Consider the following 99,870-nt stretch of genomic DNA (forward strand, 5'->3'; position numbering starts at 1 on the left):
TCGTGCCGATCATCGCCCCACCCGCCGCCGTCACCTGGATCGGCGACAGCCCGGCCGCCTATCCGGCCGGGACTCCGTGGGCCGGCGACTTCACCTTCCCCCACCAGGTGGAGAACGCTGTCGACGAGCAGCGGATCGTCCTGCTGGTGGACGTGGTCAGCGACGACCGCGCCCGCTCCCTCGCCCCGCCGGAGCTGTACGGCCGGCTGCCGCTCCGCTCGGCATTGGCGGAGCAGGCGATCAACAGTCTCATAGCGAACCGGGAGCCGGTGCCGGCCTGAAAAACTGGGGTCCTCCCGAGGCCCCCCGTAAGCATCCGTTCCGCCCCGGCCGCCTTGCGCCTATAAGCTGTCCGCCCGCCGGACGATGCCGGCCCCACCGCCGACACCGAGCCCACCGCTGATACCGAAGAGGTGCGATGATGCGGATCCGCCCGGCGCTGCTGCTCGCCGCAAGCCTGTTCCTTCACATCCCGGAGGCCGCCGCCATGTCGCCCCTGCCCTTCTTCCAGCGTGTCGAGCGCGTCGGCCTGCTCTGCGCGGTGGACGCCGACGGCGGGCCTGTTCCGGATTTGGGCGACGAGGCTCTGTGCGGCCGCGCCGCCGCGGTGCTGTCGGGGCTGTTGGCTTCCGGCCCGGCGGTTGCGGCGCTCTCCCCCAACGACGCCCGCATCGCCGATCCCGGCACCCTGCTGCTGCTGGTCCACGCCACCCTGCGGCCGGAAGGCGGAAACCGGCTTCTGTCGCTCGCGGCGACCCTTCAGCGCAGCGGATCCGCCGCCGGCGCGCCTTTCTTCATGACGCCGCCCCAGGCCCTGGCATTGTCCGGCAGCCTGGACGAAAGCCTTTTGGATTCAACGCTCCGCCGCCTGCTCGACCCGCTGGCGAAGGCGTTGCGCGCCAACCCCTGAGGGGGCGGAGTTTGGAGTCTTGTCGCAGGGGGTGGGACGCCCCCGCTCCAGTCTCGAACGTTTGCAAGATGTCATTCCCGCGAAAGCAGGAATCCAGTTATTTTAAGGGCTTATACAGGAAAGCTGGATCCCCGCCTTCGCGGGGATGACGGTCGCACGGATCGGGTGCTGAAAGCGTCTTATGACAGCCCCGCAGTTTCACCGGCAGAGCTGGGCGAACTTGCGCTCCGGGATCGGCGGCGGCGAGGGGTGCAGCATCAGCCCCTGCTCCTCCACATCCACCCGCGCGTCGGGATAGACGGCGAGCGCCAGCTGCAAGGCCTCGATGAAGCGCTTGCGGAAATCGCGCAGGCGGCTGTAGCCGGCGCCGAACTGTTCGAACACCGCCGGCCAGGTGATCGGGGTGGAGCGGTTTAGGCTGTGGAGCCGGTAGGCCAGCCAGATATAGATGTCGATGCTGGTGCTGTTGTTCTGGATGTGGCGCAGCGCCGGTTCCCAGATCGGCACCGGGTGGGCCTTCAGCTCGCGGAAGAAGGCCTCCGACAGCAGGACGCGGTCTTCCCACAGCGATCCCTGGCCCGGCTCCGCCCCGGCATTGGCCGAGAAATGGATGCCGCCCTTGACGATCGAGCCCTTCTCGAAGCCGATGCTGTGGGCGTCCTCCCAGGCGAAGGTCAGGTTGCAGGCGGCGATGCGCGAGGCCTGTTCGCGGATGTCGCGATAGGTCTGGCCGCCCACCGACAGGCCCATGCGGTCCAGCCATTCGTGCATGCTGCGGCCCAGCTCGACCTCGCGGCTGTCGGTCTGGATCGCGCGGGTCTGCAGATACAGCAGGATCATCCGCGCGCGGCTGCCGTAGGGAACGCCGTAAAGCTTAAAGCCGCCGTTGCGGATCGGCAGTCGTCCAGGCTCGATCAGCAAGCGGATCTTATGTCCGCGACGCTCCCACGGCTGGTCGTCGGGAAGACGACGATGCGGAAGCGCGGTCAGCGCAAAACCCGAATAGGTGATGCCAAGCTCCTGCCGCTCCTCTTCGAGGACGGCAGCGGCGACGTCGACTAGCGAACGCTGATCCGGATCGGTTTGGAGCGCCTTCGCCTGGTCGCGTCCAAGCTGGGTGATCAGGGTATGTATCTGTCCCATAGCGAGCTGACCTTGGCACGACTTTGCGAGGAACCCTATATCACGGCCGGTTAGTGCCAGCAATTTGGAGTCTTGTCGCTCAAACTATTTGTACGGTTATTTGATTCAGTTAATAGTTTGCGCGACAAGACTCCAGTAGAGAATCGCGAGTCGCGCGACAAAACTCCAGAACTCCCGCGACAAGACTCCAGCGGATAGTCCGCATTGCCTGTGGATTTTTCGGCCGACGCGACAAGACTCCAGGCGGGACATTTCGATTCGACCCCGAATCGCTTCCGATTCGCTCGTTTCCGAGTCGCGAAGGCGAATCGGCCGTGACCCGCTCTTGATTCACGGCTCCGCATCGGTCCGGTCCGGGGGCCGGTTTGGAGTTCTGTCGCGCCCCTGTCCCCTTGGGTTCTCCCCGATCGCCCGTCCGATCGCGGTCTGCGGGGACCGCCGGGCAGGGGGGCGCGACAAGACTCCAACCTCGGACCTGGCCGTTGGCCCGGTTTCCGGATAGCGGAGCCGTCCCGTTTGGAGTCTTGTCTCGCCTCCTCCCGGAAGGGGCGCCCCGGTCGGATGGGTCTCGGAGGGGTGCTTGTGGAGCGCGGAAAGCGCGGTCTATAACGAACCGCCATGGCGCCGGCCCTCGGTTCCGACCTCGGGTTTCCCGGCGCCCGAACACATGCTCACACAACAGATGGCGGCAGGATGAACGGCAATTCCGCGCAGAAGATCGTCCCGGTGCTGCTGTCCGGCGGTACGGGGTCCCGTTTGTGGCCCTTGTCGCGCGAACTGTATCCCAAGCAGTTCCTGCCGCTCTGCTCCGACCGGACGATGCTGCAGGACACCGCCTTGCGGGTCAGCGCGCAACCCGGTTCCACGCAGCCCGGCGCGGCCGTGGAGGCCGTCTTCTCGGCCCCCCTGGTGATCTGCAACCAGGAACACCGCTTCCTCGCCGCCGAGCAGCTGCGCCAGTCGCGCTGCACCCCGCGCGGCATCATCCTGGAGCCGGCCGGCCGCAACACCGCCGCCGCCTGCGCGCTCGCGGCGCTCGCGGTGACGGCCGACGATCCGGACGCGCTTCTGCTGATCCTGCCGGCCGACCACGAGATCCGCGACGCCGACGCCTTCCGCCGGGCCGTCGCCATCGCCGCCCGCGCGGCCCAGGCCGGCCGCCTCGTCACCTTCGGCATCACCCCGACCCGGCCGGAGACCGGCTACGGCTATATCCGCCGCGGCCATTCGATGGACGAGGCCGACGGCGCCTACAACGTCGCCGCCTTCGTCGAGAAGCCGTCGCTGGAGGTGGCCGAGCGCTATCTCGCCGAGGGCACCTATGCCTGGAACAGCGGCATGTTCCTGTTCCCGGCCGCCCGCCTGCTGGCCGAGCTGGAGCGCCACGCCCCGGCGGTGCTGGCCGCCTGCCGCGAGGCGCTGGAGCAGGGGTCCAAGGACCTCGACTTCTTCCGCCTGGATGCCGCCGCCTTCGCCAAGGCGCCCAGCATCTCCATCGACTATGCGGTGATGGAGCGCACCGACCGCGCCGCCGTCGTCCCCTGCGAGATCGGCTGGACCGATGTCGGAGCCTGGTCGGCGCTGTGGGACGTCGGGAGCAAGGACGGGGAAGGCAATGTCGTCGTCGGCGACGTGCTGCTGGAGGGCGCCCGCGACTGCTACGTCCGCAGCGACAACCACCTGACCGCCGTGGTCGGGGTGGAGAACGCCGTGGTGGTGGTGGTGGACGACGCCGTTCTGGTCGCCGACCGCTCCCAGGCCCAGGACGTCAAGCGCATCGTCGACCGGCTGAAGGCGGAGGGGCGCAGCGAGTCCGTCAGTCACCGCCGGGTCCACCGCCCCTGGGGCTCCTACCAGTCGCTGCACACCGGCGACCGCTTCCAGGTGAAGAGCCTGACCATCGCCCCCGGCTCGCGCCTGTCCTTGCAGAAGCACCATCACCGTGCCGAGCATTGGGTGGTGGTCAACGGCACCGCGCTGGTCACCCGCGGCGAGGAGCAGGTGATGGTCTACGAAAACCAGTCGATCTACATCCCGATCGGCACGGTCCACCGGCTGGAGAACCCCGGCAAGGTGCCGCTGACCATCATCGAGGTGCAGTCCGGCTCCTATCTGGGCGAGGACGACATCGTCCGGCTCGAGGACGTCTACGGCCGCAACTGAGCGGTCGCTCCGGATTGCCGGCATCCTGCCCGGCTTTTTCGACTTGCAGCCCTTGATGGTTCTCCATCAGGGGCTGTTTCTTTTTGAGTGCAAATGATTCGGGAAGTCTTTCGAAACCCGCCCTCTCAATTTGCATTCAATGAGCAAATCCACACTGTGGCTCTTGTGAAGCCGGCAAAAAACATACACAAGCAACCGGAATCGGAAAAATAATGACGATACAAGCGTATGCGTTGATAAAAATTCGTCTGGTAAAATATAGACATAGTATTAAAGGAATGCATAAGCGCGCCATAATGCAGCATTGATCCGCGGTAATTACCTAAAAATAAAATTCTGAACGCCGTTTGCCTGATGGGCTCGTGGCATAGATTTTATTGGGGGGTAGAAGAATGCCTATCGCCGGATTTGATGCTGCAAGCTATTTGGCTGCGAACCCCGATCTCATTCGGGCCGGTGTGAGCCTGAGCAGTGCCGAGAGCCACTATCTCGCTGCGGGCCGCACCGAAAGCCGTTCCACGACCTTCGACTCGTCGAGCTATCTGGCTGCCAACGCCGACCTGCTCCAGGTGGGGTTGAACACGAGCACGGCGGTCCAGCACTACATCTCCGTCGGCTATCGCGAGACCCGGACCACGAGCTTCGACGCGTCGGGGTACATGGCCGCGAACACCGACCTCGGCTTCTCCTCGGCTTCGCTGGCGGTTCAGCACTTCATCTCCTTCGGCTATCGGGAGAACCGCACCACCAGCTACGATTTCTCCAGCGTCGACATCGCGTCCTACTTTGCGGCCAACGCCGATCTGCAGTCGGCCATCGGCGGCAGCAGCAGCAACGACCGTTACCGCGCGGCCCTGGAGCACTACCGGAACTTCGGAATTTTCGAAGGGCGCCGCATCGTTCCGATGCAGCCCGTGAACAGCGGCCCCACGATCCCGACGCTTTCGACCACCGGCACTCCGCACACCGACACGCTCAGCATCGCCGGTGAAACCGACACCTATGCCGTGACCCTGCAGCGGGGTATCCTCTATACGCTGCGCCAGAACGGCTCCAGCTCCAGCAACGGCACGCTGAACGACCCCTATCTGCGCCTGTTCGACAGCAACCGGAGCCTGCTGGCCCAGGATGACGACGGCGGCACCGGACGCGATGCGCTGATCCAGTTCCGTCCGACCCAGACCGGGACCTACTACCTGTCCGCCGGCAGCTTCGCCAGCGGCGGTGCGGGCACCTATCAGGTCAGCGTCAGCCAGCCCAGCCTGACCGAGGTCTTCCCGCCGGTGTCCGACGTCCTGTCGTTCCCGTACGAGCGCGACAGCGTCAACGTCGCCCTGACCCGCGGCGTCCGCTACCAGATCGACTTGGAGGGGGCGGACACCGGCCGCGGCACCCTGACCAACCCCTACCTGCGCGTCTTCGACAGCAGTGGTTCGCTGCTCCGCTACGACGACGATTCGGGTGTCGGCCTCAATTCGCAGCTGACCTTCACCCCGACCACGACCGGCAACCACACCCTCCAGGTGGCGGGCGTCGGCTCCCGCTATGGCAGCTACACGCTGTCGGTGACGCAGCTCGGCTGATCGCCGTCCCACCGGCAGGGCTCCCCTCTCCCTTTGGAGAGGGGGCTTAACCCTGTTGTGACTTCTAAGCGCCGGGACTGTCCTGCGGGCGCTCCGACTTGGTGGTTTTCCCGTCTTTCGGGTAAAACGGTCGGAGCGCCCCCGGGCTTTTCCGCCCCGGTTTTTTTGCTTTGACACCATTCCCCACCGAGACACGCATGACCATCGAGCCGCCGCCGGACGACCGCATCCCCGAACTCTATGCCGACGGGGTCTTCGACATCGGCTTCGGCAACGGCATGGTCCGCATCGACCTGTTCAGCCTGTCGGCCCTGCGCAAGGACGACAACGGCCAGCCGCTGCCCGCCATCCGCCAGCGGCTGGTGATGAGCCTGCCGGGCTTCCTCGCCAGCCTTTCCGCGCTGGAAGGCATGCGCCAGCGGCTGGAGGCCGCCGGCGTGCTGGTGCCCGGCGCCGGTACGGCGGCTTCCGGTTCCGTCCCCCCGCTTCCCCACGGCGCCTCCTCCGCCGGCCATCCGGCGGCCCAGTCGGCGGTGCAGGCACCGGCCTCTCCGCCCGTCCGGCCCGGCCCGCCGCGCTCGCCGAACTTCGGCTGATCGCCATGCCCGACGCAGGTTCGACGCCGCCCGCCGCGGCTTCCGGTGCCGGTCGTGGGTCGGATCACGAACCCGCGCATGATCCCGGACGCGACCCGGACGGGAGCACCGCGCTGCGCTGCCTGACGCTGGTGGCGCGCCATCACGGCCTGTCGGCCTCGCCGGCCGCCTTGCGCGCCTGCGTCGCTCCCGGCCCCAGCGGACCAAACGGCGAGCCGTCCACCGCCGATCTGCTGCGCATCGCCGCCGCCACCGGCTTCAAGGCGACCGCCCGCCGGCTGGACTGGAAGGCCCTGCAGGCCCTGCCCCCGGTCTTCCCGCTGCTGGCGCGGCTGACCAACGGCAACACCGTCATCCTGATCGGACTGTCGCGTCCGTCCCGTCCCGACGAGGAACCGATGGTCGGCGTCGTCGATCCGCTGGCCGACCGGCTGGAGCCGATCGACGTGCCGCGTGACCGCTTCCTGGAGCGCTGGGACGGCGAGCTGGTCTTCCTCAAGCCGCGCCACGGCCTCGCCGACCCGCGCCAGCCCTTCGGCCTGCGCTGGTTCGTGCCGGAGATCCTGCGCCAGAAATCCGCCTTCCGCGACGTGGTGGCGGCGGCGCTGGTCCTGCACGCGCTCGCCCTTGCCGTCCCGGTCTATTTCCAGATCGTGATCGACAAGGTGCTGGTGAACGAGACCATCGCCACGCTGCAGGTGCTGACCATCGGCGTGCTGGGCGCCCTGCTGTTCGAGGCGGCTTTCCGTTTCCTGCGCCAGTTCATCCTGCTGGCGGCGGCCAACCGCATCGACATCCGCCTCTTGAACCGCACCTTCGGCCATCTGCTCGACCTGCCGATCACCTTCTTCGACGGGCATTCGGCCGGCGTCACCGTGCGCCACATGCAGCAGGTGGAGCGCATCCGCGAGTTCCTGACCGGCAACCTGCTGTCCACCGTGCTGGACAGCCTGGTTCTGCTGGTCTTCCTGCCGGTGCTGTTCTTCTATTCGGTCAAGCTGACGCTGGTGGCGCTGCTGTTCGCCGGATTGATCGCCGGCGTGATGGTCGCCCTGGTGCCGATCTACCGCAGCCGGCTCGGCGAGCTCTACAACGCCGACGCCGAGCGGCAGGCCATGCTGGTGGAGACCATCCACGGCATGCGCACCGTCAAGTCCTCGGCCCTGGAGCCGCAGCAGCGCCGCAGCTGGGACCGCAAGGCGGCGCGCGCGGTGACCAGCCATTACCGGGTCGGCCGCATCTCCATCGCCGCCCGCACGGTGACGGAGTTCCTGGAGAAGGCGATGATGGTGGCGGTGGTTGCCGTCGGCGCCTTCGACGTCTTCGATCGCCAGCTGTCGGTCGGCGCCCTGATCGCCTTCCAGATGCTGTCGGGCCGGGTGGTGACGCCGCTGGTCCAGATTGTCTCGCTGATCCACCAGTACCAGGAGACCGCGCTCTCCGTCCGCATGCTGGGCGAGGTGATGAACCACCCGGCCGAGCCCAGGCGCGAGGGCAGCGGCGCCTGCCCCGCCCTGATCGGCCGCATCGAGATCGAGGGGCTCGGCTTCCGCTATGACCGCAACCGCCCGCCGGCGCTCGACGGCGTCACCCTGACCGTGCCGGCCGGCTCCGTCGTCGGGCTGGTCGGGCGCAGCGGCTCGGGCAAGAGCACGCTGATGCGGCTGCTCCAGGGCTTCTACCCGGTGCAGGACGGCACCATCCGTTATGACGGGCTGGACATCCGCGAACTGGATCTGGCCCATCTGCGGCGTTCCATCGGCGTGGTGCTGCAGGAGAATTTCCTGTTCCGCGGCACCATCCGCGACAACATCGCCATGACCATGCCCGAGGCCAGCCGCGAGGAGATCGTCGAGGCCGCCCGGCTGGCCGGCGCCGACGAGTTCATCCACCGCCTGCCCGACGGCTACGACACGCTGGTGGAGGAGGGGGCGAGCAACCTGTCCGGCGGCCAGAAGCAGCGCATCGCCATCGCCCGCGCCCTGCTGCCCCAGCCGCGCCTGCTGATCCTGGACGAGGCGACCAGCGCGCTCGACCCCGACAGCGAGTCCATCGTCATGGCCAACCTGCGGCGCATCGCCCATGGCCGCACCGTGCTGATCGTCACCCACCGGCTGTCCACCCTGACGGGCTGCGACACCATCGCCGTGCTGGAGCAGGGCCGCCTGCTCGACCTCGCCCCCCACCCAATCCTGCTCGACCGCTGTGCCGAATACCGGCATCTGTGGCAGCAGCAGAACCGGGGGCGCTGAGCCATGCCGGATGCACCGATGCCCGAGATGGAGCAGGACGCAACACAGGCCGATACCGGCCGAGAGGTCGTCCCGGCCAAGGCTGAAGCTCCCCCGTCCCCAGCCCGCCGCAGTACCGCCCTGCCCGCCCCGTCGGCCCCGCCGCCGGGCTTCGCGCTGGAGTATCTGCCGGACGGGGCGGCCATCGAACATGCGCCGCTGCCCTGGTTGGCGCGCTCCACCCTCTATGTGCTGGCCGGGCTGCTGGTGGCGCTGGTGCTGTGGGCCGGCTTCGCCCAGGTCGACCGCATCGTCACCGCCGGCGGACGGCTGGTGACCACGGCGCCGCTGGTGGTGGCCCAGCCGCTGGAGACCGCGGTGGTGCGCGGCGTCGACGTCCAGGTCGGCGACCGGGTGCGGGCCGGCGACCGTCTGGCGACGCTCGACCCCACCTTCGCCGCGGCCGATCTGGCCGACCTGACCGGCAAGCTCGCCGGCGTCGAGGCGCAGATCGGCCGGCTGCGCGCCGAACTGGACGGCAGCGACTTCACCCCCGCCAACAACCCCGATGCCGCGGTTCAGGCCGCCATCCTGGAGCGCCGCCGCGCCGAATACCGCTCCCGTCTCGCCTCGCTGGACGAGAAGGCCGGGCAACTGGACAGCGCCATCGCCGCCAGCCGCCGCGCCCAGGCCGGCCTTGCCGAGCGGCTCGCCGTGGTGGGCGAGGTGGAGGACATCCGCCGCCAGCTTCAGGAACGCCAGACCGGATCCCGCCTGACCTGGCTGGAGGCGCGGGTCGAGCGGCTGCGCATGCGCGACGAGCTGACCGCCCTGCAGGACCGCGAGCAGGCGAGCGCGCACGAACTGCGCGGCATCCAGGCCGACCGTGCCGCCTTCATCGACGAATGGCGCCGCAAGACGGCGGAGGAGCTTGTTGAGCAGACCCGCCAGCGGGCCACCCTGGTGGAACAGATCGCCAAGGCCGAACGCCGCCGCTCGCTGGTCACCCTGACCGCCCCGGTCGACGCTGTGGTCCTTGAGGTGGCCAAGCGCTCCGTCGGCTCCGTCATCCGGGAGGCCGAACCGCTGGTCACCCTGGTGCCCGCCGACGTGCCGCTGGAGGTGGAGGCGGAAATCCCGTCCCGCGACATCGGTCTGGTCCGCGTCGGCGACTTCGTGCGGGTGAAGCTGGACGCCTTCCCCTTCCAGCGCCACGGCACCCTGCCCGGCGAAATCCGCACCATCAGCGCCGACGCCTTCACCCACGATCCCCAGGGAGCCCAAGGGGGCGTCGCCAACCCCGACGCTCCCCGCGCCGGTCCCGGTGCCGTCTTCCGCGCCCGCATTCGCCTGACCGACACCCGGCTGGAGGCGGTGCCCGCCGGCACCAACCTCAGCCCCGGCATGGTCGCCTCGGCCGAGATCCGGGTCGGCACCCGCTCGGTGCTGTCCTACTTCCTCTACCCCGTCATCCGCGTGCTCGACGAAAGCATCCGCGAGCCGTAAGGGATGATGACTCTTCCCGGAAGATGCGGGTGTTGGGCTTCCCTCTTGAAAAGGTAGTATAAGGAAGGGTGGGAACCGCCTGTAGGATGGCCGATCCCCCGTTCCGTGTGCTTGGTAAGGCAGGAATCGATGCTGGTGCCGTCAAAGGAAACCCCTGTCATGGCGCCGGACGGGTCGTTTTCCTTTGGGAACATTCCGCATGTGGCAGATCATCGCGGCAGCGTTTTATGTCAAGCCGGCACGGTGATCCTGCCGGTCGGCGACAAGTCTTTCGGCTTCACCCATATCGAATGGAAGCACAAGGCAAAGATCGAGCACTATTACCGGAACATGCGGGTCGAGCAGTATGTGCAGATCGCGGCAAGCGGTTACCAGAAGCTTTACCTGGAGCGGGATGGCAGGCTCTGGCTTCTGAAGTTCAACGGTGTCGTCAAGACGGTGGTGGTTGCCGAATACAGCCATGTTCTCCCGATCGGGATCCCAGCGGCGCAATATAAGGTGATAACCGGCTATCCCCTCGTCCGTCTGCCCGATTTCAACAAACGCGGCGCCAAGCTGATCTGGGAGAGATGACTTCCGGAACAGCGGCATCGAAGGACAGGGTGGGAGTTGGTGGCCACGAGGCACGCAGGATTGATGCGAACAGCAATCACCGGCTTCCGCACGGCCGGCCCTCTTACTCCGGGTCCAGGCACCGGCTGTCGCCGGTGATGCGGCTGGTACCCTTTGGGCGCTTGGGCTCGTGCCTTGTGGCCACGGGAGGAATATCGATCCAAGGATAAGGGTTGTCAATCTTCTCACCCTTCAGGGACAGGACTGCGGCTCCCGTGTCCTTTGTTCTTGTTTGAGGAAAGCCGGCATTTTCCAGGGAGTATCGTCCGCCCCGCCCTCCCCGCCTCCTGCTGCGTCACAGTTTCCAAGTGGCGCCCGCCCGGCGGATGGAGTACCCACCACCAGCCCATTCAGCGACAGGTCTGGTGATGCAGCGGATTGGTCCTTTTCTCTTCGCCGTTCTGGCAACCATCTCGGCATTCTTTCTGGTCTGGAGCCTTCCGCCCTTCCAGACCGCCGACGAGCCCGCCCACATCTACCGGGCCAACATGATCACCCACGGCTACTGGGTGGCCGCCAGGGTTCCGACCGACGGGCGGATCGCGGCGGGCGGCCCGTCCGATGTCGCGATCATCGAGGCCTATTTCCCCTTCCACCACGTCCCCTTCAAGCCGGACGAGAGGGCGAACCTGGAGGATTACGCCAGGGCCTTCACCGCCCGCTGGGACGGCCGGGTCTTCAACGTGGCGGCGGAGAACACCGCCCCCTACCCGCCCTTCTTCTACCTGCCGCAGGCCGCCGCCATCGCGCTCGGCAAGGCCCTCGACCTGCCGGTGGTGCAGACGCTGTATCTGGCGCGCTCGGCCAACGCGCTGACCTGCGTCGTCGTCGGCTTCTTCGCCCTGCTGCTGGCCGGACGGGCGCATCTGCCGCTGTTCGCGGTGCTGCTGCTGCCGATGTCGGTCTCGCTCTATGCCTCAATGAGCCAGGACGGGCTGGTCATCACCGTCACCGCGCTGGGCATCGCCTTCCTGGCCCGGGCACTGTCCGAAGGCCGGCCGCTGCGCAATGCGGAGGTCTGGGCCAGTGCCGCCTGCTTCGCCCTGGTGGGCATGACCAAGCAGCCCTACGTCCTGCTCTGCCTGATGCCGCTGGCGGTCCCGGCCGAGCGGGCGGCGGTGAAGCGCCTCGCCGTCGCCGCCTCGCTGGCCGCCGCCGTCGGCTGGGCGGTGTGGATGGCGCTCGCCGTGCAGACGCCGCTGATCCGCCAGGACGCTCCCACCGACGCCATGGGCCAGCTCCGCTTCCTGCTGGAGAACCCGCTGGCCGTCTTCACCATCGCCGTGAAGACCTTCCAGGTCTGGGGCCACGAGTATTACCAGCAGTTCGTCGGCATTCTCGGCTGGGTCGATACCCGGCTGCCCAAGCCCTATTACGATGCCGCCTACCTCGTCCTGCTGCTGTCCTTCCTGCCGATGTTGCTCGGCCGCCGGCTGGCTGACTGGTATTCCGGGGCGCCGGCCCGCGCCTCGGCGGTGACGCTGGCCGTCGTGCTGGCGACCGGGGCGCTGCTGTTCGGAGCGCTCTACATGGTGTGGACGCCGGTCGGCCAGCTGTGGGTCGACGGCGTGCAGGGGCGCTATTTCCTGCCGCTGGCGGCCCTGCTGCCGCTGGCCTTCGCGAGCGGCCGGCAGGAACCGGTTTCCGGCGGGGCTTCGGGCTGGGCGCCCGTGCTCGGGCGCGGCCTGACCTGGATGGTGTGGCTCTTCCCGATCGTCAGCATCCTGGTGCTCCAGCGGACGGTCATCCTGCGCTACTACCTCGACTAAGCCGCTCTTTCCGGCTCCCTCCCCATCCGGCCGGAGATCGGGATCGGGCCGGGGCGTTGGAGGTCGTTCGAATGATGTCGTCCGTTCGGCGGAAAAGCCCGCAGTGCAGCATGGGCGGACGACTATCTTCCGACTCTGATCCAATCGCCCCCAAGGCAAAGACGAAGAGCGGAAATGACCACGAGCGACAACGCGACCGTGCTGGTGACCGGCGGCGCCGGCTATATCGGCTCCCATGTGGTGCTGGCGCTACGCGACCAGGGGCGCGCCGTCGTGGTGCTGGACGATCTGTCGACCGGCCGGCGCTCCGCCCTACCCGACGGCGTTCCGCTGGTCGAGGGCGACGTCGGCGACAAGGCGCTGCTGGCCGAGACCTTCGCCCGCCACGGCATCGGCACCGTGATGCATTTCGCCGGCAGCATCGTCGTGCCGGAATCGGTGGAACGGCCGCTCGCCTACTACCGCAACAACACGGTGAAGAGCCACGCCCTGGTCGAGGCCTGCGTCGAGGCCGGGATCGGCCGCTTCATCTTCTCCTCCACCGCCGCGGTCTACGGCATGCCCGACCGCCTGCCGATCGACGAGCAGACGCCGACCAAGCCGATCAACCCCTACGGCTCCTCCAAGCTGATGACGGAGTGGATGCTGCGCGACAGCGCGGCGGCGCATGATCTGCGTTACGTCGCGCTGCGCTATTTCAACGTCGCCGGGGCCGACCCGCAGGGCCGCTCCGGCCAGGTGTCGAAGGTCGCCACCCACCTGATCAAGATCGCCGCCCAGACCGTCACCGGCCAGCGGGCGGAGCTGCAGATCTTCGGCGACGACTACGACACGGCGGACGGCACCTGCGTGCGCGACTACATCCATGTCAGCGATCTCGCCGACGCCCATGTCGCCGCGCTCCGCCATCTGGAGGCGGGTGGCGCGTCGGAGGTGCTGAACTGCGGCTACGGCCGCGGCTATTCGGTGCGCGAGGTTCTGGCGATGGTGGAGCGGGTGACCGGCAAGCCGCTGCCCATGCGCATCGGCCCGCGCCGCGCCGGCGACCCCCCGGCCCTGGTGGCGGGCGTCGAGCGCATCGGCCGCACGCTCGACTGGACCCCACGCCACGCCGACCTGGAGACCATCGTCGCCTCGGCGCTCGCCTGGGAGGAACGGCTCATGATCCCCTCTCCCCCCCGGGGAGAGGGTTAGGGTGAGGGGGGCGCGCGGCGGCCCTCACCCAAGAATCCACGCTGTGCATCCCCCTCACCCCGACCCTCTCCCCGGGGGGAGAGGGGGATAGTCCCCTCTCAGCCGAAGAAGCGCCCGCGGAAATAGGCGATGGTGCGGTCCAGCCCCTCTTCCAGGGGCACGACCGGTTCCCAGTCCATCAGGGCGCGGGCCTTGGCGATGTCGGGCTGGCGCTGCTTGGGGTCGTCCTGCGGCAGCGGCTTGTGCTCGATCTTGGAGGCCGAGCGGGTCAGGCGGATCACCTTCTCGGCCAGTTCCAGCATGGTGAACTCGCCGGGGTTGCCCAGGTTGATCGGGCCGGTGACGCCCGCCGGCGTGTCCATGAAGCGCAGGAAGCCTTCGATCAGGTCGTCGACATAGCAGAAGGACCGCGTCTGCTGGCCGTCGCCGTAGATGGTGATCGGCTCGCCCTTCAGCGCCTGGATGATGAAGTTCGACACCACGCGCCCGTCGTTGGGGTGCATGCGCGGGCCGTAGGTGTTGAAGATGCGGATGACCTTGATGTCCAGCTTGTGCTGGCGGTGATAGTCGAAGAACAGCGTCTCGGCGCAGCGCTTGCCCTCGTCATAGCAGGCGCGCGGGCCGATGGTGTTCACGTTGCCCCAATATTCCTCGAGCTGCGGATGCACCGCCGGGTCGCCGTAGACCTCCGAGGTCGAGGCCTGCATGATCCGCGCCCCCACCCGCTTGGCCAGCCCCAGCATGTTGATGGCGCCGTGCACGCTGGTTTTGGTCGTCTGCACGGGGTCGTGCTGGTAATGGATCGGCGAGGCCGGACAGGCCAGGTTGTAGATCTCGTCCACCTCGACATAGAGCGGAAACGTCACGTCGTGGCGCATCAGCTCGAAATGCGGGTTGTCCAGCAGGTGCAGGACGTTGTCGCGGCTGCCGGTGAAGAAGTTGTCGACGCACAGCACGTCGTTCCCGGCCGCCAGCAGCCGTTCGCACAGGTGGGATCCCAGGAATCCGGCGCCGCCGGTGACGAGGACACGCTTTCGGTTGGTAAGGGCCGGCAAGGGCTGCCTTCCTGTCTTGGCTGTTGGCAATGGCGGTATCCGGCGGCCGTCACAAGGCGGACCGCCGGCAAACCGCGAAGGGACAACGCGGCAGGAGGGCCGCTTGATCCTTCAGCTTAGCAGCCCGAGCAGGTAGCGTCCGTAGTCGTTCTTTTTCAGCGGCTCCGCCAAGCGGCGGACCTGTTCGGCGTCGATCCAGCCGGAGGTGTAGGCGATCTCCTCCGGGCAGGCGATCTGCAGGCCCTGGCGGTGCTGGATGGTGCGGACGAACTCCGCCGCCTCCAGCAGGCTGTCGTGGGTGCCGGTGTCGAACCAGCCATAGCCGCGGCCCATCTGCTCGACCGACAGCTTGCCCATGTCGAGATAGGCGGCGTTGACGGACGTGATCTCCAGCTCGCCGCGCGCCGACGGCTTCACCGCGGCGGCGATGTCCAGCACGTCGTTGTCGTAGAAATAGAGGCCGGTCACCGCCCATTTGGAGCGCGGGGCAACCGGCTTCTCCTCGATGCTCAGTGCCCGGCCCTGGCCGTCGAACTCCACCACGCCGTAGCGTTCGGGGTCGCGCACGCCATAGGCGAAGACGCTGGCGCCGTCGGTCTTCTCGCCGGCCGCGCGCAGCAGGTTGGTCAGGCCGTGGCCGTAGAAGATGTTGTCGCCGAGAACGAGCGCACAAGGATCGTTGCCGACGAACTCGCGGCCGATGATGAAGGCCTGGGCCAGCCCGTCGGGCGAGGGCTGGATGGCATAGGTCAGGTTCAGGCCCCACTGCGACCCGTCGCCCAGCACCGTCTGGAACAGCGGCTGGTCGTGCGGCGTGGTGATGACCAGGATGTCGCGGATGCCCGCCAGCATCAGGGTGCTGAGCGGGAAATAGATCATCGGCTTGTCGTAGATCGGCAGCAGCTGCTTGCTGATCGCCCGGGTCACCGGGTAGAGCCGGGTGCCGGAGCCGCCGGCCAGGATGATGCCCTTCATGGTCTTCGTCCTCACGCCTGCGGCGGGTTGGTGAACAGCTCGTCGATCACGCGGTCAACGCTCTCCTGCCACGGCGGGCAGGTCACGCCCAACCGCTCCTTGGCGCGGGAGCAGTCCAGCCGCGAGTTGGCCGGGCGGCGCGCCGGGGTCGGATAGTCGGCCGTGCCGATGGCGGTCAGGCGCGGCCGCTTGCCGGTGCGCTCTTCCAGCCGTCGGAAGATATGCTCGGCGAAATCGTGCCAGGTGGTGTAGCCGCTGCCGGTCAGGTGGTAGGTGCCCCAGGCGGCGGCGCCGGTCTTCTCAATCGTTCCGGCGATCCGCACGATGGCGGCGGCGAGATCGGCGGCGGCGGTGGGGGAGCCGTGCTGGTCGGCGACCACCCGCATCTCCTCGCGCTCCTTGCCGAAGCGCAGCATCGTCTTGACGAAGTTGTTGCCGTAGGCGCTGTAGACCCAGGAGGTGCGCAGGATGACATGGCGAGGGGTCGCCGCGCGCACCGTCTCCTCGCCCGCCGCCTTGCTGGCGCCATAGACGCCCAGCGGGTTGATCGGGTCGTCCTCGGTGTAGAGGCCGTCCTTCGTCCCGTCGAACACATAGTCGGTCGACACATGGATGAAGGGGATGCCGCGCGCGGCGCAGGCCGCCGCCATGGCGCCCGGCCCGTCGCGGTTGACGGCGAAGGACAGGTCGACCTCGCTCTCGGCCTTGTCGACGGCGGTGTGGGCGGTGGCGTTGACCAGCAGGTCGGGCGCGTGGGTGGCGACCGCCTTTTCCACGTCGCCCGGCCGGGTCACGTCGAACTCGGGATAGGGCAGCCCGACCACATCGGTGCCGGGCGCCCAGTTGGCCCGCATCAGCTCGAAGCCGAGCTGGCCGTTGCTGCCGAGGACGAGAACCTTCATTGGGCGGCTCCCTCTTCCTTGAGGCCGAGCCGCTCGCCCTGGTAGGAGCCGTTCAGGATGGCCTGCCACCAGTCGCGGTTCTCCAGATACCAGGCGACCGTCTTGCGCAGGCCGCTCTCGAAGGTCTCCTGCGGCGTCCAGCCCAGCTCGCGCTCGATCTTGCCGGCGTCGATGGCATAGCGCTTGTCGTGGCCGGGGCGGTCGGTGACGAAGCTGATCAGGCGGTCGTGCGGGGCGCCGGCCGGGTTCATCTCGTCCAGATGCGCGCAGATGGCGCGGACGACCTCCAGGTTGGTGCGCTCGTTGTGGCCGCCGATGTTGTAGCTCTCGCCGATCCGGCCCTTCTCCAGCACCAGCCGCAGGGCGCGGGCATGGTCCTCGACATAGAGCCAGTCGCGGATGTTGTCGCCCTTGCCGTAGACCGGCAGCTTCTCGCCCGCCAGACCCTTCAGGATCATCAGCGGGATCAGCTTCTCCGGGAAATGGTAGGGGCCGTAATTGTTGGAGCAGTTGGTCAACACCACCGGCAGCCCGTAGGTCTCGTGCCAGGCGCGGACCAGATGGTCGCTCGATGCCTTGCTGGCCGAATAGGGCGAGTTGGGGCTGTAGGCGGTGGTCTCGGTGAAGAAGCCGTCGTCGCCCAGCGTGCCGAACACCTCGTCGGTCGAGATGTGGTGGAAGCGGAAGCGCTCCTTGCGCTCCGCCGGCAGGGCCGACCAGTAGCCGCGCGCCGCTTCCAGCAGGCGGAAGGTGCCGACGACGTTGGTCTGGATGAACTCGCCCGGCCCGTCGATCGAACGGTCGACATGGGATTCGGCGGCCAGATGCATCACCGCGTCGGGCTGGTGGGTGTCGAAGACCCGGCGCAGCTCGGCGGCGTCGCAGATGTCGACCTTCTCGAAGGCGTAGCGCGGGTTGCCCTCGGCGCCCGGCAGGGAGGACAGGTTGGCCGCGTAGGTCAGCTTGTCGACATTGACGACGAAGGCGTCGGTTTCGGCGAGAAGCTGGCGGACCACCGCCGAGCCGATGAAACCGGCGCCGCCGGTGACGAGAATGCGCGTCATCAAACCACCTTACCGCCAAAAACGGGGCCCAAAGCCCCACAGGGCAAAAAAGAGCCGAAACCCAATAGCGCCGTCAGAACCAGTCGCCAAGCTGGGCGAAGGTCGGATGCTTATGATCCTTGTCCGAAAGCTGTGCCTTGTCGGCCGACACCGGCCAGTCGATCCCCAGCTCCGGATCGTTCCACAAGAGGCCGCGGTCATGTTCGGGCGAATAATAGTTGGTCACCTTGTAGATGACCTCGGTGTCCGGCTCCAGCGTGCAGAAGCCGTGGGCGAAGCCGATCGGCACCAGGATCTGGTTCCAGTCGGCGGCGCTGATCACCGCGCTGACATGCCGGCCGAAGGTGGGCGAGCCTTTCCGGATGTCGACCGCCACGTCCAGGATGGCGCCGCGCACCACCCGAACCAGCTTGTCCTGGGCGAAGGGCGGCAGCTGGAAATGCAGGCCGCGCACCGTGCCGACCTCGGCCGACAGCGAGTGGTTGTCCTGGACGAAGTCGTAATGCAGCCCGGCCGCCTCGAACGTCTTCTTGGTGTAGGTCTCCGAGAAGAAGCCGCGATGGTCGCCGAACTTCTTCGGGCGGATGATCTTAACGTCGGGAATGTCGAGGGAGGCGACGTCCATGGTTCAGATGCTTTCCTTCAGGCGCTCTTTGCGCAGCTCGGGGCAGGCCTTGCGCAGCCACGGCTTGACCGTGCGCGGCGGGAAGGCCAGCCCGAAATTCTCGGCGTCCAGCGTCAGGTTCGGGTTGTAATAGGGGTCGGCCAGCAGGCTGTCGCCCCAGCGCTCCTGCATGTAGGCCACCTCGCCCATGAAGCGCTTGACCTTGTCGGGGGCGGTGTCCGGCCCGCGCGAGGCCGATTCCAGATGGTACAGCTCGGCGAAGGGCGTCCAGACGACCAGATAGCCCTTCTCGCGGATGCGCAGGCAGAAATCGACGTCGTTGAAGGCGACGGCGAGATGCTCGGAGTTCAGCCCGCCGACCTCGTCGAAGATCTCCTTGCGCAGGATCAGGCAGGCGGCGGTGACGCAGGACAGATCCTGGGTCAGCTGGGCCCGGCTGAAATAGCCGTAGGCGTCGCGGGTCAGCCCCTTGTGGACATGGCCGGCCACGCCGCAGATGCCGGTGACGACGCCGGCATGCTGGATGGTGCCGTCGGCGTAATAGAGCTTGGCACCGACCGCGCCGACCTCCGGCCGCAGAGCGTGGGAGACCATCTCGGCCAGCCAGCCCGGCTCCATCACCTCGATGTCGTTGTTGATCAGGCCCAGAACCTCGCCGGTTGCCTCGGCGGCGGCGAAGTTGTTGATCGAGGAGTAGTTGAAGGGCGCCTTGTAGGTCAGCACCCGCACCCGCGGCTCGTCCTTCAGCGTGTCGAAATAGGCGAAGGTCGCCGCTTCCTCGCTGTTGTTGTCGACGATCAGGATTTCCAGATCCGGATAGTCGGTGCGGTGCAGAAGCCCGTCGACGCAGCCCTTCAGCAGTTCCACCTTGTCGCGCGTCGGCACGATCAGCGACACCCGCGGCAGCTTGGCCGGCAGGGCGTAGCGGATGCGGGTGAAGCGGTTGGTCGCCGGCGAGGTCTCCACCGTGGCCTCCACGCCGCGGCGCTGGAAATGCTCGGTCAGCGCCTTGTGGGCGGCGGCGGTGGCGCGCGGCAGATCGACCGTGGAGAAGGCCGAGGAGTCCGGGAATACGCGCCAGTGATAGAGGATCGCCGGGATGTGGCGGATGCGCTCGGGCACCGTCTGCTCGACCGCGCGCAGGGTCAGGTCGTAGTCCTGGCTGCCCTCGAAGCCCAGGCGGAAGCGTCCGGCCTGCTCGATCAGCGAGCGGCGGAAGACACCCAGGTGGTTGACCATGTTCTGGCCGTGCAGCAGGTCCAGATTGAAGTCCGACTTGAAATGCGGGTCGTAGCGCTCGCCGTCGGCATCGATCTTGTCCTCGTCGGAATAGAGGATGTCGGTGTCGGGATGGCGCGCCAGCTCGGCCGCGACCATGTAGAGCGCGTGCGGCGGCAGCCGGTCGTCATGGTCCATCAATGCCACGAAATCGCCGGTCGCCAGATCCAGCGCGCTGTTGCTGGCGGCGGAGATGTGGCCGTTGGTCTCGCGCCGGATCACCTTGATCCGGTTGTCGCGCGCCTTGTACTCGGCCAGCACCTTCGTCACGTGCGGCGCGGTGGAGGCGTCGTCGGCGATGCACAGTTCCCAGTCCGGGTAGAACTGGGCCAGCACGGAATCCAGCGCCTCGCGCAGGTAGGGCTCCGGCGTGTTGTAGACCGGCATGACCACCGAGAAGCGCGGGCGCACCGGCAGCCGGGCGATGTCGGCCTTGATCGCCGCCCCGTCCTCCGGCGTCAGGCTGTCGTACATCCGCACCCACGACTTGTAGTCGGCCGACCAGCGGTTCGGCTGCAGTTCCTGCAGGACGCGCTGCTTGGTCGCCTGCCAGCCGTGGCGGCGCAGATAGTCCAGCACGCGTGCCGGCTGGTTCTGCCGGACATAGTCGAGCAGGATGTTGGTCTTGCCGATCTCGCGGATGGTGAAGTCGGCGATCTCGAAGGACACCGGGCGGGTGGCCGGGTCAAAGCGCAGCGCCTTGACCGTCGGCGGCAGCAGGGCCAGCTGGCGGAACTCGCCCACCGTGTCGACCGGCAGGCGGATCATCGTCCGCTCGTCGAAGCCGTCGCCGGCATCGACATAGATCACCGGCACCAGCGGGGCCGAGGCGCGGACCACCCGGTAGGAGATCACGCACCAGTGGCCGGGCAGCCGGCCGCGGTCGGAGCGCAGCAGGAAGGCGGGGTCGCTGCCGGTCGCCTCGTAGCCGCCCTGCGGGCTCGGCACCACGTCGTGCAGCGGCTCCAGCGTGATGCTGTGCAGGCGGCGGCGATAGAAGCGGCCGGCCTTCTGGGTCAGGCGGCCCAGCTTGCGCACCGGCGCCGACAGCTTCCAGGAGGTCGAATTGACCAGGCTGTGGATATGCTGGTCGCGGCTGGCCACCACGCCGTGCAGGTGGGCGATGGCCTGCTCGCGCGCCGTCAGCTCGCGGGCATGGGCGGCGAGGTTGCGCTCGCGGTCGGCCAGATCCTCCGCCATTTCGGCGAGCGCGTCGCCCTGGCGGCGGATTTCGGCCTGATGGTCGGTGAGCCAGCCCTGGATCAGGGCGATGTCGCGGTCGCGCGTCGCGATCATCCCCTTGAGATCTTCGCTGTGGGCGATCTGGTCGTCCAGCACCTTGCGGACCATCGCCACCTCGGTGCGCAGGTGCTTCTCCTGCTCTTCCAGGCGCTGGATGGTCTCGGCCTCGATGGCGGCGTCGCCCAGCCGGTCGAACCAGCTGCGGACGGCCCGCAGCCCTTCGCCGCCGGTGGCTTGCACGGCGAACAGCTCGCGCACCGCGTCGGGCAGATCCTCGCCGACGCCCAGAACGCCCAGGCCGTTGGAATGCAGGAAGGTGAAGGACGGGCGATCGCGGGTGATCTCGTCCCACAGGCGCCAGACGCCGAAATCGCCCTTGCGCACGTTGATGTCGTGGAACAGCACCACGCCGCGGCGGCTCATCTTCGGCAGCCACGTCTCGAAATCGTGGCGCACCGCCTCGTAGGTGTGCAGCCCGTCGATGTGCAGCAGGTCGACGCTGCCGTCGGCGAAATGGACCAGCGCGTCGTCGAAGGTCATGCGCAGCAGGCGCGAGAAGCCGGCATAGCGCGGGTCATGGTAGGCGGCGAGCTTGTTGTAGATGTCGTCGCCGTAGAAGCCCGCCTGCGGGTCGCCGGCCCAGGTGTCGACGGCATAGCAGGAGGTCGGCAGCCCGACATGGCGGACCGCCTGGCAGAAGGCGGCGTAGGAGTTGCCGGTGTGCGTTCCCAGCTCGACCAGGCTGTCCGGCCGCAGTGCGTCGACGATCCAGAAGGCGAAGGGCACATGGCCGAGCCAGGAGGCCGGCGCCGTGACGAGATCCGGGGTCAGGAGCGTGATCGGCCGGCAGATGCGACGGAGAGTGTCCGATCCCTGGTCCTTCAAAAACGAATCCACCTGCGCCTCTTCTTCTGCCTGGCTCCGCGGCGGGGTGCGGCCCATCGGGCACCATTTTTCAGGCCCGTCGGACGGCCCCGTCACAGCCGCCGACACACATACGCTGACACCCCGCCGGAATGCAAGCCGCTGACCGGAACCCGCTTTGCGGTGCCCAACAATGCCCTGAACTGCGGTTTTCCTGCCTCACTGCGGGCTTATCCGCGCCCTGGCCTTATTTTGTCGCAGGTGCCGCCCGGGCCGTCGGCTGGGGTGCCGCCCGGGGCGCCGACGCCCCTTCCGCCTCCAGCGTGATCGCCAGCATCGGCATGCCGACCAGCCCGCGCACGACGTGGCTGGCGTGGACCTTGAAGAACAGCGCGTCCTCGACCCAATGGTGCTGGACGTGGTCCTCCTGCGTGCCCTCGGCGAGCGCCACGGTGATGGAGAAGTCGCCGCTGGGCAGATAGGGCATCTGGAAGCGGAAGCGGGCGGCGAAGTCCTGCCCGGCCGGGATCGTCACGGGATCCAGCTGGTAGCTCAGGAAGGTGTTGTCGCCGAACAGGTTCTGGCCAAGCTTGTCCTTGACGTAGAAGCCGACGATGGGGCGATGGACCTGCTGCTCGGCCCGGCAATCCACCTTCAGCACGATCACCTCGCCGCCCTCCAGCACGCTGAGCGGCTGCTCCTCGGCATCGAGGATCGAGACGTTGGTGATGGTGGCGCCGCGGTTGCCGAACCAGGGGCCGCTGTCGTTGAAGTCGAACAGCTCGATGGCGTTGCGGTGCTGCGAGGCCTTCAGCAGCTCGGCGCGGGCGTCTTCCACCGGCTCCTCGCGCTTGGCCTGGGGCAGCGCCTGCCGCGCCCCGCCGATGCGGAAGCCGCGCGAGGTATCCTGGTCGCTGTAGAGCGCCGCCAGATAGTCGTGGCAGACCTCCCGTGCCGGGCCGATCGCCCGTACCGACCCGTTGTCCAGCCACACCACCCGGTCGCACAGGTTCACCACCTGTCCGGTGTCGTGCGACACGAAGAACAGGGTGCCGCGCTCCTTGAAGCGGTGGATGAAGCGCATGCATTTCTGGGTGAAGGAGGCGTCGCCGACCGCCAGGATCTCGTCGACGATCATGATGTCGGCATCGACATGTGCCGCCACCGCGAAGGCGAGGCGGGCGTACATGCCGCTGGAATAGAGCTTCACCGGCTGTTCGATGAAGTCGCCGATGCCCGCGAACTCGGCGATGGACTGGTAGCGCTCGGCGATCTGCGTGTTCGACAGGCCAAGGACCGAGGCGGCGAGATAGACGTTCTCGCGGCCGGTGAATTCCGGGTTGAAGCCGGCGCCCAGCTCCAGCAGAGCCGCGATGCGGCCATCGACCGCGATGCGGCCGGAGGTTGGCGTCAATGTGCCGCAGAGCAGCTGCAGGAAGGTCGACTTGCCTGAGCCGTTGCGCCCGATCAGCCCGACCGTCTCGCCGCGGCGGACCTCCAGGTCGACGCCGCGCAGCGCCCAATACTCGTCGTAATATTTGCGCCGGCCGCGCACCAGCATCTGCTTCAGCCGGTCCTGCGGGCGTTTGAAGATGGCGTAGGCCTTGCCCAGCCCTTCGGCGCGGATGACGACAGGGGTCTCCGTGGAGGGATTGGCGGGGGTATCGGTCTCAGACGACATCGGCGAACCCCCGGCGGGTCTTCATGAACCAGAGATAGCCGAGCCACGCCACCACCCAGGCGCCCAGCGTCGCCAGCCCCCAGTCCACCGGCGACGGGATGCGGCCCCAGAACAGCAGGTCCTTCGACTGCTCCAGGATCGCGGTCATCGGGTTCAGGTGCAGGATGGCGCGGAAGCGCTCGGGGATCGCGGTCATCGGGTAGAAGATCGGGCTGAGGAACATCAGCACGGTGACGCCCACCCCCACCACCTGCCGGATGTCGCGCAGGAACACGCCGGCGGCGGCGAAGAACCAGCTGAGCCCCAGCGTGGTCAGGCACAAGGGCACCAGCACCAGCGGCAGCAGCAGCGCCGTCAGCGGCGGCAGCCCGGCGACTGCCAGATGGAAGACGACCAGGATGACGAAGCCGATGCCGGCGTTGAACAGCGCCACGGCCAGCGACACCAGCGGCAGGATCTCCAGCGGGAAGACCACCTTCTTGATGTAGCTGACATTCTCCAGCAGCAGGCCGGGCGCCCGGTTCAGGCATTCGCCCAGCACGTTGAACAGGATCAGGCCGGAGAACAGCAGCAGGGCGAATTCGGTGTTGCTCTCCCCCGCTGCGCCGCTGGGCGTCCCCCAGCGCGCCTGGAACACCACCGAGAAGACGAAGGTGTAGACCGCCAGCATCAGGATCGGGTTCAGCACCGCCCAGACGATGCCCAGCATCGACCCGCGGTAGCGGGCGTCGATCTCGCGCCGGGCCAGCCGCAGGATCAGCGACCTGTGGTGCCAGGCGGTCTGGAAAAGGGCAAAGGGACCGGCGCCGAAACCCGCCACCTTGGGGTTTCCCGACTGAGAGTTAAACAATTTAGAGTATTCCCCGTCTGCGGCGGGCCGACCATAACCCCCGCTCCGGCAGCGTTCAAGCGAAAGCATCCCGGCCAAGCGGCAGGGTACCCGTCCTGCCATCCTCCCGGAAAAAAGAACGGGCGGGGGCACAAACCTTCGGTCCTACCCGTTTACCCGAAAGATCGGAGTGCCGGCGATTCCACTCAGGATGGCCTGTTATCCAGAGGGGAAACATTAGAATAAATAGTCAGAGATTTTGAACTCCATGGGCTAATTCTACAGAATATGCAGGGAGCTCATCCCGCATACGTATCAATAAAAACCAAGTGACGATCAAACGCGTCTTCTCTACTTGCAAGATAGAGACATTGAATTCAATGGAGAGTCTGTGTCGTGCGCCTCCCACCATTGGAGATCGCACCCGCACACTTGTAAGACCATGGGGTTAGATCCGGATTAGAACTAAAAAAGCCAAACCGATAGGACCATAACAAGGTGTGGGAGACAGCGATTGCCGAATTTGCAGAAGTGACGCATCGACCGTCAAAAAACAGGAAAATCCGAGATGCCCAGCGCAGAGGTGACGCAAAAGGAGGCCGTTGTGTTTCGGAATGCGAAGACCCTGACAGCCGATCACTATGCCGCGTCTTTTCGAAATCATTTCGGAGATGGAGCGGTTCATCGACTTCAGAAGGAGATCGGCTTTGTCGGAAAACGGCTTCTTCGACTCCCCAGCACGGAACGGTCGAGTTTCTTCGATCCCTGGTTCGGGGAAGAGAACGCCCGTCATCTGAGGGTGGTGGCGCAGTCGGTCCGCGGGCTCCCGCAGGACGCTGCCATGGCCACTGCCACCGGCGACATCGCCCCGCGCCGCGCGCCGCGGATCGTCTTCCTGCAGGGGGTGATGCCGCGCAGCGGCACCAACTATCTCCAGAGCCTGCTGGAGTTGCACCCCGACGTGGTGGTCAACCCCTTCGGCATCCGGGAACTGCCCTTCCTGAACACGGTGGAGGACGCGCGCGCCTATGAGGGGCGCTTCCTGCGCCTCTACCGGCGCAACCGGGAATCGTTCCGCGACCTGGAGACTTTCTGCTATATGGTGAGCGGCTTCCTGCGCCGCATCGAAGCCGAGTTTCCAGCGGACAAGACGGTGGTGATCAAGTCGCCCCACACCCGGATGATGCGGTATTTCCCCTACCTGTTCCCGGCGGAGCGCTGCCTGATCGTGCTGCGCGACGGCAAGCGCGCCGTGCAGTCCACCATCGACACCTGGCCGCTGCGCTTCCTCGGCCGGACCTTCGCTGACGTCTGCCGCGAATGGAGCTTCGGCACCGAGGCAGCGCTGGAGGCGCAGAGCCGCATGAGCGCCGATGCCTGCCGGCTGGTCCGCTTCGAGGATGCGGTGGCCGCCCCCGACGGTACGGTCCGCGACGTTATGCGCTTTCTGGAGCTGGAGGAGGGGCGCTATCCGTTCGAGCGGATCGGGACCCTGCCCATCCTGGGATCGTCCCGCGCCTCGCGCAGCAATGGCGAGGTCAGCTGGGCGCCCGTCGAGAAACCCAAGGGCTTCGATCCGTCGAAGCGCCCGATCGAATGGTCGCGCAAGCGTCGGACGGTGTTCGATGCCGTGGCCGGAGACATGCAGAAGAAGGCCGGCTATGCTTCTTGATCCGCTGCTCGACACCCGCCCCGCGGCGAGGGAGCTTCCCGAGCCCGGCCCCGCCACCGATCCCGGAAACGGCTTGCCCGAGATCCTGACCACGCCCGCCCGCCTCACCCACCTGCAAAGGCTGGAGGCGGAGAGCATCCACATCATGCGCGAGGTGGCGGCCCAGTTCCACAAGCCGGTCATGCTCTATTCGGTGGGCAAGGACAGCTCGGTGCTGCTGCATCTGGCGATGAAGGCCTTTTATCCGTCCAAGCCGCCCTTCCCGCTCCTGCATGTCGACACGACCTGGAAGTTCCGGGAGATGATCGAATTCCGCGACCGCACGGCGCAGGAATTGGGCATCGACCTGATGGTCCACATCAACCGGGACGGCGTGCGCCAGGGCATCGGCCCCTTCACCCACGGCTCGGCCGTCCACACCGACGTGATGAAGACGCAAGGGCTGAAGCAGGCGCTCGACGCCCACGGCTTCGACGCCGCCTTCGGCGGGGCGCGCCGCGACGAGGAGAAGAGCCGCGCCAAGGAGCGCATCTTCTCCTTCCGCACGGCCACCCACCGCTGGGAGCCGAAGAACCAGCGGCCGGAGCTGTGGAGCCTCTACAACGGGCGCATCCACAAGGGCGAGAGCATCCGCGTCTTCCCGCTGTCGAACTGGACCGAGCTCGACATCTGGCAATACATCCACCAGGAGAACATCCCGGTGGTGCCGCTCTATTTCGCCAAGCCCCGCCCGGTGGTGGAGCGCGACGGCACCCTCATCATGGTCGATGACGACCGGCTGCCCCTGCGGCCCGGCGAGGTGCCGGAGATGGCCTGGGTGCGCTTCCGCACGCTCGGCTGCTATCCGCTGACCGGGGCCGTGCGCAGCACCGCCGCCACCCTGCCCGAGATCATCCGCGAGATGCTGCTGTCCACCAGTTCGGAACGGCAGGGCCGCGTGATCGACCAGGACGCCGCCGCCTCCATGGAGGCGAAGAAGCAGGAAGGCTACTTCTGATGCTGAAGGACCTCGATCCCGTCACCGCTCCCGCCGGCACCTTCCCCGCCAATGCCGTCCCCATGGATGCCGCCCCCATGGATGCCGTCAACGAGGTGCAGGAGTATCTGGCCCGCCAGAACGGCAAGGATCTGCTGCGCTTCATCACCTGCGGCTCGGTGGACGACGGCAAGTCGACGCTGATCGGCCGGCTGCTCTACGACTGCAAATGCCTGTTCGAGGACCAGCTGGCCAGTCTGGAGGCGGATTCCGGCCGCTTCGGCACCACCGGGGCCGGCCAGCTCGACCTCGCCCTGCTGGTCGACGGGCTGGCGGCGGAGCGCGAGCAGGGCATCACCATCGACGTCGCCTACCGCTTCTTCACCACCGACCGCCGCAAGTTCATCGTCGCCGACACGCCGGGCCACGAGCAGTACACCCGCAACATGGTCACCGGCGCCTCGACCGCCGACGCCGCGGTTCTGCTGGTCGACGCGCGCAAGGGCGTGCTGACCCAGACCCGGCGCCACAGCACCATCGTCTCGCTGCTGGGCGTGCGCCATGTCGTGCTGGCGGTCAACAAGATGGACGCCGTCGGCTGGGACCGCGAGACCTTCGAGCGCATCGCCGCCGACTACCGCGTCTTCGCCCAGCGCATCGGCATCACCGATGTCACCTGCATCCCGGTCTCGGCGCTGACCGGCGACAACGTCACCAAGCCGTCGGACGCCATGGCCTGGTACGGCGGCCCCACCCTGCTCGGCCATCTGGAGAGCGTCGATGCCGCGGCGGAGGAGAAGCTCGGCTCCTTCCGCATGGCGGTGCAATGGGTGAACCGGCCGAACCAGGATTTCCGTGGCTTCAGCGGCACGGTGGTGGGCGGCGCGGTGCGCGTCGGCGACGAGGTCGCCATCCTGCCCGGCGGGCGGACCAGCCGGGTGGCGCGCCTCGTCACCATGGACGGCGATCTGGAGACGGCGCTTCCCGGACAGGCCATCACCCTGGTGCTGGCCGACGAGGTCGACGCCAGCCGCGGCGACATGATCGTCGCCGCCGCCGGCCGGCCGGAGGTGGCCGACCAGTTCGCGGCCCATGTGGTGTGGATGGACGAGCAGGCGCTGCTGCCCGGCCGCTCCTACCTGCTGCGGGCCGGCACGGCGACGGTCGGCGCCCAGGTGACGGAGCTGAAGCACACCATCAACGTCAACACCCAGGAGCATGCCGCCGCCAAGCATCTGGATCTCAACGACGTCGGCTTCTGCAACCTGGCGCTCGACCGGCCGATCCCGTTCGACGCCTATGCCGACAGCCGCGAGACCGGCAGCTTCATCCTGATCGACCGGCTGACCAACGCCACCGCCGGCTGCGGCATGATCCGCTTCCCCCTGCGCCGGGCCTCCAACATCCACCGCCACGCTTCCAAGGTGGACAAGGCGGCGCGGGCGGGGGACCTGCAGAAGCCCTGCGTGCTGTGGTTCACCGGCCTGTCCGGCTCCGGCAAGTCCAGCGTCGCCGACCGTCTGGAGCAGGAGCTGCACCGTCTCGGCCGCCGCACCATGATCCTGGACGGCGACAATGTCCGCCACGGCCTGAACAAGGATCTGGGCTTCACCGACGAGGACCGGGTGGAGAACATCCGCCGGGTGGCGGAGGTGTCGAAGCTGATGGTGGAGGCCGGGCTGATCGTGCTGGTCAGCTTCATCTCCCCCTTCCGCGAGGAGCGCCGGATGGCGCGCTCCCTGGTGGAGGACGGCGAGTTCCTGGAGATCTTCATGGACACGCCGCTGGAGGTCTGCGAGGCCCGCGACCCCAAGGGGCTGTACAGGAAGGCGCGTGCCGGCCAGCTCCCCCACTTCACCGGCATCGACAGCGCCTACCAGCCGCCGGAAGCGCCGGAGATCACGCTGAAGGGTGGCGAACACGACACCGACGAGATGGTCGCCCAGGTGATCGGGGAACTGCGGCGCCGGGGGGTGATCTGATCCTCTTTCCATGGCGATTTCAAAGGGCGGCTTCAGGCCGCCCTTTTTCTTTTCCCGGCCCCGGCTCTTCGCCGTGCCGCACAGGATCATGCTTGAACGGGAGCCGTAGAACGAACCGCAGCAATGAAGAATTTCGCGCCAGCATCCACTTTATTGCGGAAGCATATCCAATATTATCCCGCAATAAGAAAGACAAGAAACCTCCATGTAATCGCAAAAGTTGAAAATCAAGTTTCATAGGCTTGAGATCTGTCGGGAAGTCGGTGATTTCCCTTATATCTTGCATATTCTGGTATTACGTTTTGTTAACGTGACCGTGGCAATTCATTCTTTTGGCGCCGGCGGAGTGACCTTCCGGCCGCTCGTTCCGCCCCCACGAGAGTACGATGAAACTTTCCAGCAAGATCCTGCTGCCGGTCCTGGTCCTGTCCACCGTCTCCGCGGCCATCGGCGGCACATCCGTGTGGGGGCTGAACCGCATCGCTTCCGCCAATCAGGCCCTGATCCAGATGGACCGGATGGTCCTGACCGCGTCGGAACTGCGGTCGATCAGCCGCGCCCTGCAGCGCGATGCCCTGAACCTCATTTCCGAAGACGCCGCGGCGCAGGCGGCCACCGGCGAGCGGTTCGGCGCGCGCATCGCCGAAATGGCGGAAAAGAACCGCCGGCTCGACCAGCTTCTCGCCGCCTCGGGCAATCCGGCCGCCGGCCGGGTCGGCCCGCTGCAGGTCAAGGTCATGGACGCGCTGACCAGGACGCGCGACCTCACCCTGGCGGGGCAGGACGATGCCGCCGCCGCCCTGTTCCGCAGCGAGGTGCGCAGCAGCGAGCGTGCGGCCTCCGCCCTGACCGACCCCATCATCGAGACGGGAACGGAGCGGATCGCCCAACTCACCGACGAGGTGGAGGCAACCGAGAGCTTCGTGAAGACCGCCGTCGTGGCGGTCGGGCTGATCGGCATCCTCATCGGCGCCCTGCTGTCCCTGGTGATCGCCCGCCGCAGCGTCGTGGAGCCGCTGGCCCGCCTGACGGCGAGCATGGGACGCCTTGCCCGCAAGGACTACGGCGTCGACCTGTCGGATGCGGCGCGCAGCGACGAGGTCGGGGCCATGGCCACCGCTGTCGTCACCTTCCGCGACGCGCTGCAGACCGCCGACCGGCTGGAGGCGGAGCAGGCGGCCGACCGCGCCGCCAAGGAGCGCCGCACCGCTGAGGTCGAGCGCCTCGTCCGCCATTTCGAAGCGACCGTGGGCGGCATCCTGCGCACGCTGTCCTCCGCCGCCACCGAGCTGAGCCAGACGGCGCACAGCATGTCGGGCATCGCCGAACAGACCAATGCCCGCGCGTCCGCCGCTGCCGGAACGGCGGTCGAGGCCTCGTCCAACGTCCAGGCCGTCGCGGCGGCGACGGAGGAGCTGACCGCCTCCATCACCGAGATCAGCGGGCAGGTGTCGCGCTCCACCGCCATCGCCGACCAGGCGGTGGGCGAGGCGCAGCAGACCAACGCCCAGGTCCAGGGGCTGGTCGAGCAGGCGCAGCGCATCGGCGAGATCGTGCAGATGATCAACAACATCGCCACCCAGACCAACCTTCTCGCCCTCAACGCCACCATCGAGGCGGCGCGCGCCGGTGAGGCCGGCAAGGGCTTCGCAGTGGTGGCCTCGGAGGTGAAGAGCCTCGCCAACCAGACGGCCAAGGCGACGGAGGACATCGGCACCCAGATCGCCTCGATGCAGGGCGCCACCAACGGCGCGGCCCAGGCGATCGGCGGCATCAGCCGGACCATCGCGACGATCAGCGAGGTCGCCACCTCCATCGCCTCCGCCATCGAGGAACAGGGGGCGGCGACGGCCGAGATCGCCCGCAACGTTCAGGAGGCCTCCAGCGGCACCGCGTCGGTCAGCGCCAACATCGGCGGCGTCAGCGAGGCGGCGGCCCAGACCGGCGCCGCGGCCAGCCAGGTGCTGGGCGCCTCGGGCGAACTGGCGCGCCAGTCCGAACTGCTGCGCCAGGAGGTGGAAACCTTCCTGAGCGGCATCCGCGCCGCCTGACCTGCGACGATACCGGGGCGGGAACGCTCAACCCGCCTCCTCCACCATCTCCCGTTCCCTATTCCTCGAACTCGCCACGGCTGGCGAGTGCCGCGGCGTCCCGCGCGCCATGGAGGACGCGGACGATGACCACCGCATCCGGCAGCGGCCGATAATAGATCGCGGAAATGTTGCTTCCGCTTATGCTGGTGCGATATACAGAACGTATCATGAACATGATGGCTAGGTGATGGCTCGGAAGGGGAAAAATCCGAAGGACGGCAGCAAGTCCAAGGCGGTGTTGCGTTGCGACCCGCTGCCGCACGCCATGAACCCGGGTAAGCTGCAGTCCGTGCTGGCGCTCTTTTCTGCTTGGCGCGCGGCAGCGTGCATCGAACAGCGTCACCAGTGGCGCCTGTTCTTCGAGGGCGGCCGCTTCGAGAAGATGAGCGACGCCAAGCTGACCGTCGGCTTAGTCGGGGCCGCGCGCGAGCAGATGGTCCGCCACCACGTGGTCGGCCAGTTGCGCTCCTGGGTGTCCAACCGGGCCAACGAGTTCCGCGCTGCCGTGCTCGGCTCGACGTTACCTGAAGCGACGCGCCACATGCTGCTCATCGTCAACGCCTGCGAGGCTTGGTTCCGCCGCGACGAGATGGTCATGCGGGAGAGTGGTGAGACCATCCCCGGCGAGGTCCGCAAGCTGGCGCGCTCGATCATGCGAGGCGTTATGTCCCGGCATAGCCGGCCCAGCATGCACCGTACCAGCATGCAGATCGACCAGCGCCAAGCGACACTTGAGCGGACGCGCAACGCGACGGGCCGCGCGCCAACGGACGAAGCGATCGTTGGCCCGGCGGCGCCACGCTTCGCCTACTGGCTCAAGCTGGCCACGTTGGAGCACCGCACGAAGCCCGACGGCACGTCGGAGAGAGCCTACAACACGGTGTGGATCCCGCTACGCACCACTGCGCCGTTCGAACGGCGCCGGGGCGCGCGCAAGCTGACCATCCAGGTCAGCCAGGACCGCGAAACCAAGGCCGTCACTTTCGGCGTCGTCACTGACATCACAGACCATGCCGCGGCGGTCAAGATGGCTTACGCGCCGAAGGCCGCGTTCATCGCGCTCGACTTCGGCCTGAAAGCGCTGTTCGCCACCAGCGAGGGCGACCTCCTCGGCCGCGGCGTCTACGATGCGCTCATACGCTACGACCAGCGCCTCACTACGTTGGCCCGCCACATCCAGCGCTCTGGCGGTAAGCCGCGCGACAGTGAATGCTACCGCCGCTTGGTCACCACCATCCGCGGGTTCATCAAGGCGGAAGTGAACCGGGTGCTGAACCGGATCATCTCTCTGCGACGGCCAAAACATCTGGTGCTGGAACGCCTGCGCTTTCGCTCCCCGGGGCTTTCGGCCCGGCTGAACCGGATTCTCCAGAACTGCGGGCGCGGCGTGATCATTGCCAAGTTGACCGCTCTGGAGGAGGAGTTGGGCGTCACTTCGGAGGAGGTGAACCCGGCCTATTCGTCGCAGCAGTGCAACTGCTGCGGCTACGTCGATTCTCGCAACCGCACGGAGCAGGCGCGCTTTCGCTGCCGCTGGTGTGGGGCGAGGATGAGCGCCGACGTGAATGCTGGGCGGAACGTGGGGGAGCGACGTTCGTCTCCTGAGACCACGCCCGTTGGGCGCACGAAGAGCGCAGCCCTCGCTGAATTGGTATGCCGATTCAACGAGCGGTGGCCGCGGGCTCGGACCTTGCCTCCGGACCCCGGTCGGAAGGGGCAACGGGGCCTGCCCGCCGACCCGCGATGGACCAACCCGTATTTCCGGGACTGGGCCAGTGCGGCGAGGTTAGCCCTGGGAAGCGCAAGCGACCTGGGGAACTTGCCGACGACACCAGCCCTTGTGGCTGTAGGACTCAACGCAAGAGTGCCCATAGATCGCGTAGGCACGGTGGAAGGTCACCCGCAGACCGGCAGCGAGCTCGTCGCGGGCGGCCCCCGATAAAGGGAAGCGACACAAGGGCTGAAGCGTGGCTTCGATGGCCCGGATGAAACCGGTTGCCACCGTTTTGGAGGACTCTGCCGCCACATGAGCCCAGAGTTCGGCGAGATCGGCTTCCGCCGCCTCGGTCAGGCGGAGCGGGAGCGGGCGGATAATGCTTTTCCCCGTTCGGCGATCCGGTCGGCATCGAAGTCCGTCAGGCGCCCTTCGGCAAGATCGGCCATGCCCCGGTCGATGTCCGCCTTTAGCGACGCGAACTCCTGGCGCTGCAGGGCGCGCTTCACGGCCCAGTCGCGCAGCGCCTCGCGGATGACCTCACTGCTCGACGCATAGTCGCCGCCAGCAACGGCGCCCTTCACGGCTGCCGCCATGGCGGCCGGCAATGTGATGGTCAGACGTTCGATCTCGGCCATGACGACTCCTCATGGAATACTTGATCATACTTGATCATACTTATCGAGACCGTCAACCCACCCCTTCCACCATCTCCCGCGCCCGCCGCAGGTCGGTGACGAAGTCGCGATAGGCCTGCTCCGCCGCCTCCCCGGCCGGCAGGCGCAGCAGGTAGGACGGGTGGACGGTGATGAAGCCGCTCCAATCGCCGAACCCTATCGGGCCGCGCTCCCGCAGGACCGAGACGCTGCGCCCGGTCAGCGCGAGGGCCGCGGTGGCGCCCAGCGTCACCACCAGCCGCGGACGGACGAAGGACAGCTCCTTCATCAGCCACCAGCGGTAATGCTTGACCTCGCCGGCGGTCGGCGACTGGTGCAGGCGGCGCTTGCCGCGGGCGACGAACTTGAAATGCTTCACCGCGTTGGTCAGGTAGGCGGCGCGGCGCTCGATCCCGGCCTCCTCCAGCGCGCGGGTCAGCAGCTGGCCGGCGGGACCGACGAAGGGCCGGCCCTCCAGGTCCTCCTGGTCGCCCGGCTGCTCGCCGACGATGGCGATGGCCGCTCCCTCTGGCCCCTCGCCCAGCACCGCCTGCGTCGCCCCCGGCACTAATGGATCCGCGGCCCGGATGATGCGGTTCAACTCGGCCAGCGTCGCCGGCTCCTGCCGGGCCATGGCGGCGACGGCCTTGTCGGGGTTGCGGCGGCGCGGGGCCGCGGCCTCCGCCTCGATCATCGCCTGGACGCGGGCGGGGGCGGAGCGGATCATGGCCGGAATGGCGGCGGCTTCCGGCAGGTTGGCCCAGTATTTCCGCGGCATCTCCGCCCGCATCGCGGTGGGGTTCACCCGCGCCGGGTTGAAGGTGCTCTCGTAATAGCGCTGCCAGCCCTCGGCGAAGCGGTCGTCGCGGTCGAGCCCCTCCGGCCTCAAAGCCGCTGGTCCGACGGTGAGCGACCGCCGGTCCCAATGCAGCGATCCCACCGGCGTCAGGATCGACCAGACCAGGCTCTCGAACCGCTCGACGAAGAAGGGGGCGGTGGCCTCGACGATGAAATGGTCGGGCTCGAACCACGCGACATAGCGCTCGCCCCCCGGACCTTCGGAGCTGGCCGGATCCCGCACCTCGCGGAAGCGCAGGAAGGCGTGCATCTTGTGCAGGTCGCGCCGCACCGCCTTGTCCAGCAGCGCCAGCCGGTGCACCAGCGGGTCGGCATGGTGGTCGAGCATGTCGCGCTCCCCCCGCAGCACCCGCCGGACCAGCCGGTGGAGCAGGGCGTAGCGTTCCGGATCACGGTGGCAGACCACGCTTTCGATCAGCGCTCCCACCGGGCGCGGCAGCGGAACCGGCGGCGCGTCCGCCGGCAAGGGGGCGGCATCCCCGAACAGCGACGGTGCCTCCCCGCCGCTCCAATCCACCTCATCCGGCTCCACGCCCAGGGCGACCAGCCCGCGCAGCGCACGGCGGAAGCCGTCCAGGTCGGCGCCGCCCTTCAGTTCGACGCGATGCATGATTCAGAACCTCAGAACAGGCTGAGCTGCTTGGGCGGCGCCACCAGCCTTTGCCGCAGGTCGGCGCGATCGGTCAGCCCGCCCGGATGGTGGTCGGCGGCGATCAGGAAGGCGCGCGCCCGCTTCAGCCCCGACGACAGCCGCGCCACATCCTCTAGCCGCAAGGTGGTGTGGCGCCGCGCCTCGACGATCTTGTCGACCGCCCGCGCCCCCAGCCCCGGCACGCGCAACAGCATCTCGCGGTCGGCACTGTTGACGTCGACCGGGAAGCGCTCGCGGTTCTTCAGGGCCCAGGCCAGCTTGGGGTCGATGCCGAGGTCCAGCATCCCGCCCTCGCCCCCGGCGGCGATCTCCTCCACCGTGAAGCCGTAATAGCGCAGCAGCCAGTCGGCCTGGTACAGCCGGTTCTCGCGCTGCAGCGGCGGCGGCTTGGCCGGCAGGGCGGAGCTGGCCTCCGGGATCGGGCTGAAGGCCGAATAATAGACCCGGCGCAGCCCATAGCGGCGATAGAGCGTTTCGCTGGTCTCCAGCACCGACAGGTCGGTGGAGGCATCGGCGCCGACGATCATCTGGGTGCTCTGCCCGGCGGGGGAGAAGCGGCGCTTTTCCTCCTTGGCCTCCAGGATGCGCTCGCCCACCTGCCCCATCACCGCCTTGATCGCGCCGCCGTCCTTCTCCGGCGCGAACTCCTTCAGGCTGCGGTCGGAGGCCAGTTCCAGGTTGATCGACAGCCGGTCGGCCCACAGCCCGGCCTGCTCGATCAGCCAGGGGCTGGCCTCCGGGATCGTCTTCAGGTGGATGTAGCCGGCGAAGCCATGGTCGCGCCGCAGCGTGCGCGCCACCAGCATCAGCTGCTCCATGGTGTAATCGGGCGAGCGGATGATGCCGGAGGACAGGAACAGCCCCTCGATGCAGTTGCGCTTGTAGAAGCCCAGCGTCAGCCGGACCACCTCATCGACGCTGAACCGCGCGCGGCGCACGTTGGAGGAGCGGCGGTTGATGCAGTAGGCGCAGTCGAACAGGCAGTAGTTGGTCAGCAGGATCTTGAGCAGCGAGACGCAGCGCCCGTCCGGCGTATAGGCGTGGCAGATGCCGGCCCCGGTGGTCGAGCCGATGCCGTCCGGCCCGCCCGTCCGCCGCTTGGCGCCCGAGGACGCGCAGGAGGCGTCGTACTTCGCCGCGTCGGCCAGAATCCCGAGCTTTTCGAGCAGCGCGTCATCCACCGTGGAGGCTTCCCTCTCTCTTGAAGATGTTCGCAATATGTTCTTTTGAAAGCAAAAGGCAAGCCGAATGGCGGGGGCAAAATCGCGCCTCCGGCCCGTCCCTTCAGCCCTGCCGAATCGCCTCGCCCAGCTCCCGCAGCACGCCGTCCCAGTCGCCCGGCGCGCCCTGCCGGAACAGCCGGACCGACGGATACCAGACCGTGTCGCGGCGCCCCTGCATCCAGCGCCAGTCGGCGGCGTGGGGAAGCAACGCCCAGGTCGGGTGCCCCAACCCGCCGGCGAGATGGACGGTCGAGTTGTCCACCGACACCACCAGATCCATGGCGGTGATCAGCGCCGCCAGCCCGTCGATGTCGGCCCAGGCATCCAGCCCCGGATCGGCGATGCCGGCGGCGGCGGCCTCCGCGGCGACGTCGCCATATTGCAGGCTGACCAGTTTGACATCCGTCCCGTCCAGTGCCCCGGCCAGCCGGTCGAGCGGGATGGAGCGCAGATGCCCGACCGAGGCGTTCTTGCTGCTCCAGGAAAGCCCGACCAGCCGATATCCATGTCCATGGCCGTCCCCGATCCGCTGCCGCAGTTCCGCCACCCGCCTGGGATCGGCCTTCAGGAAGGGAGGCTGGCGGCCGGCGAAATCCTCCATCCGCCGGCGCATCAGGCGCGGCAGGCTGCCGGCCGGGGTTTGTGCGGCCACATCCGGCGCGGTCAGCCGGCGGCTCAACGGTTCGCTGCGCGCAACCACGGTGACACCGGGCAGGCCGCGGGCAAACAGCGGGGCGAGCCGCGCGTCGCAGTCCAGCACCACCCGCATGCCTTCCCCGGCCAGCTGTGGGATCAGGCTGGCGAACATCACCTCGTCGCCCAGCCCCTGTTCGCCCCACACCAGCAGGCTGCCGTCGCCCCGCCCGCCATCGGCCAAGGGCTGCCCGTCCCAAAACGGCTGGGGAAATCCGACCCGCGGGAACCGGCCGGAGGCCACGGCCCAACCCTGTTCATACTCGTCCCACCCCTCCGCCAGCCGGCCGAGCGTCAGCAGGGCGATGGAGCGGTTGAAGCGGGCCTGAGCGTGGTTGGCCGGGTCGGCCTGCATCGCCTGGTCGTAGGCGTCCAGCGCGTTCCCGGCATCTCCCCGCGCCATCAGGGCGGAGCCCAGCGTGTTCCAGCCCGTGGCGAAGCCGGCGTCCGCCGCGACCGCGGCCCGCGCGTCCTGCTCCGCCCGCTCCAGCCTTCCCAGCTTCAGCCAGCCGTCGGCGCGGTTGTTCAGCAGCACGGGATTTCCCGGCAGCAGGACCAGCCCGCGGCCATAGCCGGCCACCGACTCCGCAAGGGAGTCCCCCTGCCGGCCCACGCCCTTCAGTCGGTTGGCAAGCTCGTTCCACAGGACGGGGTCGTCGGGCGCGAGCGTCACGGCGATGCGTGCGGCCTCCGCCGCCCGCTCCGGCAGCCCCTCCCCCGCCAGCAGCGTGGCCAGGGTGGTGAACGGCCAGGCATCCGACAGGTTTCCCAGGGCGATCATGCCGCGACGGTGGATGGCCAGGGCGGCACCATTTCGCCCCGCCCCCTGCTCCATGGCGGCAAGCCGCAGCAGCGCCTTGGGGGACGCCGGCTCCAGCATCAGCACCGTGCGGAAGCCGTCCCGCGCCCTCGAAACCTGCCCCTGCGCCTCGCACAGCAGCGCACGGTTCAGGTGGAGGTCGGCATGGAGCGGCGCCGCCGTCAGCAGTGCCTCATACTGCTCCTCGGCCTCGGCCAGCCGTCCCAGATCCTGGAGCAATCCCGCCAGTTGGAAGCGTGTCCCCGCCTCGTCCGGCCGCAGGGTGACGGCATGGGCGTAATGCCGGGCGGCCCGGTCGGGCCGGTTCAGCGCGGCCTGGATCCGCGCCAGATTGACATGGAAATCGGCGACGTCGGGAGTGACGGCGATGGCCTGCGCGATCCGGCCTGCGGCGTCCTCCGGCCGGCCGGTCAGCGCTGCCAGGATGCCCCATAGGTGAAGCGCATGGGGATGGCCGGGGGCGGCATCGAGGATGCGGCGATACAGGATATCGGCTTCGCCGAAGCGCCCGGCCTCCTGATGATCCAGCGCTGCGATCAGCGCTTCCTGCAATGTTGCCATAGCCTCTTATAGGATGGGGGAAATCGCCGGTCCAGGCCCCGTCCAGGCCCGGCCCCCTTGGGGCGCAAATTGTGCGGGTGCCGTCTTGACAGGAAAGCGGGACGGGGCCACGTGCTCATCACCTGGATCCGGGCCCCTCTGGCGACTTAGACGTGGTCGCGATGTCGGATCTCTTCACCTGCTTTTGCGCCGACGGGCGTGACCGCACTTGGAGGGACTGATGTCCTCACCCCTTGGAGCATCGCCGAGATGCCGCCCCCGGCTTCCGGCCCTTCCCGCTCCCGCCGCTTCCCCGACGCGCGCTGCCCCTCCGGCGCGCGGCCGCACCCTTGCGCCGCTTCGGGCAGTCGGCGCCGGCAGCGGAACCTTTCTTTCAACCTCTTCATGAAGACGAGCATCGCCATGGACCACACCGAACGCCAGATCATCGACGACTTGTTCGCCAAGCTGCATCAGGCCGAGGCGCAATCCGGCCCGCGCGATCCCGAGGCCGAGGCGCTGATCCGCGAACGGATCGCCCGCCAGCCGGCCGCCCCCTATCTGATGGCGCAGGCCATCGTGATGATGGAGCAGGCGCTCGCCGCCTCCCAGGGCCGCAACGAGGAGCTGGAGCGTCAGCTGCGCGAGCGTCCCGCCCCTGCCGCCGCCCCGGCCCAGTCCGGCGGTGGCGGTCTGTTCGGCAGCCTGTTCGGCGGCGCCAGCCGTCCCGCTCCGCAGCCGTCATATCCGGCGGCGGCCCCGGCTGCCGCCGCCATGCCGTCCGGTTCGCCGGCCGGTTCGCCCTGGGGCCGTCCGCCGGCTGCTCCCGGCACTCCCGCCTACGGCGACCCGCGCGTCGCCGGCTATGCCCAGCAGCCGCGGGCCGGCGGCGGCTTCATGGCCGGCGCCATGCAGACGGCGGCCGGCGTCGCCGGCGGCATGCTGATCGGCAGCGCGCTGTCCAGCATGTTCTCCGGCGGCGAGGCGGTGGCGGCTGAGGCCGCGACCGCCGCCACCGATGCGGCCACCGCCGCCACCGACCATGTCGAACAGACGGTCGAGGACAGCGGCTGGGGCGATTTCGGCGGCGAAGAGGAACTCTGAGCCCCGCACCGGTTCGCGGGAGAAGGCCCGCGGGAGGGAGGCGGCCCGCCCTTCTTCCGCGGCCCGGGTTTCTTCAGGCGCCCGGTTTTCTCAGGCCTTCACGATGCGGTCGGCGAAGCCCTCCACGGTCCGCATCGCGTTGCGGGTGTCGACCACCAGCGGGCAATGGGTGGCCAAACTCCGATAATCGATGCCGTCATGGTCGGTGACGATCACCGCCGCGTCGAATCCCGCCAGCGTCTCCGGCTCCCAGGCGATGGAGGTCCGGCCGGCAAGCGCCGCATGCTCGCGGGTGACCGGCAGCACCGGGATGAAGGGGTCGTGGTAGTCGACCGCCGCCCCGCGCTCCAGCAGCATCTCCATCAGCCGCAGGCCGGGCGACTCACGGCTGTCGTCGACGTTCTTCTTGTAGGCCATGCCGACCAGCAGGATGCGCGACCGGCTGAGCCCGATGCCGGAGCGGCGGTCGAGCGCCAGGGCGAGGCGGTCCACCACATGGCGCGGCATCATCGTGTTGACCTCGCCCGCCAGTTCGATGAAGCGGGTGGAGATCTGGTACTCGCGCGCCTTCCAGGTCAGGTAGAAGGGGTCGATCGGGATGCAGTGGCCGCCCAGGCCTGGGCCGGGATAGAAGGGCATGAAGCCGAAGGGCTTGGTCTTCGCCGCCTCGATCACCTCCCAGATGTCGATGCCCATCGGCTCGAAGACGATCTTCAGCTCGTTCACCAGGGCGATGTTGACGGAGCGGAAGATGTTCTCGGTCAGCTTGGTCGCCTCCGCCGTCCGCGTGCCCGACACCGGGACCACCTGCGGCACCACCTGCTCGTAGAGCGCCACCGCCAGCCGCCGCGCCCCCTCGTCGTCGCCGCCGATCACCTTGGGGATGGTGCTGGTGGTGAAGGTGATGTTGCCGGGATCCTCGCGCTCGGGCGAATAGGCCAGGAAGAAATCCCGGCCGCTGGCCAGCCCGGTCTCCTCCAGGATCGGCCGCATCACCTCGTCGGTGGTGCCGGGCCAGGTGGTCGATTCCAGCACCACCAGCTGGCCCGGCCGCAGCCTGTCGCGGATCAGGCGGGTGGAAGCCTCGACGAAGCTCAGGTCCGGTTCGCGTTGCGGCGACAGCGGGGTGGGGACGCAGACGATCACGGCGTCGCAGGCGGCGAATTCGTCGGCATCGGTCGTCGCCCGGAACCGCCCGGTCGCCACCGCCCCGGCGATGCGCCCGTTGGCGATCTGCCGGATGTAGGAGCACCCGCCGTTCAGCGCCGCCACCTTGGCCGGGTCGATGTCGAAGCCGGTGACCGTGAAGCCGGCGCCCGTCAGCGCCAGGGCCAGCGGCAGCCCGACATAGCCGAGCCCGATCACCGCCACCCGCGCGCTGCGGCCGCGATAGGCGCTTTCCAGAGACCGGATGTCGGGTGCGGTGTCCGCTGTGTTCATCATGCCGTTCCGTTCGAAAGGACTGGGCCGCCCGGACGGGCATCCCGCCTGCGGCAGCCGAATGTGTGACGGCCGGCACGGCTTTGCGCAACCGTTGGTGATTTAATCATCAGACATTTCAGGCCTGACTCGCCAGGGCAACGGCGCCCCCGACTTGCTGGGAGCCGGACCCGGTCCTCTCCGCGCGTCGGCTCCGTGTCCGCTGCGCAGGCCCGGCGTTGCTGGATAGTTTCCCATCCGACGCCGCCCCGGTCCGTCGTGTTCCTCCAGCCGACCGCCGCGGTCGAACGGCACCATTGCCTTCCGCGGACAGCCTTCGGCCAGCGGCCCGCCATCGGCTGAACACATGCCTCGCGCGCATCCTTCCAGGTGCGTCGAGGGTGCCATCCAGCATACAGACGAGACGCTCTCCGAATCCTTGAGCACGCCGGGCGATCACCAGAGCTGCCGCCTCATGGCGCGTCATGGCTCGGCCCGTTGCGTATTTCAGTCCCCCGATGACCGAGGTGAACGCGGGGTTGACCGCGTGCAGATCGATCCCCTCACGAGCACAGCGCGCCGCCAGCGCCTCGTAGAACGCCTTGTAGGCGAACGACGACAAACGGCGGGCGTGCTTGCGCCCGTATTCCTTCAGGGCGGCCTTCTTGCGGCCGAAATCCAGCTTCTCCACGGCGACACCGGCGCCGTGCTTCAGCGCCAACGCACACAGGTCGCGCGCCGCATCGCCGATCATCGCCGCAGCCACGCCCGCCTCGGTCCCCGCCTCAGGAAACGGCAGCCGCAGGCGGTCGATCGGATTGCCGAAGCGGTCGGCAACCACGATGGCGAGATGGTCCACATTCAGGTCAACACCCAGACAGGCAACCCGCAGATCGGTGACGACCTCGGCCGGGTCCTCGTCGAAGGACACGTGCGCGTGCCAACGGTCATGCTCGTCGCGGAACAGCAGCCAGGTCAGAGCAACGCCCCGATCCACGGCTGCAGCCACGCGGTCCTGGCCATAGCGGAACCGCACGCCGTCCAGCACGATGCGCCCATGCCGGTCGAAACGGTCGCCGTGCTCAGCGCGCAACTCCTCGACCACGGCGTCCGGCGGGCGCAGCGTGAGCGTGCTCTTGACCGGATCGTACTGACAGGTCTGGTTACCGCCGCTCTCGTCCTTAGAGCCGACCAGCAGAAAGCGGCTGCTCCGCTTGACGCGCCATGCCTCCGTCTCGCCGTCACGCAATAGCGCGCGTCCGCCGAAGCAGACCTGCGGCGCACCGCGCAGGTCGTGATTCACCTGAATCAGCGCCGCCTGAAGCATGCCGATGTGGCGCTTCTTATGGTGGCGCGTGAATTCCTTCTGGTGACGCTTGCGGTCCGACGTCTTGGGATCAGCGATCTGCCGGTCGAGGCGGGCAACGCGATCGCCGACCGCCTCGAGGCGGTCAGACAAGGACTGCCGGCGGTGCTCCAGCGTGCCGCGCCAGGTGTTGACCGCCTGATCGAGATCGAACTCGTTGGCCAGCGCATGGCGCTTGGTCAAGCCGAACCGGGCCTGCGCGGCCTTGCGAACGGTGAGTTTGGCGCGCCCGCGGATGTGCAGTTCGCGGAACTGCCAATGTCGAGCCCGAGCCATGATCGCGCCGAACGGCGCCAGAACGGCGTCGGCAAGCGGATCGCGGACAAGGGCGCAGAAGGTGCGGCTCACGGATTGAGCGCCTCCAACGCCCGCTTGGCACGATTGCGCGCAGAGCGGCGGCCGTAAAGACGAGCCGACAGACAGGTCATCAGGTCGATCATGTCGTGAACGAGGTCATCTTCGACCTCTCCAGGGGCAACGATGATGATCCTGCGCCCCGTGGCCGCGAGTGCGGAGTGGAGGTGTTCGAAGCCAAAGCGGGCGAGCCGATCCTTGTGCTCGACAACGATGGTGTCGACGGCGGGATCAGCGAGGAGCTTGGTAAGCTCCCGACGCTTGTCGCTGAGCCCGGAGCCGATTTCCATGACGACTTTGCAACCTTCAGCCCCGCGTTGGCGGCATGGGTGGCGAGTCGGGCGATTTGCTGGTCGAGGTCGGCCTTCTGATCGTGGGAAGACACGCGGGCGTAGAGCGCGGCGTAAGTCTCCGGTTCCGGTTCCTCAATCTCGACGATGAATTGCCCGGTCGGATTCTTGTAGGCGCCGGGCATCTTGCCGGCCGTGGCGTAGCGCCAAGCGGTCAGCTTGCTGATGCCGTTCTCCGCTGCCCATTTAGAGAGTTTTATCACACGCTTCGCCATGAAGCAGAATGTAGAACATTACAGAAACACTCTCAACCCTCCGTCCCGTATGGTATCACGGTGCTTCGGTGCGGCGGATGGCTGCCGGTCGTGCGCAGTCTTTGTTATGGTTGAGCGTTGCTGAAGGGAATGATCATGGCGACGGTCGGGCAGGAAAGGGGCAAGCAGGAGAGCCGGACTTCCGCAGCGGAGGTGCCGAACGAGCTTCTTCGTCCGGTCGTGGAATATTTCCAGCCGCGCAAGGTGATCCTGTTCGGTTCGCAAGCCCGTGGCGATGCGGGGGATGACAGCGACTACGACCTCTTCATCGTCGTCGATGACGATACGCCGCCGGAGCGGCTGTCCTGGCGAGGCAAGTACGAGGCGCGCAAGACCTACCACCGCGCGGTCGACATCGTCGCGTGCCGGGAATCGGTGTTCGAGCGCAGGCGGGGCGTGGTCGGTTCCTTGTCCCATACCGCCGATCAGGAAGGTGTCGTCGTCTATGAACGGCACTGACCGCAAGGTTGTCCTGGAGGCGGCGGGGCGTTGGTGGGCCGTCGCTGCCGAGGATCTGCGTGTGGTTCGGGCCTGCCTTTCCATCGAGCCGCCGTCCCTGGGGAACGCCGCCTATCATTGTCAGCAGGCGGCGGAAAAAACCATGAAGGGCTTGTTGATCGCTGCTGACGTAGGTTTTCGCAAAATTCATGACCTTGACGAGTTGGCGGATGCCGTGGCGCCGTTGCATCCGATGTTGAGCGCCGATCTCGATCGATGCCGGCCGTTCACCGCCTGGGCCACGGACTATCGCTATCCGCCGGAGGATGAATCGCCCCCGCCGTCCAGGGAAGAGATTCTTGAGGCGTTGGATATCCTCCAACGTCTGCACGCAGCGGCCACGGCAGGCTGATCCCTGCGATGTCGCCACCGCTGCACTCCCCGCCCCTCCTGCCCCAGCAGATCGCCCCGGTGGACGAGCGCCAGTCGGCGCTGACCGCCCGCCACCTGGGCGGCGATCCCGCGGTGCTCTACGGTTACTTCATGGCGCTCCGCGAGGAGAGCGACCGGGCGCTCGCCGGCCTGCCGCCGGCCGGCGGCAAGCCCTATCCCTATGGCCGCTGCGAGGAGATCACCCGCGACCTCTTCGCCCGCCTGTTGCAGCGTCTGGCGCAGCCGGCCGTCCCGGTGGAGCGCGCGTTGCGCGCCTTCGTCGAGGAGGGCGGCGTGCTGCAGAGCGTCTGGGGCGTCCTGCGCGGGCAGTATTTCCAGAACGCGCTGCAGATCGGCGCGCTCTATGCCGACGTGTCGAACGACACGGTGGTGGTGACCAAGCCGAAGGTGGAGATCCTGCCCATCGAGTCCTCCGGCTTGGTGCCGGTGCGCGACCTCGACCATTTCCGGCAGACGGCGGAGCGCTATTGGGGGGCGACGCTCTACGCCAACCATCTGGCGCCGACCCTGGCGCCCCTGCTGCCGGTCCTGTCGGTCAGCCCCGGCCGGCTGGCTCCCGGCCTGCAATCGGCCTGCGACTACATGATCGGGCTGATGTGCCGCGACCGTTTCCGGGATGCCGAACGCTGGCTGGAGACCGCTCCCGCCCCGCCCGCGGAACTCGCCGCCGCCTGTCTCGCCGCGATCCCCGCCGACCTGCGTCCGCTGACCGGCCAGCCCCGGCTGGAGGCGGTGGCCGCCTGCCGCCGCGCGCGGGAGGCCGCCTGCTGGGCCGACCCCGACTGGCGCACCGCCCGCGTGCTCGACTATCTGCGGCTCATGCGCGGGGCGGGGAGTTAAGTCCCTCCCCCGCCCTCAAGCCTGCTCCCTTTACAGCCGGTCCGTGCCGAAGGTGTCGCAAGCCTCGATCCGGCCGCTTTCCAGGCCGGTGCGGAACCAGCGGACGCGCTGGGCGGAGCTGCCGTGGGTGAAGCTGTCGGGGCTGACGGTGCCGCTCGCCTGACGCTGCAGGCGGTCGTCGCCGATGGCACTGGCGGCGGTCAGCGCCTCTTCGACATCGCCGGGCTCCAGCATCTTGCGGTCGCGGTTGGCATGGTTGCCCCAGAGTCCGGCGAAGCAGTCGGCCTGCAGTTCCAGCCGCACCGACAGGGCGTTGGCGTCGGCCGGGTTGCGCGCCCGCTGCTGGGCTGCCTGCACCTGCTCGGAAATGCCCAGCAGGGTCTGCACATGGTGGCCGACCTCATGGGCGATGACATAGGCCTGGGCGAAGTCGCCCGGCGCCTGGAAGCGGTCGCGCAGTTCGCGGTAGAAGCCGAGGTCGATGTAGAGCTTCTGGTCCATCGGGCAGTAGAAGGGCCCCATCGCCGCCTGGGCCCGGCCGCAGCCCGACGACACCGTGCCGGTGAACAGCACCAGCGTCGGGGCCTGGTACTGGCGCCCCATCTGCTGGAACAGGCCCCGCCAGGTGTCCTCGGTGTCCGCCAGCACGACGGAGACGAAGCGCTTCAACTCGTCATCGGCCTGGCTGCGCGGGGCGGCCTCGCCGATCTGCGTCCGCCCGGCCGTGCTCCGGTCCGCCGGGTCGCCGCCGTTCAGCAGGACCGTCGGGTCGACGCCCAGCACCACCGACACCAGCAGCAGCACGACGACCCCGCCGATGCCCAGCCCGCCCTTGCCGATGCGGATGCCGCCCCGGCCTCCCCCGCCGAAACCTCCCCCTCCCTGGCTGCGCCGGTCCTCGACATTCTCGCTTTCCCGTCCGCCCTGCCACCGCATCGCCGCCCTCCTTCCGGCCATCCTTCGTGATGGACCGGTGGAGACGAAACCATGGGGCCGCCCGCGCGTTCCCTGGAGGCTCCTTAGCCAGAAGGAGAGCCAGAAGGAGGAGATGAGCGGAGCAACTTGAAAAAACCTGTCCCCACCCCCATCTCGGGACATGGCCGACACCGCATTCGCGGTGCGCTTCCCTGCCCCCTCCGGTTCATCGAGGGGAGCTTTCCTCGGGGAACGCCGGTCTTTTGGGGGCATGCCCGTTCCGGGGCCGGTCCCGCTTATCGGAGCCTTGCCGGGCGGTGTCCGCCGCAACGGCTCCCGTTTCAAGACGCCACACTCACAAAGAGCCGGCCGGCCCCCGAGTCCATCGGTCCGCCCATCCGGCCTGGAGGATTTTCATGACGACCCCGATCCTGTCGACCGCTTCCCATTCCATCGGCCATTTCGCCGCCCAGTCCGCGCTTGCGCCGGCCCATCTGGCCGCCACCCGCCGCTCCACCCACTCCTCTGCCGGCCATTTCGCCGCAGTTGATGGCAAAAAGTTGGATTTCCGCTCCAATCCGGAGCCGTCCGGCTTGACCCGGGGCGAACTGCGGCAGATTGTGCTCGACATCCTGGGCTGAGACTCTTAGCCCGGGCTCGTCCCTTTCTACCCCTCCACAGCCATAGGAGATCACCATAGCCAAGCTCTACGACGCGGACCCCGTCCGCGAAGGCCCGCGCCTCAACCGTGAAATCACCGCCCGGATGGTCCGCCTCGTCGGCGCCGACGGCGAGATGGTCGGCGTGGTGCCGCTCCGCCAAGCGCTGGAAGCCGCCGCGGATGCCGACCTCGACCTCGTCGAAGTGGCGCCCCAGGCGGATCCGCCTGTCTGCAAGATCCTCGATTACGGCAAGTTCCGCTTCGAGGAGCAGAAGAAGGCCAACGAGGCGCGGAAGAAGCAGAAGATCATCGAGCTGAAGGAAATCAAACTTCGGCCGAACATCGACGATCACGATTACGACGTGAAGATGCGTTCCGCCATCCGCTTCATCGAGGAAGGCGACAAGGTCAAGATGACCATGCGCTTCCGCGGGCGCGAGATGGCGCACCAGGATCTCGGTCTGAACGTGCTCGTCCGCGTGCGCGACCAGCTCCAGGACATCGCCAAGGTCGAGCAGATGCCCCGGGTCGAAGGCCGCATGATGGTCATGGTGCTGGCCCCGCGCTGAGCGCGGGTCCGGTCCTTGCCAAGGGGACCATGCGGGGCGGTCCGCCGCCCCGCCCCTTTTTCCCACCTCCTTTCCCTCTCTTTTCCCGTTGCCGGACCCTTTTCCGACCGGCCCCGGTCCCGACGATTGAAAATCCCTTCTCGGATTGCCCGAGGGCTCTTTCAGGAATATTTCGCGTGATGCGGCGGAATAATACCTGACTATTCGCATTGGGTTATTGACCCTGTCGGCATCGACCGCGGATCATCGGGAGCCTTGTTTCCTCTCCCCTCCCGTGTCCCGGAAAGTCGTTGTTATGAAGGTTGAACACGCCACGTCCGCCTGGGAGCCCATCTCCGGTGAGCGGCGGTTCCAGCTGCTGGTCGACAGCGTCGGCGATTACGCGATCTATCTGCTCGATCCGAACGGGATCGTCAGCAGCTGGAATTCCGGGGCCGCGCGCTTCAAGGGCTATACCGCCGACGAGATCATCGGCCGGCATTTCTCCAGCTTCTACACGGACGAGGACCGCGCCGCCGGGGTGCCGCAGCGGGCGCTCGCCACCGCCTTGAACGAGGGCCGCTTCGAGGCGGAGGGCTGGCGCGTCCGCAAGGACGGCACCCGTTTCTGGGCCAGCGTGGTGATTCGCGCCGTTCGCGACGAGACCGGCACGCTGATGGGCTTCGCCAAGGTCACCCGCGACATCACCGAACGCAGGATCGCCGAGGAGGCCCTGCGGCGCAGCGAGGAGCAGTTCCGCCTGCTGGTGCAGGGCGTGGTCGACTACGCGATCTTCATGCTCGACACCACCGGCCGCATCAGCAGCTGGAATGCGGGCGCGGCGCGGATGAAGGGCTACGGCGCCGACGAGATCATCGGCCGGCATTTCTCCAGCTTCTACACGGACGAGGACCGCGCCGCCGGAATGCCGCAGCGGGCGCTCGCCACCGCCTTGAACGAAGGCCGCTTCGAGGCGGAAGGCTGGCGCGTGCGCAAGGACGGCACCCGTTTCTGGGCCAGCGTCGTCATCGACGCCATCCGCGACGAGACCGGGGTCCTGCGCGGCTTCGCCAAGATCACCCGCGACATCACCGAACGCCGCAAGGCCCAGGAGGCGCTGGACGAGGCGCGCGAGGCCCTGGCCCAGGCGCAGAAGATGGAGGCGGTCGGCCAGCTGACCGGCGGCGTCGCCCACGATTTCAACAACCTGCTGCAGGCGATCAGCAGCAGCCTGGAACTGATCGAACAGCGGCTGGAAGCCGGCCGCACCGACATCGCGCCCTTCGCCGCCACCGCGCGCGCCGCGGTGGATCGTGCCTCCACCCTGACCCGGCGCCTGCTGGCCTTTGCCCGGCGCCAGCCGCTGAAGCCGGAGCGCGCCGACCTGAACGCGCTGGTGGTGGGGCTGTGGGACCTGCTGCGTCGGTCGGTCGGCGAGACGATCCGGCTGGAGCGCCGGCTGGAGGAGCCGCTGTGGCCGGTCCATGCCGACGTGAACCAGATCGAAAGCGCCCTGCTGAACCTGGTCATCAACGCCCGCGACGCCATGCCCGGCGGCGGAACCGTGACGGTGGAGACCGCCAATGCCAGCTTCGCCGCAGCCGACCTCGTCAACGATCCCGGGGTGGCGCCCGGCGATTATGTGGCGATGACCGTGCGCGACAGCGGGATCGGCATGCCGCCGGACGTGCTGGCCCGCGTCTTCGAGCCCTTCTTCACCACCAAGCCGATCGGCCAGGGCACCGGCCTGGGGCTGAGCCAGCTCTACGGCTTCGCCCGCCAGTCCGAGGGCTTCGTCCGCATCGACAGCGCGGTCGGCCGGGGCACGGCGGTGCATCTGTGCCTGCCGCGCGATCATGCCGCTTCCGCCCCCGTCTCCGACGAGGGAACCGCACCGGCCGAAATCCCCGTCCCGCCGCCGGGACGGGCCGGGGCCGGCCGGGGCACCGTGCTGGTGGTGGAGGACGAGGAGCTGGTCCGCATGCTGCTGGTCGAGGTGCTGGAGGGCGACGGCTACACCACGCTGGAGGCCGCCGACGGCACCGAGGCGCTCGCCCGGCTGGGCGAAGCCGGAGCGGTCGACCTTCTGGTGACCGATGTCGGGCTGCCCGGCCTGAACGGCCGCCAGCTGGCGAAGATGGCGCAGGCGCGCGATCCCGACCTGAGGGTGCTGTTCCTGACCGGCTATGCCTTCCAGGCATTGGACGACCGGCCCGGCGACGGCGCCGATGGGCTGGGCCGCAACACGCGGGTGCTGGTCAAGCCGGTGGCGGTCGACGCCTTCCGTGCCATGGTCGGCTCCATGCTGTCCGGCCGCTGACGCCCGCCGGAGGACAGCCCCGCTCCACTCCGCTCCGCCCTGTTCCGCCCGCCCTCTCCACCCCATGGGGGAAACCACAAAGCCGACAGCGCCCGTGCCGCAGCGGGGCTGCGCCAACCGCCGGACCTGAGACGATGCCCCTGCTCGCCCGTGCTTCGACGCCACCGCTCTCCCTGACCGCCTTCGCGGTCCTGTTGGGCGCGGTCCTGTTGGCCGCGATCCTGCTGGTTTCGCAGCCGGCCTGGGCCAAGGGCAGCCGCAAGGCGGATTGGGCGCCGGTGGCGGCGGAGATCCTGATGGAGGCGGGCAGCGGCAAGATCCTGCAGGCGCGCAACGCCGACACCCCGACCTACCCGGCGTCGCTGACCAAGATGATGACGCTGATGCTGACCTTCGAGGCGCTGGACCGCGGCACGCTGCGGCCGGACCAGCGGCTGGTGGTGTCGCGGCATGCAGCCTCGATGCCGCCCTCGCGGCTGTGGCTGGCGCCCGGCAGCACCATCACGGTGGAGCAGGCGATCCTCGCCCTGGTCACCCGCTCGGCCAACGACGCCGCGGTGGTGCTGGCGGAGGCGCTGGGCGGCAGCGAACCGGCCTTCGCCGGCAAGATGACCGCCCGTGCCCGCGCGCTCGGCATGCGGCGCACGGTGTTCCGCAACGCGTCCGGCCTGCCCGACCGGCTGCAGCGGACGACGGCGCGCGACATGGCGATCCTGTCCCGCGCGCTGATCCGCCGCCACGCCGGCCACTACGCCTATTTCCAGCGCCGCAGCTTCGACTGGCAGGGCACGACGGTCCATGGCCACAACCGCCTGATGGCGCGCTATCCCGGCATGGACGGCATCAAGACCGGCTACATCGCCGCATCCGGCTTCAACCTCGCCGCGTCGGCGGTGCGGGACGGGCGCCGCCTGATCGCCGTGGTGATGGGCGGCCACAGCGCCGCCACCCGCGACGACCGCGTCGCCGACCTGCTGGACATCGGCTTCAAGCGCCCGACCAGCCCGGCCAAGCCGGCGCCCGTCACCCCGGACCTGGTGATCACCAGGAAGAGTTCGACGGCCGCCGAACGCAGCACGGCGGTGAGCGTCGCCGTGCCCTCCGCCAAACCGTCCACCGGGTCCGCCGGCGGACCCTGGTCCATCCAGGTCGGCGCCTTCGCCAACCGTGCCGCCGCGGCGCGCAGCGCCGGCGACACCGCCAAGCGCTTAGGCGCGCTCGCCGCCGGCGCCAGCCCCGAGATCGTCCGCTCCGGCGGCCTCTACAAGGCCCGGCTGACCGGCTTCCCCGCCGCGAACGCCGACGCCGCCTGCGCCGCCCTGAAGGCCGCCGGCCATGGCTGCTTCGCGGTGGAGGGGCGGTAATCCATCGCGGGGCGCCGCCGACCGGATCGTGTCCCCTACAGCACCGCCGCGATGTGCCCGATCAGCGCCGAGGGTGGGATGGGCTTGGACAGGATGCGGATGCCGGGTTCGGTGCCCAAATCCTGCAGCTCCGCCTTCTCGGCATAGCCGGTGACGATCAGGACCGGCAGATCGGGGCGGTGATGGCGGGCGAGGCGGCTCAGATCGGCCCCGGTCATGCCGGGCATGGCGAAATCGGTGACCAGGATGCCGATCCCGTCATCCGCCTCCAGCAGGGCCAGGGCTTCCTCGCCGGTGGCGGCCTCCGTCACCGTCATTCCGGCCTCGGCCAGCACCGCGGCGTTCGCCATGCGGACCAGGGCGTCGTCCTCCACCAGCAGGACGCGGGCGGGGGCGGCCGGCAGGGGCGGCGGTTCGGCGACGGCGGAAGCGGCATCGGCGGGCGTTCCGGCCGAGGTACAGGCCGCGGGATGAGCCGGAGGATCAACCGGAGCATGGGGCAGGTACAGGGTGACGGCAGTGCCAAGCCCGAGATGGCTTTCCAGGCGCATCCCGCCGCCGGACTGGGCGGTCAGGCCATGCACCATGCTCAGCCCCAGCCCGCTGCCCTGCCCCACCGGCTTGGTGGTGAAGAAGGGCTCGCAGGCCCGCGCCAGCACGTCCGGCGGCATGCCGGTCCCGCTGTCGCGCACGGTCACGGCGACATAGCCGCCGGGCGCCAGGGCGGGTGAAATCCCCTCCTCCGCCGCCTTGTCCTCCGCCACCCTGCCCTTCACCGACAGGCTGGTGACGGCGATGGTCAGGGTACCGCCGTCCGGCATGGCGTCGCGGGCGTTGATGGCGAGGTTCAGCAGGGCGATGTCGAACTGGTGGGGATCGACCAAGGCCGGCGGCACGGCGGGCGGCATGGCGGCGTCCCGGTCGATGCGGATGCGGATGGCACCGCCCAGCGTGCGTTCCAGCAGCGTCGCCATTCCCGCCACCTGGGCGCCGAGGTCGACCGGCGCCGGGGCCAGCCGCTGGCGGCGGGCGAAGGCCAGCAGATGCTGGGTCAGGGTGGCGCCGCGGTCGACCGCCTGGCCTGCGACCTCCAGCGCCCGGCGGCTCTCCGCCGCGCGCAGCTCGCCGCCGGCCTCCAGCAGATGCAGGCTGGAGCGCACCGCCTGCAGCAGGTTGTTGAAATCGTGAGCCACCCCGCCGGTCAACTGGCCCAGCGCCTCCATCTTCTGCAGCTGGCGGACATGCTCCTCCGCCTCGTCGCGGGCCTCCACCGCCTGCCGGCGTTCGCTGAGCGCGCGGTTCGCGGTCTCGTAGGCGAGGAACTGGCGCGCCATCGCCCACAGCATCAGGGCGAGCGCCACCGCGCTGACCAGCCCGGCGGCGGCGATGACCATCGCCTGGCTTTCCCAACGGGCGAGGATCTCCGGCCGCGTCCGGCTGACCCCGACCACCAGCGGATAGTTGCGCAGCACCTGGAAGGACAGGATGCGATCCTCGCCGTCGACCGAACGGGGAGACGCATAGGTGCCGGCCTCATGCCGGGCGATCCGTTCGGTGACCTCGGGGCTGGTGGCGATGGTCCCGACCTTGTCCGGCACCGCCGGGAAGCGCGCCAGCAGCATGCCGTCGCGCCACCACAGGCTGAAGCCGCTGCCCGGCGTGACATGGAGGCTGCGGTAGAACTGCTCGAAATAGGACAGCCGGATGGCGCCGACCGCCAGACCCGACAGCCCGCCGTCGGGGCCGTTGACGCGGCGGGCGATGTAGAGCGTCCATTCCCCGGTGGCCAGGCTCTTCGCCGGCCGGCTGACATGGACCCGACCGGGATCCTTGTCTTTGAGCACGCGGAAATAGTCGCGCTGCGACAGGTCGAGCGCCGGGGCCGGGAACTGGCGGGTGAAGTTGATCAGGCTGCCGTCGGCGGCGACCAGGCTCAGCGCCTCCAGCTGCGGCAGGCTGGACGCCTTGGCCTGCAGGATCTCGTAGACCTGCCGGTCCCCCTGCAGTCGCTTGAAAGCTTCGGGGCTGCGCCGGTACTCGGCCGGGATCTGCTCGGCGATCCCGTCGACGGTCAGCGCGATGCCTTCGATGGTGCGCGCCGTCTGCTCGGCCAGCGAGGCGTTGAGCGTGCGCAGGCCCAGCGTGGCCTCCGCCACCGTCTCGTCGTGCAGCCGGTCCAGGATCGCCACGGTGCCGCCGCACAGTCCCGCCAGCACCACCCCGCCGAGCGCCACGATCCGCTGGAGCGGACGGCTGGTCCTCAGAAGCCGCAGCATGACGCCCACGTCCAATCCGCCTTCACCACCGTTCCCGCACCCCTGTCCCAGCCCTGTTTCCCGGCCCTTACCGTCGCCATGGCGATGGATTCCCCCGTGCCATCCCTATGCGGGACCCGGCGCCCGCCTGGCCGGAGGCACGGAAGGTTTCGACACTGCACGACCCGACTATAAACACCCCCGTCGGCCGGGCAACCGGCTCCAGGTCATAGGGGCCGCCGGATGCTGCGGCGCTTTGCCCCGGCGGCACCCGCTCCCCGCTCTCAGTGGCGGTCATGCAGGCAGTGGGCGTGGTCGGCCAGCACCTCGATCACGTGGCAGCTGCGCACCTGATCCTGGGCGCAGCCCTCCACCATGCGCCGCACCTCGTCGCGCAGGGCCTCCAGCCGGGTGATCCTGGACTCGATCTCGGCCAGATGGGCGCGGGCCAGCACGTCGGCCTCGCGGCAGGGCCGGCCCGGATCGTCGGCCAGGGTCAGGAGCTGGCGGATCGCCTCCACCTCGAAGCCCAGCTCGCGGGCATGGCGGATGAAGCGCAGGCGACGGACCGACGCCTCGTCGTAGCTGCGCCGGTTGCTGCCGGTGCGCGGCGCCTCCGGCAGCAGGCCGATGCTCTCGTAATAGCGGATGGTCGGGATCTTCACGCCGGTCCGCTTGGCGAGCGCGCCGATGGCCAGGGTAGAGGTGGGCATGGCAGTCATTTTCCCTCTTGATCCTCCAGTCGCTGGAGATTTTAGGCTCACGCGACGCTGCCGACAACGCACCAGGATCGAGGAGCTTGACCATGCATGGAATGGAGGACGGGGTCCGGGCCGGGGACATCGCCTTGCGCACCAGCCGCTACCGGGTCTCCGGCATGGATTGCGGGTCCTGCGCCGCCAAGATCGAGACCGCCTTGCGCCGGGTGCCGGGCATCCGGGAGGTGCGGGTGTCGGTGCCGGGCGGAACGGTGACCGTCTCGCACGAGGCGGCTCTGGGCGCGGACGCCGTCGTCCGGCCGCTGGCCGCCCTCGGCTATGGCGCCGCCCCCGCCGATCCGGTGGCGGAGGCCGCGGTGCCCACCTGCGGCGGGGGCTGCTGCGGGCCTGCCCACTCCGATGCCGGCCATTCCCACGCTGCCCACTCCCACTCTCATTCCCACGCCGATCCGGCCGAGGCGCCCTGGTGGCGCGGGCGCAAGGCGGTGCTGACGCTGGCGGCCGGCGCCGCCCTCGCCGCCGCGACGCTTCTCGGCCTGCTGGTGCCGGAGACGGAGCCTTGGGCCTTTCCGCTGGCGCTGACGGTCGGGCTGGTGCCGGTGGCGCGCCGCGCCCTGGCGGCGGCGCGGGCCGGCACGCCCTTTTCCATCGAGACGCTGATGACGGTCGCCGCCGTCGGTGCGCTCGTCATCGGCGCGGTGGAGGAGGCGGCGACGGTCCTGGTCCTCTTCCTGGTCGGCGAATTGCTGGAAGGCGTGGCGGCCGGCCGGGCGCGGGCCGGCATCCGCGGCCTGACGGCACTGGTTCCCGACACGGCCCTGTTGGAGCAGGACGGCGCCGCCCCGCGGGCCGTTCCCGCCGCCGGGCTGGCGGTCGGCTCCGTCATCCTGGTCCGCCCCGGCGACCGGGTGGCGGCCGACGGGATCGTGCTGTCCGGCAGCAGCGCCGTCGACGAATCCCCCGTCACCGGGGAGAGCATGCCGAAGCCCAAGGGTGCCGGCGATCCCGTCTTCGCTGGCACCATCAACGCCGACGGTGCGCTGCGCGTCCGCGTCACCGCCGCGGCGCGCGACAACACCATCGCCCGCATCGTCCGGCTGGTCGAGGAGGCGCAGGAGAGCAAGGCCCCGACCGAGCGGCTGATCGACCGCTTCGCCCGCCTCTACACGCCGGGCATCGTCGCGGTGGCGGCCCTGGTCGCCGTGGTGCCGCCGCTGGTATTTGGCGGCGGCTGGACCGAGTGGATCTACCGCGCCCTGGCGGTCCTGCTGATCGGCTGCCCCTGCGCGCTGGTGATCTCCACCCCGGCGGCCATCGCGGCCGGCCTGTCCAACGGCGCCCGGCGCGGCCTGCTGCTGAAGGGCGGCGCGGTGCTGGAGGCGCTCGGCCGCATCACCACCGTCGCCTTCGACAAGACCGGCACCCTGACGGAGGGCAAGCCCCGCGTCACCGACCTGATCCCCTTCGGCGCAAGCGGGGGCGTCGTAAGCGAGGCCGGCGGGAGCGAGGCGGAACTGCTGGCCGCCGCCGCGGCGCTGGAGGCCGGGTCGAGCCACCCGCTGGCCCGCGCCATCCTGGCCGCGGCGGCAGAGCGCGGCATCGCTCCGCCGGCGGCGGACGAGGTCACCGCCCTGCCCGGCGCCGGGCTGCAGGGCCGGGTCGGGGGGCTTGCGGTGGCGCTGCTGTCGCCGAAGGCCGCCGGCCCGTCGCTGACCGCGGAACAGGCGGAGCGGGTCGCTGCCCTGGCGCAGGCCGGCAAGACGGTCTCGGTCCTGCTGGTCGAGAGGCAGGCCGCCGGGCTGATCGCGCTGCGCGACGAGCCGCGCGCCGACGCCCGCCAGGGCATCGAGGCGCTGGACCGCGCCGGCATCCGCTCGCTGATGGTGACCGGCGACACCGTGCAGACCGCCGGGGCGGTCGCCGGCATGCTGGGGGTGGAGGCGCATGCCCAGCTGCTGCCGGAGGACAAGCTGCGCATCGTCCGCGACCTTCAGGCCGGCGGGCAGCGGGTGGCGAAGGTCGGCGACGGCATCAACGACGCCCCGGCGCTCGCCGCCGCCGATGTCGGCATCGCGATGGGCGGCGGCACCGACGTGGCGCTGGAGACGGCCGACGCCGCCATCCTGCACGGCCGGGTCGGCGACGTGGCGGCGATGGTGGCGTTGTCACGCCGCACCATGGCCAACATACGGCAAAACATCGCACTGGCCCTGGGCTTGAAGGCGGTGTTCCTGGTGACCACCGTTCTTGGCGTCACCGGGCTGTGGCCCGCGATCCTGGCGGACACCGGCGCCACCGTGCTGGTCACCGCCAATGCCTTTAGGCTTCTGTCCGTCCGGTCCTGAACGGATGAGGCAAGACACTGATTTGATTTGGAGAGTTCCGATGAGGATGACGCGGCGGACGATGGTGTGGGGGGCGGCTGCCGCCGTCCTGACGCTTGGCCTCGGAGCCGTGGCGCTGCCGGACATGGTCCGCGCCGCAGCTCCCTCCGCCGGTGCGGCGGTGGAGGTCTGGAAGTCCGCTGGCTGCGAATGCTGCGACGGCTGGGTGCGGCACATGCGCGCGGCCGGCTTCGACGTCACCGTCCACACCGTCGACGACATGACGCCGGTGAAGCAGGCCGCCGGGGTGCCGGACGAGCTGGGCTCCTGCCACACCGCGCGGGTCGGCGGCTATGTGCTGGAAGGCCATGTGCCGGCCGTCGACGTGACGCGCCTGCTGACCGAACGGCCCCAGGCCCGCGGGCTGTCGGCGCCCGGCATGCCGCAGGACGCCCCCGGCATGGATATGGGCACCGGGCAGCCCTATCAGGTCGTGCTGTTCGGCGGTGCCGGCGGGCCGCAGGTCTTCGCCCGCCATTGATGCCGGCAGGGCCAAGAAGGGGCGGCGATCACGCCGCCCCAACGACCGCGGCGATCACGCCGCCTCGGCCACCGGGCTGGCCGGAGCGGCCTTGCGCGAGCGGACCAGCAGGCAGTTGACCATGGCTTGGCCCGGCAGTTCGACGAAGCGGTAGGTCAGGGCCGACAGGCCGATCACCGCCAGCAGATAACCGACGCCGACCAGATCCATCATCCAGGCATCGCCGAAGGCGATCAGCCGGTCGGTCTCGCCGTCGATCTGGCGTTCGACGAACAGCGGCCGGCCGAGGGCCCCTTGCGCCACCATCGTGCCCTTCTGCAGCACGGCGATCACCAGGGCATGCACCATGTAGATCGAGTAGGACCAGGCGCCCAGCCGCTGGAAGGGGGATGTCGCCAGCAGACGGGAGACCGGCCCGGCTTCGAAGGCGAACACCAGCACCACCAGCCCGAACAGCAGCGGCGCCGCCAGCGACAGGGCGTTGCCCCCCGCGGCCGAGACGAAGGCGATCACCGCCAGCAGCGCTCCCGCCTCGGCCAGCCCGCCGGCAGGGCGGGACATCCGCCTGTCGCCGATCGTCTGATACAGCCGATAGACGAGACAGCCGGTGAAGAAGCCGTACAGGCAGCGGAAATAGCCGTAGTCGATGCTGGTGTCGATGTGGTTGGCGGAGAACCCCATCACCACGCCGGCGCCGAGGGCGGCAAGCGCCACCATCGCCGCGATCAGCATCCTGGTCCGCCGCACGGTCAGGAAGAGGATGGCGAAGGTGATGTAGACGAAGAACTCCGCGCTGATCGACCAGCTCGGAATGTTCCAGGTCCATTGTTCCTCCACCCCCAGCGCATGGACCAGCGCCAGGTTGCTGACCAGGGCCGACGGGGCGAAGGCGCCGGTGAAGGCGGCATTTCCCGCCGCCGGCCCGGAGAGTGCCTTCACGCTTTCCAGCGCCACGAAGGCCAGCAGCACCGCCGCATGCAGCGGCCAGACCCGGCCGAAACGGCGGACCAGGAAGGATCCGGCCGATGCGCCCCCGCCGATGCGGGCGGAATAGGCGTGGGTGATGACAAAACCGCTCAAAACAAAGAAAAAATCGACAAAAAGGTAACTGCCGCGCACGAAGCCGAACAGATGAAAATGATCGAGCGTGTGCAAATGATATAGGGCCACGCATAACGCGCACAGACCGCGCCATCCGTCGAGTACCGGGAACCGCATAGGGAGCCTCCGGGTTTTTGGTCAAAGGCGCTTCTTGGAAAACCTGCTTGTAGGGGCAGCAAAACCTACGACTGATTGCGCATGACCGGAAGGACGCGGGAGGTTTATTCCAAAGGATCGCCGTGCCTACCCAAGGCGGCCGAGATCACGCTCCCCTCTCGTTCGGGTGGTGTCAGAGCTGTGGTCCCGATGAGGGCCGGGCTCGACGGCCGACCTGGGGTTGGGTTACAGCCTTTTACCCTGCCTGCCATTCAGCGGATGGGAGGGACCACAACCGGACATCAGCGGCATGACCGAGAACGCGCAAGCATCGGCAGTGGCACGCGCAAAGATGCGTGCGAAGACATGGGCACGCGGGATCAAGCGCGACGTGCTTGCCGTCTATCTGGCGGCGCGCGACCCGCGGACACCCCGGCATGTCCGTCTGCTGGCGATGGCGGTTGCCGCCTATGCGTTGAGTCCGATCGACCTGATCCCGGACTTCATCCCGGTGCTGGGCTATCTGGACGATCTGCTGATCGTGCCGCTCGGCATCCTGCTGGTCGTCCGCCTGATCCCGCCGCAGCTTCTGGCCGAACACCGGGCCGCCGCCGCGGCGCGCCAAGCCGCACGGCCGGTCAGCGTCGCCGCCGCCGCGGTGATGGTCGCCCTGTGGCTGGGCGTCGCCGTCCTGCTCTGGCTGTGGCTGTCCCCCTGGCTTGAGGCGTGGCTGCCTTAGCGGACGGCCTCGACCTCCGCATCGGTCCCGGAGCGGGCCAGAATGTCGGCGACCAGCGCATCGAGGTCGCCGCCGCGGTAGAGCATGCCCTCGATGCCCGCCCGCTGCGCCGCCTGGACGTCGGTCTCGCGGTCGCCGATCAGGAAGCTGCCCTGCGGCTCCACCGGCCACTCCGCCATCGCCTGCAGCAGCATTCCCGGCTCCGGCTTGCGGCAGCGGCAGTCGGTGCGGTAGGGCGGCTCGCCATGATCGGGATGGTGCGGGCAGTGATAGAAGGCGTCGACATGGGCGCCGACGGCGCGCAGCTCCTCCTGCATCCAGCGATGCAGCGTGCGTACATGCTCCTCGCTGTAGAGGCCGCGGGCGACGCCGCCCTGGTTGGTGACGACGAACACCAGGAAGCCGGCATCGTTCAGCCGTTTCACCGCCTCCCTAGCCCCCGGCATCCAGGCGATCTGGTCGGGACGGTGGGCGAAGCCGACGTCCTCGTTCAGCACGCCGTCGCGGTCGAAGAAGGCGGCCCTGCGGCGGCCGTCGCCGACAGCGGCGCTCTGGGCCGGGGCGAAGTCGTCGGGCATGCGCATCTCCTCGCAAAAACAATCGGTCCGGCGATCCGGCCGGGTCGAAAAGCCGCTGGGGCGGGTCTCTTGTCAACCCGCGTCTTGTCAGCCCGAACAATCATCAGAACAGCACAAAACACTATGATATGGTTTCATGAAAACATATGAGGTCCATTGCTGCCACATCAGCTCCGCCCTCCTTCGATCCGGCGCACGCAGTCCAGCAGCAGAACGTCCAGGTTCAAAGGCGCCAAGTCGATGTGGATGGTGTCGAAGCCGCGGTCGCGCGCCCGGAGCATCAGGGCGTGGTTCGACGCCGCGATGGACAGCAGGACCGGGCGTGCCGTGCCCCGGATCGCCGCCAGCCGGTCGAGAACGGACGGCCAGGGTGTAGCCGCCCCCCGGCGCTCCGCCTCCCCCAGCACGATCAGGTCGGGAACGATCTTCGGGGGTGACAACTCCGTCGCCTGAAGGGCGACGGCTTCTCGGACCAGCTATGCGGCAACCCGCTGGCTTGGCGTCCGAAGGCCGTGTCCCGGCCCCGTTCCATGTCCTGCCCTCTGCAGGATGACCTTTGCCGCTGCAACGTCCCGATCCATCACGCATCCGCAGGCGCAGCGGTGCGTGCGGTCGGACAGCGTCTTGGCGACGACGGCCCCGCACTCCGGGCAGGTTTGAGAGGTTCCGCGCGGATCGACGGCTTCCACCCGAACACCAGCGTTCGCAGCTTTGTAGTCGAGGAAGGATCGAAGTTGGCCCCACGCGGCGTTGTGAACGGCCTTGGCGAGCATCGACCGGGTCAGACGGTCAACGCTCAAGTCCTCCAAGGCGATGACGGCGTAGCGGTCTACGAGCGAGCGGGACAGCTTGTGCAGGAAGTCGCGGCGCCGGTTGGCCGTGGCTGCGCTGTGACGCGCCAGCCTGCGCTTTGCCTTGAGTCTGCGCTTGCTGCCCCGCCTGGCGCGGGCAAGCGCACGCTGAAGACGACGCTGTCTCTTGGCCGCACCCTTTGTCCACTGCGGAGCAGCGACCGTTTCCCCGTCCGAGGTCGCGATGAGCGACGACAGGCCGAGATCGAGGCCGACCGACGCGCCGTCGCGCGGCTGAACCTCTTCGTCGGGCATCGTGATCTGAAAGCACACGAACCACTTTCCGGCGGCACGCGACAGGACGGCGGCTCCGACCTTGGCGAAGGTCGGAAGATCGCGGTGCCACTTCACCTTCACCTCGCCGGGGATACCAACGACACTGAGGCGCTTGCTCTTGCGGATCGTCAGCCCGTCGCCAACCCGGAACTCGGCGCTGTCGAACATGCTCTTGGCGCGAAAGCGCGGGAACCCGGCCTTGCCCTTCTTCACGCGACCGAAGAACGCCACGAACGCCTTGTCCAGCCGGCGGAGCACCTGTTGCTCGGCGCTGAAGCTGTAGCCGGCCAGCCGCTCGTCAGCCGCCCGGACGGCCTTCAATTCGCCGGCCTGATCGACGTACCGCAGGGCCTTCCCGGCCCGGCGGTACGCCTCGATCCGCTGCTGGAGGGCAGCGTTGTACAGGTCGCAGAAGGCGCCAAGCATCGCCTCGAACCCGGCAATCTGCGCCATGGTCGGGTAGAGGCGATACTTGTAGCTCAGGACCGGCATCGGTCACTTGCCCTTCTGATTTTCGATGTAGCGGCGGATCGTCTCTTCCGAGACGCTGCCGACCGCTGCTGCGAAATAGCTGCGGGACCAGAGCGTTGGAAGCCTGGACCGCAGCGCTGGGAACTCGTCACGAAGAACCCGGCTGGACTTTCCCTTCAGGCGGTTGACGATCTCGGCAACACCAAGTGTTGGATCAGCCTCAACGAAGACGTGAACATGATCGGGCATGACGTCCAGCGCCTGGAAAGCATATCGTACTCGGACGCCACTTCGCCAAGAACTTCCTTGAGCCGGCCGTCAATCGGAGGCGTCAGGACGGGACGCCGGTATTTCGGGCACCATACGATGCGGTACTTCAGCGAAAATACCGCCCCGGCGTTCTTAGCATAGCGTGTCGTCCTGCGGGAGATTCTGCTTCCGCCAGAAAACTAACGCAACAGCAAAGGAAGCACGGCTTCCGCTACCGGCTTAAGCCGGCAGTCCCCGCCGCGAAATCATAATGGCAGGGCCGACACCACCAGGAGGCCGAGATAGATGCCGATGAACAGGCCCAGCACGATGCCGTAATCGGCTTCTGTCATCGGGTTGGAATCGGGGTCGAACTGCCGCATGGATACGCCTTCTGCGCCGTCTGTCCTGCCTGAATAACAGTAGGCGGCGCGGTGGCGTTGCGACATCGGCAGGGCATAGGGGCAGGGCATCAGGGTCGGGGTATCGGGGGCCGGTTCCGGCGAACCGGCCCCATCGCTGTGGATCAGGTGGAGCTTTTCGCCTCGCCGGTGATGGCGGGCTTCGCCGGCATATCCTCGGCAAGTGCGCGGTAGGCCAGTCCGCCCATCAGTCCGCCGGCCAGCGGGGCGATCCAGAACAGCCAGAGCTGCTGCAGCGCCCATCCGCCGACCACCAGCGCCGGGCCGGTGCTGCGTGCCGGGTTCACCGAGGTGTTGGTGACCGGGATGCTGATCAGATGGATGAGGACGAGCGCCATGCCGATGGCCAGCGGCGCGAAGCCGGCCGGCGCCCGCCGGTCGGTGGAACCCAGGATCACCAGCACGAAGAAGAAGGTCAGCACCAGTTCGATCACCAGGGCCGAGGTGATGCTGTACTGGCCGGGCGAATGCGCCTCGTACCCGTTGGCCGCGAGCCCGTTGACGGCCAGGCTGTAGTCGGCCTTTCCGGTGGCGATGACATAGAGGACCAGGGCCGCCGCGAAGGCCCCGACCAGCTGGGCCAGCACATAGGGCAGGATGTCCTTGGCCGGAAACCGCCCGCCGGCCCACAGCCCGACCGTCACCGCCGGGTTCAGGTGGCAGCCGGAGATGTGGCCGATGGAATAGGCCATGGTCAGGACGGTGAGGCCGAAGGCGAGCGATACGCCGAGCAGCCCGATCCCGACCTGCGGAAAGGCGGCGGCGAGCACGGCACTGCCGCAGCCGCCGAAGACCAGCCAGAATGTCCCGAGAAACTCAGCGGAGCTGCGCCGAACCATATTCATGTCGACCTCTCACTGCTGTCACGGATGACGAAGTCCGGCAATCGCCGGTACGGCAACGAGCATAAATCCGCTGCGGCAGGGGGAAGTTCGCGCGTTCGGACAGGGGGATGTGGCAGAAGAACAGGAGGGATGGAAAGACGGGGCCGGCGGGCCGCCACCTGTCCGATCCCATCTGCAACTTCCGCCCGCCGAGAGGGAGAGCATGCTGCTATGCTCCGCGGAATCCGGCGCGGCAGAGGGCAAGGTCAAGGGGGAAGAGGCATGGGGAATGGTGGTGACGAGGTGCCGGCGCTCCGCCATGCGCTTCGCGAGCGGTTGGACCAGGCGGTGCGGACGCCCGGCGACTGGCGCATGCTGCAAGCCGAAGACCGCCGGGATTTGGATCCGGGCGAGGTGCCGCTGATCCTTCTCGGTGCCGGGTCGGTGATGGCGCAACCCCTCGTGCGGCATGCCCTCGGGCATTGGAAGGTCGTCGGGGTCGTGGACAACGCCCGCGCCGGCCTGCCTTTGGGGGACGGGACGATCCTCGGCGATGACGGGCTTCGCGACCTGATCCGGCGGGACCCCCGGGCCGTCGGCGTCATGTGCTGCAACTCCGACGAGGCCGTCGCCCATTTCCACGCGCTGTGGCAGCCCAGCGGCCGGCCGTTGCTGTCGCTGTTCGAGGCGATGCGCTCCGCCGGGCTGTGCCCGCCCGGCATGATGGGGACCCCCGGGCAAATCGCCGCCCTGGCGGAGTGGGAGGCGGACTGGAAAGGCTTCGACGACGATGCCAGCCGCCGATGTTTCCTGTCGGTGATGCTCTACCGCCTGACCTGGGACGCCTGTTGGCTGGAACCGGTCCGGCTTCCCTACCGGGACATGTATTTCTTCACCGATGCCCTGGCCGTCGGCAGGGATGAGGTGCTGGTGGACGGCGGGGCGTTCGACGGCGACACCGTGGCGGCCTTCGCCGCATGCTCAGGAGGCACCACAGGGGGCACCCATCGTCACATCCACGCGTTCGAAGCGGACCCCTCGAACCTCCCCCGCCTGCGGGAGTGCGTCGCCGCCCTTCCCCGCGTGACCATTCATCCCATCGGTCTGTGGAGCCATGCGGACACATTGCACTTCTCCAGCGGCCACGGGCCGGGCGGCCGGCTGGACGAAGGGGGCGACGTGAGCGTTCCGGTCCAAGCGCTGGACGATCTCGGGCTGGGCCCGGTGACTTTCATCAAGCTGGACATCGAGGGGGCCGAGTTGCCCGCCCTGCGCGGGGCGGAACGGACCATACGGCATCATCGGCCGAAGCTGGCGATCGCGGTCTATCACGACATCGGGGATTTTGCGGCGATCCCCCGCATGATCGAGACAATGCGCCCGGGCAGCCGCTATCGGCTGCGCCATCACAGCCCGATCCACCACGACACCGTACTTTATGTCCAATAGGGGCTGAACCGCCCGGGCTTCTTCCGAGGCCGTCAGGGTCGAGACCGAGCATGATGACGGTCTTCCCGAGAGCCCACGGCGTCGGCGGCTGACCAACCGTTACGCAGTCTCCGGTTCCCGGACCAGTCCCTGCTCCCTGGCGCGGTCGAGCAGGTTCTTCACCGACGACCGGCTCCAGCGCAGGCCGCCGCGCGGCGTGCGCTGTCCCATGCTTTGCAGCCGGCGGGCGATGCCGTCCAGCGTGCCGCCGGGTTCCGAGCGCGCCAGCCCTGCCACCATCAGCACGAGGTCGTCGCTGTCGATCCGTTTGGGCGCCGCATCGAGAACCTCCTGACGCACCAGTCCCGCCGCCGCCAGCCGGCGTACCGCCCGTATCAGGCTGTTGGGCGTCCACGGCTTGCCATCCCAGGGCCTGCTCCTGCCCTGCCCTTTCAGCGCCCGCACCACCTGATCCCAGGCGGTCATCGGCCGCAGTGCCTCCACCGTCGGCAGGAACTCCTGGGCGTGGGCGATCACGATTTCATCCCGCGCCACCTCGCGACCTTGGCGTGCTTTCTCCAGCGCCCCCGGGTCGCGCCGTCGCAGTCCCGGATTGCCGGGTTCCTTCCCCCTGGCCACGGCCGCCTTCAGCCCGGCGATCGAGCGTTCGCGGATCAGCGCCCGCTCCAGTTCGGCGGCGGCACCCAGCACCTGGAGGGCGAAGCGCCCCTGTCGCTTTCTCTTGAGAACTTTCATTGAAAATTTTCACTGGCAAATGATCTGAACTTGCCTGTCGCGACCAAGTGGCGCCTCGGAAAAAGTGTCCAAGGTTAATAGCTTGTCGGCCATGAAAACTTCGAACTGCAAAGCGCTCACATCCCGAAGGTGCGGTTCCAAGTGATGAGTTGGGCATCGTACTCGCTGCAATTCGTCATCCGCCGTTGGGGCCGGAGATTGTGATGACGGCGGGCGGCGTTCGCCTTGTGCGGTCCTTGTGCGGTATGGGACAGGAGCAGGGTGAGGACGGGGCCGCTGCTTGCGTCGGCACGCTCATCCGCGCGCCACGCTGAGCGGAGCGTCCCCTTCGGTCGGGACGGCCTGCAGCGTCGGCAGCAGGATGCATATGGTGGTGCCGACGCCCTCGGTGCTGTCGACGGTGATGCGGCCGCCCCAATTGGTGACGATGCCATGCACGACAGGCAACCCCAGCCCGGTTCCCTCGCCGACCGCCTTGGTGGTGAAGAACGGGTCGAAGACGCGCTTCAGCGTCGGCCCGTCCATGCCGCACCCGGCGTCGCTCACCGACAGGATGGCGCAGCGCTCAGTCGGATTTGGCCACCCGCCTTCCGCCGGATCGCCTGGACCAACGGTGCCGAGCCGGATTTCAACCTCGCCGCCGCCGCCGCCCAGCGCGTCGGCGGCGTTGCGGATGAGATTGATGAGGACCTGCGCCACCTGCGTCTCGTCGGCATGGACCATCACATCCTCCGCCTCGATCCGCCAAACCAGGCGGACTTGGTGCGGGACCAGGACATTGGCCATGTCGGCGGTGCTGCGGACCGCTTCGGCCAGCCGCAACGGGCCGTCCCGTCCACGGTCGGAACGGCTGAAGGTCAGGACTTGCTGGGTGATGCGCTTCGCCCGCTGTGCGGCCTCGATCACCCGTGCGAGGTTGCGATGGGCCTGGCTGTCCGGCGGTACGTCGTCCATGACCAGTTCCGTCAGGCCGATGATGGGCTGCAGCATGTTGTTGATCTCATGCGCCAGCCCTCCGGCCAGACAGCCCAGCGCCTCCAGCTTCTGCGCCTGCTGCAGTTGCGCCTCCAGCGCCATGCGGGTTTCCGCCGCTTCCCGCCGCTCCTCGGCGCGGCGCAGTTCGGATTCGCGGGCGCTCAGTACCTCGGTCACCGCCTCCCGCTCCTCCGTCGCCTGACGCACGGCGGTGAGCAGCTCCACCACCGTCGAGTTGAGGGTGTCCGCCCCGTCGGATGCAATGTGCGCCGTGTAGCTGCCGATCTGTTCGACCCGGCCGTAGAGCGCCGTGGCGGCGTCGTTGCGGCTGACGAGGTTCTGGATCAGGCGCTGTCGCAGCCGGTTCAGCATGCGCAGCCGATTGCTGCGGGCCCGGCTGAAGAAATTTTGGAAGCTGGCGTAATGGACCGGGAAACGGCTGGCATAGTCGTCATTGAACCGGCCGGTGCCGTCGTCGGTGAAGAACAGGACCGCCGACAGGGTCTGGTTGACGTTGATCCCCAGGGTCTCGCCGAAGGTCGAGAAACCTGCGACCGGGATGTCGTCGAACACGGTCAGCCGGGGCAGGTTGGGGACGTTGTTCAGGCGCCGCAGGACGCAATCGTTGAGGATGCCGCCGATCGGCGCGGGCTTGCCGTCCAGGAAGGCGGCGAAGTCGGCCCTGGTCTGCTCGACGAAATCGGTCGCTTCGACCAGGAACAGTTCGTCGCCGGAATCGATGTCGCAGAAGAAGGCGACCTTGTCGGTGGCGTGGTCGATCTCGGCGACCGAGCGGACGAACAGCCCGCCATCGAGGTCGACGGCGAAGGTGTGGGAACTCAACAGGCGTTCCAGATCCTCCCGCCGGCAACCCAGGCTTTGGCACAACGCGTCGATGAAGCCGACCACCTCCAGGCTGTCCGGATCGATGACGCTGGAGACGGTGCGGCGGATCGGGTCACAGTCCAGGATGGTGAAGGAGATCGCCGTCTTGCGGAAGTTCTGGGACTTGAAGACGCCGTAGCGCTTGTCCGCCGCCATCTTCACGAAGGCGATGACGGCGTGGTTCTCCAGGATCCGATCACCGTCGAACAGCCAGGTGTTCCGAAAATCCAGCCGGCCGCCGGCCGAGCCGCCGACGAACAGCACCGGAAAGCGGCCGGTGGCGTAGACCGCTTCCATCAGGGAGCTCTCGCTGGCCGACAGGCCGTCGATGAACAGCAGCGCCAGGCTGTCGTGGCAGTCGAGCGGGAAGGACGGCGTGACGGCGTCCAACTCCTGCCGGATGGCGGCGATGCGCTGGTCGTGGCTCAACCGGATGTCGCCCGACCGGATGTCTTCGCTGTGCAACGGAACGGTGTGGAGGCTGACCTCCGCGAACAGGTCGCGGCTGAACGCCTGCAGGACGATGATGTCCCGATCCCCGGCGCCGGGGTCGTAGAGTCCGCCCGGTGTTCCAGAGCACAGTTCCCCGGCGGTGGACACCAGGATCAGGCGGGTTCCGGCGTCCAGCGCCGCGCGCAGGCTGCCGGCAACCTCGGCGAAGGACAACTCGGGCGAGACGAAGCCGAGGACGAGCGCCGGGGTGCCTCCCGCGAAGGTCAGCGGCGCCAGGGCGTCGGGTGTCAGGCCGGCGGCGGTGAGGGTGAGCGTCCTGATGGCCGCGTTCGAGCATCCGGTCGTGACGGGCATCGCCGAACCTCCGGTCGTTGGGTGTGCAAGCTCCGGCCCCGTCCGCTACCGGGGGGCATCCCGCAGGAACAGGTCCTGCCAGCGGAAGCGCAGCATGTGCTGCGGGATCTCCTCGGCGCGGCCGATGCGGTCGCCGGCGATCAGGGTGGTTCCCGCCGCGCGCGCCGCGATCGCCAGACTGGTGGAGGCGACGCCGACCACGCAGGTGCGCAGGTTCGCCCGCTCGGCGGACGCGACGAAGCTGTTCAGGTCCTCCATGGTCCGCGCCTCGGCCGCTCGGTCGGACGGCACCAGCGTGGTCAGCCCGGTCAGCCCGGTCCCGGCCAGGCTGGTGAAGCTCTGCTGCCTGAACTCCACCCGCAGGAACGACCAGCGGCAGAAGGGGCGCATCTCGTTGACCAGTTCGGTCATGCGGCCGTTGGGAACGCCGGCCGGGAAGCGCAGGAACTCGAAGCTCAGGAACTGGCGCAGGTAATCCGGCACCGACTGGCAGACCGTGATGTACTCCTGCCGCGTGCGCCGCGCCGCCAGCGTTTCGAAACAGACCGGGACCGACACCATCAGCCGGAATTTGTTGCGGAACAGCTCGTCCAGGATTTCGACGGTGTCGATCAGGGTGTCGGTGTTGATCTTGGCCAGCTGCTGCGGGTCGGTGATCGCCGCCAGGGCCGCCACCCCCTCGACCGCCGAGCCGTCGGGGAAGCGGCGGACCGGCGTGCACATGTAGGTGGAGATGACCTGCCGCCCGACATCCCAGAGCGGACGGAACATGGTGCTGATCTGCGCCAGTTCGCCCTGCGACAGCTGAAGCTTGCGTGGCTCCGGCGGGCGGGCCGCGGCCGGTTCGGCGGGCAGGGGGGTGGCGGCGGGCACGGCGGCGGCTTCAGCCCCGCCAGGGTCGGCGGTCTGGTCGATGTTCGCCAGCAGTTCGGCGACCGACGCGTGTTCGTACAGGATCTTGCCGTCCAGCAGCCCGACCGCCGTCGCGACCTTGATGTCGCCCAGATTGGGATCACCCAGGAACAGCCGGTGGAGTTCCTCGGCGATCTTGGCGCAGACCAGCGTGGCGGCCTGCCGGTTCAGCGTGGCGAAAACGATGATGTATTCGCCATCTCCGGTTCGGAACTGGACGTCCTGCTCGGCGATGAGGCGGTTGATGATGCGGTCGGCGGCGGCATGGACCCGGTCGCGCAGGTCCTCCCAGGCGGTGCCGAGGCTCTCGCGCAGCCGGTCGAAATTCAGCATGTGGACACGGCCGGCGGACAGCAGCTGCGGCTGCGCCAGCAGGCTCTGCAGCCGGCGCTCCAGGGACTGCAGGTGTTCCATGTCGGGCCCGGTCGGAGTCGCTTTCGCCGGACGCGCCGTGGCGACCGGCTGTTCCTCGGCAAACCAGTTCCGCAGCTTTTCTCCCAAGGACAGGCTGAGCATGATCGTTTCCTCTAGGACCGCGACCTCAACGAAGGCGGGGCGCCAGGGTGGGATTGGGCAGACAGGCTGCGACGGCGGCGGTCAACTGGTCCCGCGTGAACGGCTTTCCAAGCGCATGGTCCGCCCCCATCTCCTCGGCGACCTTCAGCAGTTCCATGGCGTGGCTTCGACCGCCGCCGGATATGGCGATGATCTTCATTTTCGGCGCGATCCGCCGGATGTGCATGATGGTGCCGATGCCGTCGGCCCGCGGCATGATCAGGTCGCAAATGACCAGATCGATGCGATGCGCGCGGCACAGACGCAAGCCCTCGTCGCCGTCCTGCGCCTCGATGACCTCCATGTCCTGGCGTTCGAGGAATTGCCGCAGAACCAGACGAACCATATCCTCGTCGTCGATGACCAGTACGGTTGGCATCACCGCTCCCCTTCATGCACTGTTCTGGTATCGCGCATGGGTTCAAGGATGCTCTTGTGAGCTTGCCAAATTGTTAACAGCAGACTTGGGAACGTTTACATTCCTTGATTGGATTTTCTTGGCTTGGAGACACATTTTATATAAGATTTTCCGCAGGCTTTTGTGCATCGCGTTCGGATGGACGCGCCAATGCTTTGCCTGTGCGTCGATCAGGCGACACCGACGAAGTTCGGGCGTGCTTGATGGCTCATCCGGTTCAGAATGGTGACGCCGACCACCGTTTGCCGACTGTCGTTTCGGCCTGGTGGCCAGCGGCCGTCCGGGCCTGAAGCCGGCTGCCAAACATGCGCGCCGTGCGTCGACCGACCGTGGTGTGATCGGGAGCCGTCAGCTCCACGCCCATGAGGGCCAGCAACGAGCCCAGCAGCTCCTCTGTCTGACCCGGCGGCTGATGAAGATCGGCTGACCGGGACCTGCAGGTATCGATCAGCGCACGCGCACAGGAGCGCCTCCTCGACCTGACGTGCCGGCCCTTGAACGGGCGCTTCCTGCACCGCACCAATCCGGTCGCCCAAGCTGCCGAAAGGGAAAGCGTTCTATGCGATCCGGATCGCACCACAGTGTTGGAATAGAACAATTGCCCATTTGTGTGGTAGAAATAATCCATGATAAGATACTAAGTTGTTTTCAAATGAGGGATTGCTTTTGAAGTTCGTTTCCGGGATGTCATCGAAGCCGATCTGGACTTTTCTGCTTACGCTGACGCTTATTTCAGCGCTTCCCATGGTGTTGTTTGCAGCTTTTGTCGTCAACCGCATGGCGGAGGATCAGAGAAAGGGTGAGATCACCCAGTTGGTCCAGCGCACCGAGGCTCTGTCGAACGCCGTCGAGCAAATGCTGCTTGGCGGCGTCATGACATTGAACGCGTTGGCGAGCAGCGGCGAGTTGGCACGCGGCGACCTGGCTGGATTCCACCGGGAGGCGAAGGACTTTCTGCGTCGGCAGTCTTTGGCTGGGACGGTGGCGATCGTGAATGCCGATGGAAAGATCGTCTTCAACACCCGCCTCGATTTCGGCGCCCCTCTTCCGCAATCCGGAGAGAGCATATCGGCGGTCCAGGCTCTCAAAGCCGGCAGGCCGGTGGTTTCCGATCTCTATCAGAGCAACATATCGGGGACGTATGTCGTCGCCATCAATCTGCCCCTGGTGGACGGTGCGATGGCCGGATCGGCACTCAGGCTGGTATTCGAATCGTCGCGGCTCAATGCGGTGCTTGCCGCCCAGGGGTTGCCGGACCAATGGATCGTCTCGGTGCTCGATGGGCAGCGCCGCATCATTGCCCGCAACCGATCAGCCGAACAGTATGTCGGACAGGTGGCCTCTCAGGGGACGCTGGATTTCATCTCCAATCAGTCGAGCGGCCTCAACCATGGAAAGTCCAAGGAAGGCACGCCGCTGGTCCGGTATTTCCATCCCGTCGACGGCTTTGGCTGGACCATCGTGATGGGGGTTCCCGATGAGGTTCTGGACGCTCCGGCGCGCCAGTCCTTGTGGACCGTCGGTGCCGGGGGGGTCCTGATGCTGATGCTCGGGGTGCTCGCCGCCTTCATGCTGTCGCATCGACTTGGGCGTCGCATTTCGCAAGTTGCATCGGTCGCGACCGCCATGGGGACGAAGGAGAATGTCGCCATCCCTCGCACGGCCATTCGGGAACTCGATGCCGTCATCGCCGCCCAAGTGGATGCGAAGCAATTGATTGCCTTGCGGGAGCGGGAACTGGAGCAGCTCAATCGCCATCTCCAGACGGCGAAGGAGGAGGCCGAACGGGCCAATCGGGCGAAAAGCCGTTTCCTCGCGGCGGCCAGCCACGATCTTCGCCAACCGGTGCAGAGTCTGTTTTTGTTTCACGGTGGTCTGCGGGCCGGCATCCGCGATCCCTCCTCCCCGCTCGACCCGATGCTGAGCGGGGCGGAGCAGTCGGCGCGTGCCATGAAGATGATCCTGGACGCCATGCTGGACGTGTCGCGCATCGACTCCGGCACGGTGAAGGTCAGGCCGGAGGCCCTGTTGCTGGGGGACCTCCTCAGCCGGATGAACGCGGAGTTCATCGCGGTTGCCCGTGCAAAGAACCTGCGCTATCGCGTGGTGGGAACGTCGCTTGCGCTCTGGACCGATCCCGCCCTGCTGGAGCAGATCATCCGCAACCTGATCGGCAACGCCCTGCGTTACACCCACCAGGGCGGCATCGTGGTCGGATGTCGGCGGCGCGGCGGCATGCTGTCCATACAGGTCGTGGATACGGGCATCGGCATCCCGGAGAGCGCCTTCGAGGAAATCTTCGAGGAGTATGTGCAACTGGCGAACCCGGAGCGCGACCGCGAAAAAGGCCTGGGCCTTGGCCTGTCGCTCGTCCGCCGCATTGCCATGCTGCTCGGGGCTCGGATCACGGTGAACTCCAGGGTCGGGCGTGGCTCGGTCTTCGCCATCGAACTGCCCATGTCGGCGTCGGCACTGGTGTCCCGTCCGCTTCCGGCCATTTCGGCGAACCAGGATGCCCGTGGGTTGGTCGTGCTCATCGACGATGAGCCGCTGGTCCTCGCGGGCTTGAAGCTGATGCTGGAATCCTGGGGATTCGACGTCGTCGATGCGGCATCGAGCGAGGAGGCCATGGAAAAGCTCCGCCGCCTGGGGGTACCGTCTCCGACGGTCATCGTCTCCGACTACCGGCTGCGGGGCGGGCACACTGGGACGGAGGCGATCAACTGCATCCGTTCCACCTTCGGCATCGTCCCGCCAGCCATCGTCATCACCGGCGATACCGCTCCCGAACGCCTGCGCGAGGCCAGCGAAAGCGGCTATACCGTTGTCCACAAGCCGATCGCGCCGGATGACTTCCTGACCGCCATCCGCAAGGTGATCGGGTAGGGCCCTCCCCGGTGTCAGTTGCCGGAGGGCCTGCGGTCGACCAGCCGCTGCAAGGTGCTGACCAGGGTGGGCACATCCACGGGCTTTTCCAGGAACGCGTCGATGAGGCTCTTGTAATCCGGCTCGGATGGGATGGCGGCGGTGAGCAGCACGACCGGCAAGGTTTGGAATTCCGGCTTCGCCCGGATTTCGCGGATCATTTCGATGCCGTTCATATAGGGCATCATGTAGTCGGACAACACGACGTCAGGGACCGATTCGATCAGGCAATGCAGTCCGCGGCGGCCATCGCTCGCCTGGGTCACCTGGAAACCCTCCATTTCGAGGACCAGCGTCATGGCCGCTCTGATCCCCGATTCATCCTCGACGATCAGTATGTGGCCTCGGGATTGCGGAGCGGAGTAGGTTGCCGTCGTCGGCGGCCTAAAGGCTGTTCGGAGAGGCGGTATCGATTCCGGCAGACACGGTCGCCGCACCAGATAGGGCGCTTCCAATTTGGACGCCCCGGTTGGTGATATAATATTCTTTGACCGACCGGTCGAAGTCGCTCTCCCGAACCTTGACCAGCGTGAGTGTGCGATGCATCTGGGCCTGTTGCTCGACATAGCGCAGCAGGATGATGTTTTCCGCGACCGCGGAAATGCTCCCCAACGATATCTGGTGTTCCCCGCCCATCAGGAACGGAAGCTCCATCGAATAGACGGTGGTCACACCCTCCTCACGCAGGGCGCCGGTCAGTGCGGTGAGAAACGGCGGCAGGCGTTCCTGGAAGATGACCGATTGCGCGAAGGCATCGATCCCGTCGACGAACAGGCGCGCCACCTGGCGGCGTCGAACCGTCTCCAGAATCTCGTAGCCCAACTGATCGAGGAAGTTTTCCGTGGGTGGATGCCAGATCATCTCCACCGCGCCGGATGCCATCAGGCCGTCGAGATCGATCCCGTAACTCTGCGCCCTGCGCTTCAGCCTGGCGGCATTCTCGTAGAAGCCGAAGATCAACCCAGGTTCCGCTGGCGTGCATTGCGAGATGAAGTGCAGGCCGAGTGTGGTCTTGCCGATGCCGGTCGGTCCCAGCATCAGGGTGGCGGAGCCGCAGGGCAGCCCGCCGTCCAGCATCGTGTCGAGGTCGCCCACGCCGGTTCCCAGGCGTTTGGTTCCGACGTCGGCGTACGACGCATCCGCCAGCACGCTTTCGAACCGCGGCAGCACGGTGAGGCCGGCCTTCGAAATCGTGTAGACATGCAGGCCGGCAAGGAAGTCGCTGCCCCTGACCTTGTGCACGGTCAGCGTGCGGTACGAACGGGTCGCCTTGCTCCGCACCGCCAGTTCGATCCAGCCGTCCACCATGGTGTATTCCGGACTGGACGGTTGGCGCGCGCTGTTGGTCAGCAGAAGGATCGTGCAGCCGAGCAGATTGGCGAGCATCGCCAGATCATTGATGAACTTGCGGAACTCGCAGGCGGATTGCGCCGTCTCCTCCAGCACGAACAGGCCGTCGAGCACGAGCAGCGATGCTTTGCGGGCCTTGGCTTCGGACGCAAGAAACTCCAGGATACCGGGCAGCCCGTCGCGCATCAGCTTGTCGAAGCAACTGACGTAATAGATCGACGACGGAACATGGTCGCCTTGGTAGAACTCCATTGGGCTGAGATGCTTCAGCAGGCGGTCGTGGCTTTCGGCCAGCAGGGTCGCGTAAACCGCGCGCCCCCCGCCGGTGGCATGCTGGAAGCAGATCTGGTTGGCCATCACCGTCTTTCCGGCACCCGGCGATCCTTGCACGATGAACACCGAGCCGACCGGGAGCCCACCCTGAAGAACCTTGTCCAGACCGGGGATGCCGGTGGAAATCCGTTCCATCATGCTCTGCTCACTCGTTCCCGACACCTGCGAGCCTCCGGCCGCTCGTCAAAAAACCGTCAAACCGCCATTGGTTAGATGTCTATATCATCTTCAGGTTTAATCCAAGCGGCCGATCGGACTACCGGGGCGAGGGTGTGAACGCCCTCGACAGAGCGATGGAGAGGGTGACCTGCGAGCCTTTGCCCTGGCGCGAGGCGATCTCGACCCCGTGGCCGAGAAGGGCGCCGAGGCTTCTGACGATGGACAGCCGCAACGTCATCGGATGCCGGCGTCCCTGCGCTCCGTCAGGCGGGAAAGGGGTGTCCATGATCAGGTCCAATCCGTCCGCCGCAACCCCGGTCCCGGTGTCGTCGACTGAAATCCGCAGGAGGTCGCCGTCTTCGCGGCACATGACGCGAACCTCGCCGCGGTCGGTGTGGCGGATGGACGTGTCCACGAGGCAACCGAGCATCCGAGCCAGCAGCGCCGGCTCGCTCCTCACCATGGCGTCGGATGAAACGACTGAAAGCCGCACCCCCTTCGCGGCGGCAGCGGCGCTGTGACCCGCCGCCACGCCATGCAGGATGTCGGCGACCGCAACGTCGGTGAGGACAGGCGCGACACCGCCGCTTGCGCACCCGCTCAGAGTCCGCACATCGTCGAGCAGGGAACGGGTGTCGGTGAGTTCGCAGTCGATCCGCCCAAGGGTCGCCCGTGCGGCCGGCTCCCGCACCTGCTTGTCCAGCACGCCGGCCAGAAGATACAGCGACTGAAGCGGCTGATGAAGGCTGTGGGTCAGGGCCGACACGAACCGGGCCTGCTGGCGGTCGGTGCGCCGCAGGGCCAGGTTGAGGATCGCCAGGGCGGCGGTGTCGGCAATTTCCTGCAACCGCTCAAGATCATGGTCCGGTACGGCCCGGCAGTCGCGCCAGTAAGCGCCAAGGGCCGCCAGCGGGTCCTCCTTGCGGACCGGCACCATCGCCATGCTCCGGACGAATGTCGCCCGGTAGGCATCCTGCGGAATGCGCCTATCCTTGTGGATGTCCGCGATGGACACCGCCTCGCCTGTCAGCATGACGTGTCCGGAGATGCACGCGCTCATCGGGAACCGTTTGCCCCGCCAGAGCGGAGCGATGGCATCCTCTTCCGCGTAGTGGCACCGGTCGCCCTCTCGCAGCACGAAGGTGATTCCGTCCGCCTGCAGCACCAGACGTGCGGTTTGGGCAACCATGCCCATCACCTCCTCAAGGGTTGCGGCGTAAGAGAGCCGCCGGGCCAGAGCGATGATGTGCTGTCCGGCGCAGGCGGTTGTCGCGGCGCGCGGCGCGTCGGCCCGATCGATGTGGAGAACGCCCATCGGAGAACTTTCCCTTGAAGGTCGCGTCAGGTTCAACCGCCGGCCATGGCATGGTTCATGATCATGTCGAAGGCGATGGGGCTGCGCAGGCGTTGCGGTGGCGCCTGCATCGGCCATCATCCCGTCGAGTGCCCCAAAGGCGCCGCCGAGCCATCGCAATCACCGATGGCTGCAAGTCGGGTTCTGGGTTTTCGTTTGAAAGGCACCATTGCACAGTATGGTTAATAAAAACGTAACAAGCGAAACCTTAGGTTCATGCTTTCTCGGTCTTCTTTCTGCGGACCCGAGCCACGGCTCCACGCGTTGCCGCAGGCGCTCGGTGTAGCGGGTCGGCATCACCGGCGAGGACCAGCGTCCCGCCTGCATCAGCCCAGGCAGGTCGACGCCGGCTGCCAACAGGTCCTGGGCGGCGCCGACGCGCAAGCTGTGCCCGCTGAAGCCGACCTACCGCCTCAGCCGACAGCCAAGCCTCGGCGCCCTGCCCCTCCTGGTCGGTTTTGGAGCGGCGGATCCGAATGGTCGCAGTGAGCGACGGTGGTATGGCAGCGGCGGGATCGGCAGAACAGCGTAAAGGTCTCGGAAGCGCGGTTGGAACTGGGTGAGCCGGTGGCTCCGGATACGCCGGCCAATGCCTGGACTGGGCGAGCCGCAGAGAAGAATAGGACGGCGTTGCACCTGGGCCAAGTTCAGCATGCGCCCAAGGCAACGGCGCAGTTGGCGGCCAGGTAGTCTGACGACGAACCGGTTCGGCGGAATGGCGGGGATGGTCGCTGACGCGGCGGTGCGCATCCCGAGCAACTGCAGGAACTCCGGTAAGGACAAGCCGTGCCGCCGGGCTTGCGGGAGCCAACGATCGCGTTCGGCGGGAGTGGGTTTGATCATTGCCAACCGGTGGAGGACTGGGCGTGTGGGCGATCGGGGCATTTGCGCTCCTCCTTGAAACCGCGGCCCAACTGTGGTGCCATTCACGAAGAGCGCCACCCCCCGTCGGCTCTACGGCTTCGGCAGCAACGCTTCACTCTACCGCGCAGACGGTCGCGAGCAAGCTTTCTGGGGCACTGAGAACCACCAGTTTGTCCGTCTATGCCATCAGTAACTCGTGCCACTCGCTTTCGCTGGTGCCGTTCGACCGAGGATCAGGCGCGAAGGGATACGTGAGCCCAAACCGCTGCAATAGTTACCCAACCTCAGTTGGACTGAAGTGATGTGGTGGACGGTCATTCCACCTTCTTCAAATAGTGGCAAGATAATTCCGTCAAATAAACTACATGTGTTGTTCTTGAATCATCGGACAATCCTCAAGTTTGTTATATTATACTGGGGTTGATCATGTGTCATGATGCTGACGAAATTTCTGCCCCCCTCACAAACCAGCCGCCTGGGTGAGATTGATGCGGAAGCGGTCGCGGCGGCGTTGGTAGCGCCGGGTCATCTCGGCCGAGGTATGACCGAGATGGCGTTGGACGAAGCGCTCCTCTGCCTCGGCGGCGGTGGCCAGCCCGGCCCGCAGGGAGTGGCCGGCGAAACGGTGAAGGCGCTCGCCTTCCGGCAGGTCGCTGCGAATGCCGGCGGCAAGCGCGGTCGCCTGCACCAAGCGGGCGACATGCTTGTCGGACAGTCGATCGGTCAGGGCCTGCTTCCTGTCGCGGGCGATGCGGCGGAACAGTGGTCCGTGGGCGATGCGGCCCAACTCCATCCAGCTCTTCAGCGCCGCCACCGGGCAACTCAGCGGCGTGCTGCCCGGGCCGACTTCGACTTCGCGCCAGCCGGTCTTGCCGCGGATGTGCAGGACCAGCCCACCCTCCAGCACCTCGACCCAGCCGCAGCCGTCGGCGGTCTCCTCCGCGCCATGGTCGAGGCCGACGATCTCGCTGCGTCGCAACCCGCCGGCGAAGCCGAGCAGCAGGATGGCGCGGTCGCGCACCCCGCGCAGATCGCTGCTCAGACAACCGAGCATGCGCAGCACGTCGTCAGCAAGCAGGGCTTCCTTCTGGACCGGCGGGCGGCCGTGGCTGCGGCGTATGCCGGCCAGCACCTCCTTGATGTGGCGGTCGCCGCGGTCGAGCGGACAGCCCCGTTGGCGGAAGGTCCAGGCCAAGCCGGACAGGCGGCGCTCGACCGTTGCCGCAGAGCGGGAGCGGCGGCCAGCTGATGCCGCCTCGGAGGCGAGGTCGGCGAGGTAAAGGCCGATCGCCTGTGGGTTGGGTGGCGTTGGAGGAACGCCGCGGCGCATGCACCAGGCGCTGTAGTGGCGCCAGTCGGCGGCGTAGGCCCGCTGCGTGTTCTCGGCCTTGGCGTTGCGGGCGTAGGCCCGGGCCTTGTCGGCCAACTCGGACAGATGGTCGAGTGCCTGATCCTGCGAGAGGGCGGGAGCGGGAACCGTGTCTGAGGCCATGGCCGAGTGAGCATCCAGAGCGGAAAATTCTGGTCCCGAGCATAGCCGGTGGCCCGGCGTTTGTCATGTCCGATAAGCCAAGCTTATCGGACATAGTTGACGGTTCCTTAGCTCCGGCGCTTTTCTGTGCTATAACCCGAAAAAAGCGCCGATCCCCGTCCGGCCGATCCCAAAAATGCTGTCCCCCGCCTGCCCTCCTCCCCCTGCCCTGTCCTGGTCCATGACGCCGCCCTCCCCCACCGCCGTCCTCCCGCTGCACCTCCCTGCCTGGGCGACCCGCTGCCTTCCCGACCGCGGCGGAGCGGACCACCCCACCCCCGCCGGGCCCGCCCAGCTCGGTGCCGCCCTCGCCGTGCTCGATGCCGCGGTCACGGCGGCGGCCCCGCACGCCGGCGCCTGGGCCAACCGTCTGGCGCTCGCGGCCGCGGCCGCTGCCATTGCCCGCAGCGGGCGTCCCGAGGACGAGGCGGCCCTGCGCGATCTCGTTGCCCTCAGTCCGGCGCCGCCGGCCGGCCCGGCCGCTCCGGTGCTGGGCGCCCATCTCTGGCTGGCAGACGGTCCGCCGGGGCCCCGCTGGGGTGAGCTGCCCGCCCTGATCGCCGGGCTGGGCGCCCGCAGCGGCGGTGTGCCGGATGAACTTGCTCAGACGCTCGCCACCGCCGCCGCCCTCCCCTGCCCCCTGGTGGCGGTGTCCGCCGCCCTCCAGCCGGTGCTGGCGGTCCGTCCTGGCCGCGACGCCCTCGCGGTGTGGGCGGCCGACCTCGTCCTCGCCCGCTGGCTCGGCTGGCCCTACGGCCTGCCGCTGATCGGCCTCGGCCTGCCGCCGCAGGGGCGCGTCGACCTCAGCGCCCTGGAGGGGGCCACGCTCGCCGCCGTGATACTGCGCGGCAGCGCCCGGGCGCTCGACCGCTTCGCCCTGCTCGGCCACCGCGCCGCCGCCCTGCAGGCGGTGCGGCCACGGCTGCGCGCCCGTGCCGCCGGGCGGGTGGTCGACCGGCTGCTCGCCCGCGACGCGGTGTCGGTGGCCGGGGTGCGCGACCTCATCCCCGAGCGCGCCGCCCGCCGGCTGTTCGACCGGCTGGTCGCCCTCGGCGCCGTCCGCGAGCTGACCGGCCGACCCACCGCCCGCCTCTACGGGCTTTAAGCGAGGGACCATGGCACCGCCTCCCGCAAAGGCCTCTGATGACCTGCCGTTCGACCGGGCCTTGGCCGACCTGCCGCCCGAGCTGCGGTGGCGCGAGTGGATGAGCCGGGTCGAGGCGGTGATCTTCGCCTCGCCAACCCCGGTGCCGCGGGCGGTGCTGGCACGGGTGGTCGGCGACGACTGCCCGCTCGACGCGGTGATCGCCGACATCCGCGCCGAGCTGCGCCCCCGGCCCTACGACCTGGTGGCGGTCGCCGGCGGCTGGCATCACCGCACCCACCCCCACCTCGCCCCGGTGCTGCGGGCGGTGCGCCCTGGCGGCCCCGCCCTGCCCGCTCTCGGCCCCGTCGACCAGCTGTTGCTCGTCACCATCGCTTACCACCAGCCGCTGACCCGGCGCGATCTGGAGCGCCTGCTCGGCCGCACCGTCGATGCCGACGCTGTTGGCCGTCTGCGCGCGGCGGGGCTGGTGGGGCCGGGGCCGCGCAGCCCGCGTCCGGGGGCGCCGCTGACCTTCGTGACCACCGACGCCTTCCTCAACCAGTTCAGTTTGGAGAGCTTGGCCGATCTGCCCGACTTGGACGATCTACGGGCGATGGGGCTGGCCGACACCGGTGTGCTCGACGGCACCCCCGCCGGCGCGCCGGCTTCTCCGGAGCCGGTGGGGCGAGCATCGCTCCCATCGGCCCGGCGGCCAGCCCAACCAAGCTCACCGACTGTCGACCTCACTGGCCCTCTGGCCGAGGTGGCTGCCGCGGCGGGCCGGGTGACGGCACGGCTTAACGCCGTGACGCCCGACGACGATGAGGATGTTCCCCCTGATGAAGCCGGTAGACGCAGCCGTCGGACCAGATGAAGCCACCAGAAGAGACAGGGGCAGGTGGGTGCGCTCCCGGGCCTGATCTGCGACGTCTCATCGACCAACAGCAGTGCGTGCTGTTGCCGTTCCGTCTCTGTCAGCGGCGCGTCTTCCGGCGCGTGACCACGGTCCCCTCGACGGGCGCAGTGATCTCGTAATGATCCGCCTGGGTCACCTCTTGGATCAGGCGCGGTCGATAGGCGACGGCATTGATGCCCCCGCGGTGGCGCAGGCTGTCGTAGGCGATGCCGGCGGCCTGCCCGGCCCGGCGCACCGCCTCGCCGAAGGCCTGGGAGGCACGGTAGTCTCCCGCCGCAAACAAGTCGGGTCGCACGCTGCTCTGGCCGCGGATGTCGAGGAAGTCGCCGTCGAGGCGGGCGGTGTAGAGGCGGTAGGTCAACCGCATTTCCGCAAGCCGGCGGTGAACCGCCTCGCGCCGGAGGTGATGGGCGACCTCGGCGATGGCAGTCTTGAGCGTCCACGCCCCGTACCAGGCGCCGAGATCGCCGCTGTTGAAGCGCCTACCGGCGGGAGCGGCGTGCAGGAAGGCGGCCATCACCACGGAGGCGTTGGGGACACCAAAGACCCACTGGTTGCGGGGAAGCCGGGCGACACGTTCCTGGACCAGACGGTCGTTGGTCCAGCCCTCCAGTTCCATGACAGCCTCCAAATCGTCTGGCCGCGTCACGCTGTCAAAGGCGGGGATCGGTGGGAACTGCGATGGGATCAGGCGGTGCGTCGATTGCGGTATGGCAATGGTAATCACCACGCTCTCACACGATCACAATGTCGTCGTCGCCATAGGGCGTGCTCGTCTCGTCCATCGTACCGGGCGGTCCGAAAACGCCCCCGCGCGCGGCATCGAGGTAGCGTCGCACCAGCATGGGCCCGTCCATGGTGCCGTTGGTGACCAGGGCCATCGGCGGCTGGCCTCCGAACGACGGCCCATCGTGCGGTCTGGTTAGCCAGTCCAACGCCGCCGTTTCCGAGCCGAACAAAATCATCAGCGCCTTGTGGATGCCGAGGACGGCGGAGATGCGCAACAGCACGTCGACCGGCAAGGTCAATTCCTGGCCGTCACGCGCCTTCGCGGCCCAGCCGAAGTAAGTCGAGCGGCCGGGTGAGCCCAGAACCAGCAGGCGCTCGGCCTCCGTCCAGCCCCAGTGGTCGGCGATGGCCAGGAAAGTCCGCAGACCCGGCGCGCTGAGGTGCCGACGCTTGGATGGGGCGAACCGGTCAGGGCGGAGGAGAGATGGACCTGCGGTGACCGGGACGGCGATGCGGTTGGCGCGAGCGGGCATGGGTGGGACTCCATTGGTCCATATTCAGACCATATAGTCCAAATATGGACGTTGTCAAACCCGACGATCGGCCGGCTCCGCCAGGCCATCACTCTGCCGATTGTCCCCTCGCATGAGGGTGCCTTGGTTTTCCGCAGGGTCTGAGCCTCCGCCGAGAAACGGGCATGGCGCACCGTCTGCGTCAAGGCGACGATGCAGCCTTCGTCCGGCTCGGTGCCGCGACGACCTCCATGCCAAGCAGCGTGTAGGCCCAGCCTCAACCGTCGGCGTCCTAACGGATGCTGGAGGCCAGCAGTCCTCCTCGCCGGTCGCGGGATCGTCAAAGCCGGACGCCAGCCCGGCCAAGGCAACGAGGGTGGCGACGGGCTGGCCCATGGCCTGCGTCCTCGGTGTCGCGTATGGACGGTGAGGCGAGGAGGCAGGTCTCCCCCTGGTGGGGAGAAGTCCTTGCCACCAGGGGGACTGTGTGTCGCGCCTGCCTGTGTGTTGTCAGGCCAGCTTTTTGATAAGTGTGAGGATAATAATCAGGGCGCCCAGCACGCCCACCAGCTTGAGCTGATTGTCTATCGCCCGTCTGAGGTCGAGGCTATTACGTCGCTTCTCGCTGATGATCTCGGCTTTGGCCAAGTCGAGGTGGGCACTGAGCCTGAGCTCAAATGCGTCCATCTTACGGTCGAGGGTGGAAACGCAGGCATCGAGCTGGTCGACGCTGCCCTTCAGCTCGGTCACGGAAGCCTCCATCGCGAACCTCTCTCGTTTGAGCCCCATAACAACGCCGCGCAGCAGAACCTGTTCAAAACCCAGCCCCATCTCCTGAAACGGCACGCCACGAACAGGGCTGCACGACGCCAACTACGATGACCGCCTAACGACGATTGGAATGGCCGGAAGACGGCCCCGTCATCAGCCTCTCCCCCGTGATCACGGGGGAGAGGCTGATGACGGGAGCGCGGATCACCGACCGACAGGTCAGGCGGTACATGGACGAGCGCAGGCAAGGACGCGGTCAAGCGACGGCAGCGGCGAAGGCCGGGTTCAGCGAGCGGACGGCACGGCGGATCGACGCCGACCCGATCCTGCCGAGCCAACGGCCGGGGGAACGGACCTGGCGCACCCGCGAGGATCCGTTCGCCGGGGTCTGGGCGGAGGAGTTGGTGCCGGTCCTGCGCTCGGCTCCGCACATCCGGGCGACCACGCTGTTGGAGGAGCTCCAGCGCCGCCATCCCGGCGACTATCCCGACAGCATGCTGCGCTCGCTCCAGCGCCGGGTCGCGCTGTGGCGAGCCACGGAAGGCCCCGAGCAGGATTTGATCTTCCGCCAGGATCATCCCCCGGGGCATCAGGCCCTGTCCGACTTCACCGAGACCGCCAGCCTCGGCATCACCATCGACGGCGCTCCCTTCGACCATCTCCTCTACCATTTCTGGCTGGCCTACAGCGGCTGGGAGTCGGTCAAGCTCGTCCAGGGTGGCGAGAGCTTTACCGCGCTGACCGAAGGGCTTCAGGAAGCGCTGTGGCAACTCGGCGGCGTTCCTCACACCCATCGCACCGACCGCCTGTCCGCCGCCTACCGCAACCTGACGGCCGAGGACGACGAAGCCGCCGGATACGCCGCCTTCTGCCGCCACTACGGCATGACCCCGACCCGCAACAACGCCGGCGTCGCTCATGAGAACGGCAGCGTCGAAGCCTCCCATGGACATTTGAAGGCAGCCCTGCGCGACGCCCTCGATCTGCGGGGATCGCGCGATTTCCCCGACATCCCCGCCTACCAGGCTTTCCTGCAGGATACCGTCGCCCGCAAGAACGCCCGCCGCCGAAAGGCGTTGGAGGTGGAATTGCCGGAGCTCAAGCCGCTGCCCCGCCACCGCACTACCGATTTCTCCACCACCACCGTCACCGTGACCCGCAGCGGCACCATTTCCGTACGCAAGGTGCTCTACACCGTGCCGTCCCGCCTCGTGGGCTGTCGGCTCAAGGTGCACCTCTACGATGACCGGCTGCTCTCCTGGCTGGGCACGACCCAGGTGCTGACGCTCACCCGCAAGCATCCCAAAGGCAAGCAGCGCGATCGGGTCGTGGATTACCGTCACCTCGCCACGTCCCTGGTGCGCAAGCCGCAGGCATTCCGCCGCTCCGTTTTCCGCGACGAACTCTTTCCCCGCCCAGCCTTCCGCCGAGCCTGGGAGGTGCTGGACGAAAGGCTCGACGATCGCAGAGCCTGTCGCGTCTACGTCGGCCTGCTGCATCTGGCCGCTACCGGCGCCTGCGAGGCCGCCCTGGCCGAGCATCTCGACGCCGTGCTCGACCGCGGCGACTTGCCCGATCTTGAGGTTGCCCGGACGGTTGTGGCGCCTCCGCAACCTGCCGCCGTGCCGCTGATCACCGTGGCGCCACCCGATCTCGCCGGATACGACAGCCTTCTGCGGCCGGCCCCTTCCACCGCCGATCCGGAGCCCGCATGACCGATATCGACGCCGCCAAATTGCCCGTGATGCTGTCCTCCCTGCGCTTGCCGACCATCGGCCGACTGTGGCCGGGCTTTGCCGAACGGGCCGACCGGGAGGGTTGGGGAGCCGCACGCTTCCTGGCCACCCTGTGCGAGCACGAACTGGCCGAACGCAGCGAACGCCGCATCGCCCGCCACATGGCCGAGTCGGAGCTGCCCGCCGGCAAGACGCTGGCCACCTTCGACTTCGCCGCCGTGCCGACGATCCGCAAGCCCCACATCGAGGCGTTGGGCCGAGGCGACGGCTGGATCGAGCGCGGCGCCAACCTGCTGATCTTCGGCCCCAGCGGCGTCGGCAAGACCCATGTCGCCTCCGCCATCGGCACAGCGCTCATTGAGGGCGGCCGGCGCGTCCTGTTCACCCGGACCACCGATCTCGTGCAGAAGCTTCAGGCGGCACGGCGCGATCTGGCATTGCCAAGCCTGCTGGCCCGGCTCGACCGCTTCGACGGCCTGATCCTCGACGACCTTGGCTATGTTCGCAAGGACCAGGCCGAAACCGCCGTTCTGTTCGAGCTGATCGCCGAACGCTATGAGCGCAGAAGTTTGATCTTGACCTGCAATCAGCCCTTCAGCGAATGGAACGGGATTTTCCCCGATCCCGCGATGACCGTCGCCGCCATCGACCGACTGGTTCACCATGCCACCATCCTGGAGTTGAACACGGAAAGCTACCGCCGCCGCTCAGCCCTGGCCGCGGCCCGGGACCCGAGGACCTCCGAAGGGTAATCGACGCCACAACGGCGTAATTGTCGCCGGGCGTACGCGGCGGCATGATGGCGGCCATGTACGAGCCTCCGACCATCGTTCAACTGAAGATCACGATCCTGGGCATCGACCCGCCGATCTGGCGGCGCCTGCTGGTGCCGCGCAAGACAACGCTGGCCGAATTGCACCACATCATCCAGGCCGCCTTTGGCTGGCTCGACTATCACCTGCATCAGTTCGAAATTGGCGGCCTGCGCTTCGGCGACCCCGACCTGCTCAACGCCGACGCTTTCGACGACGACAGCCTGGCCTTGCCGGAGGACGATGTTCGCCTGTTCGACTTCCTGCCCAACCCGCCGCCGTTCCTCTATCTCTACGACTTCGGCGACGATTGGCATCATCGGATCGAGGCTGAAACGGTGCTGCTGCCCGAAGCCGATCGCAAGTACCCCGCCTGCATCGATGGCGCACGCTCCCGGCCGCCGGAGGACGTTGGCGGCGTCCATGGCTACGCTGACTTCCTTGAGGTCTTTCACGACCCAAGCCACCCAGAACATGCCGATATGAAGCGATGGGCAGGACGCGCCTTTCACCCGGAAAAGTTTGACCTCACCAAAACCGATCGGGCGGTTCGAGCCGCCGTTCGATCCGCAAAACGTCGAGCGGCACTCTTACGCTACGACTGACCGATCCACATGCGGCAGGACAAGGTAATTGACGTCCGCCGGACATCGAAATTGTCGTTGCACACAGGGCGCTGTTGTGCCCCAACTCTGCGATCAACATGCCTGCCCGCTGAGGTGTGCGATGCGTGTCCAGGGGGCAAGGGGCGTTCACGCGCCTCCTGTTGTGCAGCCTGTTTCCATCATAGCGATTTTCCCGGAAACGGAAGCTCTCACCCCATCCCATTCAGAGAGCCGGGGGTGCGGCTTCCCCTGCGGCCCTCTGCTGTCGCGCCGCCTCCTCGACCTGATGGTAGCTCGCTGCGAGCCCAGCCATCTTCGCGATCATCGTGCTTCGTGACGGCAGAGGGCTGAACTCCACTTCCAGGCCACTGATGAGCGCCCTTTCCCCAATCTGCGCATCAGGAAAAGACGTCAGCGGGTATCGGGCCGTTTTGCCTCACAGCCAGCTCTCGTCCATCCGTCGGCGGTTTGCCTTCGGCCCGAAGCCCCTGACTTTCACCCACCGGATTGAGATCGCCACAGTCCGATGTACCACGTGCGCCAGATAGCGGTTGTGTCGGGAGTATCCGTCATCCGCTCCCCACATTGAACGGGGAGCGGTTACGCGTGAAGATGAGCATTATGTCTGCGTCGGGTCGTCGATGAGTTCGCGCCCCCTGCCGTGTCTCAGCCCTTCAGAACGGCACATTGGCCCAATTATCGTTGTCCTCTTCGTCCTCATCGTCTTTCGGTTCCCGCAACGGGCGATCGTAAATGGCGAGCGGATCGCCTTTCATGCAGCTTCTCTCATATTCCTTGAGGTGCTGCTCGATCTTGAGCATGAGCTCTGCCCGGCGCCGCAGTTGCTCCAAGGTGTTCTCAACCTCTTGGATGAGCTGACGCTCCCAAGCCGGGGCGTGTTGGAAGGCTTTGTCGGGGTAGCGCGGGCCCAGTCCGCGCGCCACCGTATGGTAGATCATCCGCCGATGCCCCCGAACTCCGCGAAACTCGGTCCGAAACCATTCAAAGCTGACCACCACCCGGCGCTCGCGCACCCGCAGGGTATACTGGCCCCATTCGCTGAAAGGATAAAACTCCTTGGCCTGCTGCTGATGGACGATGAAGGCCTGGGCTAGGCCATTGCCGCGTTCCACCATCAGGGCGCGCTCCAGGGCGAGCGCCGCTCGCATGTCTTCGACCAGCGTCATGGCGCCGAGCTCCGGTCCAACTTCCTAACTGGTTGGCCAGCGCAGGGGCGGCCAATGGGAGAACGGCCAACGGGGCTAGAACTCCATTGGCCGGCAGACCAAGCGGCCAAGGAGGCTGGTCCAAGACAAGGAGGAAGGCGTCGGGGCATGCGATCGCACCATAGTTGGGAAAGGAACCCCAAGGCTACCACCCAGCGTCGCCGCGCCGCGCCGGCGAAAGGCAGCGGAAATCGTCATCTTTCAGTCCCATGGGGCAGCGCTCCACCGCCTCCGGTACCGCCAGTCGTATGCAAGAGGAACTTTGCGCCCGCTAACCGAAGCCCGGGGCTGTACGCCACCGCTTCCGATACCGCCAGTGCACCGCCAGAGGCACTTTGCGCCCAGTAGCCGGGGTCTAAGGCTGTGCTCGATCGCCTCCAATACCGCCAGAGCACCTCCAGTGCACCGCCAGAGGCACTTTGCTCCAGGAGCCGAGAAAGGCGTCGATCTCCATCGTCTTTCGGCGGCGCGCCGAGCGATTCGAAATTGCTGGCGTGGCTCATAGGTTACTGCAGTGAACCGCCAGAGCAACTTTCGGAAGTGTGCCGCCATGTTCACCATCAGGGACGACACTGGATACTCGACCCTCAAATTCGCCTTCGGGGAGGTATAGAACAACGGGTTGGCAAAGCCGTCCGTCACACAGGTGGTGCCCGCCGGTGCTGGCCGCCTGTCCGACCTCCCATTGCGGATGGGAAAGGCAGCCGGGAGACACCGACGCTCTTGTTGTGAACGTCAACAGTGAGAGGTGGGTTGCCGGCGTGAACTAGAGTGACCGGGGCAGCGATGCGGTTGGCACGAGCGGGCATGGGGGAGGCCTCCAGTGGTCCATATCTGGACCATATGATCTAGGGTCCGGAGTCATAACCAGTAGGCGACGGTTGCGGCGATGTGGATCGCTGCCATTGTCAAACGACATCCCGAACTGGTCCTTCCGCGTTTTTGGTGCAGCGTGAGTGCACTTGCGGGCGACAGTGAGCACATAGGGGGAACGGCATCCCTTTCCTGAGTGCTCTGATTTCCTTGTCAAAATCGCTGCTGTCCCTGCTCCCGCCCGGTCTCGCTGTTGATCACGTCACCGTCGCCCATGATCGCGTTGTTGTGGCCGTGTGCGCTCGCGCCACCACGGCGGCCTGCCCCGTGTGTCGGCATCCCTCGCGCCGCGTTCACAGTCGGTACAGTCGCCGCCTCGGCCAACTCGACCTCCAGGTTCGCCGGTTCCGCTGCGCCGCTGTCGAGTGTCCGTGCCGAATCTTCGCCGAACGCCTGCCGGCCGTTGCCTTGCCGAAGGTTCGGCGGACCGTCCGGCTGTCGGAGGCGCAACGGCGCATCGCCCTCAGCGCCGGCGGCGAGGCTGGTGCCCGCTTGGCGGCTTGCCTGGCCATGCCGGTCAGCGGCGACACGTTGTTGCGCCTGATCCGGGCGGCTCCCCTGCCGGCCCTGACAATACCGCGCGTCATCGGCATCGACGACTGGTCCTGGCGGCGCGGTCAGCGCTACGGCACGATCGTCGTCGATCTGGAACGCAACCGTCCCATCGACCTGCTGCCCGACCGCCACGCGGAGACGGTGGCGGCGTGGTTGAAAGCCCATCCCGGGGTGGAGGTCGTTGCCCGCGACCGCGCCGGCGCTTACGCCGACGGCATTCGGGCCGGCGCTCCGAACGCCGTCCAGGTCTCGGATCGCTGGCACCTTCTGCGCAATCTCGGGGATGCTCTGGCCGGGGTTCTCGACCGCCATCATCATGACCTGCGCGCGGCAAGCAAAGCGGCAGCGGGAGCCACCATGGAAATCAGCACGGCCCCCGCGCCGTCCCCGACGACCCCACCGCTCCCGGCACCAGCGGCCGAGTTGCCAACGGCGGATCGCCACGGCGTTCGGAAGGCCCGGTTTGACGAGGTGATGGCGTTGCACGGCCAAGGCTGGCCGATGAAGCGGATCGCCCGCACGCTCGGCGTCAATCGCAAGACCGTCCGTGCGTGGGTGCGGGCCGGCGAACTTCCAGTCTGGTCGCAAAGGGATCGTGGCAGCGCGGTCGATCGCCACGCCGTGTACCTCCGGCAGCGCTGGGGCGAGGGCTGCCACAACGCCGTCCGGCTGTGGCAGGAGATCCAGGAGCGTGGGTTTCGCGGGCAACTCCGCACCGTGCAGCGCTGGGTACGCCGCCTGCGCGATGCAAGCCCGACCTCAGTTGGCGCGGTGGGCTTGATGGGACCGTGGAAGATGCCCTCGAAACGCCGGGCGGCGTGGTTGGTGGTGGCCGATCCGGAGACGATCGATGCCACCGAGCAACGGTTCGTCGATGCCTTGCTCGCCAGTTCCGAGGGACTCACCACGGTCATCGAGTTGGCGCGTGCGTTCAGCACCATGGTGCGTCGTCAGCAGGCAGACCGGTTGGATGGATGGTTGGCCGCGGCGAGGGAAACCGCCCTGGCCAGGTTCGCCGATGGGCTCGTGCGTGATCTCGCGGCGATCCGCACGGCGCTATCGCTGCCGTGGAGCACCGGGCCGGTGGAGGGACAAATCAGCCGCTTGAAGACCATCAAGCGAACTATGTGCGGCCGCGCCAAGTTCGACCTGCTGCGTCATCGGGTTCTGGAGGCCGCATGAACGGCAGTGCTCCAGTCATTCCGCTGCACCAAAAACGCGGAAGGACCGAGGAACTGCCCCCCGGTTGCGCCGCTCAGGCGGTGGTCGGTCGAGGCGCCGCAGTCGATAGCTGTCACCGCGGATGGTGACGACATGGCAGTGGTGGAGCAGCCGGTCGAGGATCGCGGTGGCCACCACCGGATCGCCGAAGACGTTGCTCCATTCCCCCACCGCCCGGTTGGAGGTCACCAGCATTGCCCCCTTCTCGTAGCGACGGAAGACGAGCTGGAAGAACAGATGCACGGCGTCCGGCTCGAAGGGCAGGTAGCCCAGCTCATCGACGATCAGAAGCTTGGGCTTGGCATAGTGCAGCAGCCGTTCCTCCAGCCGGCCGTCGGCATGGGCCTTGGCCAGTTGGGCCACCAGGGCCGCCGCCGGGCTGAACAGCACCGAATAGCCGGCCACGATCGCCTCCTGTCCGATGGCCACCGCCAGATGCGTCTTGCCCACCCCCGGCGGTCCGAGAAACAGCACCGCCTCGCCGTTGGCGATGAAGCCCCCCGACGCGATCTCCCGGATCTGCGCCTTGTCGAGCGACGGCTGGGCGGCGAAGTCGAAGCCGGCCAGGTCGCGCACGAAGGGGAAGCGGGCCAGCCCGAAGCCCATGTCGATGCGGCGCTGGTCGCGCCGGGCGATCTCCCGCTCGCAGAACAGCGCCAGGGCCTCGCGGATCGTCAGTTCCCGCCGCCCGGCCTCGTCGATCAGGCTGTCGAGCTGGTCGCGCAAGGCCGTCAGCTTCAGCCGGTTCAGCATGGCGATCAGGTGGTCATGCTCACTCATCAGAACCCTCATCCGACCACGGCCTCGTATTCGGCCAGCGGACGCAACAGTGCCGGCACCGCCGCCGCCGCGCCGCCGTCCTCGGGTCGAGCGACGCGAACCGGGCGGCCGTCTGCCCCGGCGACGCCGGCCAGATGGACGTCCTGCATTGAGCGCCCGTGCCGGCCCTTCAGTTCGGCATGCACCGCCACCTCGCGCCCGGCGTGCAGACGCGGGTGCAGCACCACCTCCCGGTTGGCCGCATCGTGGTGCAGGATCAGCGCCCGCGCGTTGTCGAGCAGGACCTCCTCGGGCACCCGCCGAAGACCCGGAAGGCGCTTTCCAGACCATCGAACCAGCTGTCCTGCTTCTCATGCCTGTAGGCCCGCACATGCCGCCGGCGGGAAAAGCCCAGGTTCGCCACGAACAGGAACACCGCCGTGGCCACGCCACCGATCTCGACGCGCCGGACGCCGAAGTCGATCTGCATCTGCTCGCCCTGCCGCGTCTCGAAGTGCACCGTCGCCCGCGCCTGGGCAACCAGTTCCCGGCGCAACGGCGTTACTGAACCGCTCCGGGTTTGTCGGAGGCACCATCTTCTGAGAGAGTGGGGTCATCATGGCGAAACCTGCATCACCCAAATACGCCCCTGAAGTGCGTGAGCGTGCGGTTCGGATGGTGTTCGAGCACGAAGGCGAACATGCGTCGCAGTGGGCGGTGATCAGCTCGATTGCGGCGAAGATCGGCTGCAATCCCGAGACGCTACGGAACTGGGTCCGGCAGCCCGAGCGTGACCAGGGCAAGCGGCCCGGCCCAACGACGGACGAGCAGGAACGGATCAAGGCGCTGGAGCGTGAGGTGCGGGAGCTGCGCCAGGCGAACGAGATCCTACGCAAGGCGTCAGCATATTTCGTCCAGGCGGAGCTCGACCGCCCGTTCAGAAAATGATCGCCTTCATCGACGCGCACCGCGCCGTTCACGGGGGCGAGCCGATCTGCCGAGTGCTGCCGATCGCCCCGTCGACCTACCACGCCCATGTCGCCCGGAAGGCCGATCCGGCCAAGGCGCCAGCCCGCTCGCGAAGCGACGCAGAGCTGAGTTTGGCTATCCGACGGGTCTGGAATGAGAACTTCCAGGTCTATGGAGTTCGCAAAGTCTGGCGGCAGTTGCGGCGGGAGGGGATCGACGTGGCGCGCTGCACGGTAGCCCGACTGAGGCGGATTCAAGCGGTCGTCGCAACAGCCTGACGCAGGAGGTTGCGATGAAGAAGCGGAAGCGGGGCTCGGATCGTTCTGGACGGGCTACTCTGCGGTCACCTGGTCGGCCCCCGACGGTACAGCGTGAGGATCACCGGCGGTTCTGGGCGGCGATTGCGACGGGACAATCGAGTGAGGATGCGGCATCCCTGGCTGGCGTGTCGCTCGCGGTGGGGGACGTTGGTTCCGAGAGGCGGGGGGGTATGCCACCAGCGAAGTTTGCGCCATCGGCGAAGCTGCCTTCGAAGCGTTATTTGCAGTTTGCGGAGCGGGAGGAGATCGCGGTGCGGCATGCCCAGGGGCTCGGTGTGCGTGAAATTGCTCGCCAGCTGGGGCGAGCGGCATCGACGATTTCCCGGGAGCTGCGGCGCAATGCCGCCACCCGCTCGGGCGGGCTGGAGTATCGAGCTACGACTGCGCAGTGGCATGCCGATCGCTCGGCGCGCCGGTCCAAAGTTGCCAAGCTGGTGGTCAATCCAGTTCTACGCGATTACGTGCAGGAGCGCCTGGTCGGCACGGTGGTTGCTCCGGACGGAGCGACAATCCATGGGCCGACCGTGCCTTGGAAAATGCGCCGTCACGGGCGCCGGCAGGACCGGCGGTGGGGCAAGGCGTGGAGCCCCGAACAGATCTCCTGGCGTTTGCGGCTCGACTTTCCGGAGGACCCGACGATGCGCATCAGCCATGAGGCCATTTACCAGGCGCTGTTCATTCAAGGCCGGGGAGCGTTGCGCCGCGAGTTGACCGCCTGCCTGCGAACCGGGCGGACTCTGCGCGTTCCGATGGCGCGGATCCGCAAGCGGGGCAAGGCCTTCATCACCCCGGAGATCATGATCAGTCAACGCCCGGCGGAGGTGGCGGACCAGGCGGTGCCGGGGCACTGGGAAGGGGATCTCATCATCGGCTTGGGCGGATCGGCGATCGGTACATTGGTGGAGCGGACGACACGCTTCACCATGCTGCTCCATCTGCCTCCGATGCCGGGGCATGCGAGCGGCCCGCGGGTCAAGAATGGGCCGGCGCTTGCCGGCCATGGTGCCGAGGCTGTCCGTGATGCCATCGCGCGCACGATCTCAACCTTGCCTGCACAACTCCGCCGGTCGCTGACCTGGGATCAGGGGGCGGAGATGGCTCAACACGCCAATATCCGGATCGACACCGGGCTGTGCGTCTACTTCTGCGATCCGCGCAGTCCATGGCAACGCGGCACGAACGGGAGCACCAACGGCCTGCTACGCCAGTACTATCCCAAGGGAACCAACCTTACCGTGCATGACGCCGATACCCTTGCGGCCGTCGCCCTCGCCCTGAACACAAGACTCCGCAAAACCCTCAGTTGGAAAATTCCGGCCGAAGTGCTGGACGAACTGCTCCGATCCATCGATAAGGGAGGGCACGAAGAGCCTGTTGCGACGACCGCTTGAATCCGCCGCAAGGTCCAACGGGCTATGCTGGCAACGTTGAACCATTCGGCGCGTCGCCGAACGACGATAGAAATCGACGTTGTTCTCGACTACCGAGCGCAAAGTACCTCTGTCGGTGCACTGGAGGTGTATTGACGGTATCGGAGACTGAGTAAGTCTCCGGCATTCGGAGCAAAGTGCCTCTGGCGGTGGATTGGAGGTGCACTGCCGGTATCAGAGGCGGCGGAGCACAGCCTTGGGCATCAGACCGGACTCATCAGGCGACTTGACCGGCAACATCAGTGGTGCTGCTAGGAAAACAGTCAAGAAAGGTTTTGCGCAGGACCACTGCAAAGTATGGAACCCTGTGCAGCCTAACCATTTGTTTCTGGAGCAGACGGCTTCAGAGCGCATGAAGGGATGATTGTTGGAAGGCGGTTCTCATAAAATACATCATGCCATATTTTCATGAAATAATAATATAAATTAATGAACGATTCCATTAAATGCTGCCTATTTGCCCGGTTTGTATAATCCCGTGCCTGCCCTTCCAGGGAGCAGCGCAGAAGGTACGCTTGGCCGGCTGGGCCTCGGCAGCAGAGCGTGGTTGTGGCGACAAATGTGTGGGGCTGCCAAAGGGCGCTGGTCAGGTCTTGAGCGCCACCACCTGACGCAATGCCTGCTCGGCGGCAGCGAACACGCTGTCCCAGTCGCCGGGCGTGGTCTGGCGGAACAGGCGCATCGACGGGTACCAGGGGGTGGTGTCGCCCTTATCGCCATAGACCCAATAGGGCATGAACTGCAGCAGGTTCCACACCGGGCGGCCGAGCGAGCCGGCCAGATGCGCCACAGAGCTGTCGGTCATGATCACCAGATCGAGCCGTTCCAGCACCGCCGTGGTGTCGGCGAAATCGTTGAAATGCGGCCCCAGCGGCGTGATGAGGGTCGAGGTGCCCAGCGTCGCCAGCTCCGCCTCCGGCGGTCCCTTCTGGATGCTGTAGAGCCGCACCTTCGGCACGTCGAGGAAGCGCAGGAAGCGGCTGAGCGTGGTGGCGCGCCGCGCGTTGTCCTTGAAGGTGACGCGGCCGGACCAGATGATGCCGACCTTGATCGTGCCGTCATTGCCGGGCACCAGCCGGGCGGCCTTCTCGCGCGCTTCGGCCGGGATGGTCAGGCGGGTGGGCGGCGGCACCGTCTCGATGGTCGTGCCCAGGCGGTGCGGCAGGCTCATCAGCGGGCAATGGACGTCGTAGGCCGGGTAGGCGGTGCCGGCGCGCACGAAGCCGTCGATGCCCTCTAGCCCGGACAGCAGCCGTTGCAGCTCCGGATGGCATTCCATCAGAACCCGGCCGCCGCGCGCCTTGACCATCGGCACATAGCGCGCGGTCAGCAGCACGTCGCCGAAGCCCTGTTCGGTGGTCAGCAGGATGGTCTTGCCGTTCAGCGGCCCGCCGTCCCACATCGGCCCTTCGGCGATGCGGTTCTGATAGGCGGGCAGCGACAGGCGGGAGTCGTAGTCGCCGAAGCCTTCGGCATAGCGGCCGACCTGCAGCAGTGTCAGGGCGCGGTCCCACAGCAACTGCGGATCGTTGGGCTTGGCGCGCAAGGCGACGTCCAGGATTTCCAGCGCGCGGCCGAACCGGCATCCGTGGCGCAGAGCCACCACCAAGTTGGACAGCAGGCTGGCATTGCCGCCCGACAGCACCACCGCATGCTCCTGCGCGGCGATGGCCTCGTCATAGCGCTCCACGTCGCCCAGCACGTTACCCAGATTGGTCCAGGCGCCGACATGGCGCTGGTCGAATTCCAGAGCGCGCCGCTGGCAGGCGATCGCCGCCTCCGGCTTGCCGGCCTGCCGCAGCAGGGCGCCCAGCGCGCTCCACACGTTGGGGTCGTTGGGCTGCTGCTCCAGCATCCGTTCCAGCATGTCGATGCTGAGGCCGTGGGAACCCTGAGGCTGGGCGGGTGCCGGGGCAGGTGTCGGGACGGCAGACACCGGACGGGGCGAGGCCTGAAGGGGCGAGGCTGCCGGGGAGGATGGCGCCGGGGCCGCCTGGGTGATGTTTGCCTTCATCTCTCGTCGTCGCTGGTGGTCTGCAGTCGGTTTGGAGCAGTGGCAGAGCGCGGGTAGGGCATAGACGGCTCCTTTGGGAGAGTCAAACCGTCCCTTCGGCCGCGCTTGTGCGTTTCCTGGGACGGACTCAGCGCCGCCGCAGGTCCTGCAGGTCGATGTCGTCGATCCGGAAGCCAGCCTGTCGCAGGGCCTTCAGCACGATCACCTTCTGGGCGGTGCCTTCGCGTGCGGCAGCCTGCCGCAGCTCCTCCACCAGATAGTCCGGCAGCATCGCCTGCCACGGCCGGGTCGGCGCCGGACGGACAATGGTGGGGGCCGGCACCGGCTGGGGCTGCGGCTGCGGAGTGGGGGGCTGCTGATGAGAGGGGGCGAGTGCCGCGGACGGTTCCGTCTCGGTCGGCAGGAAGCCCTTGCTCAATCCATATTGGCGGATCGGGTCGACGTCGTCCGCCCCCAGCCCGCCGATCCCGATCCCGCCCAGCGGAGGACGGGCCGGCTTGGCCGCAGGCTTCAGGGGAGGCTTGGCGGGGCTTTCGGTCGACATGGGCACTCCAGTCAGGACGGCACCGGCATGGGCCGGCTGGATAAGAGCTCCTATCAAAACCCGTGGAATGTGGGCTGAAGCCGTTGATTTGCCTCAGCCCTACCCGGTTTTGATCCGCACTCTAAGCCATGAAGCAATATCATGACTTGCTGTCCCGTCTTTGCGACATGTGGTGGCGGCAAAGCCTGCCATGACGGAAAGCCGGCCGGCGTGGCGCGGGAAACACAGGGGGATGGAGGAGGTATGTCATTAAAGAAAGACATGAAATAGAGAAATGAAAAATTGTATGGGGCCGGGCCACCTTCTGCGGACGACAGGGCGGGCGTTCGGTGCTGTGGATGGAGTTGGCCCCACCCCACCCCACCCCATGCGGGGCGGAAGCATGGCCGATGCCGGATCAGAACGAGCGCTTGCGCAGGAAACAATGGCATGAAGAAAGACCATGAAATATTGGGGGCGGCCTTCATCAAGGTGGCGACTGCTGCAACGCTTGTGCCTTCCGTCATGTGAGCAGCCTGTCGTGATCGCAGCCACTTCCAAACGAAGGGGCGGGACTCCCCGCAAATCATGAAATGATGATGTTTATTGATACTGTGTCGCCCCCGGCATTTCACCTCGGTATATCGGGCGATGACGGGCATCTGCGGAGGAAATCAGCCTTACTCTGATGATTTCTTGCCCTGTTATATTAACATGATAAAAAATCATGAAATGAAGGTTTTGTACAAATCGTCTGCAGACCCTGCCCGCCCGAACGCCGGGCCGCTGGTTCTCCCTGCTGGCCTGCGCCGGACGGGCTGTCGGGTTCTGCAAAGGATGTCGGCAGGCGGCGGGACATGGATGTCACGCAGCGGGCCAGGGAGTTGAAGCGGGCTTCAGTCCACCGGGACCGGTTGGAAAGCCTCATCCGCCTTTTCAACGCCGTCGGAGGGCGGTGCCGGCCGGCAAGATGGCTTTTCTCGATAACCCCTCATTTCAGATGCAGGGAAAAGCCGGAAGCGCCGGCCGCTTCCAATCCGGGGCGAAGCTCGAGGCTGGGGATCAGGTAATCGCCGCCGTTCTGCCGGCGGAACGGGATCGGCCGGGTGGTTTCGAGCGTCCGCATCCGCTCGCGCAAATGCCCGGCCGCCCGCTCGAAACCGGCCTCGTCGAGACGGTCCACCCTGTAGGTGACGAAGGGCGGCAGCACATCGTAGCCGGGATAGTGCAGGATGCCGTGGTTGATCGGGAACAGAAGATCGTCGATCGGGCCATTGATGCCGCGCGGCGAGTAATGCTGTTCCCAGCCGCCCGTCGTGACGATCAGCATGGCACGCTTGCCGCCAAGTGTGCCTTCCCCATAGCGGTCGCCCCAGCGGTGGTCGCTGTGCTCGCCGACACCATAGGCGAAGCCGTACGCATAGACGCGGTCGATCCAGCCTTTGAGGATCGCCGGCATGGTGAACCACCAGAGCGGAAATTGAAGGATCAGCGCGTCGGCCCGCAGCAGCTTCTCCTGCTCGGCCTTCACATCGTCCGTCAGCGCATCGGCCGCGAAAGCATTGGCGGATGCCGCGGCGACCCGGAGGCGCGTGCCGGGATCGAGTGTGGGAAAGTCGGTGCGATCCACCTGGACCTTCCAGCCCATGGCGTAGAGGTCCGACAGCTCGACCGAATGGCCTTGCGCCTTCAATTCCTCGACGGCGACATCGCGCAAGGAGGCGTTGAGGGATCGGGGTTCCGGATGGGCATAGACGATGAGCACGTTCATGGCGGGCACCTGCTTGGTGGAGACGGCTTTCTCCCAAGCTAGGCGCAGGCCTATTGTTCCGGTACAGGCGGGTCACGGATATGATAGTGCCGGAAAATGGATAAATCGGACATAACGCTCGAACGGATGCGCACCTTTGTCCGCGTTGCGGAACGGGGGAACCTCTCGGCCGTCGCGCGGGAGACCAACACCGGACAGTCGAGCGTCACCCGCCATCTGCGCGAGCTTGAGGAGGCCCTGGGCGTGGCGCTGCTCAGCCGCACGACGCGACGCGTCATGCTGACGGAGGAAGGCCGCCGCTACTACGCCAACGCCATCCAGATTTTGCGCCTCGTCGAACAGGCAGGCGACGAAGCGCGCAGCGCCCGCGGCGCATCGGTGGGCACGGTCCGCGTATCCTGTACGGCGGCGCTCGGGGTCCGGCACATCAGCCGGCTGATCTTCGCCTTTCAGGATCGCCATCCCGGGATCACCGTCGATCTCAGCCTGACGGACGAGCGGGTCGATCTGGTGCGCGAAGGCGTGGACATTGCCGTTCGTCTCGGACCGCTTGCCGATAGTTCCATGAGATTGCGGACTCTCGGCACGAGCAGGCGCATCCTCGTCGGCTCGCCTGAGTATCTGGCGTGGCGTGGCCGGCCGGCGACGCCCGGGGACCTGGCCGGCCTCGATGGCGTCCGGATGTCGAACATCGCCGGAAGCGAGGCGCTCACGCTGGAAGGGCCGAACGGCGAAACCCACCTCGTCCCCTTCGATGGAAGACTTCGGGTGGATCACGGGCTTGCGGCGCGGGAGGCCTATCTTGCCGGCCGCGGCATCGGCCCGGCGCATCTTTGGCTGGTCGACGACCTGCTTTCCGAAGGGCGGCTCGAACCGGTCCTGCCGGACTATGCTCCGCCGCCCGTGTCTCTCAACATGCTCATCGTGCCGGAACGGGCGGACATTGCCCGGGTCAGGCTGCTGGTGGAGTTCCTGGCCGGGGAAGTGCTGAGTATCCCCGGCATCGATCGTGGCCCGGTGGAGGCGTGGCGTTCTGCCGCTGGGGGTAACCCGCCAACGTAAGCGGGCCTCCGGCGCCCCCTTGGCGCTGGCCGGTAGCCCAGAGAAAATCATTTCATGAAAATATAAAGTGATATCGAGACCTGATTTCAGCCACTTCTATGGTCCAGCTTTCCTGAAGTCCGGCGGGGAGCGTCCCTCCCGCCTCACCCCCGCGGGATCAGCGGGTTGGCCGGGGAGGACTCCAGAAAGGCGACGAACTCGTCGGTCAGGGTGCGGACGTTCAGGTCGGCGTTGCTGTCGGGGTTGACCTCGCCCGGTCCGTGGCCGGTGTAGGTCATCTCCTTCAGGAGAGAGCGCTCGATCAGTTCGGTGCGGAAGGCCGGGACGCCATGTTCGCTCAGCAGACCGCGGGCGTGGCGGTCGACGCGGGATTCGATGGCGGCCTGGGTGCGGACGATCACCACGCTGGAGGCCGGCGTGTGCTTCAGCACGCCGACGGAATCCGCCACCACCTTGAAGGTGCGCACCGTCTCCTTCACGTCCATGAAGGATTGCTGGGTCGGGATCAGCACCCCGTCGCTGACCGAGAAGGCGTAGAGCATGGTCAGATTGCCGAAGCCGGCAAGGTCGATCAGCGTGTAGTCGAAGCTCGGCGCATTCTCCTGCACCGTCTGGCGGACGTTCGATTCCGTGATCTCGTCCAGCACCCGCACGCCGGCATCGTTGCGCCGCCGCGCCCATTCGGCCAGATGCCGGTTGGGGTCGCAGTCGAGCAGCAGCACGCTCGCCTCGCGCCGACGCAGTTCGGAGGTGAGCGCCATGACCAGACTGGTCTTGCCGACGCCGCCCTTGGTGGAGGCGAAACTGATGATCCGAGCCATGCGGTGGTTCCCGGTAGCAGGGGATGGAAAACGGGCTGACCCGAGCGGGAGCTTCGCGGATTTACACGCAAGATCAGGAAAGATGGAAGTGGTTTCACGTCATGAAGAAGAAGCATGAAATCATGATTCATGATTTCATGACCTGCTTCCGCGCCTGACCGCTGCCGGCGGCTTCAGCCCTGCTTCACGTCGGCGGTGGTGCCGGCCCGGTGCTTCAGCCGGTGCACCGCATGCTGGCCGCCGCCGGTGGCGCGGACCGAATAGAAATAGGCGCTGTCGTCGGTCCAGTAGCGGCCCTCGCCGTCGACCATCACCGTGCTGCTGTGGATGTCGGCCGGATAGACGGTCAGGCGCGGTGCCGCCTCCGCGGCGAAGCCTGCCAGATGCACGGCGGCGAGCGCCGCCTGGTCGAGGAACCAGACCGGCATGCCGCGGTCGAGGAAATGGCGGATGTAGCGCCGGGTCAGGTCGAGGAAACGCAGCGCCCCCGTGGTCGGCCGGATGTGCAGCACGTCGGCGTAAAGCAGGCTCCAGATGTCCAGCCGCTTCAGCGCATGGCTCATCATGCCCAGGTCCGACCGGGCGGAGGTCGCCAGCAGCGGGTTCAGGTCGCGGATCGCCAGCAGGTCGACGTCCAGCATCAGCACCGGCCGCTGCCAGCGGATCAGCAGGTCGGGCAGCACCAGGAAGCGGCTGCAGGCGTAATAGGTCTTGGCATCGTCGCCCAGCGGCGAGAGGTCGATGGCCTCGCGCAGGATGATGAAGCGGTCGGCGCCGTGGGCGGCGACCAGGGCCGCCACCGTCGCCTCGGCATCGGCGTCGGGATTGACCAGATGCAGGGCGATGGCGCAGTCGAGCCCGCTGTCCTCGGCGATGGACCGCACCATGGTCGGCAGGAACTTGCGCGCATAGACCGCGTCGCAGCAGGCATAGACCACCAGCGGCCGGGCGGCGGCCCCGGCGCCTTCCTGGATGGTGGCGCGGATGCCGGCGGGCGGTGGTGCCTCGCGCAGGGACTGCAGGAAGGCGGGGGCGGTGCGGGTGACGGCGTCGCGCCCGCCATGACGCTCCGCCGCCTGGGCGAACAGGGCGTCGGCCTCCTCCAGCCGCTGCTGCTCGACGCACAGGCAGGCGAGCCGGCTCAGCGTGAAGGAGACCTCCGGATAGAAAACCAGCGCCCGGCGATAGGCCCGCTCCGCCCGCAGAGCCTGCCCGTCGCGGCGCAACGCGTTGCCCAGCGCCACCAGCCCGACGCAGTCCTCGCGCCCCTGGAAGCGGGCGACATCGCCGGCATCGCCGAGATGGGTCAGCAGTTGCCACAGGTTGGACCGGCGGGTCCGATCCTGGGGCGTCAGCCGCCAGGCGGCGAGCGCATGGTCGGCCGCCGCCGCCATGTCCTGGCCGATCAGGATTCTGGCGAGCGCGTCATGCGCCGCCAGCGCCTGCGGGCCGGTGGGGGCCTGCTCCAACAGCCGAAGGCAGAGCGTCCTGGCGGTCTCGCGGTTCCCCGCCCGTTCGGCGTCGAGCGCAGCCTGGAGGGCGGCCTGAGAGGTGGCGTCGGGGGCTGGACGTGGCATGGCGCGGACCGGTCGGCACAAGGGGACGCGCTTCATCCCATGGCGCCCCGCCGCTGGCAAGCCGAGTCGCAACCGATCATCCCGCGAACTGCGGCCTTTGGCGGCACTGTGCGAGCCGAAGGCTTGGCCCTCCACTCCGTATTGTGGGAAATGCGAGGGGCGCAAAGCGGAAACCTGGCCGCTGCGCAAGAACGAGCTTGAATAAATGGGCAAATATCATCAAGTGTTGCTATGGACCCGGGAAAGGGTTCCAGCCGAAACTGTGCCGCGCCGGTTCATTCCGGCGCGGCACTTTTATACTCCACTATCCAAACAACGCCCCGTACGGATCCTCCCCGACCCGGTCTTGGAAATGGAGCTGTGCATGCGGCGGCCAGTGTGGGAGCCCAAGACGCT

The 99,870-nt window shown here is 67.5% G+C and carries 79 protein-coding genes, 4 pseudogenes and 1 other annotated feature (1 of these 84 cut by a window edge); of the genes and pseudogenes, 37 read left to right on the forward strand and 46 right to left on the reverse strand.

Going from position 1 to position 99,870, the window contains the following annotated elements; translation table 11 throughout:
• Together F1643_RS02720 and F1643_RS02725 are read left to right on the forward strand one after the other, a co-directional pair.
• Window positions 1–281: the 3' portion of an aspartyl/asparaginyl beta-hydroxylase domain-containing protein gene (locus tag F1643_RS02720; protein ID WP_194910510.1), read on the forward strand. The gene continues 391 nt to the left of window position 1, outside the view; the window shows 281 of its 672 coding nt (coding positions 392–672); its start codon lies off the left edge, out of view; the stop codon is at window positions 279–281.
• A gap of 137 nt (window positions 282–418) precedes the next feature.
• The gene (locus tag F1643_RS02725) at window positions 419–910 is read left to right on the forward strand and encodes a hypothetical protein (protein ID WP_255542329.1); all 492 of its coding nucleotides are present in this window, start codon (window positions 419–421) and stop codon (window positions 908–910) included.
• A 198-nt stretch (window positions 911–1,108) separates the two neighbouring features.
• On the opposite strand, the gene F1643_RS02730 is transcribed toward F1643_RS02725, so the two are convergent.
• Window positions 1,109–2,053, reverse strand: a complete 945-nt coding sequence (locus F1643_RS02730) for a replication protein RepA (RefSeq protein ID WP_012978551.1) — start codon at window positions 2,051–2,053, stop codon at window positions 1,109–1,111.
• 693 nt (window positions 2,054–2,746) lie between these two features.
• Between F1643_RS02730 and F1643_RS02735 the strand changes: the two genes are divergently transcribed.
• The 8 genes from F1643_RS02735 (at window position 2,747) to galE (ending at window position 13,707) form a co-directional block, all read left to right on the forward strand.
• Window positions 2,747–4,216: a mannose-1-phosphate guanylyltransferase/mannose-6-phosphate isomerase gene (locus tag F1643_RS02735; RefSeq protein ID WP_194910512.1), complete on the forward strand. Its 1,470-nt coding sequence runs from the start codon at window positions 2,747–2,749 to the stop codon at window positions 4,214–4,216.
• Between the two features lie 458 nt (window positions 4,217–4,674).
• A complete protein-coding gene (locus F1643_RS02740; RefSeq protein ID WP_194910513.1) occupies window positions 4,675–5,799 on the forward strand; it encodes a pre-peptidase C-terminal domain-containing protein in 1,125 nt (374 codons plus the stop codon).
• 197 nt (window positions 5,800–5,996) lie between these two features.
• Window positions 5,997–6,395: a hypothetical protein gene (locus tag F1643_RS02745; RefSeq protein WP_194910515.1), complete on the forward strand. Its 399-nt coding sequence runs from the start codon at window positions 5,997–5,999 to the stop codon at window positions 6,393–6,395.
• A 5-nt stretch (window positions 6,396–6,400) separates the two neighbouring features.
• Window positions 6,401–8,647, forward strand: a complete 2,247-nt coding sequence (locus F1643_RS02750; protein WP_206692275.1) for a peptidase domain-containing ABC transporter — start codon at window positions 6,401–6,403, stop codon at window positions 8,645–8,647.
• 18 nt (window positions 8,648–8,665) lie between these two features.
• On the forward strand, window positions 8,666–10,132 hold the full coding sequence (locus F1643_RS02755; protein WP_255542330.1) for an HlyD family type I secretion periplasmic adaptor subunit: 1,467 nt from the start codon (window positions 8,666–8,668) through the stop codon (window positions 10,130–10,132).
• Window positions 10,133–10,261: 129 nt separating this feature from the next.
• Window positions 10,262–10,705, forward strand: a complete 444-nt coding sequence (locus tag F1643_RS02760; RefSeq protein ID WP_194910518.1) for a hypothetical protein — start codon at window positions 10,262–10,264, stop codon at window positions 10,703–10,705.
• Between the two features lie 407 nt (window positions 10,706–11,112).
• The gene (locus tag F1643_RS02765; protein ID WP_255542347.1) at window positions 11,113–12,513 is read left to right on the forward strand and encodes a DUF2142 domain-containing protein; all 1,401 of its coding nucleotides are present in this window, start codon (window positions 11,113–11,115) and stop codon (window positions 12,511–12,513) included.
• A gap of 174 nt (window positions 12,514–12,687) precedes the next feature.
• Complete coding sequence (gene galE / locus F1643_RS02770) at window positions 12,688–13,707, forward strand: UDP-glucose 4-epimerase GalE (protein WP_194910522.1); 1,020 nt, start codon at window positions 12,688–12,690, stop codon at window positions 13,705–13,707.
• A gap of 98 nt (window positions 13,708–13,805) precedes the next feature.
• On the opposite strand, the gene F1643_RS02775 is transcribed toward galE, so the two are convergent.
• The 8 genes from F1643_RS02775 to F1643_RS02810 all read right to left on the reverse strand — a co-directional run bounded on the left by F1643_RS02775 (window position 13,806) and on the right by F1643_RS02810 (window position 24,213).
• Entirely contained in the window at window positions 13,806–14,762 is a 957-nt protein-coding gene (locus F1643_RS02775) for a UDP-glucuronic acid decarboxylase family protein (protein ID WP_194910523.1), read from the reverse strand.
• 111 nt (window positions 14,763–14,873) lie between these two features.
• Entirely contained in the window at window positions 14,874–15,737 is an 864-nt protein-coding gene (rfbA, locus tag F1643_RS02780) for a glucose-1-phosphate thymidylyltransferase RfbA (protein WP_194910525.1), read from the reverse strand.
• 11 nt (window positions 15,738–15,748) lie between these two features.
• On the reverse strand, window positions 15,749–16,639 hold the full coding sequence (gene rfbD, locus F1643_RS02785; RefSeq protein WP_194910527.1) for a dTDP-4-dehydrorhamnose reductase: 891 nt from the start codon (window positions 16,637–16,639) through the stop codon (window positions 15,749–15,751).
• Window positions 16,636–17,703: a dTDP-glucose 4,6-dehydratase gene (gene rfbB, locus F1643_RS02790; RefSeq protein WP_149225213.1), complete on the reverse strand. Its 1,068-nt coding sequence runs from the start codon at window positions 17,701–17,703 to the stop codon at window positions 16,636–16,638. Before rfbB ends, rfbD begins: the two co-directional genes overlap by 4 nt.
• A gap of 73 nt (window positions 17,704–17,776) precedes the next feature.
• Window positions 17,777–18,328 (reverse strand): dTDP-4-dehydrorhamnose 3,5-epimerase, encoded by a 552-nt coding sequence (gene rfbC, locus F1643_RS02795; RefSeq protein ID WP_194910528.1) that lies wholly within the window; start codon window positions 18,326–18,328, stop codon window positions 17,777–17,779.
• 3 nt (window positions 18,329–18,331) lie between these two features.
• The gene (locus tag F1643_RS02800; protein ID WP_370540440.1) at window positions 18,332–21,745 is read right to left on the reverse strand and encodes a glycosyltransferase; all 3,414 of its coding nucleotides are present in this window, start codon (window positions 21,743–21,745) and stop codon (window positions 18,332–18,334) included.
• 214 nt (window positions 21,746–21,959) lie between these two features.
• The gene (locus tag F1643_RS02805; RefSeq protein ID WP_206692277.1) at window positions 21,960–23,393 is read right to left on the reverse strand and encodes an ABC transporter ATP-binding protein; all 1,434 of its coding nucleotides are present in this window, start codon (window positions 23,391–23,393) and stop codon (window positions 21,960–21,962) included.
• Entirely contained in the window at window positions 23,383–24,213 is an 831-nt protein-coding gene (locus tag F1643_RS02810; RefSeq protein ID WP_194910530.1) for an ABC transporter permease, read from the reverse strand. Before F1643_RS02810 ends, F1643_RS02805 begins: the two co-directional genes overlap by 11 nt.
• Before the next feature lie 850 nt (window positions 24,214–25,063).
• Between F1643_RS02810 and F1643_RS02815 the strand changes: the two genes are divergently transcribed.
• The 5 genes from F1643_RS02815 to F1643_RS24310 all read left to right on the forward strand — a co-directional run bounded on the left by F1643_RS02815 (window position 25,064) and on the right by F1643_RS24310 (window position 32,887).
• Complete coding sequence (locus F1643_RS02815) at window positions 25,064–25,894, forward strand: sulfotransferase (protein WP_206692281.1); 831 nt, start codon at window positions 25,064–25,066, stop codon at window positions 25,892–25,894.
• Entirely contained in the window at window positions 25,884–26,891 is a 1,008-nt protein-coding gene (gene cysD, locus F1643_RS02820) for a sulfate adenylyltransferase subunit CysD (RefSeq protein ID WP_255542331.1), read from the forward strand. Before F1643_RS02815 ends, cysD begins: the two co-directional genes overlap by 11 nt.
• 62 nt (window positions 26,892–26,953) lie before the next feature.
• Window positions 26,954–28,852 carry a sulfate adenylyltransferase subunit CysN gene (gene cysN / locus F1643_RS02825; protein ID WP_370540442.1) on the forward strand — a complete coding sequence of 633 codons (1,899 nt, stop codon included), beginning with the start codon at window positions 26,954–26,956 and terminating at the stop codon, window positions 28,850–28,852.
• A 386-nt stretch (window positions 28,853–29,238) separates the two neighbouring features.
• Window positions 29,239–30,903: a methyl-accepting chemotaxis protein gene (locus F1643_RS02830; protein WP_194910533.1), complete on the forward strand. Its 1,665-nt coding sequence runs from the start codon at window positions 29,239–29,241 to the stop codon at window positions 30,901–30,903.
• A gap of 1,069 nt (window positions 30,904–31,972) precedes the next feature.
• Complete coding sequence (locus F1643_RS24310; RefSeq protein WP_370540443.1) at window positions 31,973–32,887, forward strand: zinc ribbon domain-containing protein; 915 nt, start codon at window positions 31,973–31,975, stop codon at window positions 32,885–32,887.
• Here the strand turns inward: F1643_RS24310 and F1643_RS24315 are convergent.
• The 5 genes and pseudogenes from F1643_RS24315 to F1643_RS02855 all read right to left on the reverse strand — a co-directional run.
• Window positions 32,879–32,971, reverse strand: a pseudogene (locus tag F1643_RS24315) (hypothetical protein); the annotation flags it as partial. The gene F1643_RS24310 and the pseudogene F1643_RS24315 overlap by 9 nt on opposite strands.
• A gap of 41 nt (window positions 32,972–33,012) precedes the next feature.
• Window positions 33,013–33,297, reverse strand: coding sequence for a ribbon-helix-helix protein, CopG family (locus tag F1643_RS02840; RefSeq protein WP_194910543.1), 285 nt, complete (start codon window positions 33,295–33,297; stop codon window positions 33,013–33,015).
• 52 nt (window positions 33,298–33,349) lie between these two features.
• A complete protein-coding gene (locus F1643_RS02845; protein ID WP_194910544.1) occupies window positions 33,350–34,783 on the reverse strand; it encodes a UdgX family uracil-DNA binding protein in 1,434 nt (477 codons plus the stop codon).
• An 11-nt stretch (window positions 34,784–34,794) separates the two neighbouring features.
• A complete protein-coding gene (locus F1643_RS02850) occupies window positions 34,795–36,006 on the reverse strand; it encodes a putative DNA modification/repair radical SAM protein (RefSeq protein WP_194910545.1) in 1,212 nt (403 codons plus the stop codon).
• A gap of 103 nt (window positions 36,007–36,109) precedes the next feature.
• A complete protein-coding gene (locus tag F1643_RS02855; RefSeq protein ID WP_255542332.1) occupies window positions 36,110–38,122 on the reverse strand; it encodes a tetratricopeptide repeat protein in 2,013 nt (670 codons plus the stop codon).
• Between the two features lie 402 nt (window positions 38,123–38,524).
• Between F1643_RS02855 and F1643_RS02860 the strand changes: the two genes are divergently transcribed.
• The gene (locus tag F1643_RS02860; protein ID WP_194910712.1) at window positions 38,525–39,205 is read left to right on the forward strand and encodes a DUF2076 domain-containing protein; all 681 of its coding nucleotides are present in this window, start codon (window positions 38,525–38,527) and stop codon (window positions 39,203–39,205) included.
• Between the two features lie 90 nt (window positions 39,206–39,295).
• On the opposite strand, the gene F1643_RS02865 is transcribed toward F1643_RS02860, so the two are convergent.
• The 3 genes and pseudogenes from F1643_RS02865 to F1643_RS02875 all read right to left on the reverse strand — a co-directional run bounded on the left by F1643_RS02865 (window position 39,296) and on the right by F1643_RS02875 (window position 42,894).
• Window positions 39,296–40,648: a nucleotide sugar dehydrogenase gene (locus tag F1643_RS02865; RefSeq protein WP_304488767.1), complete on the reverse strand. Its 1,353-nt coding sequence runs from the start codon at window positions 40,646–40,648 to the stop codon at window positions 39,296–39,298.
• 115 nt (window positions 40,649–40,763) lie between these two features.
• Window positions 40,764–42,338: an IS200/IS605 family accessory protein TnpB-related protein gene (locus F1643_RS24320; protein ID WP_194910546.1), complete on the reverse strand. Its 1,575-nt coding sequence runs from the start codon at window positions 42,336–42,338 to the stop codon at window positions 40,764–40,766.
• A pseudogene (locus F1643_RS02875) lies at window positions 42,335–42,894 on the reverse strand (IS607 family transposase). Before F1643_RS02875 ends, F1643_RS24320 begins: the two are co-directional and overlap by 4 nt.
• Before the next feature lie 150 nt (window positions 42,895–43,044).
• Here F1643_RS02875 and F1643_RS02880 point away from each other — a divergent pair.
• The 3 genes from F1643_RS02880 to F1643_RS02890 are packed head-to-tail and all read left to right on the forward strand — an operon-like array spanning window position 43,045 to window position 44,679.
• Window positions 43,045–43,407, forward strand: a complete 363-nt coding sequence (locus F1643_RS02880; RefSeq protein WP_194910547.1) for a nucleotidyltransferase family protein — start codon at window positions 43,045–43,047, stop codon at window positions 43,405–43,407.
• Window positions 43,394–43,798 carry a HEPN domain-containing protein gene (locus tag F1643_RS02885; RefSeq protein ID WP_194910548.1) on the forward strand — a complete coding sequence of 135 codons (405 nt, stop codon included), beginning with the start codon at window positions 43,394–43,396 and terminating at the stop codon, window positions 43,796–43,798. Before F1643_RS02880 ends, F1643_RS02885 begins: the two co-directional genes overlap by 14 nt.
• Window positions 43,799–43,806: 8 nt before the next feature.
• On the forward strand, window positions 43,807–44,679 hold the full coding sequence (locus F1643_RS02890; RefSeq protein ID WP_194910549.1) for a hypothetical protein: 873 nt from the start codon (window positions 43,807–43,809) through the stop codon (window positions 44,677–44,679).
• Window positions 44,680–44,709: 30 nt separating this feature from the next.
• Here the strand turns inward: F1643_RS02890 and F1643_RS02895 are convergent, their stop codons facing one another.
• Window positions 44,710–45,615 carry a neutral zinc metallopeptidase gene (locus F1643_RS02895; RefSeq protein ID WP_194910551.1) on the reverse strand — a complete coding sequence of 302 codons (906 nt, stop codon included), beginning with the start codon at window positions 45,613–45,615 and terminating at the stop codon, window positions 44,710–44,712.
• A 395-nt stretch (window positions 45,616–46,010) separates the two neighbouring features.
• On the opposite strand from F1643_RS02895, the gene F1643_RS02900 reads away from it, so the two are divergent.
• From F1643_RS02900 to F1643_RS02915, 4 genes are all read left to right on the forward strand, one after another.
• On the forward strand, window positions 46,011–46,235 hold the full coding sequence (locus tag F1643_RS02900) for a hypothetical protein (protein WP_194910552.1): 225 nt from the start codon (window positions 46,011–46,013) through the stop codon (window positions 46,233–46,235).
• A 55-nt stretch (window positions 46,236–46,290) separates the two neighbouring features.
• A complete protein-coding gene (gene infC / locus F1643_RS02905; protein ID WP_081506050.1) occupies window positions 46,291–46,824 on the forward strand; it encodes a translation initiation factor IF-3 in 534 nt (177 codons plus the stop codon).
• Between the two features lie 295 nt (window positions 46,825–47,119).
• Window positions 47,120–49,123, forward strand: coding sequence for a PAS domain-containing sensor histidine kinase (locus tag F1643_RS02910; protein WP_194910554.1), 2,004 nt, complete (start codon window positions 47,120–47,122; stop codon window positions 49,121–49,123).
• 134 nt (window positions 49,124–49,257) lie between these two features.
• Entirely contained in the window at window positions 49,258–50,487 is a 1,230-nt protein-coding gene (locus tag F1643_RS02915; RefSeq protein WP_194910556.1) for a D-alanyl-D-alanine carboxypeptidase family protein, read from the forward strand.
• Between the two features lie 35 nt (window positions 50,488–50,522).
• Here the strand turns inward: F1643_RS02915 and F1643_RS02920 are convergent, their stop codons facing one another.
• Together F1643_RS02920 and F1643_RS02925 are read right to left on the reverse strand one after the other, a co-directional pair.
• Entirely contained in the window at window positions 50,523–52,763 is a 2,241-nt protein-coding gene (locus tag F1643_RS02920) for a hybrid sensor histidine kinase/response regulator (RefSeq protein WP_194910558.1), read from the reverse strand.
• Window positions 52,764–53,026: 263 nt separating this feature from the next.
• Window positions 53,027–53,455: a helix-turn-helix domain-containing protein gene (locus F1643_RS02925; protein WP_255542333.1), complete on the reverse strand. Its 429-nt coding sequence runs from the start codon at window positions 53,453–53,455 to the stop codon at window positions 53,027–53,029.
• Window positions 53,456–53,547: 92 nt separating this feature from the next.
• On the opposite strand from F1643_RS02925, the gene F1643_RS02930 reads away from it, so the two are divergent.
• Window positions 53,548–55,806 (forward strand): heavy metal translocating P-type ATPase, encoded by a 2,259-nt coding sequence (locus F1643_RS02930; protein WP_206692283.1) that lies wholly within the window; start codon window positions 53,548–53,550, stop codon window positions 55,804–55,806.
• A 40-nt stretch (window positions 55,807–55,846) separates the two neighbouring features.
• Window positions 55,847–56,326, forward strand: a complete 480-nt coding sequence (locus F1643_RS02935; protein ID WP_194910561.1) for a DUF411 domain-containing protein — start codon at window positions 55,847–55,849, stop codon at window positions 56,324–56,326.
• A 54-nt stretch (window positions 56,327–56,380) separates the two neighbouring features.
• Here F1643_RS02935 and F1643_RS02940 read toward each other — a convergent pair whose 3' ends face one another.
• Window positions 56,381–57,544, reverse strand: coding sequence for an acyltransferase (locus F1643_RS02940; RefSeq protein WP_255542334.1), 1,164 nt, complete (start codon window positions 57,542–57,544; stop codon window positions 56,381–56,383).
• Between the two features lie 331 nt (window positions 57,545–57,875).
• On the opposite strand from F1643_RS02940, the gene F1643_RS02945 reads away from it, so the two are divergent.
• Complete coding sequence (locus tag F1643_RS02945) at window positions 57,876–58,262, forward strand: YkvA family protein (RefSeq protein WP_194910566.1); 387 nt, start codon at window positions 57,876–57,878, stop codon at window positions 58,260–58,262.
• Here F1643_RS02945 and F1643_RS02950 read toward each other — a convergent pair.
• The 5 genes and pseudogenes from F1643_RS02950 to aqpZ form a co-directional block, all read right to left on the reverse strand.
• A complete protein-coding gene (locus F1643_RS02950; RefSeq protein ID WP_194910568.1) occupies window positions 58,259–58,840 on the reverse strand; it encodes an HAD-IIIA family hydrolase in 582 nt (193 codons plus the stop codon). The two genes, F1643_RS02945 and F1643_RS02950, sit on opposite strands and share 4 nt — an antisense overlap.
• Before the next feature lie 167 nt (window positions 58,841–59,007).
• Window positions 59,008–59,280, reverse strand: a complete 273-nt coding sequence (locus F1643_RS02955; protein WP_194910571.1) for a hypothetical protein — start codon at window positions 59,278–59,280, stop codon at window positions 59,008–59,010.
• 36 nt (window positions 59,281–59,316) lie between these two features.
• Window positions 59,317–60,459 (reverse strand): RNA-guided endonuclease TnpB family protein, encoded by a 1,143-nt coding sequence (locus F1643_RS02960; RefSeq protein WP_194910572.1) that lies wholly within the window; start codon window positions 60,457–60,459, stop codon window positions 59,317–59,319.
• Between the two features lie 3 nt (window positions 60,460–60,462).
• Window positions 60,463–60,869, reverse strand: a pseudogene (tnpA, locus tag F1643_RS02965) (IS200/IS605 family transposase).
• Window positions 60,870–61,213: 344 nt separating this feature from the next.
• Window positions 61,214–61,954 (reverse strand): aquaporin Z, encoded by a 741-nt coding sequence (gene aqpZ, locus F1643_RS02970; RefSeq protein ID WP_194910575.1) that lies wholly within the window; start codon window positions 61,952–61,954, stop codon window positions 61,214–61,216.
• Between the two features lie 261 nt (window positions 61,955–62,215).
• Between aqpZ and F1643_RS02975 the strand changes: the two genes are divergently transcribed.
• Window positions 62,216–63,382, forward strand: coding sequence for an FkbM family methyltransferase (locus F1643_RS02975; protein ID WP_194910578.1), 1,167 nt, complete (start codon window positions 62,216–62,218; stop codon window positions 63,380–63,382).
• A 99-nt stretch (window positions 63,383–63,481) separates the two neighbouring features.
• Here the strand turns inward: F1643_RS02975 and F1643_RS02980 are convergent, their stop codons facing one another.
• The 4 genes from F1643_RS02980 to F1643_RS02995 form a co-directional block, all read right to left on the reverse strand.
• Window positions 63,482–64,117: a recombinase family protein gene (locus tag F1643_RS02980; protein ID WP_255542335.1), complete on the reverse strand. Its 636-nt coding sequence runs from the start codon at window positions 64,115–64,117 to the stop codon at window positions 63,482–63,484.
• Window positions 64,118–64,411: 294 nt separating this feature from the next.
• Window positions 64,412–66,784 carry an FIST N-terminal domain-containing protein gene (locus F1643_RS02985; RefSeq protein WP_194910580.1) on the reverse strand — a complete coding sequence of 791 codons (2,373 nt, stop codon included), beginning with the start codon at window positions 66,782–66,784 and terminating at the stop codon, window positions 64,412–64,414.
• A 45-nt stretch (window positions 66,785–66,829) separates the two neighbouring features.
• Entirely contained in the window at window positions 66,830–68,212 is a 1,383-nt protein-coding gene (locus F1643_RS02990; protein ID WP_206692285.1) for a hypothetical protein, read from the reverse strand.
• A 25-nt stretch (window positions 68,213–68,237) separates the two neighbouring features.
• A complete protein-coding gene (locus tag F1643_RS02995) occupies window positions 68,238–68,630 on the reverse strand; it encodes a response regulator (RefSeq protein ID WP_194910582.1) in 393 nt (130 codons plus the stop codon).
• Between the two features lie 705 nt (window positions 68,631–69,335).
• Between F1643_RS02995 and F1643_RS03000 the strand changes: the two genes are divergently transcribed.
• Window positions 69,336–71,555, forward strand: a complete 2,220-nt coding sequence (locus tag F1643_RS03000) for an ATP-binding protein (RefSeq protein ID WP_194910584.1) — start codon at window positions 69,336–69,338, stop codon at window positions 71,553–71,555.
• Window positions 71,556–71,569: 14 nt separating this feature from the next.
• On the opposite strand, the gene F1643_RS03005 is transcribed toward F1643_RS03000, so the two are convergent.
• The 4 genes from F1643_RS03005 to F1643_RS03020 all read right to left on the reverse strand — a co-directional run bounded on the left by F1643_RS03005 (window position 71,570) and on the right by F1643_RS03020 (window position 77,146).
• Window positions 71,570–72,031 (reverse strand): response regulator, encoded by a 462-nt coding sequence (locus F1643_RS03005; protein WP_370540444.1) that lies wholly within the window; start codon window positions 72,029–72,031, stop codon window positions 71,570–71,572.
• Window positions 71,979–73,415, reverse strand: a complete 1,437-nt coding sequence (locus tag F1643_RS03010) for an RAD55 family ATPase (RefSeq protein ID WP_370540445.1) — start codon at window positions 73,413–73,415, stop codon at window positions 71,979–71,981. The genes F1643_RS03005 and F1643_RS03010 overlap by 53 nt, the downstream gene beginning before the upstream one ends.
• 118 nt (window positions 73,416–73,533) lie before the next feature.
• Window positions 73,534–74,751 carry a HAMP domain-containing sensor histidine kinase gene (locus F1643_RS03015; RefSeq protein ID WP_194910590.1) on the reverse strand — a complete coding sequence of 406 codons (1,218 nt, stop codon included), beginning with the start codon at window positions 74,749–74,751 and terminating at the stop codon, window positions 73,534–73,536.
• Between the two features lie 1,363 nt (window positions 74,752–76,114).
• Window positions 76,115–77,146 carry a tyrosine-type recombinase/integrase gene (locus F1643_RS03020; protein ID WP_194910592.1) on the reverse strand — a complete coding sequence of 344 codons (1,032 nt, stop codon included), beginning with the start codon at window positions 77,144–77,146 and terminating at the stop codon, window positions 76,115–76,117.
• A gap of 175 nt (window positions 77,147–77,321) precedes the next feature.
• Between F1643_RS03020 and F1643_RS03025 the strand changes: the two genes are divergently transcribed.
• Both F1643_RS03025 and F1643_RS03030 read left to right on the forward strand, forming a co-directional pair.
• Window positions 77,322–78,290 carry a DUF1403 family protein gene (locus tag F1643_RS03025; RefSeq protein WP_194910595.1) on the forward strand — a complete coding sequence of 323 codons (969 nt, stop codon included), beginning with the start codon at window positions 77,322–77,324 and terminating at the stop codon, window positions 78,288–78,290.
• Window positions 78,291–78,300: 10 nt separating this feature from the next.
• Complete coding sequence (locus F1643_RS03030) at window positions 78,301–79,146, forward strand: SMC-Scp complex subunit ScpB (protein ID WP_194910597.1); 846 nt, start codon at window positions 78,301–78,303, stop codon at window positions 79,144–79,146.
• Window positions 79,147–79,246: 100 nt separating this feature from the next.
• On the opposite strand, the gene F1643_RS03035 is transcribed toward F1643_RS03030, so the two are convergent.
• The 3 genes from F1643_RS03035 to F1643_RS03045 form a co-directional block, all read right to left on the reverse strand.
• Window positions 79,247–79,807, reverse strand: a complete 561-nt coding sequence (locus F1643_RS03035) for an RES family NAD+ phosphorylase (RefSeq protein WP_194910599.1) — start codon at window positions 79,805–79,807, stop codon at window positions 79,247–79,249.
• 115 nt (window positions 79,808–79,922) lie between these two features.
• Window positions 79,923–80,450 carry an MbcA/ParS/Xre antitoxin family protein gene (locus F1643_RS03040; RefSeq protein WP_194910602.1) on the reverse strand — a complete coding sequence of 176 codons (528 nt, stop codon included), beginning with the start codon at window positions 80,448–80,450 and terminating at the stop codon, window positions 79,923–79,925.
• A gap of 489 nt (window positions 80,451–80,939) precedes the next feature.
• Window positions 80,940–81,302 carry a hypothetical protein gene (locus F1643_RS03045; RefSeq protein WP_194910606.1) on the reverse strand — a complete coding sequence of 121 codons (363 nt, stop codon included), beginning with the start codon at window positions 81,300–81,302 and terminating at the stop codon, window positions 80,940–80,942.
• Between the two features lie 86 nt (window positions 81,303–81,388).
• On the opposite strand from F1643_RS03045, the gene istA reads away from it, so the two are divergent.
• Genes istA through F1643_RS03060 form a run of 3 tightly spaced genes read left to right on the forward strand, consistent with a single transcriptional unit; the run spans window position 81,389 to window position 84,353 of the window.
• A complete protein-coding gene (gene istA / locus F1643_RS03050) occupies window positions 81,389–82,915 on the forward strand; it encodes an IS21 family transposase (protein WP_194910608.1) in 1,527 nt (508 codons plus the stop codon).
• Window positions 82,912–83,688, forward strand: a complete 777-nt coding sequence (istB, locus tag F1643_RS03055; RefSeq protein ID WP_194910610.1) for an IS21-like element helper ATPase IstB — start codon at window positions 82,912–82,914, stop codon at window positions 83,686–83,688. The genes istA and istB (F1643_RS03055) overlap by 4 nt, the downstream gene beginning before the upstream one ends.
• Before the next feature lie 44 nt (window positions 83,689–83,732).
• A complete protein-coding gene (locus tag F1643_RS03060) occupies window positions 83,733–84,353 on the forward strand; it encodes a plasmid pRiA4b ORF-3 family protein (RefSeq protein WP_255542337.1) in 621 nt (206 codons plus the stop codon).
• 674 nt (window positions 84,354–85,027) lie between these two features.
• Here the strand turns inward: F1643_RS03060 and mobI are convergent.
• Window positions 85,028–85,540, reverse strand: a complete 513-nt coding sequence (gene mobI / locus F1643_RS03065) for a conjugative transfer protein MobI(A/C) (protein WP_194910612.1) — start codon at window positions 85,538–85,540, stop codon at window positions 85,028–85,030.
• Between the two features lie 1,053 nt (window positions 85,541–86,593).
• Here mobI and F1643_RS03070 point away from each other — a divergent pair.
• On the forward strand, window positions 86,594–88,189 hold the full coding sequence (locus F1643_RS03070; RefSeq protein ID WP_194910722.1) for an ISL3 family transposase: 1,596 nt from the start codon (window positions 86,594–86,596) through the stop codon (window positions 88,187–88,189).
• A 15-nt stretch (window positions 88,190–88,204) separates the two neighbouring features.
• Here the strand turns inward: F1643_RS03070 and istB (F1643_RS03075) are convergent, their stop codons facing one another.
• From istB (F1643_RS03075) to F1643_RS03085, 3 genes are read right to left on the reverse strand one after another with little or no spacing between them, the layout of a single operon-like run.
• A complete protein-coding gene (gene istB / locus F1643_RS03075) occupies window positions 88,205–89,008 on the reverse strand; it encodes an IS21-like element helper ATPase IstB (RefSeq protein ID WP_194910614.1) in 804 nt (267 codons plus the stop codon).
• A gap of 8 nt (window positions 89,009–89,016) precedes the next feature.
• Window positions 89,017–89,304, reverse strand: a complete 288-nt coding sequence (locus F1643_RS03080; protein ID WP_194910616.1) for a hypothetical protein — start codon at window positions 89,302–89,304, stop codon at window positions 89,017–89,019.
• On the reverse strand, window positions 89,265–89,543 hold the full coding sequence (locus F1643_RS03085) for a transposase (protein WP_194910618.1): 279 nt from the start codon (window positions 89,541–89,543) through the stop codon (window positions 89,265–89,267). The genes F1643_RS03080 and F1643_RS03085 overlap by 40 nt, the downstream gene beginning before the upstream one ends.
• 62 nt (window positions 89,544–89,605) lie before the next feature.
• Between F1643_RS03085 and F1643_RS03090 the strand changes: the two are divergent.
• Window positions 89,606–90,207, forward strand: a pseudogene (locus F1643_RS03090) (IS3 family transposase); the annotation flags it as partial.
• Window positions 89,890–90,006, forward strand: a sequence feature (AL1L pseudoknot). It overlaps the preceding pseudogene by 117 nt.
• A gap of 41 nt (window positions 90,208–90,248) precedes the next feature.
• Entirely contained in the window at window positions 90,249–91,667 is a 1,419-nt protein-coding gene (locus F1643_RS03095) for an IS30 family transposase (protein ID WP_194910620.1), read from the forward strand.
• 625 nt (window positions 91,668–92,292) lie between these two features.
• Here F1643_RS03095 and F1643_RS03100 read toward each other — a convergent pair.
• The 3 genes from F1643_RS03100 to F1643_RS03110 form a co-directional block, all read right to left on the reverse strand.
• Window positions 92,293–93,720: a tetratricopeptide repeat protein gene (locus tag F1643_RS03100; protein ID WP_194910622.1), complete on the reverse strand. Its 1,428-nt coding sequence runs from the start codon at window positions 93,718–93,720 to the stop codon at window positions 92,293–92,295.
• Window positions 93,721–93,847: 127 nt separating this feature from the next.
• Window positions 93,848–94,264 (reverse strand): hypothetical protein, encoded by a 417-nt coding sequence (locus tag F1643_RS03105; protein ID WP_194910625.1) that lies wholly within the window; start codon window positions 94,262–94,264, stop codon window positions 93,848–93,850.
• Between the two features lie 970 nt (window positions 94,265–95,234).
• On the reverse strand, window positions 95,235–96,014 hold the full coding sequence (locus F1643_RS03110) for an NAD(P)H-dependent oxidoreductase (protein WP_194910626.1): 780 nt from the start codon (window positions 96,012–96,014) through the stop codon (window positions 95,235–95,237).
• 96 nt (window positions 96,015–96,110) lie between these two features.
• Between F1643_RS03110 and F1643_RS03115 the strand changes: the two genes are divergently transcribed.
• A complete protein-coding gene (locus F1643_RS03115) occupies window positions 96,111–97,076 on the forward strand; it encodes a LysR family transcriptional regulator (protein WP_194910628.1) in 966 nt (321 codons plus the stop codon).
• A 143-nt stretch (window positions 97,077–97,219) separates the two neighbouring features.
• Here the strand turns inward: F1643_RS03115 and F1643_RS03120 are convergent, their stop codons facing one another.
• Both F1643_RS03120 and F1643_RS03125 read right to left on the reverse strand, forming a co-directional pair.
• Window positions 97,220–97,897: a ParA family protein gene (locus F1643_RS03120; protein WP_194910630.1), complete on the reverse strand. Its 678-nt coding sequence runs from the start codon at window positions 97,895–97,897 to the stop codon at window positions 97,220–97,222.
• 173 nt (window positions 97,898–98,070) lie between these two features.
• Window positions 98,071–99,474, reverse strand: coding sequence for a tetratricopeptide repeat protein (locus tag F1643_RS03125; RefSeq protein WP_194910632.1), 1,404 nt, complete (start codon window positions 99,472–99,474; stop codon window positions 98,071–98,073).
• Window positions 99,475–99,870: the final 396 nt, after the last annotated feature.

Source organism: Azospirillum sp. INR13, from assembly GCF_015390205.1.
GTDB lineage: Bacteria > Pseudomonadota > Alphaproteobacteria > Azospirillales > Azospirillaceae > Azospirillum.

Coding starts and splice junctions, on each gene's coding strand:
- F1643_RS02725 (WP_255542329.1), top strand. CDS start 419: ATGATGCGGATCCGCCCGGCGCTGCTGCTCGCCGCAAGCCTGTTCCTT.
- F1643_RS02730 (WP_012978551.1), bottom strand. CDS start 2,053: ATGGGACAGATACATACCCTGATCACCCAGCTTGGACGCGACCAGGCG.
- F1643_RS02735 (WP_194910512.1), top strand. CDS start 2,747: ATGAACGGCAATTCCGCGCAGAAGATCGTCCCGGTGCTGCTGTCCGGC.
- F1643_RS02745 (WP_194910515.1), top strand. CDS start 5,997: ATGACCATCGAGCCGCCGCCGGACGACCGCATCCCCGAACTCTATGCC.
- F1643_RS02750 (WP_206692275.1), top strand. CDS start 6,401: ATGCCCGACGCAGGTTCGACGCCGCCCGCCGCGGCTTCCGGTGCCGGT.
- F1643_RS02755 (WP_255542330.1), top strand. CDS start 8,666: ATGCCCGAGATGGAGCAGGACGCAACACAGGCCGATACCGGCCGAGAG.
- F1643_RS02760 (WP_194910518.1), top strand. CDS start 10,262: ATGCTGGTGCCGTCAAAGGAAACCCCTGTCATGGCGCCGGACGGGTCG.
- F1643_RS02765 (WP_255542347.1), top strand. CDS start 11,113: ATGCAGCGGATTGGTCCTTTTCTCTTCGCCGTTCTGGCAACCATCTCG.
- galE (WP_194910522.1), top strand. CDS start 12,688: ATGACCACGAGCGACAACGCGACCGTGCTGGTGACCGGCGGCGCCGGC.
- rfbA (WP_194910525.1), bottom strand. CDS start 15,737: ATGAAGGGCATCATCCTGGCCGGCGGCTCCGGCACCCGGCTCTACCCG.
- rfbD (WP_194910527.1), bottom strand. CDS start 16,639: ATGAAGGTTCTCGTCCTCGGCAGCAACGGCCAGCTCGGCTTCGAGCTG.
- rfbB (WP_149225213.1), bottom strand. CDS start 17,703: ATGACGCGCATTCTCGTCACCGGCGGCGCCGGTTTCATCGGCTCGGCG.
- rfbC (WP_194910528.1), bottom strand. CDS start 18,328: ATGGACGTCGCCTCCCTCGACATTCCCGACGTTAAGATCATCCGCCCG.
- F1643_RS02805 (WP_206692277.1), bottom strand. CDS start 23,393: ATGTCGTCTGAGACCGATACCCCCGCCAATCCCTCCACGGAGACCCCT.
- F1643_RS02815 (WP_206692281.1), top strand. CDS start 25,064: ATGGCCACTGCCACCGGCGACATCGCCCCGCGCCGCGCGCCGCGGATC.
- cysD (WP_255542331.1), top strand. CDS start 25,884: ATGCTTCTTGATCCGCTGCTCGACACCCGCCCCGCGGCGAGGGAGCTT.
- cysN (WP_370540442.1), top strand. CDS start 26,954: ATGGATGCCGCCCCCATGGATGCCGTCAACGAGGTGCAGGAGTATCTG.
- F1643_RS02830 (WP_194910533.1), top strand. CDS start 29,239: ATGAAACTTTCCAGCAAGATCCTGCTGCCGGTCCTGGTCCTGTCCACC.
- F1643_RS24310 (WP_370540443.1), top strand. CDS start 31,973: ATGGCTTACGCGCCGAAGGCCGCGTTCATCGCGCTCGACTTCGGCCTG.
- F1643_RS02840 (WP_194910543.1), bottom strand. CDS start 33,297: ATGGCCGAGATCGAACGTCTGACCATCACATTGCCGGCCGCCATGGCG.
- F1643_RS02845 (WP_194910544.1), bottom strand. CDS start 34,783: ATGCATCGCGTCGAACTGAAGGGCGGCGCCGACCTGGACGGCTTCCGC.
- F1643_RS02855 (WP_255542332.1), bottom strand. CDS start 38,122: ATGGCAACATTGCAGGAAGCGCTGATCGCAGCGCTGGATCATCAGGAG.
- F1643_RS02860 (WP_194910712.1), top strand. CDS start 38,525: ATGGACCACACCGAACGCCAGATCATCGACGACTTGTTCGCCAAGCTG.
- F1643_RS02865 (WP_304488767.1), bottom strand. CDS start 40,648: ATGATGAACACAGCGGACACCGCACCCGACATCCGGTCTCTGGAAAGC.
- F1643_RS02880 (WP_194910547.1), top strand. CDS start 43,045: ATGGCGACGGTCGGGCAGGAAAGGGGCAAGCAGGAGAGCCGGACTTCC.
- F1643_RS02885 (WP_194910548.1), top strand. CDS start 43,394: ATGAACGGCACTGACCGCAAGGTTGTCCTGGAGGCGGCGGGGCGTTGG.
- F1643_RS02890 (WP_194910549.1), top strand. CDS start 43,807: ATGTCGCCACCGCTGCACTCCCCGCCCCTCCTGCCCCAGCAGATCGCC.
- F1643_RS02895 (WP_194910551.1), bottom strand. CDS start 45,615: ATGCGGTGGCAGGGCGGACGGGAAAGCGAGAATGTCGAGGACCGGCGC.
- F1643_RS02900 (WP_194910552.1), top strand. CDS start 46,011: ATGACGACCCCGATCCTGTCGACCGCTTCCCATTCCATCGGCCATTTC.
- F1643_RS02910 (WP_194910554.1), top strand. CDS start 47,120: ATGAAGGTTGAACACGCCACGTCCGCCTGGGAGCCCATCTCCGGTGAG.
- F1643_RS02915 (WP_194910556.1), top strand. CDS start 49,258: ATGCCCCTGCTCGCCCGTGCTTCGACGCCACCGCTCTCCCTGACCGCC.
- F1643_RS02920 (WP_194910558.1), bottom strand. CDS start 52,763: ATGCTGCGGCTTCTGAGGACCAGCCGTCCGCTCCAGCGGATCGTGGCG.
- F1643_RS02925 (WP_255542333.1), bottom strand. CDS start 53,455: ATGCCCACCTCTACCCTGGCCATCGGCGCGCTCGCCAAGCGGACCGGC.
- F1643_RS02930 (WP_206692283.1), top strand. CDS start 53,548: ATGCATGGAATGGAGGACGGGGTCCGGGCCGGGGACATCGCCTTGCGC.
- F1643_RS02935 (WP_194910561.1), top strand. CDS start 55,847: ATGAGGATGACGCGGCGGACGATGGTGTGGGGGGCGGCTGCCGCCGTC.
- F1643_RS02940 (WP_255542334.1), bottom strand. CDS start 57,544: ATGCGGTTCCCGGTACTCGACGGATGGCGCGGTCTGTGCGCGTTATGC.
- F1643_RS02945 (WP_194910566.1), top strand. CDS start 57,876: ATGCGTGCGAAGACATGGGCACGCGGGATCAAGCGCGACGTGCTTGCC.
- F1643_RS02950 (WP_194910568.1), bottom strand. CDS start 58,840: ATGCCCGACGACTTCGCCCCGGCCCAGAGCGCCGCTGTCGGCGACGGC.
- F1643_RS02960 (WP_194910572.1), bottom strand. CDS start 60,459: ATGCCGGTCCTGAGCTACAAGTATCGCCTCTACCCGACCATGGCGCAG.
- aqpZ (WP_194910575.1), bottom strand. CDS start 61,954: ATGAATATGGTTCGGCGCAGCTCCGCTGAGTTTCTCGGGACATTCTGG.
- F1643_RS02975 (WP_194910578.1), top strand. CDS start 62,216: ATGGGGAATGGTGGTGACGAGGTGCCGGCGCTCCGCCATGCGCTTCGC.
- F1643_RS02980 (WP_255542335.1), bottom strand. CDS start 64,117: ATGAAAGTTCTCAAGAGAAAGCGACAGGGGCGCTTCGCCCTCCAGGTG.
- F1643_RS02985 (WP_194910580.1), bottom strand. CDS start 66,784: ATGCCCGTCACGACCGGATGCTCGAACGCGGCCATCAGGACGCTCACC.
- F1643_RS02990 (WP_206692285.1), bottom strand. CDS start 68,212: ATGCTCAGCCTGTCCTTGGGAGAAAAGCTGCGGAACTGGTTTGCCGAG.
- F1643_RS02995 (WP_194910582.1), bottom strand. CDS start 68,630: ATGCCAACCGTACTGGTCATCGACGACGAGGATATGGTTCGTCTGGTT.
- F1643_RS03010 (WP_370540445.1), bottom strand. CDS start 73,415: ATGATGGAACGGATTTCCACCGGCATCCCCGGTCTGGACAAGGTTCTT.
- F1643_RS03015 (WP_194910590.1), bottom strand. CDS start 74,751: ATGGGCGTTCTCCACATCGATCGGGCCGACGCGCCGCGCGCCGCGACA.
- F1643_RS03020 (WP_194910592.1), bottom strand. CDS start 77,146: ATGGCCTCAGACACGGTTCCCGCTCCCGCCCTCTCGCAGGATCAGGCA.
- F1643_RS03025 (WP_194910595.1), top strand. CDS start 77,322: ATGCTGTCCCCCGCCTGCCCTCCTCCCCCTGCCCTGTCCTGGTCCATG.
- F1643_RS03030 (WP_194910597.1), top strand. CDS start 78,301: ATGGCACCGCCTCCCGCAAAGGCCTCTGATGACCTGCCGTTCGACCGG.
- F1643_RS03035 (WP_194910599.1), bottom strand. CDS start 79,807: ATGGAACTGGAGGGCTGGACCAACGACCGTCTGGTCCAGGAACGTGTC.
- F1643_RS03040 (WP_194910602.1), bottom strand. CDS start 80,450: ATGCCCGCTCGCGCCAACCGCATCGCCGTCCCGGTCACCGCAGGTCCA.
- istA (WP_194910608.1), top strand. CDS start 81,389: ATGACGGGAGCGCGGATCACCGACCGACAGGTCAGGCGGTACATGGAC.
- istB (WP_194910610.1), top strand. CDS start 82,912: ATGACCGATATCGACGCCGCCAAATTGCCCGTGATGCTGTCCTCCCTG.
- F1643_RS03060 (WP_255542337.1), top strand. CDS start 83,733: ATGATGGCGGCCATGTACGAGCCTCCGACCATCGTTCAACTGAAGATC.
- mobI (WP_194910612.1), bottom strand. CDS start 85,540: ATGACGCTGGTCGAAGACATGCGAGCGGCGCTCGCCCTGGAGCGCGCC.
- istB (WP_194910614.1), bottom strand. CDS start 89,008: ATGAGTGAGCATGACCACCTGATCGCCATGCTGAACCGGCTGAAGCTG.
- F1643_RS03095 (WP_194910620.1), top strand. CDS start 90,249: ATGAAGAAGCGGAAGCGGGGCTCGGATCGTTCTGGACGGGCTACTCTG.
- F1643_RS03100 (WP_194910622.1), bottom strand. CDS start 93,720: ATGAAGGCAAACATCACCCAGGCGGCCCCGGCGCCATCCTCCCCGGCA.
- F1643_RS03105 (WP_194910625.1), bottom strand. CDS start 94,264: ATGTCGACCGAAAGCCCCGCCAAGCCTCCCCTGAAGCCTGCGGCCAAG.
- F1643_RS03110 (WP_194910626.1), bottom strand. CDS start 96,014: ATGAACGTGCTCATCGTCTATGCCCATCCGGAACCCCGATCCCTCAAC.
- F1643_RS03115 (WP_194910628.1), top strand. CDS start 96,111: ATGGATAAATCGGACATAACGCTCGAACGGATGCGCACCTTTGTCCGC.
- F1643_RS03120 (WP_194910630.1), bottom strand. CDS start 97,897: ATGGCTCGGATCATCAGTTTCGCCTCCACCAAGGGCGGCGTCGGCAAG.
- F1643_RS03125 (WP_194910632.1), bottom strand. CDS start 99,474: ATGCCACGTCCAGCCCCCGACGCCACCTCTCAGGCCGCCCTCCAGGCT.